Source organism: Martinezella sp. CNPSo 3957 (genome assembly GCF_057784395.1).
Window position 1 is genome coordinate 1 of sequence record NZ_JBXSOU010000014.1, and the last position, 115,343, is coordinate 115,343.

Consider the following 115,343-nt stretch of genomic DNA (forward strand, 5'->3'; position numbering starts at 1 on the left):
GGGTTTTGTAAGTGGCGCTGAAATCCTGGAGATTTTTTCGCGATTAGCGGCGATTTCGGGATTCATTTTACGTCGCCTGCCGGAATCGTCCCGATAAGCGCTCCCAAAGGGCTACTTGCGCCTGTTGCAAGCACCGGATCCGCCTCGCATTGCCAGCCGGACACCCAGGACCTAATAGACATCGAGAGATTGAAGGGAGCGGATATGGTGCCTCTCGATAAAAGGTGGGCGCGAGCCGCGTCGAACCGGCAAACTCCAGCTTTCGCCCATAAACATATGTGGAGCCAGCCGGCGTGACATATAGAGTGCCTTCATTGCCGGAGCTGCCGGTCTCGCATGTGCTTGCCGATATTGGCGCCGCACTCGCTAAAGAGCGGCGTGCCGTGCTTTCCGCGCCGCCCGGCGCCGGCAAGACGACGCTGGTGCCGCTTTATCTCTTAGGGCAGGCCTGGCGCGGCGATGGCAGGATCATTCTTCTGGAACCACGGCGGCTGGCGGCAAGGGCCGCTGCTGCCCGCATGGCCTCGCTACTTGGCGAACAGGTCGGCGATACGGTGGGCTATCGCATGCGGCTCGACAACCGTATCTCTGCCAAGACCCGCATCGAGGTGGTGACGGAGGGTGTCTTCGCGCGGATGATCCTCGACGATCCCGAACTATCAGGCATCTCCACCGTCATCTTCGACGAATTCCACGAGCGCTCGCTGGATGCAGATTTCGGCCTGGCGCTGGCGCTCGACGTGCAATCGGCGCTGCGCGACGATCTGCGCATCCTTGTTATGTCTGCAACGCTCGATGTCGAGCGTGTCGCAGCACTCCTCGACCATCCGCCTGTGATTGAAAGCATGGGCCGCAGCTTTCCGATCGATATCCGCCATCAGGATCGGCCAGCGGGAGAGCGGATCGAGGATGCGGTGACGCGGGCGATACTCAACGCACATGCGAGCGAGCAGGGTTCCATTCTCGCCTTCCTGCCCGGTCAGGCGGAAATCACCCGCACGGTGGAGCGGCTCGAAGGCCGCTTCGGGTCGGAGACGATGATCGCGCCGCTCTACGGCAATCTCAGCCAGAAGGAGCAGGACGCGGCGATCAGGCCCGCAGTCCAGGGCACCCGCAAGATCGTGCTGGCAACTTCGATCGCCGAAACCTCCATCACCATCGATGGCGTGCGCATCGTCATCGACAGCGGATTGCAGCGCCTGCCCGTTTTCGAGGCTTCGACTGGCATCACGCGGCTCGAAACGGTTCGCGTATCGCGTGCCTCGGCCGATCAGCGCGCGGGCCGTGCCGGGCGAACTGAGCCGGGTATCGCCATCCGCTTGTGGCACCCGGGCCAGACGGCGGCGCTTCCGGCCTTTACGCCACCGCAGATTCTTTCCAGCGACCTTTCCGGCCTCGCACTCGACCTCGCTCATTGGGGCGTGCAGGATCCGGCAACGCTTGCCTTCGTCGACCAACCGCCGGCAACGGCGCTTGCCGAGGCGCGGACCCTGCTGCGGCAGCTGGGTGCGCTCGACGCGGACAACGGGCTGACGGCGCGCGGCCGGCTTATGCGCGAGCTCGCCCTACCTCCGCGACTGGCGGCCATGGTTATTTCCGCTGGCGAATTCGGCCAGGCGCGCGAGGCGGCGCTGCTTGCTGTGCTGCTGACGGAACAGGGGCTTGGCGGCCAGAGCATCGATCTGGAAGACCGGCTGCGACGCTTCAAGGCCGAGAAGGGTGAACGGGCCGAGGCTGCGCGTCGTCTTGCCGGGCGTCTCGCTCAAGCGGCCGGTGGCAACGGCAGCACCCCTTCCTCTATTCCTCCGCTCGCCGGCGCACTACTGCTGCATGCCTTTCCCGACCGCATCGCGCTGCAGCGCGGCGGGCGGGGACGTTTCGTCATGGCCAATGGGCGCGGCGCGGAATTGCCGGAGACCGAGCGGCTTGCCGGCTCCCAGATGCTTGTCATTGCCGACCTAACCGGACGTGCGGCGCAGGCGCGCATTCTGGCGGCCGCAGAGATTTCCCGCGCCGATGTCGAAGAGCATTTGCCGGGCGAGATCCGCACCGAAGATCAAAGCTTTTTCGATAAAGCGAGCCGACAGGTGCGAGCGCGGCGGGCGACAAGGCTCGGCGCCATCATCTTCGAGGAAACGCCCCTGCCCCACCCCTCCGGTGAACAGGCGGCGAAAGCGCTGGCCGAAGGTATTCGCGAACTCGGCATTGACGTCCTGCCTTTCTCCAAGGAAGCGATGCAGCTGCGCGACAGGATCGGCTTCTTATACAGGACGATCGGCGAGCCCTGGCCCGACATGAGCGATGAAGCACTGCTTGGCCGACTCGACGAATGGTTCACGCCGTTTCAAAGCGATGCGCGCGGCCTCTCCGATATCTCGGCCGGCGGGCTCTCCAATGGACTGATGTCGCTGGTGCCGCACGAACTGCAGCGCGATCTCGCCCGAATGGCGCCGACGCATTTCGAGGCGCCCACCGGTCAGCGCCATCCTATACAATATGACGGCGAGGAGCCGCTGCTCACCATCCGCGTGCAAGAGCTGTTCGGGCTGAAGCAGCATCCGGCCATCGGCGGCGGCAGATTGCCGCTGGTGCTGGAATTGACATCGCCGGCACATCGCCCGATCCAGACGACGCGCGACCTGCCGGGCTTCTGGGCCGGATCCTGGAAGGATGTCCGCGCCGACATGCGCGGCCGCTATCCCAGGCATCCATGGCCGGAAGATCCGGCCGAGGCCTTGCCGACGACACGCGCCAAGCCAAGGGGGACCTGACGATGGCACGCTTCTTCCGAGGACTGGAAAAACTCTCCGAAGCCGAAATGAAGGCACAGGAGGGCCACCATACCAGCCGGCGGCTAAGGCTACAGACACTGGTGCGCCTGCGCTGGCTGGCAGTCGGCGGCCAGACGGTGACGGTGATGATCGTTGCCTTCTGGCTGAAATTTCCGATGCCGCTCCTGCCGTGCTGCGTGCTGATCGCCTGCCTTGCCTGGATCAACTTCTTCCTGACGCTGCGCTATCCGCCGACGCACCGGCTGGAACCGCCGGCGGCTTTCGCGCTGCTCAGTCTCGATCTTCTGCAGCTCTGCGGGCTGCTGCTGATCACCGGCGGGCTTGCCAACCCTTTCTCAGTGCTGGTCTGCGTGCCCGTCATCATCTCCTTCGCCTCGCAGCCGATCCGCTACAGCATGCCGCTGATCGGACTTGCGATGATCTGCATTAGCGGCCTCGCCTTCTCGCCCTTCCCGCTCCCCTGGTACGAGGGTGTTGCCGTCAACGTGCACAGCGTGATGCAGCTCGGCGTCTGGTGTTCCATCGCCTCCACCATGGCCTTTGCCGCCTTCTATGCCTATCGCGTCTCCATGGAGGCATCGCAGCTCGCGGATGCACTTTCGGCGACGGAGCTGGTGCTGCAGCGGGAAAAGCATCTGTCTCAGCTCGACGGCCTAGCGGCAGCGGCCGCACACGAACTCGGCACGCCGCTTGCGACGATCAGCGTCGTCGCCAAGGAGATGGAACGGGAGCTCAGAGAAGACGACCGGTTCCGCGAGGATGTGGCGTTGCTGCGCAGCCAAAGCGAGCGTTGCCGCGATATCCTGCGGCGGCTGACGACGCTCTCTTCCGAGGATGAGGCGCATATGCGGCGGCTGACGCTATCCTCGATGATGGAAGAGATCATCGCGCCGCATCGCGAATTCGGAATCAACCTGGAACTCATCGAAAAGAGTCCCCGCTCCGGCGAGCCTGTTCTGTCACGCAATGCCGGCATCATGTACGGCCTCGGCAACCTCATCGAAAATGCGGTCGACTACGCCCGCAAGACTGTGACCGTCACGGTGGAATACACCGCCGAAACTCTGACTATTATCATCGAGGACGACGGCGGCGGGTACTCGCCGGAAATACTGGCGCGGATCGGCGAACCCTATGTCACCTCACGCCAGCGCGACGACACGGCAGGCGGGCTCGGGCTCGGGCTCTTCATCGCCAAGACGTTGCTGGAACGCTCTGGCGCTACACTTTCCTTCGGCAATCGCGACGCGGAGACGCCGGGAGCGCGTGTCCGCGTCGAATGGCCGCGCGTGTTAATCGACAGTAATTCGACAAAATGATTTTCGCGGCTTAAAACTGCCATCGTCAAAATCGGTTGAATATGCAGGCGGATGGTCGCCGGGATAGAAGATAAAATGACGGATAAGGAAAGCGTGGCCCCGCAAGCAGGGGCCAAGGATGCCGAGGCCTATATCGGCCCGGATGCTACATTGCTGATCGTCGACGACGATGGCCCCTTTCTGCGCCGGCTGGCGCGGGCAATGGAGACACGCGGCTTTGCAGTCGAGACGGCGGAATCCGTGGCGGAAGGCGTTGCCAAATCCAAGGCGACCCCGCCGAAATATGCCGTGGTCGACCTTCGCCTCGGCGACGGCAACGGGCTCGACGTGATCGAAGCCATCCGCCAGCGGCGTGACGATACACATATTGTGGTGCTGACGGGCTATGGCAACATCGCGACGGCAGTGACCGCGGTCAAGCTCGGCGCGCTCGACTATCTCGCCAAGCCCGCCGATGCAGACGACGTCTATGCCGCGCTGACGCAGCGCCCTGGTGAAAAGGCCGAAGTGCCTGAAAACCCGATGTCGGCGGACCGCGTACGCTGGGAGCATATTCAGCGCGTCTATGAAATGTGTGAGCGCAATGTCTCCGAGACGGCTCGACGGCTCAACATGCATCGCCGCACCTTGCAGCGGATCCTTGCCAAGCGGGCGCCGAAATAGAGCATACTTTGCCTCGGAAGAAGGATGCTGTAGGCGCGAGTTGCAAAAACCACTCGAAGCTAAAGCTCCTCGCTTCCCTCATCGGCGTCCTGCGCTATCGAAGGGCGGGCACCAACCAGGGTCGAGCCACCGGTCTCGACCCGTCCTTCGGACCCCCGAGGGGAGAAGGCAAAATCTTTACCCGTTGCCCACTCGGCCAGCATTAGGCGCTGGGCTGCGGCGCGGGAGAAGTTGAGCGTTACCGACTTGCGCGTCGCCGGCGGCAGGCGATGCTCCGGCGCCTCGCGGATCATATGGGCGCCATAACCATCCGACAGAAACAGCCCGCAATCTTCCGGGAAGATATCCAGGGGCACGTCCTTGTGCGTCGCGAAGAACATCCGGTCGCAATGCTGCCGGTATTCGGGCCATTTGCGGTCGACGCGGAAATCCTCGATCGAGGTCTTGATCTCGATGATCCAGATCTCGCCCTTCTCCGAAAGGCTGATGAGATCGGCGCGGCGCCCGCTGGCAAGGGGCAGCTCGGGTAGCACGGCGTGACGCATGTCATGCAGTAAAAGTTGCACGCCCTTGCGTACAAGCATGGCCCGTTCCGACTGCCGGCCATCTATTAACGGATTGTTATTGTAAACGTTCAAAATCGTCATGAATTGACTCGGGGACAGGCCTGGCGTTGTTGCAAAAAAACCATGTCCTTCTAATTTGCGCGCCGGCACTATTTTTGTAGGGCCAGAGCAGCTTGCAAAGCCAAGTTTAATGGAAAATAAACTTTAGACAAAGATGGTTGATAGCCATCCGTTTCCCGCCACGAAAATTCAAGAGACTTCCATGCGCATCCGTAATGCTATGACCGCACTCGGCCTTGTCGCAATGCTCGCATCGGCTGGCTATGCCACCACCGCCGCAGCAGCGCCGGCCGCTACCGCAAATTCGGCTACCGAGACCATCAAGACGTTCGATGGCGATTATGGTGTGACGACCGACAATGGCTTTCAGCTGCCGGCGATCCCGATCCAGAAGGTGAAGCCGCAGTTCCGCCGTCAGATCGTCGAATACAAGACGGATGAGGCCGAAGGCACGATCATCGTCAACACGCGCGAGCGTCACCTCTACTACATCCTCGGCAATGGCGAAGCGATGCGCTACGGCATCGGCGTCGGCAAGCAGGGCTTCTCCTGGTCCGGCACCGCCTATGTTGCATGGAAGCAGGAATGGCCGAATTGGCACCCGCCGAAGGAAATGGCTGTCCGTCGTCCGGAAATTGCCAAGTATGTCGACGGCGGCATGAACCCGGGCCTTTCCAACCCGCTCGGCGCGCGCGCCATGTATCTCTATAATGAAAAGGGCCAGGACACGCTGTTCCGCCTGCACGGCACGCCGGAATGGGCTTCGATCGGCACCGCCGCCTCCTCCGGCTGCATCCGCCTGATCAATCAGGACGTGATCGATCTCTACAGCCGCGTTCTTCCGGGCCGCAGCACCAAGGTTGTCGTGGTCCAGTAATCACTGGATATTCGGATTGAAAAAGGCCGCCGGATCGATATCCGGCGGCCTTTTTATTTGGGGCGGGTGGCCGTCCCTCCTTCTCCCTTTGGGAAGAAGGTGCCAAGCATTGTTCTTGGCCGCAAAACATCACAAACGAGCTATCAACCCGCCTGCTTTGCCTTCAGTTCGATGCGGCGGCGATGCAGGACCGGTTCGGTATAGCCGTTCGGCTGCTCGCGTCCCTTGAGAACGAGATCGAGGGCGGCCTGGAAGGCGACCGAACTATCGAAATTGCCTGACATGGCGATGTAGTTGGGATCGCCGGCATTCTGCTGATCGACCACCGCCGCCATACGCCTCATCGTTTCGACAATCTGCGCTTCGCTGATGACCTTGTGGTGCAGCCAGTTCGCCATATGCTGCGCCGAGATACGCAGGGTGGCGCGGTCTTCCATCAGGCCGACATTGTTGATGTCAGGCACCTTGGAGCAGCCTACGCCCTGATCCACCCAGCGCACGACATAGCCGAGGATACCCTGGCTGTTATTGTCGATCTCGCGCTGGATTTCCTCCGGCGTCCAGTTCGGCCGCGAGGCGACCGGCACGGAGAGGATGTCTGACAGCTTGGCGCGGGCGCGGCTCTTCAGGTTCTTCTGGACATCGGCGACATTGACGCGGTGGTAGTGGGTGGCGTGCAGCGTCGCTGCCGTCGGGGACGGCACCCAGGCGGTGTTGGCGCCGGCCTTGGGGTGGGCGATCTTCTGCTCGAGCATGGCGGCCATCAGGTCCGGCATGGCCCACATGCCCTTGCCGATCTGGGCATGGCCGGAAAGGCCGCATTCCAGGCCGATATCGACGTTCCAGTTCTCATAGGCGCCGATCCAGGCCGCCTGCTTCATATCGCCCTTTCGGATCATCGGGCCGGCTTCCATCGAACTATGGATCTCGTCGCCGGTGCGATCGAGGAAGCCGGTGTTGATGAAGACGACGCGCTCGCGGGCGGCGCGAATGGCCTCCTTGAGGTTGACCGTCGTGCGGCGCTCCTCGTCCATGATGCCCATCTTCATGGTGTTCCTGGGCATCCCAAGCAGGTCTTCGACGCGCGTAAAGATATCGACAGCGAAGGCGACCTCTTCGGGCCCGTGCATCTTCGGCTTGACGACATACATCGAGCCAGTGCGGGAATTCTTGCGGCGGCCGTTCGGGCCGATGTCGTAGAGCGCGATCAGGCCGGTGATGGCGGCGTCCATGATGCCTTCAGGCACCTCGTTGCCATCGCGGTCGAGAATGGCCGGATTGGTCATCAGGTGGCCGACATTGCGCACCAGCATGAGGGAACGGCAATGCAGATCGAAGGTGCTGCCGTCCGGCGCGGTGTAGGCGACATCGGGGTTCAGCCGGCGCGTGAAGGTCTTGTCACCCTTGACGACTTCCTCTGTCAGATCGCCCTTCATCAGGCCGAGCCAGTTGCGGTAAACTTCGGCCTTGTCCTCGGCATCGACGGCCGCGATCGAATCCTCACAGTCCATGATCGTCGTGATTGCCGATTCCAGGCGGACATCGGAAATGCCGGCCGGATCGAACTTGCCAATGGCCGTGCTCGTGTCGATGACGATTTCGATATGGATGCCGTTCTGCTTCAGCAGGATATGGGTGGGGGCAGCGGCATCGCCGAGATAGCCGGCGAAATGACTGCTATCGGCCAGCTTTATAGCGCCGCCGTTGGTCGTAACCGCCAAAGCGCCATCCTTGACCGCAAGGCCGGTGACGTACTTCCAGCTTGCACCGGTAAGCGGCACGGTGGAATCCAGAAAATCACGAACCCAGGCGATGACCTTCTCGCCGCGCTTGGGGTTATAACCCCTACCCTTTTCGGCGCCATCGGTCTCGGGAATGGCATCGGTGCCGTAGAGGGCGTCGTAAAGCGATCCCCAGCGGGCATTGGCCGCGTTCAGGGCATAGCGGGCATTCATGACGGGAACGACAAGCTGCGGGCCGGCGATCTCTGAGATTTCCGGGTCGACATTGGTGGTCGAGATCGTGAAGGCCGGGCCTTCGGGCACGATATAGCCGATCTCACGCAGGAAGGCTTCGTAGGTGGCGAGATCGACGGGGGCGCCGTTCTTGCGATACCAGTCGTCAAGCGCTGCCTGCATCCGGTCACGCTTGGCAAGGAACTCACGGTTTCTCGGTGCGAGATCGTGGACGATCTTGGAAAAGCCGGCAAAGAAGGCATCTGCATCCACGCCCGAACCCGGTAGCGCCTCCTTGACGAGGAAATCGTAGAGGACCTGTTCGATCTGAAGCCCGTGTTTTTCAATGCGGCTCATGCCATATACTCCTCAAGGCCGTGTTACGGCTCAATTTTTACATGTTGCCACTTTGCTGACGGTTTCACTTCTGTCAATTTGGCAATAGTTCGAAAGATTTATGCCACTCGGGAAATAATCAGTCCGCGGCGATACGGGGACGGCCCGTAGCGGTCGCCACGAACCGGGCCTCGATCAGCTTGCGACTGCCTTCCACCTCGGGCGCATCCACCTGCTCGTCCACCGCAACCACCAGATCCACGGCGCCATTCAGCCTTGCCTGCGCCATCGCCGCCTCGATGGCGCGCGAGCGGGCATCGGCGAAACTGCGATCCTCGTCGGTGAAACGCAGACTTTCGCCGGCGCCGTTCAGCACATAGATGCCATCCTCCGGCATGGTGACGAAAACGGTGACGCTGGTGCGGACCTGACCGACGACGGCACCGACGGCGTTCGCCACATCCGAATCACCAGGAATGGCGTTCTCGGTCGCCAGCATCTCGGCAATGGCGGGATAATAGACCGGAGCGGAAGCACCGAGGCCGACGAGCGGCCGATCGAGCGAAATGGCAAAGCGGGCAATCCCCGGCGCGCGGCGAAGGGCGCGATCGATGGAAATGGATCTCGCGGGATCCAGATCGGCCACGCCATCTTCGGCAAGACAGGCAGCGAGAATGACATCAGCCGACTGGCGGGTGAGGCGATCGACGATCTTCTGCGCCAATTCCTCGACAGATTCGGCGATGAGACGTCCCGAACCATCCTTCAGCCGCATTGCGAGAGCGAGCCCAAGGCGGGCAGCCTCTGCATTCCATTGGTTCTGCCCTCCGAGCACGTGCATGGCATCCGATGGCGTCAGGCCGCTCAGATGCACGAGGCCGCGCGCGACAAGCCGATCCAGCGTCGCCTTCTGCGACGTCATCGTCAGAAGCTTATCGAGCGCAACGGGCACGCTGCCGATGCGATCGAACAACGCCTGCTCCGGGCTGCTGAGGCCGCTTGCCAGATGATCCGGCACGCCGGTGCGGAGCGCAAAGCGGCCGGCATTGCGGGCGAGATGCGTCGCCCGCAGCTGCTGCTCCAGGACATTCAAGACGGCATCGCCATGCGTGTGAGCGGCGAGGCTCAGCGGCAACAAGCGGCGCGGGCCGAGTTCGAAGGCGGCGACGAGGCCGCGGTCGTTGATCTTCACTTCGGAATCGCCGCCAAGGCCATAAGTGCGCATGGCAACGGCCTCGACCATGGTGCGGTAGCCTCCGACCACAGCGCCATCGGCATCGAGACGCGGCCTGCCATCCTCCATGACGGCGACATCGGTGGTGGTGCCGCCGATATCGGAAACGACGGCATTGTCGAGGCCTGTGAGATAGCGCGCGCCGACGAGGCTTGCCGCCGGACCCGAGAGGATCGTCTCAATCGGGCGGAGCTTGGCTTCATCGGCCGAAATCAAGGCGCCATCGCCGCGCACCACCATCATCGGGGCGGAAATGCCGCGTGTCGCTAAAAAACCTTCGCAGGCGCCGACGAGACGATCGATCATCGAGACGAGGCGGGCATTGAGCAGCGTCGTCAGGGCGCGGCGCGGTCCGCCCAATTTGGAAGAGAGTTCATGGCTGCAGGTGACCGGCAGATGCGAGATTTCGCGGATGCAATCGCGCACCCTGATTTCATGAGCCGGATTCCGCACGGCGAAATAGCCGGCGACGGCAAAGGACGACACCGACTTCGCCAATTCGGGTAACGCATCGCGCAGCGCCGTCAGATCGAGCGGGTTTTCGTTGCCGTGAACATTGTGGCCGCCAGGAAGATAGAGCACGGGATCGGATCCCAATGCTTCCGCAAGGCCGTCACGCTTGAGGTCCTCGGGGCCAAAGCCGATCATGACCAGGCCGGCCCGACCGCCCTGCCCTTCCACTAGCGCGTTGGTAGCAAGCGTCGTCGACAGCGATACGAGGCCGATCGCCGAAACCGGAATGTTGGCCTTCGCAATGACCGCATCGACGGCGCCGGCAATGCCGATGGCCAGATCATGCCGCGTCGTCAGCGATTTCGCCTTGGCGACCACGCCATCGGTTTCATGGAAGAGAACGGCATCGGTGTAGGTTCCACCCGTGTCGATGCCGAGCAGGAAATGAGACGTCACGACAATATCCAGCCTTGAATGCACTGTGATGTCGTTATTGCACCCTTCCGGGCCGGGCCGCTAGCTGGCAAACGGCAAAAACAGTCCTACCGCCTCGTAACCCGCATCGGCAGACCGCCACGCGGCTGAGTGGTCAGCTTCTGCACCGGCCAGGGATCGGTCTCATCCGTCAGGTCGAAGCGGAAGCGGCGCATCATGACGGCAAGGGCGATGACCGCTTCCTGAAGCGCGAAAGTGGCGCCGATGCAGACGCGGGGACCGGCGCCGAAAGGCAGATATTGGAAGCGGTTGATCTTGCCGCGGTTCTCCGGAAGGAAGCGCTCGGGCATGAAGGCGCGCGGCTTTTCCCAGTAGAGTTCGTGGCGATGCAGTGTCCAGGGCATGATCAGGACGGTGATGCCCTTCTCCATCGTCACACGCTCGCCCTTGGCGCTCGTCCATTCGTCATCAGCGATGGCGGCACGATTGATCGACGGCGCCGGCGGATAGAGGCGCATCGCCTCCTCAAAGGCGGCGCGGACATGCGGCATCAGGTCGAGCCAGGCGACCGGCTCGGCATCGGTTGCCAGCACGCGGTCGATTTCCTCTTCCATGGCATCGCGAATATGCGGGCTATTGGCGACGCAATAGAGCGCCCAGGCAAGGGCACGGGCTGTTGTCTCGTGGCCTGCGCCGATGAAAGTGAGGATATTGTCCTCGATCTCATCCATGGTCAGTCCATCCGGACCGGCCTTTTCGAGCAGCAGCGTCAGGAAATCATCCGGCGCGCTGGCGCGATCCCGCCGCATCTTGTCCAGCCGCTGATCCATTGTGGTGCGGACGATGCCGCGGAACTTGTCGAGCACGCGCTGGCCGCCAATGCGGGTGATGCGTGGCACCCAGGCAGGAGCGCGCAAAAGATCCATCGGATCGACCCGGCCCATGCGATGCAGGAGCTCATTGACTTCATCTGCGAAATGCTCGCCTTCGGTGACGATCTCGCCGGAAAACAGGGTCTCCGCCAGGATGGCGAAAGTCAATTCGGTCATGTCGGTGGCAATATCGAATACGGCGCCCTCCGCGCCGATGTCCTCGTATTTTTGCACATAGTCCAGGCTTTGGCTCAGCATCTGGCCGGCGAAGCCCTGTGCGTGGCGTGGTGTGAACACCGGTGCCACAGCCTTGCGTGAGCGCTTCCAGACCGGCCCTTCCGCCGTCAGCAGGCCATCGCGCAGAATGGGCCGCAGCACGAGCTGGCGGATATCGGCCATGCGGTAATTGGCGGCATTATCGACCAGAACATGCTTGATCAGGCCGGGGTCGTTGACGATGAGCGTCCGCTCGTTGAAGAACTTGGTCTTGATCCAGGGCAGCGTATAGGAGGGCTCGCCCCAGAGTTCGAGCGGATTGCGCAGGATGGTTTTGATGATGGTCCACCGCGACGGCGGAATGGTACGCGGGATCGGCGCCGGCGGAGAGAAGGCTTCCGGAATCATATCCATGGATCAACTCTCCTCGAAAACCGACCGCTGCTGGATCTATGCCGCTGAAGCGGCGCGCCCATCCGATATGGGGAACGCCGCTTACGAAATCCAGACGATAAAACGTCGCGCTGCGCGCCTATAAAAGCGACTTCAGGTCGCTTAGCTTATCATTGATGAGCCAGCCGTAGTAATTTTCTTCCGGCCAGACCGGCTGCGAAGAGCCGCGGTTCTTGGCCGCGAGGGCGGCGGCGCGCTTGCGGGAGTTGCCGAGATTGTAGAGTGTCGCGGTGATGCCCGGATTGCCAGAGATATCCATGCCGGCGATCGAGCGGTAGTCGTCGATCGACTTCCGGATCGAGGCCGCGACGAAGGCAAGCGACAGGTCCGGGTCCATGATCGCCTTGTAGACGCCGCCCGCATCCTTCTCGCTGAGCTTCGGGATGCCCGAGGTGCGGCTGACGAGATCCGATAGCTCAAGGGCCGTCAGCGGATTGACCTGGCCGAGGCCGAAAGTCTGACCAGCATAGAAGGGCTGGAAGAAGACCGCGCTGAAGCGATTGTCGGGATAGGATGTGCCGCCGACCGTCTTGCCGCGGAAATCATCTTCCCAAACATCCTCTCGGCAGGTCCAGAGGCTGTAGGAATCACCCTTGCCCTTGCAGGCATCGAATTGCGGCCGCGCAACGAAATCGTCGACGTTTTCGCCATTATAGGCGAAGCGGAAGCTCTGGCCGGCATAGGAAGCCGCTTTGACATAGTAGGACTGCAGACCGTCATAGGCATCGACATTATAGGTATGCTCGCCGACGAGCGCGCCGATGATGTGGATCGGATCGATGCCGTAGGCCCGCGCTGTCGACTTGATCTTTGCCATCAGCTTCGTATCGGTCGCCAGCAATTCGCGGACTTTCTGATACTTGCGCTCAAAGCTCGAATTCGTGCCGCGGGTCCGCCGGACCGAAGCGCCGGGAACCGGCGGCTGCTCGGCATTGCGGTTGCCCGAGGGCACCGCGGTCGCCGCATCCGCATAGGCTGGTATCCAGGAAAAGCTGACAACTGCCAGAAGAAGAGTGATCAGTATCCGTCGCAAGATGGCTGTCCTGTCGAAGTTTAAACCGATGTTTCCGTGCGGCTGCCTGACGGATAATCTTGGCCGAATAAAGCCACGCGACACAAAGAAACGGGTCTCTAGCGCGGATGATTTTAGGTCTGTCGACCTAAAATCTGAATCCGCTCTAGCATCAAAAAAGTAGAGCGTGATGTCGTCCGAAAACCACATACACTTTTCGGCATCACGCTCTAACTAAAAAGTTAACGGCCCGCTGTCGAGTGTTTACTGTCTTAAATCGCCTTTGCCGGCCCGCTTACAGAATGAAGCGGGACAGGTCGGTGTTGCTGGCGAGGTCGCCGACATGCTCGCGGACATAGGCGGCATCGATGGTTATCGATACTCCGGCACGATCCGAGGCGTTGTAGGAGATCTCGTCGAGCACCCGCTCCATGACCGTCTGCAGGCGACGTGCGCCGATATTCTCGACGGTGGAGTTCAGATGTACGGCGACATCGGCGAGAGCGTCGATCGCGTCATCCGTGAAGTCGAGCTTCAGGTCTTCCGTTTCCATCAGCGCCTTGTACTGGCGGATGAGGCTTGCCTGCGGCTCCGTCAGGATGCGGCGGAAGTCTTCCTTGGTCAGCGGCCGGAGTTCGACGCGGATCGGCAGGCGACCCTGCAGTTCCGGCAGAAGATCCGAAGGCTTGGACACGTGGAACGCACCGGACGCGATGAAGAGGATGTGGTCTGTCTTGACCGGACCATACTTGGTCGACACCGTCGTGCCTTCGACCAGCGGCAGCAGATCGCGCTGCACGCCTTCGCGGGAGACGCCAGCACCCATGCCGCCGTCGCGGGCGGCGATCTTATCGATCTCGTCGAGGAAGACGATGCCGTCATTTTCGGCCGATTGCACGGCTTCGCGCTGGATCGCCTCGTTGTCGATCAGCTTGTCGGACTCGTCGCGGATCAGCTCCTTGTAGGAATCCTTGACCGTCGTGCGCACCTTCTTCGTGCGGCCGCCCATGGCCTTGCCGAACATTTCGGAGAGATTGAGCACGCCGATATTGGCGCCGGGCATGCCGGGGATTTCGAAGCCGCCAGGCATGCCGGAGCCGGTATCGGCCACTTCGATATCGATTTCCTTGTCGTCAAGCTGGCCGTCCCGCAGCTTCTTGCGGAAGCTGTCGCGCGTTGCCGGCGAGGCGGTGGCACCAACCAGCGCATCGAGCACGCGCTCTTCGGCGCTCATATGCGCCTTGGCCTGCACCTCGGCGCGCTTCTTTTCGCGCACCAGACCGATGCCGACTTCGACGAGATCGCGGACGATCTGCTCGACATCGCGGCCGACGTAGCCGACCTCGGTAAACTTGGTGGCTTCGACCTTGATGAAGGGGGCGCCGGCGAGCTTGGCAAGGCGGCGGGAGATTTCCGTCTTACCGACACCGGTCGGGCCGATCATCAGAATATTCTTGGGCATGACTTCGTCGCGCAGCTCAGGTTCGAGCTGCTGGCGGCGCCAGCGATTGCGCAGTGCAATCGCCACGGCGCGCTTGGCCTCATGCTGGCCGACAATATAGCGATCGAGTTCGGAAACGATCTCGCGGGGGGAAAAAGTGGTCATTTCGTATGTTCCCTGTCAGGGCTGGAAACTATCAAGAGAGGAACTTAGGCTTCGGCATCGAGCGTTTCGACGACCACGTTATGGTTCGTGTAGACGCAGATGTCGGCAGCGATATCGAGGGCGCGGCGGGCGACGTCTTCAGCCGACTTGTCGCTGTCCATCAGCGCACGTGCGGCAGCGAGGGCGAAATTGCCGCCGGAGCCGATTGCCATGGCGCCATGTTCAGGCTCGAGCACATCGCCGTTGCCGGTGATGGCGAGCGTTACTTGTTTGTCGGCAACCAGCATCATGGCTTCGAGGTTGCGCAGATATTTGTCCGTCCGCCAGTCTTTGGCGAGCTCAACGGCGGCGCGCATCAGCTGGCCGGGATATTGTTCGAGTTTCTTTTCGAGGCGCTCGAGAAGAGTGAAGGCATCGGCGGTCGCGCCGGCGAAACCGGCGATGACATCGCCCTTGCCGATGCGGCGAACCTTGCGCGCGTTGCCCTTCATTACGGTCTGGCCAAGGCTCACCTGGCCATCACCAGCCATCACCACCTTGCCGTTCTTGCGAATAGTCACGATTGTCGTCATTTAGCACCTGTTTGCCCCCGTTTCGGCGGGCTTTCTGCCGGGCCGCGTATCGGCCCCGTCAGCACCTATGTAAGAGGGGTTTTGGCGATTGCAAATGGCAACCGCGCCCGAATAACGGCGGCAAGCCGGCTAAACGCGTAGGGCCTTGCGTAACTTCTGGATATTTCCCGATCCGCCTGATATGGAACGGCCGTATTCTGATGGAGCAGCCCATGGCAGAGACCGCAGCGAGCCGCACGGCAAGCGTTTCCCGCAAGACCAACGAGACCTCGGTCTCCGTTTCCGTCAATATCGACGGCAGCGGCAAATCGACGATTTCGACGGGAGTCGGCTTCTTCGACCATATGCTGGAACAGCTGTCGCGACATTCGCTGATCGACATGGAGATCGACACCAAGGGCGATTTGCACGTCGACGATCACCATGCCGTCGAGGATACCGGCATCGCGATCGGCCAGGCCATTGCCAAGGCCCTGGGCGACCGGCGCGGCATCACGCGCTATGCCTCGATCGACCTCGCCATGGACGAGACGATGACGAAGGCGGCCGTCGATCTGTCAGGCCGGCCCTTCCTCGTGTGGAACGTCTCGTTCAGCGCGCCGAAGATCGGCACCTTCGATACCGAGCTGGTGCGCGAATTCTTTCAGGCACTGGCACAGAATGCCGGCATCACCTTGCATATCCTCAACCATTATGGCGCCAACAATCACCATATAGCCGAGACATGCTTCAAGGCCGTTGCGCGCGCATTGCGCACCGCAACCGAGATCGATCCGCGGCAGGCAGGTCGGGTGCCCTCGACGAAAGGCACGCTAGCCTGAGCCCCGAACTGGGGAATTGAGGAAATGGCAAGCTATCTGATTTTGTCTCCCCCCGGAGCACTGAGCCGATCCGAAATATCGGATCGGTATCGCGATGAGTCGCGATTCATCCGTGATGGTTTTTCGTTGACGGCGTTTCTGTTTCCGACGCTCTGGATGCTATTCCATCGGCTTTGGCTGCACGCGGTCGCCGCCTTTCTGCTGCAGGGCATTGCGCTGGAGCTGATGCGGCAGCCCGGCTTTTTCGCCGCCGCAGCCGCGCTTCTGCTCGGCGTGCATGTTCTTGCCGCTCTCGAAGGTCCGCATGCGATCAGCAATCGTCTGCTTGGCCTCGGGTGGAAGGTTGAAAACCTCGTCTCGGCACACGATCTGGCGACTGCGGAGGAAATCCACTTTTTCGAGTTCGAGCAGAAGCCAAACCCGGATATCCACCCTAAAAATTGGGATATCTCGGTCACCAACACGAATACCAGCCGCCCAGGCCCGAGCTTCGGCCTTCCCGGCTATGACGGAGGACGCTGATCATGCGGGTCGCGATTATCGACTATGGTTCCGGCAATCTGCGCTCGGCCACCAAGGCTTTCGAACGGGCCGCCCGCGAAGCAGGCATCGACGCAGAGATCGACCTGACCGATGACGCCGAGCGCGTCGCCACCGCCGACCGCATCGTGCTTCCCGGCGTCGGCGCCTATGCCGATTGCCGCCGCGGCCTCGATGCCGTGCCCGGCATGGCGGAAGCTGTCGTCGACCTCGTGGAACACAAGGCCCGCCCCTTCCTTGGCATCTGCGTCGGCATGCAGCTGATGTCGTCGCGCGGGCTGGAAAAGACGATCACGAAAGGCTTCGGCTGGATCAAGGGTGACGTCAAGGAAATGACGCCGAGCGATCCCAACCTGAAAATCCCGCAGATCGGCTGGAACACGCTGGATATCCGCCACCCGCACGCGCTCTTCGATGGGATCGAGACCGGGCCGGACGGCCTGCACGCCTATTTCGTCCATTCCTACCATCTGGCCGCCGACCACGGGGACGATGTGATCGCGACGACGAATTATGGCGGGCCGATGACCGCTTTCGTCGGCCGGGACAACATCGCCGGCGCACAATTCCATCCGGAAAAGAGCCAGAAACTCGGCCTTGCCCTGATCGCCAATTTCCTGCGCTGGAAGCCGTAAGGCTCGCGCTCCAAGGACAGACATCATGATTCTTTTTCCTGCTATCGACCTAAAAGACGGCCAATGCGTGCGCCTCAAGCTCGGCGACATGGAGCAGGCAACCGTCTACAACCCCGATCCCGGTGCCCAGGCGAAAGCCTTTGAAGATCAGGGCTTCGAATGGCTGCATGTCGTCGATCTCAACGGCGCCTTCGCCGGCGAGACCGTCAACGGCGCCGCTGTCGATGCCATTCTCAAGGCGACGAAGAACCCGGTGCAGCTCGGCGGCGGTATCCGCACGCTCGAGCACATCGAAAACTGGCTGTCGCGGGGGCTTGCCCGCGTTATCCTCGGCACCGTGGCAGTGCGCGATCCGGCGCTTGTCGTCGAAGCCTGCCGGCGTTATCCGGGCCATATTGCTGTCGGCATCGATGCCAAGGGCGGCAAGGTGGCGGTTGAGGGCTGGGCCGAGGCCTCCGAACTCGGCGTCATCGAACTCGCCAAGAAATTCGAAGGTGTCGGCGTTGCAGCGATCATCTATACCGATATCGATCGCGACGGCATTCTCACGGGAATCAACTGGGATTCGACCTTGGAACTGGCCAATGCCGTTTCCATCCCCGTCATCGCCTCCGGCGGCCTTGCCTCGCTTGATGATATCCGCCGCATGATCCAGCCGGATGCCCGTAAACTGGAAGGTGCGATTTCCGGCCGCGCGCTTTATGATGGCCGGATCGATCCGAAAGAGGCACTGGCCCTGATCAAGCAGGCCAAGGAGGCAGCGCAATGACCCTGAAAGCCCGCGTCATCCCCTGCCTCGACGTAAAGGACGGCCGCGTCGTCAAGGGCGTCAACTTCGTCAACCTTATCGATGCCGGCGATCCGGTCGAGGCTGCCAAGGCCTATGACGCGGCCGGTGCCGACGAACTCTGCTTTCTCGACATCACGGCTTCCTCCGACAATCGCGACACCATTTTCGATGTTGTCGCCCGCACCGCCGAACAATGCTTCATGCCTGTCACGGTCGGCGGCGGCGTGCGCACGATCGCCGATATCCGCAAGCTTCTGCTTTGCGGCGCCGACAAGGTTTCGATCAATTCGGCGGCGGTCAACAATCCCGATTTCGTGGCTGAAGCGGCCGATAAGTTCGGCAACCAGTGCATCGTGGTATCCATCGATGCCAAGCGGCGCCGGACCGAGGCGCTCGGTGGCGACAATCTGAGCGCTTGGGAAATCTACACCCACGGCGGCCGCAATGCGACCGGCATCGATGCCGTCGATTTTGCCCGCAAGATGGTCGAACGCGGTGCCGGCGAACTGCTCGTCACCTCCATGGACCGCGACGGCACGAAAGTCGGCTACGATCTGGAGCTGACGCGGGCGATTGCCGATGCGGTGCGCGTGCCCGTCATCGCCTCCGGCGGCGTCGGCGATCTCGACGACCTCGTCGCCGGCGTTAAGGAAGGCCATGCGACGGCGGTGCTTGCCGCTTCGATCTTCCACTTCGGCACCTATTCGGTGGGCGAGGCAAAGCGCTACATGGCCGAGCGCGGCATTCCGATGCGGCTGGATTAGGAGACAGCGGACCAATGAGCGGATTTACCCTTTCCGACCTCGAACGAATCATCGAGGAACGCTCCAAGGCTTCGCCGGACGAATCCTGGACAGCGAAGCTTGTTGCCGCCGGCCAGCCGAAGGCGGCGAAGAAACTCGGCGAGGAGGCGATCGAGGCCGTGATGGCAGCGGTCATCAACGATCGCGACAATCTTACCTATGAGGCGGCCGATCTGCTATATCATCTTCTGGTCGTATTGAAGATTGCCGGCATTCCGTTAGAGAATGTCATGGGTGAGCTCGAAAGGCGCACCGCCCAATCCGGCCTTCAGGAAAAGGCCAGCCGGTAAGAACGCGATGACAATAGCGACCAAGAGCCAGCCAGCGCCCGAAACGCTCGATATTTTCCAGGCGAAAGCCTATTCGCCCTATTATTTCTTCTCCTCGGAAGAATGGGCGAAATTTCGCGCCGACACGCCACTGACGCTGACATCAGACGAAGTGAAGCGGCTGCGATCCATGGGCGATCCGATCGATCTCGACGAAGTCAGGCGCATCTATCTGTCGCTGTCGCGGCTTTTGTCCTCGCATGTGGAATCCTCACAGATCCTCTTCGAGCAGCGCAATCGCTTCCTCAGCCTCTCCGATATCGCCAAGACGCCCTTCGTCATCGGCATCGCCGGTTCGGTCGCGGTCGGCAAGTCCACGACAGCTCGTATCCTGAAGGAATTGCTGGGCCGCTGGCCGTCGAGCCCGAAGGTCGATCTGGTCACCACGGACGGCTTTCTCTATCCGAACGCCGAATTGCAGCGCCGCAACCTGATGCAGCGCAAGGGTTTTCCGGAAAGCTACGATACCGCAGCGCTGCTGCGTTTCCTCTCGGCAATCAAGGCCGGCCAGCCGAATGTGCAGGCGCCATCCTATTCGCACCTCGTCTACGACGTGCTGCCGAATGAATTCAAGACGGTCGACCGCCCGGATATCCTGATCTTCGAGGGCATCAACGTGCTGCAATCACGGCATCTGCCAGCCGATGGCAAGATCGTGCCGATGGTCTCGGATTTCTTCGACTTCTCGATCTATATCGATGCCGACGAGGAGCTCATCCACAACTGGTATGTCGCCCGTTTCATGCGGCTGCGCGAGACCGCCTTCCGCGACCCCAACTCCTTCTTCCATCGCTATGCCTCGATCAGCGAGGAAGAGGCGCTGGCGATCGCCGAGGGGCTCTGGAAGAACATCAACCTCAAGAACCTGCGCCAGAACATTCTGCCGACGCGGCCGCGCGCCGATCTCATCCTGCAGAAGGGCAAGAATCATCTGATCGAGCAAGTGGCGCTCAGAAAGCTCTAAGACTTAGGGCTGAACACGCCTGAGGGTCAGGTTGATCCGTCCGCCGTTCTTCAGCAATGTCGACGTTGCCGGATAGATACGATCGACGCCGTGGAAACAGAGTCTCCCCTCGCCGCCGAGAACGACGATATCGCCGCTCGCAAGCTTGAAAGATTGGGTTCGGTCATTGCGGCTGAGACCGCCAACCCGAAAGAGGCAGGCGTTTCCCAGCGAGACCGACAGGACGGGCGCCTTGAGATCCTGCTCGTCGCGATCCTGATGCAGGCCCATGCGGGCATCGTCGCCATAGAAATTGACAAGGCAGGCTTCGGGCGGCTTTTCATAGCCTGCTATATCGCGCCAGAGATCGAGCAGTTGCGGCGGCATGGCCGGCCATGGGCGACCGGTGACCGGATGGGTCGGCTGATAGCGATAGCCGCGCTGCTTGTCTGTCACCCAACCGAGCGAACCGCAATTGGTCATGCGCACGGACATTTCCTTGCCGGTACCCGGCATGACCGGTGTGTAAAGCGGCGCCTCTGCCACAACGGCGCGGATCGCCTCGACGAGCGCTTCCTGGGCAGGGCGGTCGAGATATCCGGCGAGATGGCGGATTCCGTTGGGGAGCAGCATTTTGGTTTCCTGATGGTATCGCTGGTCAGGTGAATGCGTCATTGCCTCGCCTTCCTGCATGGCCCCTCACCCCAGCCCTCTCCCCGCAAGCGGGGCGAGGGGGTTTATCCTGCCTCAAGCCAGCCGCCGCAACTGAGAGTCTTGCTGTTCGCTGTGTCGTCCCTTCTCCCCGCATGCGAGGGGAAGGCTAGGATGAGGGGCCGGGCAGACAGCGTCCACAAAACTGAACTCGCCCGACAAGTTTCAATTTTACCCAGCCGAGCCAAAACTGCAGCCCGAAAACCAAGCCTAGTCGCCGCCGACCTTGCCGCGCATCTTCTTGACCTCGGAGCGCCCGGATTTCTCCTTCAGCCGGCGCTCGATCGATCCCTTTGTCGGCTTGGTCTTCCGGCGGGGCGGCGGCGGCGGGGCGGCTGCTTCGAGGATCAGTTCCTTCAGCCGCTCGCGGGCGTCCTCGCGATTGCGGTCCTGGCTGCGGAAGCGGCTGGCCTCGATCATCAGAACGCCTTCCTTGGACACACGACGGCCGGCAAGCCTGATCGCATTCGCCTTGACGCGGTCGGTCAGCGAGGGGGAATTCTGGACGTTGAAGAAAAGCTGGACTGCGGTCGCGACCTTGTTGACGTTTTGACCGCCAGGACCGCCCGCCAGAACGAATTGTTCCGTCAGCTCCCAGCCGGCAATCGTGATCCGGTCGTTAATGTAAAGCGCTTCGCTGGCCATGATTTTCTCCGCGCCTGTCTATCCCACATTGATGCGCGGTTGAAAACTACTGCCGGATAAAATGAAACCCGGCGAACTGGCCGCCGGGTTTCACGTGAGTCATTCCCGCTCTGGATGATTATTCCGCAGCCACCGGCATCCCCGGGGCTGCATCACGGACGTTGCCGTCGACATGATCCTCGAACTTGGCGAAGTTGGTGACGAACATCTGTACCAACTTCTCGGCCTGCGCATCATAGGCATTGCCATCGGCCCAGGTGGAGCGCGGGTCGAGGATGGCGCTGTCGACGCCTTCGACGGCAACGGGGACCGCGAAGCCGAAGTTCGGATCGATGCGGAACTCAACATTGTCGAGATCGCCCTTCAGGGCAGCGGCCAGCAGGGCGCGCGTCGCCTTGATCGGCATGCGGCTTCCCTTGCCGTAGGCGCCGCCAGTCCAGCCAGTGTTGACCAGCCAGCAACGGGCGCCGTGGCGGGCGATCAGCTCCTTGAGGAGGTTGCCGTATTCGGCCGGATGGCGCGGCATGAAAGGAGCGCCGAAGCAGGTCGAGAAGGTTGCTTCCGGCTCGACGACGCCCTTTTCCGTGCCGGCGACCTTGGCGGTGTAGCCGGACAGGAAGTGGTACATCGCCTGATCCGGTGTCAGCTTGGCGATCGGCGGCATGACGCCGAAAGCGTCTGCTGTCAGCATGATGATCGTCTCGGGATGACCCGTGATACCGGATTCCGAGGCATTCGGGATGAAATGCAGCGGGTAGGCGCTGCGGGTGTTTTCCGTCAGCGAGCCATCGTCGAGATCCGGGCGGCCATGCTCGTCGAGCACGACGTTTTCGAGCACCGTACCGAAACGGCGCGTCGTGGCATAGATTTCCGGCTCGGCTTCTGCCGAAAGACGGATGGTCTTGGCGTAGCAGCCGCCTTCGAAGTTGAAGATGCCGTTTTCGCCCCAGCCATGCTCGTCGTCACCGATCAGCGTGCGGGTCGGGTCTGCCGAGAGCGTCGTCTTGCCGGTACCCGACAGGCCGAAGAAGATCGCGGCATCGCCTTCCGGGCCGACATTGGCCGAGCAATGCATCGGCATGACGCCGCGCTCGGGCAGCATGTAGTTCAGCGCCGTGAACACCGATTTCTTCATTTCGCCGGCATAGGAGGTGCCGCCGATCAGGACGATCCCGTTGACGAAATCGCAGGCGATGACCGTTTCGGTGCGGCAGCCATGGCGCTCCGGATCGGCGCGGAAGCTTGGCAGGTCGATGATCGTCAGCTGCGGTACGAAGCTTTCGAGCTCAGAGCGATCGGGGCGGATTAGCAGATTGCGGATGAACAACGAATGCCAGGCGAATTCGGTGATGACACGCGTCGGCAAGGCGTATTCGACGTCGGCGCCACCGATCAGATCCTGCACGAATAGGTCCTTGCCGCGGGCATGGGCCAGCATGTCCTCATGCAGGAGCTCGAAATGCTCCGGCGACATCGGCTTGTTGTTGTCCCACCAGATCTGGTCTTCGGTGGTGGCGTTGCGCACCACGAACTTGTCCTTCGGCGAACGGCCGGTGTGCTGGCCGGTCAAGGCCCTGAGCGCGCCATCGGCGGTCAGATCGGCCTCACGACGGCGAATCGCCTCTTCGTAAAGATGGGCTTCCATGAGGTTGTAACGCACACTGGCGGCGGCTCCCAGGCCGATCGATCCCAGTTCAGTCGCGGGATTGCGGACGCCGAATTGCTCCATCACTTTTTCCTCTACAAGGGGCTTGGCCGTTAGAATTATCTAAAGCGTAGAGGGGTCTTTTTAAAAGCACAAGAGCCTGCCGTGAAAAATATTTAATGATATCAGTTATTTAATCGATTTAAATAAATTTCCGTAATTTTAAATCGTTTGAATGACAGGCAGCGGGACGTTACGTCCCACAACCCTTGCGCAAGGGTTTTTCTCCGCAACAATCCTCCCCTTTATCTTTGCCACAATTTGTTCCACCTTTATCCCCATAAGCGCGCCAGGTTACCGCCGACCGAACTGGCAGACCGCCTGGGCTGGATTCCAAATCCGGGAGACGCGCACTGATGACGGAGACGAACACCATGTTGACAATCGCGCTCGTTGACGACGACCGCAATATCCTGACTTCCGTTTCGATTGCCTTGGAAGCAGAGGGATATAAGGTAGAGACCTACACGGACGGAGCCTCGGCGCTGGACGGCCTGCTTGCCCGGCCGCCGCAACTGGCGATCTTCGATATCAAGATGCCCCGCATGGATGGCATGGAGCTTCTGCGCCGCCTGCGTCAGAAATCCGATATACCAGTGATTTTCCTGACCTCAAAGGACGAGGAAATCGACGAACTCTTCGGCCTGAAGATGGGCGCCGACGATTTCATCACCAAGCCGTTCTCGCAGCGCCTGCTGGTCGAACGCGTCAAGGCCGTTCTCCGCCGTGCGTCCGCTCGCGAAGCCGCAAATGCTGCCGGCGGCGCAGCCGTTGCCAAGCCGGGTGCTGCACAGCAGGCCCGCTCGCTGGAACGCGGACAGCTCGTCATGGACCAGGAACGCCATACCTGCACCTGGAAGGGCGAGCCAGTGACGCTCACCGTCACCGAATTCCTCATCCTGCATTCGCTTGCCCAGCGCCCCGGCGTGGTCAAGAGCCGCGATGCGCTGATGGATGCGGCCTATGACGAGCAGGTCTATGTGGACGACCGCACGATCGACAGCCACATCAAGCGGCTGCGCAAGAAATTCAAGATGGTCGACCTCGATTTTGATATGATCGAGACGCTGTATGGCGTCGGCTACCGCTTCCGCGAAGCTGCATAAGAGTCAACTGGACCATACGGCGGACGATGGAATAAGAGCATGCGGACGGGGTCGACGATCCCGTTCTTCGAAAGGGCCGTAGGCTTGGCACAGCTGGTGCAGGACAGGGATATAGACGACTCGGAAAGCCCGAGCGGCGCTCGAATCGCGCGCCGGCGCTGGACTCATCCCTTCGTGCTGATCCGCCGCATCTTCGGCAATGCTGTCTTTTCGAGCCTGACGCGGCGCATCCTGTTTTTCAATCTGGCCGCCCTCGTCGTTCTGGTCGGCGGCATTCTCTATCTCAACCAGTTCCGCGAAGGCCTGATCGATGCCCGCGTCGAGAGCCTCTTGACGCAGGGCGAGATCATCGCCGGTGCCGTCTCGGCCTCGGCATCGGTCGATACCAACTCCATCACCATCGATCCGCAGAAGCTGCTGGAGCTGCAGGCCGGCCAGAGCATCACGCCCGTTCCGAACGATGAGGATCTGGAATTCCCGATCGATCCGGAAAAGGTGGCGCCGGTGCTGACGCGGCTGATCTCGCCGACACGCACCCGCGCCCGCATCTTCGATGCCGACGCGAACCTGCTGCTCGACAGCCGCCATCTTTATTCGCGCGGCCAGGTGTTGCGCTACGACCTGCCCCCCGTCGACGACGAGAAGCAGAGCTGGTCCGACTGGTTCAGCGGGTTGCTCAACAAGATGCTGCAGCCGGGCAACCTGCCTGTCTATAAGGAAGCGCCCGGCGGCGACGGTTCGATCTATCCGGAAGTCATGAATGCGCTAACCGGCGTGCGCGGTGCCGTTGTCCGCACCACGGAGAAGGGCGAGCTGATCGTTTCGGTCGCCGTGCCGATCCAGCGCTTCCGCGCCGTGCTCGGCGTCTTGCTGCTCTCGACCCAGGCCGGCGACATCGACAAGATCGTTCATGCCGAGCGTCTAGCGATCATGCGCGTCTTCGGCGTCGCGACGCTGGTCAACGTCGTGCTGTCGCTGCTTTTATCCTCCACCATCGCCAATCCGCTGCGCCGGCTTTCGGCTGCGGCCATCCGCGTGCGCCGCGGCGGAGCGAAGGAACGCGAGGAAATCCCTGACTTTTCCGCCCGCCAGGACGAGATCGGCAACCTGTCGATCGCATTGCGCGACATGACATCGGCACTCTATGATCGCATCGATGCCATCGAGAGTTTTGCAGCCGACGTCAGCCACGAGCTGAAAAACCCGTTGACGTCGCTGCGCAGCGCTGTCGAGACGCTGCCGCTCGCCAAGAGCGATGATTCGAAGAAGCGGCTGATGGACGTGATCCAGCACGACGTTCGCCGCCTCGACCGCCTGATCAGCGATATCTCCGATGCATCGCGCCTTGACGCCGAACTTGCTCGCCCTGATGCGAAGTCGCTCGATCTGGAAGTACTGCTGCGCGACATGATCGATATTTCCAGACAAGTCGGACACAGCAAGAAGGCCGTCGAAATCGAATATGTCGTCGACCGCAAGCCGGGCAACAAGACGAATTTCTCCGTCGAGGGTCACGACCTGCGCATCGGTCAGATCGTCACCAATCTCATCGAAAACGCACGGTCCTTCGTCCCGGCGGAAACCGGCAAGATCACCGTGCGGCTGACGCGCACACGGACGCGTTGCGTCATCTATATCGAAGATAATGGTCCCGGCATTCAGGCCGAAAATATCGACCGCATCTTCGAACGGTTCTATACTGACCGACCTGAATCCGAAGGTTTCGGGCAGAATTCCGGTCTCGGCCTTTCGATCAGCCGGCAGATCGCCGAAGCGCATGGCGGCTCGCTGCGCGCCGAGAATATCGTCGACAACGATGGCTCGACGTTGCTCGGGGCACGGTTCATCCTGTCGCTGCCCGCCCAGACGCAGGCGTGAGCGCTCGCATGATCGGCGAAGCGACCAATATCCACGCCACAGCGATCGTCATCGGCAGGACCGGGCTCCTGTTTCTCGGCCCTTCGGGCAGCGGCAAATCCGCCCTCGCCTTTTCCTGCCTTGCCGCTGCCAAACCGCTCGGGCTGGCGGCAAGCCTTGTTGCCGACGACCGGGTGCTGATCAGCGAGCAAAGTGGCTCCGTGATTGCGAAATGCCCGCCCTCGATCGAAGGGCTCATGGAAATCCGCTATACCGGCATCGTCCGGATGCCTTACATTTCCGAAGGCGAAATGCACTTCGCGGTCCGCCCCGTCGATCCGGCCACGGCAGAAAGGCTGCCGCCGGAAGACGAGCAGGTCGATATTACCGGCTCCATCCGGTTGCCCTTGATCCGCCTGGCCGCAACCTCCGCGAATCCGCTGGCCATAATAATAGCGAAAATCGGCGCGAGTTTCGGCTAATCGGCCATTTAGGCCCGAACAGGCATGCAAATCCTATATTTTAAGCTTGCACTTCGCCTTTTCATCGCCAAGATGTCCCCCCACCGGTGGACGACATTGCTGCATTGCGATATTGGCCACCTGTTTGCGTATGCCATGGGAGCAGTAATATCATGATTGGACTTGTGCTTGTCACTCATGGCAAGCTGGCTGAAGAGTTTCGGCATGCCGTCGAGCATGTCGTTGGTCCGCAGAAGTTCATAGAGACGGTATGCATCGGTCCCGAAGACGACATGGACAAGCGGCGGCAGGACATTCTGCAGGCCGTTGCCGGCGCCGATGACGGGCACGGCGTCATCATCCTCACCGACATGTTCGGCGGTACTCCTTCCAATCTCGCAATCTCCGTCATGAATAGCGGCCATACCGAGGTCATCGCCGGCGTCAATTTGCCGATGCTGATCAAGCTCGCGGGCGTACGCGGCGACAACAACATGGAAAGAGCTCTGGTGGAGGCCTCAGAGGCCGGGCGCAAATATATCAACGTGGCCAGCCGTGTGCTCAGTGGCAAATAACGAGGCAAACACCGCCCCCATGACCGAGCTTTCCCGTGAACTCCTGATCATCAACAAGCGGGGCCTGCATGCCCGTGCCTCCGCGAAATTCGTCCAGACCGTCGAAGCCTACGACGCCGTGATCACCGTTTCAAAAGACGGCACCACGGTCGGCGGAACTTCGATCATGGGCCTGATGATGCTGGCAGCCAGCCCGGGCTGCAGCGTGCTTGTCGCGGCAAGCGGCAACCAGGCAGCCGAAGCGCTCGAGGCACTCGACCAACTGGTCGCCAACAAGTTCGGCGAGGAAATGTAGGCTTCTCCGCCTGCTATCGCGGATATAAAGACATAAAGACTTCTTTATATCATTATTGATTTCCACCCTGAAGCCTGCTACACGGCATCATCCACACGCTGTCAGCGTGCAATTCTTGTTGCATTCGGCCGAGGCGTCTGCCCGCGGCGCGACTGCATCGTTCAGGCTGGAGACCTTCATGAGCACTGAAAAGGACTACATCGTCGCGGATATCGGCCTTGCCGACTTCGGCCGCAAGGAAATCACGATCGCCGAAACCGAGATGCCGGGCCTGATGGCCTGCCGCGCCGAATTCGGCGAAGCGAAGCCGCTGAAGGGCGCCCGCATCACCGGCTCGCTGCACATGACGATTCAAACAGCCGTTCTCATCGAGACGCTGGTCGCACTCGGCGCTCAGGTGCGCTGGGCATCCTGCAACATCTTCTCGACGCAGGACCATGCCGCCGCCGCAATCGCCGCATCCGGCGTTCCGGTCTTCGCCGTCAAGGGCGAGAGCCTCGAAGATTATTGGATCTACACCGACAAGATCTTCCAGTGGGCCGATGGTGGCCTTTCCAACATGATCCTCGACGATGGCGGCGATGCCACCATGTACATCCTGCTCGGCGCCCGCGCCGAAGCCGGTGAGGATGTGCTCTCCAACCCGCATTCGGAAGAAGAGGAAATCCTCTTCGCGCAGATCAAGAAGCGCCTGCAGGCAACGCCTGGCTGGTTCACCAAGCAGCGCGACGCCATCAAGGGCGTAACGGAAGAAACCACCACGGGCGTCAACCGTCTGTACCAGCTCAGCCAGAAGGGCCTGCTGCCCTTCCCGGCCATCAACGTCAACGACAGCGTCACCAAGTCGAAGTTCGACAACAAGTACGGCTGCAAGGAATCCCTGGTCGACGGTATCCGCCGCGCCACCGACGTCATGATGGCCGGCAAGGTCGCCGTCGTCTGCGGCTATGGCGATGTGGGCAAGGGTTCTGCCGCTTCGCTCTCCGGCGCTGGCGCCCGCGTCAAGGTCACGGAAGTCGACCCGATCTGCGCACTGCAGGCTGCGATGGACGGCTATGAAGTCGTTCAGCTCGAGGACGTCGTTTCCTCGGCCGACATCTTCATCACCACGACCGGCAACAAAGACGTCATCCGCATCGACCACATGCGTGCGATGAAGGACATGGCGATCGTCGGCAACATCGGCCACTTCGACAACGAAATCCAGGTTGCCGCGCTGCGGAACCAGAAGTGGACGAACATCAAGCCGCAGGTCGACATGGTCGAATTCTCCAAGGGCAACCGCATCATCCTGCTCTCGGAAGGCCGTCTCCTGAATCTCGGCAACGCCACCGGCCACCCGTCCTTCGTGATGTCGGCATCCTTCACCAACCAGACGCTGGCGCAGATCGAGCTCTTCACCAAGCCCGGCCAGTACAAGAACGAAGTCTACGTTCTGCCGAAGCACCTCGACGAGAAGGTCGCTCGCCTGCATCTCGCCAAGCTCGGCGTGAAGCTGACGGAGCTTTCCGAAGAGCAGGCATCGTATATCGGCGTGACGCCGAAGGGCCCGTTCAAGTCCGACCACTACAGATACTGATTATTAAAACAGTATCCACAACATCTTGTGGCCCTGGCATTGACAAATGCCGGGGCTTATTTTTTAGCCAGCTCCCTTCCCCCGGATTCTCCTAGGCAGTATTGTTTTTACACTTGATTCGTGACGAACCGGGCGTGCCCGGAGCCATGAAAATGGGATGTCTTGTCAGGATGCGGCACATTAGAAGACGGAGACAGACCTCTTATGTTTGAAGGGGAAGACAAACTGCATCGACCAGCGCTACACGGAGTGGCGGCGCGGTTGCTGCAGGGCGGCGTATATCGGCTTTCGACAGGGGCAAAGCAGGGCAAGGGCCGGCTAGCGCGCCTGAGCCGCCTGTTGAGGCTCAGCGTTTTCGGCGGCCTGTTGACCGGTCTGGCCGGGCCCGTTCTTGCGCAGGGCAATGACGTCACGCAGGCGGGCATGCGCCTCTTCACCTCCTCGGAAATGGCCGTCTTCTCCGTTATCATCGGCGTGATCTCCGCCGCACTCCTGTCGACCATGTGGATGGTTCGGCAGCGCGGGAATATGGAAAGCGAAAGCCGCGAGATCCGCACGGCCCTTTCGGATGCCAATCAGCGTATTTCGCAATATCAGGCGCTGATTGCCGACAAGAACCGCCGGATCGTCATCTGGGATGGCCAGAATGCTCGGCCGGAGCTGCTCGGCCAGCTGCCGGTCGAGACCGGCGCGCCGCAGGACAATGAATTCCTCGCCTTCGGCCGCTGGCTGAAATCATGGTCGGCCGGCGAGCTCGACAAGGCGATCGACAAGCTGCGCGGCAGTGGCCAGAGCTTCGACATGGTTGTCGAAACCAACCGCGACGAGATTCTGGAAGCGCAAGGCCGCATTTCCGGCGGACGCGCCTTTGTCCGCTTCATTGCGCTTAACAATCTGCGCGCCGAACTCGCCGAACTGAAGATCGAGCGCGACCGGCTGATGACCTCGATCTCCGCGTTCCAAAATCTGCTCGATGCCATCGACCTGCCGGTCTGGCAGCGCGATGCGGAAGGTAAGCTCACCTGGGTCAATCAGGCCTATGGCGAGGCCGTGGAAGCGGTTTCGACAGATGAAGCCGTGCGCGAGGGACGGGAATTCCTGACGACCGTGGCTCGCGAACGCATTCGGGCAGCCGCTACGCCGGAGTCGCCCTTCCACGACAAGATTTCGACCGTGGTCCACGGCAACCGCACCTTTTTCGACGTTGTCGATGTCAAGTCGCCGAATGGCTCCGCCGGCATTGCGATCGATATTTCCGAAGCGGAAGCGATTCGCGCCGAGCTTGCCCGTACGCTGAAGAGCCACGCCGAAACCCTCGACCATCTGGCGACACCGGTTGCGATTTTCGATGGCGACAGACGGCTGCAATTCTACAATCAGGCCTTCGTCCAGCTCTGGGAACTCGATATCGCTTTCCTTGAGAAGCGACCCGACAATAGCGAACTCCTGGACCGGCTGCGCGGCGCCAAAAAGCTGCCGGAGCAGCTGAACTGGAAGACCTGGAAGGATGACGTCCTTTCGGTCTATCGCGCGCTCGACACGCAGACCGATCTCTGGCATCTCCCCAACGGTCAGATCCTCAAGGTTTTCGCGACCGCGCATCCGCAGGGCGGCGCAACTTGGGTATTCGAGAACCTGACCGAGCAGGTCGATCTCGAAACGCGCTACAACACGCTGGTCAAGGTTCAGGGCGAAACCATCGACCATCTTTCCGAAGGCGTCGCCGTTTTCGGTCCCGATGGCCGCATCCGCCTGTCGAACCCCGCGTTCCGCATTCTCTGGAACATTACCGAGGCACAGGCAAAGCCCGGCACGCATATCCAGACCCTGGCGGAGGCATGCGCACCTTCCTATGACCGGCCTGATGGCTGGAAGCGGTTTGCCGAGCAGATCACCAGCTTCGACGACGAGCGGCCCTCATCGCAGGGCACACTGGAGCTTTATTCCAATCTGGTGCTCGACTACGCCGTCATTCCGCTGCCGAATGCGCAGACCATGCTGACCTTCGTCAACAAGACCGACAGTGTGCGCGCCGAACGCGCCCTGACCGAGAAAAACGAAGCGCTGCTGAAGGCGGACGAGCTGAAGAACGATTTCGTCCAGCACGTCTCCTACGAGCTGCGTTCGCCGCTCACAAACATCATAGGCTTCACCGACCTCTTGAAGACGCCGGGCATCGGCTCGCTGAACGAGCGGCAGGCCGAATATATCGACCATATATCGACCTCTTCTTCCGTGCTGCTGACGCTGGTCAACGACATCCTTGATCTCGCGACGCTCGACGCCGGCATCATGCGGCTGAACTATTCCGAGATCGTGCTCTCCGATCTGCTCGACGAAGTCTCTATGCAGATCGCCGACCGGCTGCAGGAAAGCGGCGTGATGCTTGAAATCACCGTGCCGGCCCATCTCGGCTCTATCGTCGCCGATCAGCAGCGGCTGAAGCAGATCCTGCTCAAGCTTCTGACAAATGCCGCGAATTTCGCGCCCGAGGGATCGACGATCACCTTGAGATGCGGGCGCGAGAGCACGGATTTCGTCTTCTCGGTTGCCGACAAAGGCCCAGGCATCCCGGAGGATTTGATCAATGCGGTGTTCAACCGCTTCGCCTCCGGCGGCAAGGGTGGCAAGCGCAGCGGTGCCGGCCTCGGCCTTTCCATCGTCGAAAGCTTCGTCAGCCTGCATGAGGGCGAGGTTTCGATCGAAAGCCAGCCGGGCAAGGGAACGACGGTCACCTGCCGGATTCCTTCAGCTGAATTGCCTCATTCCGTCGCAGCAGAATGACAGCCCCAGAGACCAGCATTTCCCTTTTCCTCGCAGATGACGCCGCCACAGCCCAGCTCGGCGAAGATCTGGTACTGGCTCTGAAGGTCGGCGACTGTCTGGCCTTGTCGGGCGATCTCGGCGCGGGAAAATCCTCGCTCGCCCGCGCGCTGCTGCGCGCCATGGCCGACGATGCCGAACTGGACGTGCCGAGCCCGACCTTTACCCTTGTGCAATCCTATGAGCTGCGCATCCCGGTCTCGCATTTCGATCTCTATCGTCTCGGCGACCCAAGCGAGTTGACGGAGCTCGGCTTCGACGAGGCGCTGCAGACCGGCATCTGCCTTGTCGAGTGGCCCGAAATGGCCGAGGGCGAGCTGCCGAAGGAACGCATCGATCTCAAACTGACGCATGAGGGCGAAGGACGGCGCGCCGTCCTCACGGCACCGGCCAAGCAGATAGCACGCATCGAACGCGTATTGGCTATACGCGCCTTTCTCGATTCGCATGGCTATCGCGGTGCCGCGAGACGTTTCCTCACCGGCGATGCCTCGCTGCGGGCTTACGAGTCTCTTTTTCCTGCCGATGGCAGCGGCCGCGTGATCCTGATGGATTGGCCACGGCTGCCGGAAGGGCCCCCGGTGCTTGACGGCAAACCCTATCCCAAGGTCGCCCATCTCGCCTGGGATACCTACCCCTTTGTGGCGATCGCCACTATACTCAGCCAAAACGGCTTTGCCGCCCCCCAAATTTTCGCCGCCGACTACGATCTTGGCATTCTTCTGATCGAGGATCTCGGCACCGACGGCGTGCTCGATGCGGAGGGCAAGCCGATCGCCGAGCGTTATCAGGCGAGCGTCGCCTGCCTTGCGCATCTGCACAGCCTTTCCATTCCACGCGATATCCCCGTCACGCCGGATCACATCCATCACATTCCGGATTTCGACCGGACCGCGATGAAGATGGAAGCGCGGCTGCTGCTCGACTGGCATCTGCCCTGGAAGCGCGGCACGCCGGCAAGCGACGAGGAACGGGCCGACTATCTAGCGATCTGGGACAGGCTGATCGATCAGCTCGACGACGCGGAAAAGAACCTGCTGCTGCGCGACATGCATTCGCCAAACATCATCTGGCGGTCGCATGAACAGGGCATAAAGCGTGTCGGCATGATCGATTTCCAGGATGCAATGATCGGGCCGACCTCTTATGACGTCGCCTCGCTGGTGCAGGATGCGCGCGTGACGATCGAGCGCGATCTGCATGACCAGCTGATGTCAGACTATCTCGCACTTCGTCATGCCCAGGGCGGTTTCGACGAGGCCAAATTCCTGAAGAGCTGGGCGATCATGTCGGCGCAGCGCAATTGCAAGCTTGCCGGCCTCTGGGTGCGGCTCTTGCAGCGTGACGGCAAGCCGGGATATTTGAAGCATATGCCGCGCACGCTCGCCTATCTCGCCATCGCCTTTGAGCATGAAGCGCTCGCACCCTTGCGCGAATGGTGCGAGAAGGCCGGCATTGGCCGGGCATAGCGAACCAGACCCCGCGACGGCTTTCCGGCCCTGTGCTATGGAAATCAGATAGCGAATCGAAAGTTCGAGACGAAATGACCATCAAACAAGCCATGGTATTGGCCGCGGGGCTTGGAACCCGTATGCGGCCGATCACCGATACCATCCCGAAGCCGCTGGTGAAGATCGCTGGCAAGCCGATGATCGACTATACGCTGGATGCGCTGGCGGAAGCTGGCGTCGAGCAGGTCGTTGTTAACGTTCATCATCATGCCGACCAGATGGAAGCGCACCTGCGCGACTACGGCAAACTCGACATCCTGATCTCGGACGAGCGGGACGCGCTAATGAACAATGGCGGTGGGTTGGCAAAAGGATTGAAGCTTCTTGGTCGAGATCCGGTCTTCGTTATGAATTCGGATCTCTTCTGGATTGGCGAAAGAGAAAACCAACCGACGAACCTTGAGCACTTAGCCGGATTCTTCGACGCAGACCGTATGGACTTTGGCATGCTCTGCGTGGCGTTGGAGAAGACGACGGGCCACAACGGCAAGAATGATTTCAGCATGGCTGAGGATGGTCGCCTCTCACGCTATAGCGATGTCACCGGCAACGGCGTAGTGTATGCCGGCACGTTGGTCATCAATCCGTCGTTTCTCGATGACGCGCCAGACGACGCCTTCAACATCAACGCATATTACGATAAGGCCATCGCCAAAGGCCGGCTCTATGGCACGATGCTCGACGGCCACTGGCTGACTGTCGGCACGCCGGAGGCGGTCGGGGAAGCGGAGGAAACGATCCGGAATTTCCGGGCGTTTGCGTGAGCCTATGGCAGGCGGACACCGGCAACGCTTTCTGACGATTCCGGCAGGCCTGCCCTTCCTGAAAACGCTTGCGACAGCGCTCTGCGATGGCCGGCTGACCGAGCATTTCCGTCACGATCCGGCGGACCCGCTGTCGCTTGCCAAGGTCAGCATCTTTCTGCCGACGCGGCGCGCAGCGCGCGTGCTGCGTTCGGAATTCGTCGACCTGCTCGGCGGCCGCGCCGCCATCCTGCCGGTCATTCGCCCACTCGGCGAAACCGACGACGACAGCGGCTATTTCGAAGAAGCCCTGCCGGAAACGGCCGATCTGGCGCAGCCGCTTGCCAATACCGCCCGACTGCTGGAACTGGCCCGGCTGATCCTTGCCTGGCGCAACAAGCTGCCGCAGATCGTGCGCGATATTCACTCCGATTCGCCGCTAGTGGCGCCGGCAAGCCCGGCGGATGCTATTTGGCTTGCGCGCAATCTCGCCGAACTCATTGATTCGCTGGAGACCGAGGACCGTGAATGGAGCGAGCTTGCCAATCTCAGCGCGGAGGATCATGCGCTCTGGTGGCAGCTGACGGCCGAATTCTTGGCGATCGCCAGCGCCTTCTGGCCGGCGCGTCTTGAAGAACTCGGAAAGTCCTCGCCCGCCCGCAACCGCAATGCCATCCTGCGCGCCGAGGCGCAGCGCATCTCCAGGATGCGGCATCTCGGGCCGGTTATCATAGCAGGCTCGACGGGCTCAGTGCCGGCAACCGCTGAGTTGATTTCAGCGGTCGCTGCCTTGCCGCAAGGCGTGATCGTGCTGCCCGGCCTCGATCTTGCGATGCCGGAAGAGGATTGGCAGCTCGTGGCGCCGGAGACATCCATCGGCGAAAGAGCCGATCCGACGACGCGCAGCCATCCGCAATATGGTCTCTCCCTGCTGCTGAAACGGTTGCAGGTCACGCGGCGCGATGTCGAATCCATCGCGGATGCGGCTGAAACCATGCAGATGCGGGCGCAGATCCTGTCGCGTGCGCTGGCGCCGGCCAAGGCGACGAGCGGCTGGGGAAGCTGGCGCAAGACGCTTGCTCCCGATGCGATAGCGGACGCATTCGCCGACGTGGCGCTGATCGAAGCGGCCAACGAGCGTGAGGAGGCGACCGCGATCGCTATCGCCTTACGGCTGGCGCTGGAGAAACCGGGGCGCAGCGGCGGCGAAAGCCAGGCGGCCTTGATCACGCCCGACCGCAATCTCGCGCGGCGTGTGACAGCGGAGCTTGCCCGCTTCGGCATTACCGCCGACGATTCCGCCGGTACGCCGCTGAACGCCACGCCCCAGGGCACACTGCTACAATTGCTGCTGGAGGCGTCGCTCCGACCTGGCGATCCCGTTGCCGTTGTCGCGCTGCTCAAACATCCCCTCGCCTTGTTCGGCCTGCCTGCGGAGACACATCGGCCTGCTGTCGATGCGCTGGAGATCCTGGCGCTCAGGGGCGGCGTCGACAACATCGACATCGGCAGGCTGGAAACCCTGCTGGACGACCGCGTAGCGAAACAGGCCGATGACCGCCATGCGCCGCAATGGCGCAAAGCGTTGCCGCCTGAAGCCATCGAGCATGCGCGGGCGCTTGCCCAGCGAGTGGCAGCGGCATGCGAACCGCTGGTATCGGCGCTTTCCCTACCCGCGTCAGAAGATCTCCTCACACTTTCGAATTGGGCGGAGCGTACCGGCCGCGCCCTGGAAGCTGCGGCCGTCGACGAGCGTGGCAGCCTGGCAGGCCTCTGGTCCGGCGAAGCCGGTGACACGCTTGCCAGCCTTCTTCGGGACGTCATCGAAACCGATGGCCAGCTGGAAGCCGATGGCGTGCAGTGGATCGACATCATGGCAGCACTGTGCGTGGGCCAGGCGGTGAAGCCACGGGCGCTCAGCCATCCCCGCCTCTTCATCTTCGGCACGCTGGAAGCACGCCTGCAGAGCGTCGATACGCTGATCCTCGGCGGGTTGAACGAAGGATCCTGGCCAGGGCAGACGGCAAACAATCCCTTCATTTCGCGCAGTATGAAGACCGAGATCGGTCTGGAACCACCGGAGCGCCGTATCGGCCAGCTTGCGCACGATTTCGAAATGGCGAACGGCACCCGCGATCTGATCTATTCCCGCGCCCTGCGCCAGGGTTCGACGCCGACGGTCGCCTCACGCTGGCTGCAGCGGCTGATCGCACTCGGCGGCGAGGAACTGGAAGAGGCCATGAAGGCGCGCGGCGACCAGTATCGCCACTGGGCTGCAATGATCGACGAGGGTGAAAACCAGGCTCCGGCGCTGCGCCCGGCACCAAAGCCGCCTGCAGAGCTGCAGCCGAAGAGCTATTCCTTCAGCGAGGTGGGGCGGCTGCGGCGCGATCCCTATTCGATCTATGCCCGGCGCGTGCTGCGGCTCGATCCGGTCGATCCGTTCAACCGTGATCCCGGGCCGGCCGAGCGCGGCACGCTCTACCACAAGATCATCGACCGTTTCGTCCGTGAAGGGCATGTGGCCGGCACGCCGGATGCGACGGTCGCGATGGATCGCATCATTGCGGAGCTTTTCGATGCCGAGCGGCTGCCTGTTCACATCGACAGCGTCTGGCGCCCGCGTTTCCGCGAAGTGGCGCGCGCTTTCCTTGCCTGGGAAACGGAACGACGCCCCGAAGTGCGCAAAACGGCAACGGAAGTGCCGGCTGGCGTCGAGATCGAGCCGATCGGCATTCGGCTGACGGGCGTTGCCGACCGCATCGATATCAAGAGCGACAAGGGCGCCGATCTCATCGATTACAAGACCGGCTACAATCCCTCGCCGCCACAGGCGCGCGCGCTACTCGATCCGCAGCTGGCGTTGGAAGCCTATGCGCTGAAGGCCGGCGCCTTCCGCAATATTGGCGCACTGATCCCCGAGAACCTGCTTTATGTCCGGCTGCGGCCCGGTGATCGCTTCAAGGTCGACCAGGTCAACAACGAACATTCCAGCCGCGGTGGTAAGACGGAAACGAAGTCGGCTATGGATCTCGCGCAGGAATCAATGGACCAGCTGGTGAAATTCGTTTCGCTGCTGCAATCGGGCGAGAAGGGTTTTTCCTCGCGGCTGATTCCGGCCCACCAGTTTGAATATGGCGGGGATTACGATCACCTCGCCCGCGTTTCGGAATGGTCGACGGCAGAGAGCGAGCAGGAAGGCGGCGGCGATGAGTGATTTTTCCGCCGACGACATCGCCACCCTACCCGAGAGCGACGATCCCGGCGTCTGGATCAGCTGGACGACCATCCAGCAGTCGATCGCCTCCGACCCCGAACGCTCGGCCTGGGTCTCGGCCAATGCCGGCTCCGGCAAGACGCATGTGCTGACGCAGCGTGTGATCCGCCTGCTTCTAGCAGGTGCGCGGCCCTCGGCGATCCTCTGCCTCACCTATACCAAGGCGGCAGCGTCCGAAATGTCGAACCGTGTCTTCGATCGGCTTGCCGCCTGGGCGACGATGCCAGACGAAGAGCTGAAGAAACGCATCGCCGATATCGAAGGCAAGGAGCCCGATCTCTTCAAGCTCGCCGAGGCACGCCGGCTCTTTGCCAAGGCGCTGGAAACGCCCGGCGGATTGAAGATCCAGACCATCCATGCTTTCTGTGAGGCGTTGCTGCATCAATTTCCGCTTGAAGCAAACGTCGCCGGGCATTTCTCCGTTCTCGACGACCGCGCTGCCGAAGTCCTGCTGGACGATGCACGCCGCGCCTTGCTGACGGCAACGACGCCGCATGGCGATGCCGAACTGGCGCGGGCCTTCGACTATGTGCTCGATCTCGGCGATGAATCCGGCCTTGAGACCCTACTGGGTGATATCGTCGCCAACCGCAATGCGATCCGTCGTTTCACGGAAGCAGCCGAGCGCAAAGGCGGCTTTGAGACCGCACTGCTTGCCCGGCTTGGCCTTACGCCCGGTGAGACGGAAACGAACATTGCCGAGCAATATTGGCCGCTGCCCGGCCTCTCCGGCGCGACGCTGGAGCTTTATCTGACGCTTGCCGACGAGAAGGGCGGCGCCAAGGCTCAGGAAGTTGCTTACGCGCTGCGGCTTGCCAAGCGTGAGGCAGATCCGCTTGCCCGCGCCGAAATCCTCGAAAAGGCTATGCTGACTGCCAAGGGCGAACCGAAGTCGGACAGCCAGTTCTTCGTCAAGGCGATGCTTGCTGATGCGCCGGCACTCGCCGATGCCGTCGCTGAGGCACGCGCCCATGTCGTTGCTTGCCGCGACCGGCTGAAGCTGATGCGGATGTATCGCGCCACCCATGCCGCCCTCATTCTCGCCGATCGTCTGAACCGCGACTACGAGGAGCTGAAGAAGCGCCGCAGCCAGCTCGATTTCGAAGACCTCATCACCCGCACGGCCGATCTCTTGACCAAGAAGGATGTCGGCCCCTGGATTCACTACAAGCTGGATCAGGGCATCGACCATATTCTCGTGGACGAGGCGCAGGATACCAGCCCGATCCAATGGAGCGTCATCCAATCGCTGGCGGAGGATTTCTTCTCCGGCGACAGCGCCCGGCCGACGCTGCGCACGATCTTTGCCGTCGGTGACGAGAAACAATCGATCTATTCGTTTCAGGGCGCCCGTCCCGAACGCTTTTCCGAGGAAAGCGACCGCACGCGGCGCCGCGTGGCAGCGAGCGGCCAGCAATTCTCGTCGATCCGCCTCCCCCTCTCCTTCCGTTCGACGGCGGATGTGCTCGGCGCCGTCGACCATGTCTTCACCAGCCCGGAGAATGCCCGAGGACTCAGCGCCCTTAACGAGCCTGTGGTGCATCGCTCCAGCCGCATCGGCCACCCCGGCGCCGTCGATCTTTGGGAGACGATCGCGCCGGAGCCGGCCGCCAGGGAAGAAGACTGGACGGCACCTTTCGATTCGACGCCGGAGAGCGCGCCCGCCGCCATTCTGGCGCGGCGGATGGCGCACATGATCGGCAATCTGATCGGCCGGGAAACGATCATCGAGAAGGGCAAGGCCCGTTTCATCGAGGCCGGCGACATTCTCGTGCTGGTGCGCAAGCGCGACAGCTTCGTCAATGCGTTGACCCGCGCCCTCAAACGACGGGGCAACATTCCTGTTGCCGGCGCCGATCGTCTGGTGCTGACGAGCCATATCGCCATTCAGGATCTTCTGGCGCTCGGCCGCTTCCTGCTGTTGCCGGAAGACGATCTTTCGCTCTGTGCGCTCATGAAGAGCCCATTGTTCGACCTTAGCGAAGAGGATGTCTTTGCCGTTGCCGCCTATCGCGATGACGAGGAAAGCGTCTGGAGCCACCTGCAGAGATTTGCCGCAGACGGCCATGACCGCTTCAGCCAGGTGGTCGAACGCTTAAGAACCTTCCTTGCTTTGTCGAGGAGCCTTCCTGTCCATGATTTTTATGCACGGGTGCTCGGAAGCTTTGGCGGCCGGCGGAAGTTTCTGGCGCGGCTCGGCACTGAAGTCAGCGATATCCTCGACGAATTCCTGACCTTCACGCTCGATCATGAAACGGGCGGCCTGCCCGGCCTGCAATCCTTCATCTCGACGCTGGAGCTGGAAGCACCGACGGTCAAGCGCGAGCAGGACAAGGGCCGCAACGAGGTGCGGATCATGACGGTGCACGCCTCGAAGGGATTGGAAGCGCCGATCGTTTTCCTCGTCGATAGCGGCGGCAAGGCCTTCACCCATACACATCTGCCGAAGCTGCGGTTGATCGAAACCGGCAAAGACGAGATCCCGCTGCCGGTTTGGGTGCCGGTCTCAGCGCTTGCCAATTCGCTGACGCAGGCCGACACAGTGCGGCTGCAGGCGCTGGCGGAGGAGGAATATCGCCGGCTGCTCTATGTGGGCATGACGCGCGCCGCCGACCGGCTGATCATTTGCGGCTACCGCGGCATCCGCGAAAATGCCGATACCTGGCAGGCGATGATTTCCGCAGCGCTGCGCGGGGATGAGCTGCGCTGCACGCAGAAGACCTTCACCGGCCCGGATGGCGACTGGCAGGGCTTGAGCTGGCGGGTTGCCCAGGTTCAGCTCGAATTCGAGACCGCGAGGGAGCATGAGAAACGCTCCGAACGCGCTGGCCTGCCCGACAGCCTCAACCGCCCGCTGCCGCCGCAAAGAAGCCTGCCGCGGCCGCTGAGCCCCTCCGGCGTAGGCACCGTCATCGATGAGGAAGCCGACGATCTGCTGGTGACTTCGGCGCTTTTCGGCGAGAAAGCCAAATCCGACCGTGCCTTGCAGAAGGGTCGCTTCATCCACCGTATGCTGCAGACTTTGCCTGAAATCGCGCCAGAAGAGCGCGCCGATGCCGCCCGGCGCTACGCCGAGCGGGCCGCGCGCTTCTGGCCACCGGCCGAGCAAGGGGCGCTGGTGAAGTCCGTCATGGCGCTGCTGTCGCATCCGGATCTGCAGGGCACGTTCAGCACCCATGCGCAGGCGGAAGTGTCGATCATGGGCACGCTGAAGCTCGGCAGCCAATCCTATGCCGTTTCCGGCCGCATCGACCGGCTGGCTGACCTAGACGATCGTGTCGTCATTCTCGACTATAAGACCAATCGCGTGCCTCCTGCCGAGGAAAGCAGCATCCCCTTCGCTCACAAAGCTCAGCTGGCCATCTACCGCGAGATCCTTTCGCCGCTTTATCCGGGAAAGCGCGTCGACTGCATGCTGGTCTATACCGAAAATGCCTCGATCTACACGCTGTCCGACAGGGCACTTGCATTGGCGCTTGCGGAGCTCGAGACAAAGTGAAATACCAGATATTGAAATATGGGCACCGCACCATCACATATCTAGCAACCCGCAAATCCTGGTAAGGAGCAGCCTATGGCTACCGTTAAAGTCGATACCTCCAACTTCGCCACCGAAGTGCTGCAGTCTGCAGAGCCTGTTGTCGTTGATTTCTGGGCCGAATGGTGCGGTCCGTGCAAGATGATCGCCCCGGCTCTGGAAGAGCTTGCCGTGCAGTTCGAAGGCAAGGTCAAGGTTGCCAAGCTCAACATCGACGAAAATCCGGAACTGGCTGCCCAGTTCGGCGTTCGCTCGATCCCGACGCTCGCCATGTTCAAGGCCGGCGAAGTCGCTGACATCAAGGTCGGCGCCGCTCCCAAGACGGCCCTGCAGAACTGGATCTCCAGCGCAGCCTGATCGGTATCGACTGTAGGAACAAGAGCCCCGCTTCGGCGGGGTTTTTTGTTGGTGCGGAGAGAGCGGGTCATCCTTGCCCTTCGAAGCTTCGCACCTCAGGGTGAGGATGGAGCAGGCTCCTCTCCATGGCAACGCAGAGGCAACGAAGAAATGAGCCCGTAGCGGCTGGGTGCGAAGGTCAGCCTTCATGCTGAGGAGACCCAGGCCGTCTCGAAGCACGAGGGCGGGTGGTTGACCACCCGGCCAGAATCACCGCGGCGGCGTGCCGTTGTCGGCAAGGACATCGCCGACCAGATAGAGCGAACCGCCGATCAGAATGCGTGGGGGAGGCGAATTTGGCGCGGCCGCACCCTTGATCGCATCCAGCGCCTCAACGACGCTGGACATGGGTTCGGCGACAAGGCCGGCATCATAGGCTGCATTCGCCAGGATGACTGGATCGATCATGGCTTCGCTGCCGCGGATCGGCACGCAATAGACCTTTTCAGCCAGGCCGACAAAGGCTTTGAAATAGCCGATCGGATCCTTGGTATTGATCATGCCGATGATCAGAAACAGAGGCCGCGGCTGGCGCTCCTCGAAATTCGCCATGGCCTCGGCGATGACTTCGCCGGCGCCGGGATTGTGGCCGCCATCCACCCAGATCTCGGCGCGCTCCGGGACATGCGCAACCAGCTCACCTTCCGTCAGTCGCTGCAGGCGGCCCGGCCATTCGACCGAGGTCATCGCCTTTTCCATCATCGCTTCGGTCACGACGAAGCCGGCAGCCTTGACGGCGCGGATGGCGGCAGCGGCATTTCCATATTGGTGGCGGCCCGGCAGGCGCGGCAGCGGCAGGTCGGCAAGGCCGAACTCGTCCTGATAGACCAGCTTGCCGTATTCCTCATGGGCGGAGAAATCCTGGCCAAAGACGGCGGTCGGACAACGGAGCCGCTCGGCCGTCGAGATCAGCACGTCGAGTGCCGCATCATAGTCCTGATGGCCTATGACGACGGGATGGCCCGGCTTCATGATGCCGGCCTTTTCGGCAGCGATCAGTTCGACGCGGTCGCCGAGATAGGGCTGGTGATCGAGCGAAATCGGCATGATGACCGACACGGCGGGATCGGAAATGACATTCGTGGCGTCGAAACGGCCGCCAAGGCCAACCTCGATGACGGCAACATCGCCCGGATGTTCGGCAAAGAGGAGAAAGGTCGCGGCCGTCAGAATTTCGAAGACGGTGATCTTTTGCCCGCCATTGGCCTTGGCGATGCGTCTCAGCGCATCGGCAAACACAGCATCGTCGACGAGCTTGCCGCGGCCGCCCTTGACGCCGATGCGATAGCGCTCGTGCCAATTGACGAGATGCGGCGAGGTGTGGACGTGCACGCTATAGCCGCCGGCTTCGAGCAACGCGCGGCAGAAGGCCGTGACGGAACCCTTGCCGTTGGTGCCGGCGACATGGATCACCGGCGGCAATTTCTGATGAGGATTGCCGAGGGCGTCGAGCAGCCGGGTTATTCTCTCCAGAGAAAGATCGAAGCCCTTGGGGTGCAACCCCATGAGCTTCTCGATCTCGCGTGCTGCCTCGCTCATTGCGGATTGGTCCATAGACGTCATCCCGCACCTCCGCCCGTCGGCAATCGATAATGTCAGGCGCTCGCCGCTATCGCCAGTGCCGCGCCATTCTTATTCTTGACCGATACGTCGTTTGCCGGCGCCTTGGTCAGGATCTTCAGAAGCGTCGCCAGGGTGTCAGGAATGTCGTGACGCTTGACCACCATATCCACCATGCCGTGCTCCAGCAGGTATTCCGAGGTCTGGAAGCCCTCGGGTAGCTTTTCGCGCAGCGTCTGCTCGATCACGCGCTTGCCGGCGAAGCCGATTTCAGCCCCGGGTTCGGCCAAATGAATGTCGCCAAGCATGGCGTAGGAGGCCGTGACGCCGCCGGTCGTCGGATTGGTCAAAACCACGACGTAGGGCTGGCCAGCTTCCTTCAGCATGTCGACGGCAACCGTCGTGCGCGGCAGCTGCATCAGCGATAGAATGCCTTCCTGCATGCGGGCGCCGCCCGAAGCCGGGAACATCACGACAGGGCATTTTTCGGCGATCGCACGCTCGAAAGCCTTCACGATCGCTTCGCCGGCCGCCATGCCGAGCGAACCGCCGATGAAGTTGAACTCATGCACGATGGCAACGAGCTTCAGGCCGCGAACTTTGCCGACGCCGGAGAGAATCGTATCCTCCTGCTCGGTCTTCAAGCGGCTGTCCTTCAGGCGGTCGGTATATTTCTTCGAATCCCGGAACTTCAGCGGATCCTGCGCGACCTTCGGCTGCGGCAGGGCTTCGTATTCGCCGTTGTCGAAGAGATCCGCAAGACGAGCCTTGGCCGGCATCTTCATGTGGAAACCGGAAGCAGGGATGACCCACTTGTTGTCTTCCAGATCCTTGTGGAAGACCATTTCGCCCGTTTCCGGGCACTTGATCCAGAGATTCTCCGGAACCTCGCGACGGCCCAGCATGGAATTGATCCGCGGGCGGACGTAGTTCGTGATCCAGTTCAATTCGAAACTCCTAATCGACCGAATTAATCGATATCCTAGTCGTCACCAAATGCCCATAGGCTTTTCCCCTCAATCCGCAGGGGATTAATGAGAGGCCTATATGGAAAAACTATTCGGCGGCAACAAGGCGGGCGGAACGCGTTCCTGTCGACAGGCCGCGCACCAGGGTGGCGACAGCCTGGATGGTGTCTGCTGTTGCCTTGCCATCCTTGGTGAGGCTGGTGGCAATCTGGTTGACGATCGCTGTGCCGACGACAACGCCATCGGCAGACGCGCCGATCAGCTTGGCATGTTCGGCCGTCTTGACGCCAAAACCAACGCAGACCGGCAGACCGGTATGCTGCTTGATGCGCTCGACGGCACCCGACACCAGCGAGGGATCGGGCAATGCCGAACCGGTGATGCCGTTCATCGAGACGTAATAGACGAAACCGGTCGTGTTCTTCAGAACCGTCGGCAGGCGCTTGTCATCGGTGGTCGGCGTTGCCAGGCGGATGAAGTTGATGCCCTTGCGAATGGCCGGAATGCAAAGCTCGTCATCCATTTCCGGCGGCAGGTCGACGACGATCAGGCCGTCGATGCCGGCGGCGATCGCATCGTCCAGGAACTTTTCGACGCCATAGATGTAGATCGGATTGTAATAGCCCATCATCACGATCGGCGTATCGACATCGACCTTGCGGAAATCGGCGGCGAGCTGCAGCGTCTTCTTCAGCGTCTGGCCGGCCTTCAGGGCGCGCTGGCCGGCAAGCTGGATCGCCGGGCCGTCGGCCATGGGATCGGAAAAGGGCATGCCAAGCTCGATGACGTCGGCGCCGGCTTCCGGCAGCGCCTTCATTATGCCGAGCGAGGTCTCGTAATCCGGATCGCCGCCCATGAAATAGGTGACGAGTGCGGGGCGGCCTTCAGCCTTCAAAGCGGCGAAGCGTTTGTCCATACGTGCGGTCATGGCGTCTAACTCACATTCCCAGAATCTTGCCGACGGTAAAGATATCCTTGTCACCGCGGCCGGAGAGGTTCATCAGGATGATCTCGTCCTTGCCCATCTTCGGGGCACGCTTGATCACTTCGGCGAGCGCATGGCTCGGCTCGAGCGCCGGGATGATGCCTTCGAGGCGCGTCAGCGTCTGGAAGGCTTCGAGCGCCTCATGGTCCATGATCGGCACATATTCAGCGCGGCCGATATCGTTCAGCCAGGAATGTTCCGGGCCGATGCCGGGATAATCGAGACCGGCCGAGATGGAATGGCCTTCCTTGATCTGGCCATCGCCATCCTGCAGCAGGTAGGTGCGGTTGCCGTGCAGCACGCCGGGCGAACCGGCGGTGATCGAGGCACAATGCTCGTCACCCTGTAGACCCTTGCCACCAGCTTCGACGCCGACGATCTTGACGCTCTCGTCATCGAGGAAAGGATGGAAGATGCCGATGGCATTCGAGCCGCCGCCGACGGCCGCAATGACGAGATCCGGCAGGCGGCCTTCGGCCTCCAGAATCTGCGCGCGGGCTTCGGTGCCGATCACGGCCTGGAAATCGCGGACCATTTCCGGATAGGGATGCGGGCCGGCAGCCGTGCCGATCAGGTAATAGGTGTCTTCGACATTGGTGACCCAGTCACGAAGGGCTTCGTTCATGGCGTCCTTGAGCGTGCCGCTGCCGGCTGTCACCGGAATGACCTCGGCGCCCAAGAGCTTCATGCGGAACACGTTCGGCGCCTGGCGTTCGACATCGGTTGCGCCCATGTAGACGACGCAAGGCAGGCCGAAACGGGCGGCGACGGTCGCGGACGCGACGCCATGCTGGCCTGCGCCGGTTTCGGCGATGATGCGGGTCTTGCCCATGCGCTTGGCGAGCAGGATCTGGCCGATGCAGTTGTTGATCTTGTGCGAACCGGTATGGTTCAGCTCTTCGCGCTTGAAATAGATCTTTGCGCCGCCAAGCTCAGCCGTCAGGCGCTCGGCGAAATAAAGCGGGCTTGGGCGGCCAATATAGTGCGTGCCGAGAGACTTCAGCTCGGCCTGGAAGGCCGGATCGTCCTTCGCCTTCGCCCATTCCTCCTGCAGATCCAGGATCAGCGGCATGAGCGTTTCGGCTACGAAACGACCGCCGTAAATACCGAAACGGCCGTCCTCGTCGGGGCCGGAGCGGAAGGAATTGGGTTTAGGCGTCTGGTTCACTTTCTACTCCCTGCTGCCGGTTCCGGCAGGCATGCTTCTGCAAAAGCGTCGAAAAACTGGTCGATCTTGCCGAGATCCTTCACGCCAGGCGCACTTTCCAGCGCGGAGGAAAGATCGATACCGCTGGCCTTGGTGGAAGCCAGTGCCTCGGCGACATTGTCCTTGTTGACGCCGCCGGACAGCATGTAATCCACTCGATCGTCGAGCCAGCTCATCAGGCTCCAATCAAAGGATACGCCGTTTCCGCCCGGCAGCACAGAGCCGACCGGCGGTTTGGCATCGAAGAGGAAGCGGTCGGCAATGCCGATATAGGATTCCACCCGCTTCAGATCGTCGGCATCGCGCACCGACATGGCCTTCATGACCGGTACGTTGTGGACCGCCTTGATGGTCAGCACACGTTCCGGGCTTTCATTGCCATGAAGCTGCAGCATATCGGGCTTCACCAGCGCCATGATCTCGTCGAGATCGTCGTTAGTAGGATCGACCGTGACGGCAACCACCTTGGCCTTGCCGCGGGCACGCTCGGCGAGCGCGCCGGCGAGATCCGGCTCGATATAGCGCGGGCTCTTTTCAAAGAAGATAAAGCCGATATGGGTGGCGCCGCGCTCAAGAGCACGATCCACCGCTTCCGGCGTCTTCAGACCACAAATTTTGATATCGGGGTTCATGGCAGCGGAGTGACACGAAATTTCGCAAGAGTCGAGCCTAAAGGCGACGTTGGCGGGATTTTTGCTACCAATGGGTGGCTTGCATCGGTGAGCGACTTTAGCTTTTACAGCTAACGGTTCGCTTACTCGTCGCGCCATTCCGCGGGATCGGCACTGCACAGAAAAACAATGGGAATGCCCTTCCCTTCGATAACCTCCCGATGCTCGACCCAGTCGGTATCTACAGCGTTGTGTATTCTAGCTCCACTTTTCCTAGCTACAGCAGCAAAAACCCGGTCACCCTGATCGAATGCGCTATCAATGATTTCTTTAGGTAGATCAAAATACTGGCCATCGACATTCTTTTCCACGTCAATGCGCTTAATTTTTCTCGGATCGCTATTGATCACTTCAAGATAAAAACGGTCACCAACCCCCGGCTGACCTCTTGGATTCAAATACCTTCGATACTCGTCTTGAATAGCACCCGCACTGTCCAGAAAGATCACGCCCTTGTTTACTGCCTTTTGAAGCAATTCTACAGCCGCTAAGCGACATCCAATCTTCACACGCTCTGAATCACCATTTGCAACAATGGCTACGTTGGTGTCGATCACATACTTAGTCATTCAACTATAGCCTTCATTCGCTTAAGCCGAGCGATCTCCGCTGAAGCAGCTTCGTTGAAGGCGTCACCCATGAACTTATCGGGCCAATTGTTGATCTTACCAAGAAGGTCAACTTCAAGCTTCGTAATCTTACTTGTTCCGTCCTGCGCATCGCAGAAATAGAGCTCTACTTCCTTCGCCTGTAACGCCTCTTCAGCAATTCGGCGTTGAAGGCGAAGCAAGAGATGCTCGGAATGGCTCTCTAAGATTATTTGCACATTTCTGTGCACCGCTGCCTGAATAATGACATCGGCCAAACCCGCCTGAGCCAAGGGGTGTAGATGAATTTCCGGCTGTTCGAGTATGACAGTCGAGCCCTCCGGAACGTATTGGAGGAGCGTAATCACCGGCAGCACTTGTGATATGCCAAACCCTACGTCGGTCAAAAGAACCCAACTTGAGCCAGGACTGGTTCTCACCCTCGCTTGCCACCTATTGGAATTTGGCGCGATTTCCTGCACGGCAAATTCGTGAATGAGCCCCATCTCACGAAGCCAGTATGCGATCATTTCTTGGAACGTTCTAAGGCGCGCCTTAGGTTTGAGATTCCGCATCTCGCCGGCTTCCGTCGCCGCCAAAATCGCATCGATGACCTTGTCCCCACGCGGACCAACGTCCGATGGCCGTGATCTAGACCACAAGTAATCGCGCTGAGGGTATTCGCGGAGTGGCCCTAAGTAGAAGATTTTATCGAGTTGAGCTTCATACGCTGCTTCCAGATCGGCCAGAAATCCGGCATTTTGGAAATAGGTTCGCGCTTGATCTGGAAACGCATATGACTTTATCGGACCAGGTAACTGCCAAGCACGGCCTTTTGTCCTCACAAAGGAAAAGCTAGGGCTCTTTCCATCGTGTCTCGAGCAAGTGAGATCGAACTGAGAAGTTTGTTCTCTTTTGAGGGCGAGCGTAAATTTGAGCTCCCCCAAACTATAAGAAATGCTAGTCGCAACAGGCGCGTGGTTTTGTACGGCGGTGTTCGCCCTGACCGTTAATTCATATCCGCGCACTATTGTTGCGGACCTTTTCTGGCTTGCGTCTGACAGCGTTAATTCAGATTCGAGATCAATTCCAAGAACCCAACGTACCGACTGGCTCTCATCATGCTTGTAGATAACATCCATGATCGAACCGAGTTTTACGTAGTCTCCATTAAGCTCTAGAGATATCGCCCGGTCAGTGGCGTCTTTGGTCTGTTTCAACATGAGAAGAAATTGAATCAGACTCGTCTTACCGGACGAATTCGTGCCGAAAACGCCTGTGATTCGGGCACAGCGTAGTTTTGCCGCTTGCCACGATTTAAAGTTTTCGAATTCAAATCTGGTAAGCATCACATCTCCCAAGAAGACACACCATGTCCCCCTCTTACCGAATTGGTATTAATCGCAAACTGGCACCTAAACTGCAATTAATCGCTTACCAAATTTTACGGCAATAGGATCTGCAGGAAGTCAGTTCAGTTGCATTCAATCAAAATCGATCGCATGCAGCTGGCTGCCGTGGCGCTTCAGCCAGGCTTTCGCCTCATCCATGTCGGGGCAGAGCTTGCGGCAGAGCGCCCAGAAGCGTGGGCCGTGGTTCATTTCGCGTAAATGCGCGACTTCGTGAGCGGCGAGATAATCGATAACCAAGGGCGGCGCCATGACTATGCGCCAGGAGAAGCTCAGATTTCCCTGCGAGGAACAGGAGCCCCAGCGGCTGCGGGTATCCTTCATGGTGATTGACGTGACGTTGGCGCGGATGGTCTTGGCGTGGACAGCGACAAGCTTTTCCAGATCGGCGCGCGCCTCCTTCTTGAGGAAGGTGGCGATGCGGCGGCCGGCATGTTCCGGCATGCCGCTGACGCGCAGAACAGGCATGCCCTCGATGGTGACGGCTTCGGTGAGGCCGCGCAGAGTGCCGGTATGCTCGATCCGGTGACGCACGCCGCGCAGGAGGATTTCGCTGCCGCTGCGCAGGCTGCTGTCGACGGAGAATTTTGCGAGCTTCGTCAGCAGCCAGCCTTGATGCCGGTCGAGGAAGGCGTTGACCTCGCGTGCCGCCAACCCACGTGGAATGGTCATCTTCAGCGACCGCCCGCCGGGCTCGATCCTGAGCGTGATGCGGGTCGCGCGCTCGTGCTGACGGATCGTCAGCGGCATTAGCCGGCCGGCGACATCAAGGGTGCGCGTTTCCGGCGCGGCCAACTTGGCTTGCGGTTTGCGGGATCTGGAGAGCAACGGAAACATGAGGCAGTTTTATATGATTCGCCAAAGCGCGTCGCAATCTTTGAGATTTGCTCCTTGCGCTTTGGTCCCCGATTTTCGCATGTCGTTATCGCAAAACCGCTGCGCACTTTTGCGCGACTTGCTTTGCGGATTCTGGCAAAGAAAAACCGGCATCGGATGATGCCGGTTTTGACCTCGTGACGGAACTTCCGTCACGGCGTCTGGAATTCAGTCGGCGAGCCGCCATTGTCATTGCGCTTGACGCTGTTGCGCTCGCGCATGAAACGGTCGAACTCATCCTGATCCTTGGCGCGGCGTAGCTCGCGGACATAGGTGTCAAACTCGGCGCGCATCTCGTCCAGCTTACGGCGCTCCTCTTCGAGGCGCTCGAGCTCTGCCCGGCGCCAGTCGTCGAAGGCGACGTTGCCGGTGGAGAAGGAGTGGCGATGACGATTGCGATGACGTCCGCAGCCAGCAAACATGCCGTCGGTCCTTTCGTTTACATCCCGTTTGAATTCCCGCAGACGTTCTCCAAAGAGAATATAGGCGAGCATGGCAAAGCCCAGCGGCCAGAAGACCACGAAGCCAAGCACCATCAGGGCAATAGTAGCCGGAGTCCAATCCGGGCGAAGCAATGCAGATTGATTCATTGTCAGGTATCCTCGCACGGCGCATCGCCCCTCGACCGAGACCGGTCAATGGTCAGGCTTCTGCGCGGTTTTTAAAGCTCTACCTGCATCTCAGCGCGTTCCAAGGACGCGCGGCGCGGTAAACGGCCCGATCACTGCGGTACCGCTGGAATCGAGATGGTAACCTCTTCGTGAGGCTTCAATGGGATCGCCAGGCGGATTCGCACAAGTACTTGAATCCGCCTGGATAATTCAACAAAAGCTAATAGTTTGCACAGCAGGAACTGTTCGGCTCCTCAACAAGCTCCGAACCGCTCTATCCCGTTGATTTTGCTTACGCTCAGGCCGACTTTCCGCCCTTGATGACGCGCTTGACAACCGACCGACCGGTACGGGCATGCTCGCGGGTGAAGGCCAGGATGCGCGGCGCGATCTCGCGGCGGAAGCGCGAGCCGTTGAAGACGCCGTAATGGCCGACATCCGGCTGCAGATAGTGCATGCGCATATGGTCGGGGATATTGGTACAGATGGTTTGCGCCGCATGCGTCTGGCCAACGCCGGAAATATCGTCGTTTTCACCTTCGACGGTCAGAAGCGCGACGTTACGGATGGCGGAGGGATCGACGCGCTCGCCGCGATGCATGAGCTCGCCCTTGGGCAGCGCGTGTTTGATGAAGACCTGATCGACTGTCTGCAGATAGAACTCCGCCGTCAGATCCATGACAGCCAGATATTCGTCGTAGAAATCGCGGTGCTTTTCGGCCGGCTCGCCGTCGTTCTTGACGAGGTGCACGAAGAAGTCCTTGTGGGCGATCATATGGCGGTCGAGGTTCATCGACATGAAGCCGGAAAGCTGCAGGAAGCCGGGATAAACGGGCCGCATGAAACCCGGCTGCGGCCAGGGCACGTTCATGACAACATTGTCGGCAAACCATTCCAGCGGCTTCTCCTTGGCGAGCTGGTTGACGGCAGTCGGATTGATGCGGGTATCGATCGGGCCACCCATCAGTGTCATCGACGACGGCGCCAGGCGATCGCCCGCCGCCTCCATGACGGCCGCCGCTGCGAGAACCGGGACGGATGGCTGGCAGACGGCGACGACATGCGTATCCGACCCGAGGTGGTGCAACATCTCAATGACGTAATCGATATAATCCTCCAGATCGAAGGTGCCTTCCGTCATCGGCACCATACGAGCATCGATCCAGTCGGTAATGTAGACGTCAGCACCCGGCAGCAGGGCTTCCACCGTGCCGCGCAGCAGCGTCGCATAGTGGCCGGACATCGGCGCGACGATCAGAATGCGGGGATCGGCGCCGTGGCCGGCGGGCAAGCTGCGCTCGAAATGGATGAGATTGCAGAAGGGCTTCTTCCAGACGATCTTTTCATGCACGGAGACGCGTTTGCCCTCAATCTCGGTTTCAGGCAGGCCGAATTCCGGCTTGCCATAGCGCCGTGTAGTGCGCTCGAAAACCTCGAGGCTCGCCGTCAAGGTGCGGCCGAATACGGTATGAGAGAGGGGATTAAGGGGATTGGCATAGGCCAGGCGCATCATGTCCGCCGCGGCGCGAAAAGGGGCGAGAGCGGCGTGATTGAGTTCATAAAACTGATAAAACATAGGGGCTTTACCTTTCGTGATGCGGGGCATCCGGCCGCGCAAATCACCTAAATCATTGAAGCGCACGCGTCTTGCGTGTCGCTGCCTTCACTGCGGCGCTCCTCCGGTCGCGCGGTGCAGCAGGAGAATGATGGCTCCTCGGGAGCGATCCTCATCCTTCCTATAATCCAACCTAGCAGTTTTTGCTGCAGAGCAACATAACTTCAATTGGTTCTTATCGATAAAAAACGCCGGAGAATCGCTTCCCCGGCATCAAGAATGATCTCGAAAGGTTAAAGTTCCTGAGCTCAGGCATCGGCGAGGAAGGTCTGGCGTTGGGTGCCAAGACCCTCCATGCCGAGCTCGACGACATCGCCCGGCCTCAGGTACTGCGGCGGCTTCATGCCCATGCCGACGCCGGGAGGCGTGCCGGTGGAGATGACGTCGCCCGGATGCAGCGACATGAACTGGCTGAGATAGGAGACGAGGTAGGCAACGCCATAGACCATCGTCCTGGTCGAGCCATTCTGCATCATCTTGCCGTTGACTTTCAGCCACATGCCGAGATTCTGCGGATCGGCAATCTCGTCCTTGGTGACGAGCCAGGGGCCGATCGGGCCGAAGGTGTCGCAGGACTTGCCCTTGGTCCACTGTCCGGAGCGCTCGGTCTGGAAGGCGCGCTCGGAGACATCGTGGGAAACGCAGTAACCGGCGACATAATCAAGCGCATCGGCTTCGCTAACATATTTCGCCTTCTTGCCGATGACGACACCGAGCTCGACTTCCCAGTCGGTCTTTTCCGAGCCGCGCGGGATCAGCACATTGTCGTTCGGACCGACGATAGCAGAGCTTGCCTTCATGAAGATGATCGGCTCCGGCGGCACGGTAGCGCCGGTTTCGGCAGCATGGTCGGAGAAGTTCAGGCCGATGCAGATGAACTTGCCGGTGCCGGCGACGCAGGCGCCGAGGCGGCCTTCCGGCAACTCGGGCAGGCTCTTCGGATCGAGGGCCGCAATCTTTGCCAGACCTGCCGGCGAAATCGCCTCGCCGCCGATATCGGCGACATGGGCGGAGAGATCGCGGATCTTGCCGTCGCTATCCAGAAGCGCCGGCTTTTCCTTGCCGACTTCGCCAACACGCAACAGTTTCATGGATTTTCCTTCCCTGCATTTTCAAAGACGAGATCGATGGCGTCATATATGAACGAGTTATTCACCAGTGTCATCAATCGATTTCCGAAAGCCTAGCATGGCTCGGCTCTCCGCGCTGGAAAAACAGCTTTTCTAGTTTGGGGATAGTGACCTGGCGATGTCGACGATGACGTCAAAGGCCGTATTGATGTCTTCAGCGGTCGCCTCGAACTGACCGGCCTGGAAGCGGATGACCAGCCGGCCGCCGACGCGGGTCTGCGTCAGGTAAATGCGGCCGTCATTGTTGATGGCATTGAGCAGTCGCTGCGTATGCTGTTCCTGATCGACTCCCGCAGGCGCCTTATGATCGAAGGAGAACAGCGACAGGAACGGCTCGGTAACAATTTCGAAATCCGGCTCTGCAGCTAGGCGCATCGCCAGATTCTGCGACCAGGACACATGGTTGCGGATCATCGTGCGCAATCCTTCCAGGCCGTGATAGCGCAACAAAAACCAGAGCTTCAGCGCACGGAAGCGGCGGCCGAGCGGCACGGACCATTCCGAGTAATTGATGATGCCATCATGGCCGTGCGTGCGCAGATACTCGGGCTGGATCGCCAGCGTGCGGACCAGCGTCTCCGGCTCACGAACGAACTGGACGGAGCAATCGAATTGCGCACCGAGCCATTTATGCGGGTTGAAGACGACGGAATCGGCCTGTTCGACGCCTTGCCACAGAGTGCGAAATTCCGGGCAGATCATCGCCGAGCCCGCCCACGCGGCATCGATATGGACATAGAGCCCATGCGCATGGGCGACCTCCACGAGGGCCGCGATATCGTCGCAGGCACCGACGCTGGTGCCGCCGACGCAGGCGATGACACCGGCGGGCAGCAACCCGGCCGCGCGATCGCGCTCGATCGCATCGGCAAGTGCTTTCGGATCCATGGCCTTGTTGGGACCGCCGGTGGGGATGCGCACCAGATTCTCATGGCCGATGCCAGCAATCCAGATGGCGCGGTCGATTGATGTGTGGACCTGATCCGTGGAATAGATGCGCACTGCCTTGTTGGCCGCAAGCCCGCTTTTGTTGCCCTGCCAGTCCAGCGCTCTTTCGCGCATGACCAGAACAGCGGCAAGGGTCGCGGTCGAGGCGGAATCCTGAATGACGCCCGTGAAGGTTTCAGGCAGGCCGAGGGCCTGGCGCAGCCAGTCAACGACCTTCGTTTCAAGTTCTGTTGCGGAGGGCGATGTCTGCCACAGCATGCATTGCGCGGCGATGGCGCTGACCAGATATTCGGCAACCACCGAGACGGGGGCGGCATTGGCAGGAAAATAGGCGAAAAAGCGCGGATGCTGCCAATGCGTCATGCCGGGCACCAGGATATTCTCAAAATCTTTGAAGATATCCTCCATGGCTTCGCCCGTTTCCGGTGGAGAATCGGCTATATGCGCCGCAATCTCGCCCGGCGCCATCTTCGCCCGGACCGGCCTGTCGCGAAGCGACGCACGATAATCCGCGCCCCAATTGGCCGCCTTCTCCGACCACTGGCGAAACTGCTCCCAATCCATGACGATCCTCCCTGCTCCATCGGACGGGCGGACCTTAGACCGGTTTCGATACTCGGTCGAGTATCAGAAAAGCTCGTCCAGCGCCGGCCCCAGCGGCACGATGCCTGTGGGATTGAGCGTCGAAATCGAGTAGTAGCCGCGCTTGATATGATCGAAGTCAACGGTTTCGGCAACACCTGGCCAATCGAACATCCGGCGGCAGAAAGACTGGAGGTTGGCATAGTCCGACAGCCGGCGCAGATTGCATTTGAACAGGCCGTGATAGGCGACATCGAAACGGACGAGGGTAACGAACAGCCTGATATCGCTCTCCGTCGGATTGGCGGCAAAGAGGAAATCCCTGCCCTCCAGCTCGGTCTCGATCTGATCAAGGCAATCGAAGACCTCGCTGAAGGCTTCTTCATAGGCGATCTGCGTCGTGGCGAAGCCCGTGCGATAGACGCCATTGTTGAGAGCAGGATAGATCCGGGCATTGAAACTGTCGATTTCATCCCGCTTGCCGGCCGGATAAAGATCGATGTCATTGCGGGCAAGATCGCCGAAGCCGTCATTCAGCATGCGCAGGATATCGGAGGATTCGTTGTTGACGATCGTGCCTTTCTGCTTGTCCCATAGGACCGGTACGGTTGCGCGTCCGGTGAAGACAGGATCGGCCTTGGTGTAAATCTCGTGCATGTAGGTAGCGCCGTTTATCGGATCGTTCGTCGCGCCGGGATAGTCGCCAAACTGCCAGCCCTGCTTGGACAATACGGGTTCGACGATGGAAACGGAAATGACCTCTTCCAGACCCTTCAGCTTGCGGCCAATCAGGGTACGTGAAGCCCAGGGGCAGATTAGCGCGACATAAAGATGATAGCGGCCGGCCTCCGCTTTGAAACCGCCGTCACCCGTCGGTCCTGCACGACCATCGGGCGTGACCCAGTTGCGGAAGCTCGAAATCTGGCGAACGAAACCGCCCTTCTCATCCTTGGCCTGAACCGGCTGCCAATCCTCAGTCCATTTTCCATTTACCAGCAAGGCTCTATCTCCGCTCGCACGCGTTCCTGTAGGGGCGAAGCATAGCGGAACAGAATTTCACGGGAATAACGCAAACTTGAAACAGACTGTCTACCTGGCGAATGCAGATGCCTCTATGTATCAAATGACGCGTTTGCGATCAGGTTTATCGGAGAAATCCCATGGCGACATCCGTTTCCAACGTCAGGACCGACCATGCCAGCCGCTATCTCCAGCAGCTCTGCAAGCATTGGAGCCATCGCTTCAGCGTGGAATTCGATGCGGCTGCCGGCAGGGTGCCGTTCAGCGCGGAAAACTTCCTCGATCTGGCGCCGAGCCCGGCAACCTCGTCATGACACTGACGGTCGAGAAGCCCGAAGACCTCGAGCGCATGCAGAACGTCGTTGCCGACCACCTCAAGCGCTTCGCCTTCCGCGAGGAGCTCGACGTGAGCTGGACTGCCCGAGTTTAAGTTTCCATCCTCTATTTATAACCAGCCAACGGCGAGTTTCGATCGCCCGCGGCAGACGCTCACCAAGGAAAGAAGCCCTCATGACATCAAGCAATAGCCGCGAATCCCAATATCCGATCGACAAGCTCTTTCTCGACCGCTGGTCGCCGCGCGCCTTTTCCAACGAGACCCTGCCGGAAGCCGACCTGCTGACCATTCTGGAAGCGGCTCATTGGGCACCCTCCGCCTCGAACCTGCAGCCCTGGCGTTTCCTCTATGCTCTGCGCGGCTCGGAACATTGGGACCGGTTTTTGAGCGTCCTGATCGACTTCAATCAGGGTTGGGTGAAATCCGCTGGTGCGCTGCTTTTCGTCATTTCCCGCACTCACAGCGGCGAGCTTGGCTCCGCCGAGCAGAAGCCCAGCTATAGCCACTCCTTCGATGCTGGCGCGGCCTGGGGCTTCCTAGCCATCCAAGCGCATTTAGCCGGCTATGAAGCTCATGGCATGACGGGCTTCCACGTCGAAAAGGCATATGAGGTTCTCGGCATTCCGGATGGCTTCCGCGTCGAGGCTGCCGTTGCGATCGGCAAGATCGGCGACAAGAATCAACTTCCGGAAAAGCTGCGCGAGCGCGAAGTGCCGAGCCAGCGCAATCCGCTCTCTGGACTAGCCTTCAACGGCACCTTTATCGCCAAGTAATTGATAAAAAAGGAAAGGCCCGCCGAAACTATCCGGCGGGCCTTTTATGTCTTCGTCGAACGATCAGATGTCGAGATTGGCGACGTTCAGCGCGTTGTCCTGAATGAACTCGCGCCGCGGCTCGACCTCATCGCCCATGAGCCGGGCAAAGAGGCCGTCTGCATCGGTCGCATCCGTGACCCTCACCTGCAGCAGCGAGCGGACGTTCGGGTCGAGCGTCGTTTCCCAGAGCTGCTCGGCATTCATCTCACCGAGACCTTTATAACGCTGCAGCGTCAGCCCTTTGCGGCCGCCGGCGAAGATCGTGTCCAGCAGCTGGCGAGGGCCGGAAATCTCCGTCTCTCCATCGCGGCGAACGAGTTTTGGCGGTGTGACATAGACTTCCTTCAACCGCGCGCCGAGCTGATCGATAAGGCGGGCATCCTGCGAACCGATCAGCGCCATGTCGAGGAAGACGACTTCCTTGACGCCGCGTACGGTGCGCTCGAAGCGCAAGCCACCCTCGCCTGTCACGGCACCACTCCAGCCGCGCTCGGTTTCCTCGGCAATGACATCTAGCCGCTTGGCAACGTCATTGGCGAGCGCCTCCGCACGCGTGGGATCGCTAACCATTTCGGCGTTGAGAGCCCCCGCAATAGCGGCCTGTTCGACGACAGAGCGATTATAGCGGGAATGCAGATTGTCGATCAGCGTGCGCAGACGAAGCGCGTCGTAGATCGCCTCGCGCAGATCCTGACCGGTACGGACCTCGCCGTTGCCGAGGCGCAGGCTCGCATCGTCCGTGCCCTGGCCGATCAGATATTCTTCCAGCGCCTTCTCGTCCTTGACATATTGCACCGACTTGCCGCGCGTCACCTTATAAAGCGGCGGCTGGGCGATATAGAGATGGCCGCGCTCGATGAGATCGGGCATCTGCCGGAAGAAGAAGGTCAGCAGTAGTGTACGGATATGCGCGCCGTCGACGTCTGCGTCCGTCATGATGATGATCTTGTGATAGCGCAGCTTTTCGGCGTTGAATTCGTCCTTGCCGATGCCGGTGCCGAGCGCGGTAATGAGCGTACCGATTTCCTGGCTCGACAGCATCTTGTCGAAGCGTGCGCGCTCGACGTTGAGGATCTTGCCGCGCAGCGGCAGGATGGCCTGGTTTTCGCGCGAACGGCCCTGCTTGGCCGAACCACCTGCCGAGTCGCCCTCGACGAGGAAGACCTCGGACTTGGCGGGATCACGCTCCGAGCAGTCGGCAAGCTTGCCGGGGAGCGAGGCGATATCAAGCGCGCCCTTGCGGCGGGTCAATTCGCGGGCCTTGCGGGCAGCTTCGCGGGCAGCTGCGGCTTCTACGACCTTGCCGACCAGAACCTTGGCTTCGGACGGATGCTCTTCGAGCCACGTGCTGAGAGCTTCGTTGACCAGGCTCTCGACGACGGGGCGAACTTCGGAAGAAACCAGCTTGTCCTTGGTCTGCGAGGAGAATTTCGGATCGGGAACCTTGACCGACAGCACGGCGGTCAGACCTTCGCGGCAGTCGTCGCCGGTCAGCGTCACCTTTTCCTTCTTGGTAATGCCCGAGCTGTCCGCATAAGAGGTGATCTGGCGCGTCAGGGCAGCGCGGAAACCGGCCATGTGCGTGCCGCCATCGCGCTGCGGGATGTTGTTGGTGAAGCAGAGTACGTTTTCGTGGTAGCTATCGTTCCACCACATCGCAACTTCGACGGTGATTCCGTCCTTCTCGCTGCGGATCGAAACCGGCTTTTGAACCAGCGGCTTCTTGGCGCGATCGAGATAGGAGACGAAGGCTTCCAGGCCGCCGTCGTAAAGCAACTCTTCCTGCCTGACGTCGGAATGACGCTTGTCGGTCAGAAGGATACGGACGCCGGAATTCAGAAAGGCGAGTTCGCGCAGACGATGTTCGAGCGTGCCGTAGTCGAACTCAATCATGGTGAAGGTTTCGGAGCTCGGCATGAAGCTTACTTCGGTGCCGGTCTCGTCGCCCGCATCACCCGTTTCCTTCAGCGGTGCATCCGCCACGCCATGGGTGAAGCTCATTTCATGGATCTTGCCCTGGCGGCGGATCTTCAGCTTTAGCCAGACAGACAGCGCATTGACGACCGAAACGCCGACGCCATGCAGGCCGCCGGAAACCTTATAGGAATTCTGGTCGAACTTACCGCCGGCATGAAGCTGGGTCATGATAACCTCAGCCGCCGAAACACCTTCGCCGCTGTGAATATCCGTCGGGATGCCGCGGCCGTTATCGGTGACCGTGACCGAGCCGTCGGGATTGAGCGTCACCGTTACGATATCGGCATGGCCGGCCAAGGCCTCGTCAATGGCGTTGTCGACGACTTCGTAGACCATGTGATGCAGGCCCGAACCGTCATCCGTATCACCGATATACATGCCGGGACGCTTACGCACCGCATCGAGGCCTTTCAGGACCTTGATGGAATCTGCGCCATACTCGGCGTTGCCACCATTATCGGTTACGGATATGTCGGTCATATATTGAAGTCTTTCCAGTGTTTAGAGAACGCTGCCGATCCGTAGAGCACGATGCCGAAAAGTGTGAGCGGTTTTCGGACGACATCATGCTCTACTTCTTTGAGTTTAGAGCGGATTCAGATTTTAGGTCGTTTCGACCTGAAATCATCCGACTCTAACGAATCAGCGGTTTTTCCTAGCCTGTATATAGGATGTTTCACCCTGAAGTTCCAAACGGAAGGCCCCGAAATCAGGTATAAAACAGGGGATTAAGGCGGTTTTCAGCCGGTTTTTCCGGCATTTTCCAGAACCTTCGAGAGTTCGCGGATCGTTGCCGCGTCAAGGCTGCGGATCTTGCCCGCCAAGTGATTGACAAAGGCCGTATATTCCGGCGAAAGCCCGGAGGTGTCGACGACAACGCGGGGGTCGGAAAACCGCGCCAGCAGGAACAATTCTTCGGCCTCGTCCCAGATGATGTTGAAATAGCCGGCGATGCGCTGCAGGAGATCGAAGGTCGGCAGGCCACGCTTTCCGTGTTCTAAGGCGGATAAATAAGCCGGAGTCACGTTCAGCGCAGCCGCCATCTGCTTCTGCGAGACGCCCTTGCGCAGCCGCAGCTTGCGTACCGCTTCGCCGAACGGGGTCAAAGCTTCTCCCCCTTGAAGCGCGACAGGCGGATATAAAGCGCACCCTCGCCGCCGTGATGCTGCGCCGCCGTCTCGTAAGAGGAAATCAGAAAGCGGAATTCGGGTTTGGAAAACCAGAGCGGTACGGCACGCTTCAGGGCTCCCTCGCTGCCCATGGAGCTGCCCTTGCCTGTTATGACGAGCACATGGCGAAGGCCGCGGCTATGGGCGCGCAACAGGAAATCCAGAAGCATGCCATGGGCCTCGCTCTGGATGAGGCCGTGAAGATCGATCCTGGCTTCGAGCGCCAGATGACCCCTGGCGATCTTACGCTTGACGGGGCGTTCGAGCGGATGATGACGGCCGGCGGGCTGCTTTACAGGCGCGGAAGCTTCCGGTGTTTCCGCGGATACAGGCGCCGGCTTTGCCTTTGCGGCTCGGGTGCGCTCCTCGCTTTCGGCTTCCGCCTGCAGCGCCGCCTCGAAAGCCTCGATGTCAGCTATCCGGCCCGGCATAGGGCGCGTGCTCTTGGCGACCTTACCCCAGAGGATACGGTCTTCCGTGCTGAGCTTTCGTTCCTTGTTCTGCCGTTCCGGGGCCATCAGCCGAACCTCTGCGCCGCCGCCTTCGGGATGAGTATATAAAAATCGGCGTCATTGCGCACGATACCGGCAAGCTCGCCGGCATCGTAACCGGAGCCGGTAAAGATATCGCCACGCGCCGGCCCGACGATCGCCGAGCCCGTATCGAGCGCCAGCATCAGCCGGGCGAACGGCTTGCCGGCGTCGAGGTGCGTCAGGCTTTCCGAACGGATGAAAAAGGGAAAACCGAAGGTGTGGATGAGCCTGTCGACCGCAAGGGAACGGCCAGGTACCAGCGGCACCTTCGCCGCTGCAATCGGCCCAAGAGCCGGGTCGCTGACATCGGCCTCGCGGAAGAAGATATAGGATCGATTGTGCCAGAGGACTTCATCGACCTGCTTGGGATGTGCGTAAAGCCAGTCGCGGATCGTCTGCATGGAGATCGTCGCGCGATCCAGCAGGCCACGGTCGATGAGCAGACGCCCGACCGCCGAAAAGGGATGACCGGCCTTGGCGGCATAGGTGATGCGGCCGAGGCGCCCGTCCGGATAGCGCAGACGTGCCGCGCCCTGCACATGCACGAAGAAGATATCGACCTTGGATTTCGCCCAGGCGATCTCCAGGCCCTTACCTTCGAGATAGCCGCGATCGATTTCGCCGCGGTCGGGATAGGCGGAAATCGAACCGTTCTCAAGCCTGCCGAACATGTAGGTCGGATCGAGCTGGGCAGGGCGATTGCTGTCATCCAGATCGATGAGATCGTCCGGGCGGCGATAAAAGGGATAGCGGTAGATCTCGTTAGGCTCGGCGGAGACTTCGATTTCCGGCTCGTAGAATGCTGTCACGAAGCCCGCCGCGCCGCTACCACGGCGAATGAAAAAGGGCTGACAGCGTTCCTCGAAGAAAGCCCGGGCTTCGGCCGCATTGCGCGGTTCCTTGCCTTCCGCCGCTTCGAGGAGCGTCAGGAGATCATCGGCCGTCAGTCCCACTGCACCCGTGCGATAGGGCTTCACATCGCGGATATGGGTACGACAGTCCTTCATCGCGCGAAAAAGGCTGGAAGGATCGTCGTCCTCCCAGCCCTTCAGATCGGCGAAGGTTGCCGGCTCCAGCCTGAAATCCTGCGATAGGCTCGTCATTGTTCCGATTCGGTCGCCACAAGTTTCCAGTTCGGATCGCGCGAACGCGTGTCCCGGGCGAAGGTCCAGAGATCGCTGACCTCGGCCACGGCTTCGGCATCGCCATCAATCAAAGTGCCGGCCTTGTCGTAGGTGGCCGAGATCATCTGGCTGACGATGCGCATGGTGATGAGGACATCCGTTCCCTTCACCTCGGCGGTGACGATATCGGCCTTGTCGATACCGACAAAGGTGGACTTCACCTTTTCGCCCCTGGCTTCACGTTCGGCGATGGCGGCATCGAAGCCTTCGTAGACCTCGCGCGACAGCAGGCCTTTCAGCGACTTGCGATCACCCTCGGCAAAGGCCATGACGATCATCTCATAGGCCATGCGGGCACCGTTGACGAATTCCTTGGGATTGAAGGAAGGATCCGCCTTGCTTACGTCGCGCAGCGAATCATTGAGCGGCGTGCCGGCCGGAGTAAAGGCATCGATGGCAGCAAAACGATCTTCCTCTTCGGTCCCGTCACGGCGCGGCAAGGTCACCACCTTGCCGGCATCCGGTGCCGTTGGGCCATTGGCCGGATCTGCGGAACCATAGAGATCGCGCGGCGGCTTCTCATTCCCCGTGCGGCGGCCGAGAACGCTGCGCAGCTGAAAGAAGATCAGCACCGCTGCCACCAGGAAAAAGATCGTCACAAAATCGTTTGCACCCATCTCGTATCGGAACCACCGTTAAAATTAAAAGATCAATCCCCATATAGTCCGCATCGATCTATCATTCAAATAGCGGACCGGTTTCTTTATTATACGCGCGAAACCAACGCTTACGCTAAGAAACCCCGCTCTCAGGACCACCGTAACATGCGCCTATCGCTTCTTCCTATCTTCGTCTTTCTGATGCCTCTGGCTGAAATTGCCGGATTCATCGTGGTTGGAAAGATGATCGGCGTCTGGGCGACACTGGGGCTTGTCATCCTCAGCGTGCTGCTTGGTGCTGCTCTTTTGAGAATCCAGGGCATCGGCATTCTTCAACGCATTTCGGCCGAAAGCCGCAATGGCGGCGATCCCGGCCGCGAGATGGTGCATGGCGCCATGATCGTCGTTGCCGCCTTCTTCCTGATGCTGCCCGGCTTCATCTCTGATATCATCGGCCTGCTGCTTTTCATCCCTGCCGTACGCGATCTCGCCTGGCAGGTTTTGCGCAAGCGCATCGTCGTTGTCGGCAATTCGCGGGCGTTCCGCCGCGGGCAAGGCTCGGGCGCCGGACCGCAGAGCCGGCCGAACAAACCCGGAAACGTCGTCGATCTCGATGAAGGCGATTTCCATCGGGAGCCGAACCGCAACTCGCCCTGGTCGGACCAAAAGCGGCTGGAAGACTAGAGAACGGCCTCCGGAGTGCCGGAGCCATAAGGGTTGTAAGCCCCTTTTCTAAATGCTAGATGGCGACACCCATCGAGACGTGAGAGGACACCCCCATGGCCAACGAGACCAACGGCAACGGTGCTGCCAGCCCGAGCCTCAGCATCCTTGCTCAGTACACCAAGGATCTTTCCTTCGAAAATCCGGGTGCTCCGCGCTCGCTCCAGGCCCGGGAAAACTCTCCCGACATCAATATCAATGTGAATGTCAACGCCAACCCGCTGTCGGATTCCGATTTCGACGTCGTGCTGACGCTGAGCGCCGAAGCCAAGGATGGCGAGCGCGTTCTCTTTCACACCGAGCTGGTTTATGGCGGCGTCTTCCGCGTCACCGGTTTCCCGCAGGAACACATGCTGCCGCTGCTCTTCATCGAGTGCCCGCGCCTGCTGTTCCCCTTCGCACGCCAGATCATCGCCGACGTCACGCGCAATGGCGGCTTCCCGCCGCTGATGATCGACCCGATCGATTTCGCGCAGATGTTCACGCAGCGCATGGCCGAAGAACAGGCCCGCGCCCAGGTTTCGGCCGTTCCGAACTGAGCCTCGATTTTTCCTGCTCTGGAAACGAAAATGCCCGGATCGCACGTCCGGGCATTTTCTTTTGATTCTTGAAAAAATGCCCTATTCGGAAGCAGGGTATTTCGACCAGATTCCCTTCGTGCCGAGCTTGGCGACCAGCGCCGCATGAGCCGCAAGCTCCTCCTCGGTCAGCCGGCTCGGCAGCGGAGCGGGCCGCGCGAAGATATCGACGACGATTTCCTCTGCGACATCGTTCTGGCGCGAGCGCGCCGATGAACCGGTGGCACTGCCAAGCCCAAGGGCCGTCTGCCGGCCACCGATCATCTCGATATAGACTTCAGCCAGCAGTTCGGAGTCGAGCAGCGCGCCGTGTTTCGTGCGGTGCGAGTTGTCGATGCCATAGCGACGGCAAAGAGCATCGAGCGAATTCGGACCCATCGGATGTTTGCGCCGGGCCATGGCCAAAGTATCGATCACCATGTCGGGCAGGATCGGCGGCCGGCCTAGCCTTGCGAATTCGGCGTTGACGAAGCCCATGTCGAAGGTGGCGTTATGCGCGATCCATTTGGCATCGCCGAAGAAGTTAAGGATCTTGTCGGCGACCTCTTCGAAGGGCGGCTTGTCCTTCAGCGATTCATCGGTGATGCCGTGCACCGCGAGCGCATCCGGATGCACCTTGCGATCACCCGGATTGATATAGAGGTGTAGCGTATTTCCTGTCGGGAAATGGTTGATAAGCTCGATACCGCCAATTTCGATGATACGGTCGGCCCTGTTGTCGAGGCCCGTGGTTTCCGTATCGAAAATGATTTCGCGCATATCGAAACTCCGCTTTCCTATGTCTTGCTCTGCTGTTTGCGCCGCAGATCCGCAATGATCTTTCTGACCTGTTCGCCGGCCGCCTCGATACTTCCGCCGGTATCGATGACGTAATCGGCGCGCGCACGCTTTTCCATGTCCGGCGTCTGGCGGGAGAGAATCATGTTGAATTTTTCCTCCGTCATGCCCGGTCGGGCAAGCACCCTCTCCCGCTGAATCTGTGGATCGCAGCTCACGACAACGATCTTATCCACTCGTTTGTCGGCGCCGGTTTCGAAGAGCAGAGGGATATCGAGCACAACCATGCCGGCGCCGGCCTTGCGTTGACGTTCCAGGAACTGACGCTCGCGTTCGCGCACCAGCGGATGAACGATGGCCTCGAGACGCTTGAAACCGGAGGGATCGCTGGCAAGCTTGCGGCTAAGCTCCTGCCGATCGACCTTGCCGTCGCTGGTCGTTCCCGGAAAAGAAGCCTCGACTAGCGGCACGGCTTCGCCACTATAGAGATCATGCACGACCGCATCGGAATCGTTCACCGGTATTCCGGCTTCAGCGAAGAGTTTTGCCGAGGTCGATTTTCCCATGCCGATCGATCCGGTGAGCCCGATCTTGATCATATTAGTGTTTTTCCATGTCGGCGATGATCAATGCCCTCAAGGTTTCATCGACCGCCGGACGTTTTCCGAACCATTTCTCGAAGCCCGGCACGGCCTGATGCAGCAGCATGCCGAGGCCATCGACGATGGCGAAGCCCTGGGCCTGCGCCTGGGCGAGAAGCGGCGTCTTCAGCGGTACATAGACAATGTCGGTGACGACAGCGCCTTCTGCAAGAGTGGAAAAATCGATGCGGGGCGCTGCTTCGCCGTCCATGCCGAGCGATGTCGTATTGATAAAAAGACCGGCACCCTGCATGACCTCGCCGAGTGCGGCCATGGGATGGGCATGGATCCGGTCGCCGAAGCGATCCGCCAATTCCTGCGCCCGCCCGACCGTGCGGTTGACCACATGAATTTCCTTGAAGCCGCGGTCGCGTACCGCCTGGATCACGGCGCGGCTGGCACCCCCTGCCCCGAGGACGACGGCACGATAGCTACGATCCCAGCCAGGGTGACGCTCATCCAGATTTGCCGTGAAGCCGCGGCTATCGGTGTTCGTTGCGTGCAACTCGCCGCCTTCGAGCCACAGGGTGTTGGACGCGCCCAACTCTTCCGAAAGTTCGTCAGGCCGATCGGCGAGTTTGAATGCCGCTTCCTTATGGGGGATGGTGACGTTGCCGCCGACGAAGCCGCTTGTGCCGTCCTTCAAGGATGCAATGAAGGCTTCGAAAGCTTCTGCCGCAACCTCATGGGCGCGATAGCTGCCGGCCAGACCGAGCTGCTTCAGCCAGTATCCGTGGATGAGCGGCGAGCGCGAATGCTTGACCGGATAACCCGTTACAAAAGCGTTTACGCTTTGTGTTTCACGTGAATCATCCATCGACAGTCCCCAACTCTCGCAGTTTTTCCAGAAGCGGCAGCATCGGCAATCCAACGATGGTGAAATAGTCGCCGTCGATTTTGGAGAAGAGCTGGATGCCTTCACCTTCCAGCTGATAGGCACCGACGCTCGACAAAGCCTTATCGCCGACGCGGCCCAGATGGCGGTGAATGAAATCGGCCGACAATTCCCGCATGGTCAGATCGGCGTGAGACACATGCTCCCATATAATGTCGCCGTTGCGCGCGAGCGCGATGGCGCTGTTCAGCCGATGCGTCTTTCCGGACAAGGTCCGCAGATGATTTTCCGCATCAGCTATCGACTTCGGCTTATGGAAGACCTGGGCACCCAACGACATGGTCTGATCGGAACCGATGACGAGCGAGGCGGGAAAGCGATCGCTCACCTCTTTTGCCTTCGCCTTTGCCAGCACGAGCGCGACCGCATCCGGGCTGGCGCCACCCAGTTCCAGCGGTGCTTCGATCGCGCGCTCATCGATATCGGCAGCGATCGCCTGAAAATGCAATCCGGCGTTTTCCATCAGCATCCGCCGAAATGGACTGGAGGATGCAAGGATAAGGGGCGAGGTCATGACGGCTGCCTCCGAGATAGTCATGGGGAGCGCTTAGCGCAGCTTGGGGCGCAGGGCAACAATGGCGGCGGCAGTCTCTTCAATGGAACGGCGTGTGACATCGATGATCGGCCAGTTGTGCCTGGCGCAAAGCGAGCGGGCATATTTCAGCTCTTCGGAGATCGCAGCCCGATCGGTGTAGTCGCCTCGATCGAAGCCGGGCGTCGTGCCGAGGATGCGGTTTTCGCGAACCTGCGAGATACGGTCGGTCGTCGCGACAAGTCCGACGATCAAGGGCTTCGTCGCCCTGGCAAGGCTTTCCGGCAACGGCACGCCATAGACGATCGGAATGTTTGCTGTCTTGATGCCGCGGTTGGCCAGATAAATGCTCGTCGGCGTTTTCGAGGTGCGGCTGATACCGATTATGACGACGTCGGCGTCGTCATAATCATCGGGCATCTGGCCATCATCGTGATCCATGGTGAAGTTCAGCGCTTCGATGCGGGCGAAATAATCCGCATTCATTACATGCTGCGCGCCGACGCGGCGGCGCGAGGCCGTGCCGAGATAGGTCTGGAACACGTTCATCACCGGCTCGAGAACATTGACTGATGGTACGCCCATCTCCCTGCAGCGCTCGGCGATGAAATCGGCAAGTTCTCGATCGACGATCGTATAGAGGACGATACCCGGGCTGTGGTCGATCGCCTCCAAGACAGGCAGAAGCTGCTTGCGGTTTCTGATCAGCGGATAGACGTGCTCGATCGGCTGGCTGGCATGGAATTGCACGGAGGCGGCGCGGCCGGCCGAGATGAGAGTCTCGCCCGTTGAGTCAGAAATCAGGTGCAGATGAAAGAAGCTCGTCCGGTTTTCCACGCTACTTTCCATCACCTGTTGATATCTCGGGAGAAAAGAGAGGTACGAGAAGGGGGCTATCTAGGGCAAGTGGAAAACGGCCGAGTTTTCCACATTTGGAATTTTCGAGAGAAGGCTTTCGCGGCGGCTGTGGGCAATGTGGATAAGAGTGGCAACACCTCCCTCATCCCCGACTTGTCCCCAGATGGGGAAGAGCCAAATTTCTCTTCAACCTGCTCAAAAGATTGGAAAATCGCCTTTCTTTTCCACATATCGGCTTGTGATCTCGAAACCTCTTCCAATTCCATGCTCGAGGCGCGACAAATTGGACAGGCAAGGGATGAACTTTAATCCTTGCTACTCACCGACTCTAAGAAATAGAAACCTTTCAATATATGTTTGGTTTTATATAGGACGACGTCTGTGACCGATGAACGCCGGAAGATCATGCGGGTCTTGAGCGGAGAAACGCTCAGCCCTCCCCCTATCTGGCTCATGAGACAGGCAGGTCGTTATCTACCCGAGTATCGTGAAACGCGTGCGAAGGCCGGAAGCTTTCTCGATCTCTGTTATACGCCTGACCATGCCGTCGAAGTCACGCTGCAGCCGATCCGGCGTTATGGCTTTGATGCTGCCATTCTTTTCTCCGACATTCTCGTCATCCCCGATGCGCTGAAGCGGAATGTTCGCTTCACCGAGGGACATGGGCCGGAAATGGACCCGATCGACGAGGCGGGTATCCTGGCTTTGAAACCAGAGGGCATTCTGGCCTATCTGGAGCCCGTCATGGAGACGGTGCGACGGCTGCGGCGGGACCTGCCCCAGGAAACCACGCTTCTTGGCTTCTCTGGAGCTCCCTGGACCGTTGCGACCTATATGATCGCCGGACACGGCACGCCGGATCAGGCTCCTGCCCGGCTGTTTGCCTATCGCTATCCTAAGGCCTTCGAACATCTGTTGATGCTGCTTGCCGAGATCTCGGCCGATTACCTCGTGGCGCAGATCGATGCCGGTGCGGATGCCGTGCAGATTTTCGATTCCTGGGCGGGCGTGCTTGGTGAGAAGGAATTCGAGGCTTTCGCCATCAAGCCCGTCGCGAAGATGATTGCGTCGATCAAGGCGCGCCGGCCGCGGGCTCGGATAATCGCCTTCGCCAAGGGAGCGGGCTATCTGCTGAAAACCTATCGGCAGAAGACCGGTGCCGATGCGATCGGGCTTGATTGGTCGGTACCGCTCGCCTTCGCGCGGGAGCTTCAGAAGGATGGCCCGGTGCAGGGCAATCTCGATCCGATGCGTGTCGTTGCCGGCGGCAAGGCGTTGGACGACGGGATCGACGATATCCTGCAGCAGCTCGGGAATGGCCCGCTGATCTTCAATCTCGGGCACGGCATCACGCCGCAGGCCGATCCGGCCAATGTGGCGGCGCTGGTCGAACGCGTGCGGGGATGGAGGAGCTGATGACGGTGGAAAAGCAGACGGATTCCGCGGCGGGCCAGAAGGCTGGACGGCGGGCCTATTTCATGATCCTGATCTTTGCGGCGCTGGCGATCGGGCTTTTCGCCTGGCATCCGGCCGATCTTTATCTTTGGATCAAGGCGCTGCACATCATCGCCGTCATCTCGTGGATGGCCGGCATGTTCTATCTGCCGCGGCTTTTCGTCTATCACACCGACGCCGAACCCGGTTCGCAGCAATCTGAGACGTTCAAGGTGATGGAACAGCGGCTGTTGCGCTACATCATCAACCCCGCGATGATTCTGACCTGGATTTTCGGGCTTTATCTTGCCTGGTCGGTGTATGATTTCCAGGGCGGGTGGCTGCATGCCAAGATCGGGCTTGTCTTGGTTCTTTCGGGCGTTCACGGCTATTTCAGCAGTGCGGTGCGCGCCTTTGCCCGCGACGAGAACAAGCATTCGGCGCGTTACTGGCGTGTCATGAACGAGGCGCCGACGCTTTTGATGATCGCAATCGTCATTCTCGTGGTCGTCAAGCCGTTTGCGTGAAGCGGGGCTGTATTAGGGGCGGCGTTAAATTTCTTTCATTTTGCCTGCCCCCCTTGCGGTTCAGAAAGTGAGTCGCTATTTTCCCGCCATCTTCTCTTCGTGGCATGTATCCATTCTGTCGCCCGCGAGCGCCCCTATCGCGGTTCTGAATACGAGCAACATTGCCTTTCCCCTCCTAAAAAAATGAGTAATTCCCTTCATGGCTGAAATGAAGCTTCAGGAACTGAAAAATAAATCCCCGACCGATCTCCTGGCCTTTGCCGAATCGCTCGAGGTCGAAAACGCCAGCACGATGCGCAAACAGGAACTGATGTTTGCAATTCTGAAGGAATTGGCGAGCCAAGACGTAGAAATCATCGGCGAGGGCGTCGTCGAAGTTCTGCAGGACGGCTTCGGTTTCTTGCGTTCCGCGAATGCAAACTATCTTCCCGGTCCGGATGATATCTACATCTCCCCCTCCCAGATCCGCCGCTTCTCCTTGAAGACCGGCGACACGGTCGAGGGACCGATCCGCGGACCGAAGGAAGGCGAACGTTATTTCGCACTCCTGAAAGTCAACACCATCAATTTCGACGATCCGGAAAAGATCCGTCACAAGGTTCACTTCGATAATCTGACGCCGCTCTATCCGAACGAGCGTTTCCGCATGGAACTCGACGTGCCCACGTCGAAGGATCTTTCGCCCCGCGTGATCGATCTCGTCGCGCCGCTCGGCAAGGGCCAGCGCGGTCTGATCGTCGCTCCGCCGCGCACGGGTAAGACCGTCCTGCTGCAGAACATCGCCCATTCGATCACCGCCAATCATCCGGATTGCTACCTGATCGTTCTGCTGATCGACGAGCGTCCGGAAGAAGTGACGGATATGCAGCGCTCCGTCCGCGGCGAAGTCATCTCGTCGACCTTCGACGAGCCGGCCGTCCGCCACGTCCAGGTCGCCGAAATGGTCATCGAAAAGGCCAAGCGCCTCGTCGAGCACGGCCGCGACGTCGTCATCCTGCTCGATTCCATCACCCGCCTCGGCCGCGCCTACAACACCGTCGTCCCCTCCTCCGGCAAGGTCCTGACCGGTGGTGTCGACGCCAACGCCCTGCAGCGCCCGAAGCGCTTCTTCGGTGCGGCGCGTAATATCGAAGAAGGCGGTTCGTTGACGATCATCGCGACCGCCCTCATCGATACCGGCAGCCGCATGGATGAAGTGATCTTCGAAGAGTTCAAGGGTACCGGTAACTCGGAAATCGTTCTTGACCGCAAGGTTGCCGACAAGCGCATCTTCCCTGCCATGGACATCCTCAAGTCCGGTACGCGTAAGGAAGACCTTCTCGTTCCGCGCCAGGATCTGCAAAAGATCTTCGTTCTCCGCCGTATCCTCGCGCCCATGGGCACGACCGATGCGATCGAATTCCTGATCGACAAGCTCAAGCAGACGAAGAACAACCCGGATTTCTTCGATTCGATGAACACCTAACCTGCTACGGGATTGCTCCCGTCAAAGGTTTGTCGGTGATGAATAGTGCTATGATCGGGCTGCGTTATGCGGCCCGATTTTGTTTTTGATGTATCGAATGTCAAAGTCAGAAATTCTTCGGCAATCGATTCGGATGCGGTTCAATCTGATGTTGGCGACAGGTGAGACAATCTATGCACTATCCAGTGGCGGATTACCCGCTGGAGTTGCTCTGGTGCGTATCAGTGGAAATGGAGCTTTTTACGCGGCGGAGTCGCTCGCTGGCGCGTTGCCGACGCCACGACAAGCGGCTCTTAAAACGATTCGGACTCGTAACGGTCTCATTATCGATCGAGCTCTTGTCCTGACTTTTCCCGGTCCGGCCTCCTTCACGGGTGAGGACTGCGTGGAAATTCACGTTCATGGCGGCAAGGCGGTCGTGAACGCGCTCCTCGACGAGCTCTCGAGCTTCGAAAACTTTCGCCTGGCGGAACATGGTGAGTTCTCCCGACGGGCGCTGGAAAATGGAAAGATGGATCTGGTCGAGGTAGAGGGCCTTGCCGATCTTATCAGCGCCGAAACCGAGATGCAGCGGCGGCTCGCGATGGAGCATGCCGCCGGCGGGCTATCCGACCTCTATAACAGCTGGGCGGATCGTTTAACGCGCGCGCGCGCTCTGATCGAAGCGGAGCTGGACTTTGCCGATGAGGATGATGTGCCCGGTTCTGTATCGGATATGGTCTGGGCGGATATGAGGCAATTGCACCGCGAACTGTCTGATCATCTCGCAGGCGCCGATCTCGGCGAGATCATTCGCGACGGGCTGAAGGTGGTGATTGCAGGCCCCCCCAATGCCGGTAAATCCAGCCTGATGAACGCGCTAGCGAAGCGTGAAGTGGCGATCGTCACAGACATTGCCGGAACCACCCGTGACGTGCTGCACGTCGATCTGAATATTGAGGGATATGCTGTCAAGCTCTACGATACCGCTGGTCTGCGGGAGACGGACGAGCTCGTCGAGCGGGAAGGCATTCGCCGTGCGTTACGCACCGTGGCAGACGCGGATCTGGTTTTATCCCTTGCCGAAATCGGCGAGGAACCGCAACGCATCTTTCCGGGGTTTGCCGGCAAGGTGCTGACTGTCGGAACAAAATCTGATATTCACCCCGATGTTCACGACGGTTATGATGTGGTGATATCGGCCGCGACCGACGTCGGGCTGGCTGAGCTGCATGAGCTTCTCCGGAAGGATCTGCAGGCGCGTTCGGGGATGCTATCCTTAGCCCTGCCGAGTCGGCTTCGTCATCGCACATTGCTGACGGATAGTCTTCGTGCAGTGACGGCAGCGCTTGCGTCGGAAGATCGAGGTCTGGATATCAGAGCGGAATATTTGCGGCAGGCAGCCACAAGCTTGGGGCGCATAACCGGGCGCGTCGATGTTGAAGATCTACTAGATGTGATCTTCTCGGAATTCTGCATCGGCAAATGATTCACGTGAAACAGAGAGCGGCACACTCTCGCTGAACGTTTCACGTGAAACCTTCTTGACTCCTGAAATTGGTGTGCCAAACAAACGGCACGACCGAGGACTTGATGATGTTCGATAAAGCGTATGATGTGATTGTTGTGGGCGGTGGCCATGCCGGAAGCGAAGCTGCCGCTGCATCGGCGCGCCTGGGTGCATGCACCGCGCTCGTAACGCATAAGCGCGAGACGATCGGCGTCATGTCCTGCAATCCCGCGATTGGCGGGCTTGGCAAGGGACATTTGGTTCGAGAAATTGATGCCCTTGATGGCCTGATGGGCCGGGTTGCCGATGCCGCCGGCATTCAATTTCGCATGCTCAATCGCAAGAAAGGCCCGGCAGTGCGCGGCCCCCGCACACAGGCGGATCGTAAACTGTATCGCCTGGGCATGCAGGCAGAAATCGCCGCCATCGACAATCTCGATGTTATAGAGGGTGATGCTTTCGATCTTGCCTTTGAGCACGGCCGCGTGTCCGCCGTAATCTTGAAGGACGGACGTCATATTCCCTGTGGCGCGGTCGTCTTGACGACAGGTACTTTTCTTCGCGGCCTTATTCACATCGGCGACAAAAAGATACCGGCGGGCCGCGTCGGAGAAGACCCCTCTATTGGACTCTCGAATACGTTGCTCCGGCACGGACTGGCATTGGGTCGTTTGAAGACTGGGACACCTGCCCGGCTTGATGGTGCAACGATCGATTGGGGCTCGGTCGGGCGCCAGGGTGCGGATGAAGATCCAACGCCCTTCTCCTTCATGACGGATGCCATCGTGAATCCGCAGATCGAATGCGGTGTTACCCGCACGACGCCGGAAACGCATAGAATTATTGTTGAAAACCTGAAGCGGTCAGCGATGTATTCAGGGCAGATTGAAGGTGTCGGGCCACGTTATTGTCCTTCCATAGAGGACAAGATCGTCAAGTTCGGGGAACGTGACGGTCACCAGATCTTTCTCGAGCCAGAAGGTTTGGACGACACTACGGTCTATCCAAACGGCATATCCACGTCCTTGCCCGAAGAGGTTCAGGACGCGTTTATTAGGACCATTCCGGGGCTGGAACGAGTTCGTATTCTTCAACATGCTTACGCGATCGAATACGACCATGTCGATCCGCGCGAATTGAAGCTGTCCCTGGAAGTGGAAAAGATTCACGGTCTTTTTCTGGCAGGCCAGATCAATGGCACAACGGGATATGAAGAAGCTGGCGCTCAGGGGCTCGTTGCCGGACTGAATGCTGCGCGTCTAGCGGCGGGCGGCAAAGCAATCGAGTTCAGTCGAACGGAATCCTATATTGGGGTGATGATTGACGATCTGACCTCGCGTGGCGTCGCGGAACCCTATCGCATGTTTACATCGCGGGCGGAGTATCGCCTATCGCTACGGGCAGACAACGCAGACGTTCGTCTGACGCCGATGGGTATTGCAGTAGGCTGTGTCGCCTCTGATCGGGCCCTGCGCTTTGAGCAATATATAAAGACTCTCGATCAGGCCCGCCATCACTTGAAGAGCTTAACGGTGACGCCAAATGAAGCGGAACGCGTCGGAATGCATCTCAACAAGGATGGCCAACGCCGCTCGGCTTATGAGCTTCTTTCGCATCCCGGCCAGTCTATTGAAAGTCTCTCGCGCATTTGGCCGGAACTGCATTCAATACAGCGAAAGATTGGCGAGGCGATTGAAATCGAGGCGGCCTACGCTGTTTATATGGATCGCCAGACCGCCGATATCGTTCAGGCTCGGAGAGAGGAAGAACGTGCCATACCGGCAGAATTCGACTTCTCCGCTATTTCGGGATTATCCAACGAGCTGAAGCAGAAGCTCACGTCCGCCCGCCCCAAGAATATTGCGCAAGCATCACGCCTTGACGGAATGACGCCGGCTGCAATCTCTTTGCTGTTGGCTTATCTAAGGAAGTTGAGTACAGCCCAAGAGCAGAAACTCGTTTCCTGACAATGCAAGGTTAGAGAGTCCATAGTATGGAATTGAACGGCGTACGTGTTTCACGTGAAACACAGGAGCGGCTGCAACATTTTGCGCAACTCTTTCAAAAATGGGCAAAGACCATCAATCTTGTCGCACCGTCCACGATCGATGATCTCTGGCGTCGCCATATTTCGGATAGTGCGCAGATTTTTCAATTGCATCCCGTAACCGATCATTGGGTTGATTTGGGAAGCGGCGGCGGATTTCCGGGCGTGATAACTGCGATCCTGCTTGCAGAAAAAGGCGCAGGTCATGTCGATTTGGTCGAGAGCAATCAGAAGAAGGCTGCCTTTTTGCGCGTCTGCCTGCGTGAGTGCGATGCCCGCGGCGCGGTTCATGCCATTCGTATCGAAGAAGCGCCCGCGGTCATCCAGAACTGCGATGTGATCTCCGCTCGCGCACTTGCGGAGCTTGAGACGTTGCTGGACTACGCAGAGCCTTGGCTCAGGCGCAATGAAAATCTCCGCCTTCTGCTGCATAAAGGCCGGGATTACGAGCGGGAGCTTCAGAAAGTCCGTGGTCGTTGGCAATTCGATCTGGTAAAACATCAGAGTGTCGTTGAGCGAGATTCGGTTATTTTGGAATTCAGCCACCTTCGACGCCTGATTTAACCATAATTGGATATGCGGCAGATGATCGGCGAGCGAAACCGGATTATTACCATCGCAAATCAAAAGGGCGGCGTCGGCAAGACGACGACGGCAATCAACCTCGCGACGGCCCTTGCCGCTATCGGCGAGCGTGTCCTGATCGTCGATCTCGATCCGCAGGGCAATGCCAGCACGGGTTTGGGTATTGAACGGCGCGATCGCAAATTGTCTTCCTATGATCTGCTGGTCGGTAGCCACGGCATCATGGATACGGTGCAGGAAACGGCCGTGCCGAATCTCTTCATCGTTCCATCGACCATGGATCTGCTCGGGATCGAGATGGAGATTGCGCAGCAATCTGATCGCGTCTTCAAGCTGCGCCGTGCGTTGAATGCGCCGGATGCGCTCTCCTTTTCCTATATTCTCGTTGATTGCCCGCCCTCGTTCAATCTCCTGTCGATGAACGCGATGGCTGCGGCGCATTCCGTTTTGGTGCCGTTACAATGCGAATTTTTCGCCCTGGAAGGCCTCAGTCAATTGCTGGAGACGGTCGATCAGGTTCGGCGCACGGTCAATCCATCTCTGGATATCCAGGGGATCGTCCTGACCATGTTCGATTCCCGCAATAATCTAGCGCAGCAAGTGGTGAGCGACGTACGGACCCATCTTGGCGAAAAAGTCTACCACACGTTGATTCCGCGCAACGTACGCGTGTCCGAGGCGCCTTCCTATGGCAAGCCAGCCATTCTTTACGATCTGAAGTGCGCAGGCAGTCAGGCCTATCTCCAGCTGGCTTCCGAAGTCATTCAAAGAGAGCGGCAGCGGAAAGCTGCTGCCTGATATCTAGTATTTGTTTCAGGGTGAGTATCGGCAATGAATGATGATCTTTCGAAGCGGCGCCTTGGGCGCGGACTGGCGGCTCTCATTGGGGAGATGGATCAGCCGACGCCCGTGGATGCAAGCCGACCGGCGGTCAATCCCGATCGCTTGGTCCCGATCGAATTCATCAGTCGCAACCCGCGCAATCCTCGCCGCTATTTCGACGAGACCGAGCTGCATGATCTTGCCAGCTCCATTCGCCAGCATGGCATCGTACAGCCGGTCGTCGTTCGCACCGTTTCCACCGATCGGTACGAAATTATTGCTGGTGAACGACGCTGGAGGGCGGCGCAGCTTGCCGGGTTGATCGAAATCCCGGTGATCGTTCGGGATGTCGATGATAAGACCGCACTTGAGATCGCGATCGTCGAGAATGTGCAGCGAGCGGATCTCAATCCCCTGGAAGAGGCGCTGGGTTACGAGCAGCTGATCGCCGAACACGGCTATACGCAAAACGATCTCGGCGAAATCATCGGCAAGAGCCGCAGCCATGTCGCCAACTCTCTGCGTTTGTTGAAGCTCCCCGATCCGGTGCGCGATATGCTTGCCGCGGGTTCGCTTTCCGCCGGCCATGCCCGCGCCCTGGTTTCGACCTCCGATCCGACGGGACTTGCGAGAACCGTTGTTTCAAAGGGCATGTCGGTTCGCGATGCCGAGCGTCTCGCGCAGAACGACATTAAGGCTCAGAATGACCCCCGCCCCGCCGGTGCGCGCAGGGATGAAAAGGATTCCGATACGCTGGCGCTCGAGCGCACACTGTCGGACACACTCGGGCTGGATGTCTCGATCAATCATCGCGGCAATGGCGGCCAGGTGAAGATCAGCTATAAGACGCTGGAGCAGCTTGAAGAGATATGCCGGCTGCTGGAGCGCCGGTAACATAGAAAAAATGCAATAAGAACAATATATTAGCGGAGAGCTCTGGCTTTTTCCGAGATTTGCGTGCTCTTGATTCCCGTGAAACGTCAGCCCTTGCGGGCTGATTGGAGAGTGGTCGCAAGCAGCGTTTGCGTTGCGATCGTGTCTTCGAGGCTGGCGCGCTGACGCGTTTGCAGAATGGCCATTTGCAGCCTGTTCATCTCGCGGGCAATGGCGGGAGCGTTCCAGCTTTTCAGCGCCTGCTCGATCACGGGCTTTCGTCTGAAATGGAGATGGCGCCCATGCGTCTGCATGACCTGAGCGGGTGCGAGGCGCTTTTCATCCATCTCGGCCCGCATCGTGTCAAGCATCTGAAACTGCCTCAGACAGCCTTGCAGTACGAGAAACATCGGCGTTTTGGACGAGGCGATTTTCTGCATGGCATGCAGAAAGGCGCCGGAATCCCCTTTTAGAATCGCATCAACGGCATCGTCGGTAGAAATGGCGCTGGCATCGCCAATAATTTCGATCACGTGCTCTTCTTCGATCGTCCCCTGCCCGCGGCAGTAAAGCGCGAGCTTGCGTACTTCGTTGCGCGAGGCGATGCGGTCGCCACCGAGAAGTTCGAGCAGTGCCTGGCGGGCAGCAGATGAGATGCGCAGGCCTTCATTCGCCAATTCGGTGTCGATCAGATTGTTGAGGGCTCTTGCGTCATCGGCATAGCAGGGAATGGTTGCGACAGTTCGAGCCGGCTCTGCCACCTTGCGCAATCCCGATCCCTTCTTGAGATCGCCAGCCTCGACGATGACAAAACTGGCATCGGGCGGATTGTCCGCGATGATCTGCAGCGCATCGACCAGCGCCTTCTCATTGGCGGCGCCGCGAATCCAGACGAGCCTTTCGCCGCCGAACAGGCCCATCGCGTTGACTTCGTCAAGCAGGCGGCCAGCGTCATTCTGCAGGTCGCCGACGTCGAGCTTGATGAGGGAAAATGCGTCACTGAGATCGACGCCCGTCTTGCCGGCAATCTGCGCGGCGCGTTCGGAAACGAGACCGTGATCCGGACCATAGATCACGAAGATCCGGTAATTGCGCGCGGCATTTTGCAGGAATCCGTCAAATTCATGAGACTTGATTTCTGCCATGCCGCGCTCTCTATCAGCGGCTGAGCGCAGCGCCGATGTCGGCCGCGACCATCTCGGCGACTTCGCGGGCGGCACGGTCTTCCGAATCACGGATTGCTCGCTGCTTGGCAAATTCCTGCGTCGGGAAGTCGACCAGCGAAGTTACCGAACGGCTAGCGGACTTAATGACCTTGCCGGTGCCGATCTCCCTCAATGTGAAGGCTGCGGTCACAGTCGTGCGGCCTGCGGCCGACGTACTCGAAGACGGCAGATAAAGCACGCCGCCAGTGCCGGAGCTGACGCTGAGGTCGACACTGTATTTCGGCGTCTTGGTCTCCCCTGCACCACGCCCGGCGATGAAGATCAGCTGGTTGCGCACCTGGAGACCCACGCGCGAGCCGACGTCAGAGAAGGAAACTTCCGACAGCTTCTGCGTCACGCCCGTGCTGACGGCATAGAGCGGCCGAACCTGACATGCAGACAAGAGGCCGACAACGGCCACCAGAGACGCAACGCCGGCCATGCGGGCGAATTTGAAAAGTCTATCAGACGACAATGTTTACGATCCTCTGTGGAACGACGATAATCTTCTTTGGCGCCTGACCATTCAATGTGCTTGTAACGGCGTCCAGGGCGAGCACGGCCTGTTGCACGGCATTCTGATCTGCATCGCGCGCGATTGTCAATTCGGCGCGCTTTTTGCCGTTGATCTGAACGGGATAAACGATCTCGTTCTCGATCACGAGCGCCTCGTTATAAACCGGCCATGGGCTGGTCGCGACCATGTTGACGTTGCCAAGCGCAGCGGAGCATTCCTCGGCCAGATGCGGCGTGATCGGTGCGACCAGCGCAATCAGAATTTCCACGGCTTCGCGAACGGCAGAGCGATAGGCGCTATCCGCCTGGCCGGCCGCGACCTTGCCGAGCGGTGCCGCCAGCGCATTGACGAATTCATAAATGCGCGCCACGGCCTTGTTGAAGGCGAGCTTGTCGTAATCGCCCTGAACCGCCTTCAGCGTGCGGTGGGCGATCTGCGAAATCGCCAGGGCTTCGCCTTCCTTAGCCGGCGCAGGTTTGACCGCCTTCAGGACATCGGCGGCTTCGGAGACCAGGCGCCACATGCGCTGGGTGAAACGATGTGCGCCCTCGACGCCTGCTTCCGACCAGATGACATCGCGATCGGGCGGCGAATCGGAGAGCACGAAGAAGCGTGCCGTATCGGCGCCGTAGGAGGCGATGATATCGTCGGGGTCGACGACGTTCTTCTTCGATTTCGACATCTTCTCGATCGAACCGATGGCGATGTCTTCGCCTGATGACAGCAGTGTGGCGCGGCGCTGGCCCTCGACTTCCTCGATCCTGATATCGGCCGGCGACACCCATTCGCGCGTCAGGCCGCTGCCGCGGCTATAGGTTTCGTGCACGACCATGCCTTGCGTGAACAGGCCCTTGAAGGGCTCCTTCACATCGAGATGGCCGGTTTCGCGCATGGCGCGGGTAAAGAAGCGCGAATAGAGCAGGTGCAGGATCGCGTGCTCAATGCCGCCGATATACTGATCCACAGGCAGCCAGTGATTGGCGGCCTTCGGATCCGTCGGCTGATCTTCCCAGGGAGCGGTGAAGCGGGCGTAATACCAGCTCGAATCGACGAAGGTATCCATCGTATCGGTTTCACGGCGGGCATCCTTGCCGCATTGCGGGCAGGCGACATGCCGCCAACTGGCGTGCCGGTCGAGCGGATTGCCCGGCTGGTCGAAAGTCACGTCGTCGGGCAGCTTAACCGGCAGATCCTTCTTCGGCACCGGCAGCACGCCGCAGTCATCGCAATGGATGACCGGGATCGGGCAGCCCCAGTAACGCTGACGGGAGATGCCCCAGTCGCGCAGGCGGAAATTCACCTTGCGCTCAGCCTGCGGCGTGTTGCCGAGGCTCGTCTCAGAGAGCTTCGTCGCCACCGTCTGGAAGGCTTCCTCGGTGCTCATGCCGTCAAGGAAGCGCGAATTGATCATCACGCCATCGCCGTCATAGGCGACGTCGCCGACGGTAAAGCTCGCAGCATCGCCATCAGCGGGCATGACGACGGGAACGACCGGGAGGCCGTACTTGCGGGCGAAATCCAGGTCGCGCTGGTCGCCGGACGGGCAGCCGAAGATAGCGCCCGTGCCATAATCCATCAGCACGAAATTGGCGATATAGACGGGCAGCTCCCAGGATGGGTCAAAGGGATGGTGGACGCGGATGCCGGTGTCCATGCCCTTCTTCTCGGCGGTTTCGAGTGCTGCCAGTGAGGTGCCGGCGCGGCGGCATTCCTCACAGAAAGCCTCGATGGCCGGATCCCTGGCAGCCGCTTCCTTGGCGAGCGGATGGTCGGCCGAGATCGCCAGGAAGGAGGCGCCGAACAGCGTATCGGGACGGGTCGTGTAAACGGTGATCTCGCGATCGCTGTTGGGAGCGGTTTCGGCCACGATTTCCCAGCGAACCGTCAGGCCCTCGGAGCGGCCGATCCAGTTCTTCTGCATCAACCGCACTTTTTCCGGCCAATGGTCGAGCGTATCCAGAGCATCCAGCAGTTCCTGGCTGAACTCGGTGATCTTGAAGAACCACTGCGTCAGCTCGCGTTGCTCGACCAGCGCACCCGAGCGCCAGCCGCGGCCGTCGATGACCTGCTCATTGGCGAGAACGGTATTGTCGACCGGGTCCCAGTTGACCTTGGACTTCTTGCGATAGACCAGGCCCTTCTCCATCATGTCGATGAAGAGCATCTGCTGGCGGTGATAATAATCGACGTCGCAGGTCGCGAACTCGCGGCTCCAGTCGAGCGACAGCCCCATGGCCTTCAGCTGGGTGCGCATGGAGGCGATATTCTGGTAGGTCCATTCCTTCGGATGCACTTTATTATCGCGTGCGGCGTTTTCCGCCGGCATGCCGAAGGCGTCCCAGCCCATCGGATGCAGCACGTTATAGCCGCGGGCACGCTTGTAGCGGGCAACGACATCGCCCATGGCGTAGTTACGCACATGGCCCATATGGATGCGGCCCGATGGATAGGGAAACATCTCTAGGACGTAATATTTCTCACGCGGATCGGCATTGTCTGTCACGAAGACCTTCTCTTCGTTCCATTTTTCCTGCCAGCGGGGCTCGGCATCGCGCGGATTATAACGTTCGCTAGTCATCTGTTCTTGTATTCCGGAAAATCATGGGGAGTAAGGCGTGACCTTCACCACGAAACCACCCAAGCGTCAAGTTTAGCAGCCGCAGCAAGTGCCTTATCTTGCAATGCAAAGCCGGATTCGGACGCATTCGCCCTTGGCAAAGCCCGCGAGCCTCATTACTGCAAAGTTTGAGAAGCAAGCCAAATATCGAGGCGAGAAGATGGAACTTCAAGAGCGCTTGGACGAAGTCCGTTCCCATATCGCGGCTGCCGAGCGTCAGGCCGGCCGAGCTGTCGGCTCTGTGCAGCTCGTTGCCGTTTCCAAGACCTTCGATGCCGATCAAATCCGCCCGGCGATTTCGGCCGGCCAGCGGGTGTTTGGCGAAAACCGCGTGCAGGAGAGCCAGGGCAAGTGGCCGGAGCTGAAGACCGAAACGCCCGGGATTGAGCTGCATCTAATCGGGCCGCTGCAATCGAATAAGGCCGCAGACGCCGTGGCGCTGTTCGACGTGATCGAAACCATTGACCGGGAAAAGATCGCGCGGGCCATTGCCGATGAAATCAAGCGGCAAGGCAAGAGTTTGCGGCTCTACGTGCAGGTCAATACCGGGTTAGAGCCGCAAAAGGCAGGTATTGCGCCCGACGATACGGCCAGTTTCGTCGATCTCTGCCGTAAGGAGCTCGGGCTTTCCATAGAGGGCCTGATGTGCATTCCGCCTGCCGACGAAAATCCGGGGCCACATTTTGCCCTGCTTGCAAAGCTCGCTAAGCAGGCCGGCGTCGAAAAGCTCTCGATGGGCATGTCGAGCGATTATGAAATTGCAATTGCCTTCGGCGCGACCAGTGTTCGCGTCGGCTCGGCGATTTTCGGCGCGCGATAGGCTAAAAAGCTCTGGCCGCTACTTTTTCCTGCGTTGTGCAGGATGGACGAGGTGGCGTAGCTGCACCATCGCCATCGGTGTCGACAGGCTTGCGGAATCGACAGCCAGTGTCAGCTCGTTGCTGCCGCGCTTGACGGCTCGTGCCAGCACCTCGAAGACACTGGCCGTCGTCAGCTGCAATGCCCGCTCCTCATCCATCCCCGAAAGCAGGCGCGACAGGAAGACGGCAGACAGGAGATCGCCGAGCCCATTCGGTGCGCCTTCGATGCTGCGATGCTCGGCAAGCAGCGCGTTTCGGCCGCTGAGATAGAGGTTCCCGATACCACCGGCCATCATCGGAACGGCGGACGTCACCAGCATGCGCGACGGTCCAAGCGCGAGCGCCGCCTCCATGATGGCGGTGTTATCCTCGAGCGGCGCTCCCGCCAGCCAAGCAAGCTCATAGCGGTTCGGCGTTGCGAGCGACGCCAGCGGGATCAGGTGGTCGCGGATCGCTTCCGCTGTCGCCTGCGGCACATAGAGCCCGCCGGCATCGCCGATGACGGGATCGCAGGCATAGAGAATATCCGGGTTTTTCTCCCGCAGAGCCTTCACCAGCCGGGCGACGGCATGCGCCTGGGCGGCGTTGCCGAAGTAGCCCGATAGCACCGCCTTGACCTCGGAAAGCCAGGGTGCGGCGATAAGATCGTCAATCGCATGGTCGAAATCGGCTTCGTTGAAGGTCAGGCGCGTCGAGCGGCCATGGCCGGGGTGCCATGGCAGAACGATGGTCGGCAGCGCCCAGACCGGATGGCCGAGTGTTTCCAGCGCAAAGACTGCGGCGCGATTGCCGACGGACCCTCGAACGACATGACTGGAAATGACGATAACGGCGCCGGCCGACACTTGCGACATGATTGTGCTTTCAGTTCAGGGCTTCAAACTGCAATGGCGCAAGTTGATGATCCCTTTCGCGGCACTCTGTCAACCGCCCTTCACAGAGTCATGAAAACCTCTGTTGACGAGTCGATTCCGCCAATTTCTCGCCAATTAAGCCTGTTTTTCATCAATATCGCCGCTTTCGGCAAGTTTTTTGAAAAAACCGACCAAAATCAGTCCGAAACGAACCAAATTCGCATTCTTTTTGCCAGTTTTTTCGCTAAACCTTCTGCTACTGTCGTCAGAATTCGAAAATCGGGAGGGATTTCATGGCGCCCAAGACTAATCCGAAACGGGAAAAACAGATCGAGGCGGCACGCAAGATTGCGGCGGCGACAGGCGAGGCACATCTCGATCCCGAAATCCTGTTTGGTCGGGCGAGCAATGACGACATGGAGCTTTACAGCCCGGAGATGCTGGCACTTGCCGCGGCGCATGCGGCCAAGGAGCTCGCAGCCTGGAGCGCCACGTCCCCCCGCGTCAGCATCGAGCAGGTCGGCGGTATCGAACCCGATGGCGTTGCCGTCTCGATCCTTTCGATCACCGACCACAATATGCCCTTCCTTTATGAATCGATCATGGGCGAAGTGACCAGCAGCTATCGCGATCTCTATATGGCGGTGCATCCGATCCTGGTCATCGAGAAGGGCAAGCAGCCGAGCCTTTATTCCGCCGATCGCCCGAGCGATCCGGCCCATCGGGTCAGCCATATCCAGCTTCATCTCTCGCCCCTGACAACAGCGCAGGCAACCGATCTGACCAAGCGGATCCAGACCGTGCTCGATCAGACGCATCTTGCCGTTTCCGACTGGAAGCCGATGCTGTCGCGCCTCGATACCGTGATATCGGAACTATCAGCCTATGAGGCTGCCGGCCGCCGCAAGAATGATCGTGATGAGGCGCTTGCCTTCCTTGCCTGGCTACGCGACGGCAATTTCACCTTCCTCGGCATGCGCGAATATGTCTATTCCGGCAAGGGCGCCAATGCCAAGGTCGAGCGGGATCGCGGCACCGGCCTCGGCATTCTCTCCAATCCGGATGTTCGCGTTCTCCGACAGGGCAAGGACGCCGTCACCACGACGCCGGAAATCCTCGCCTTCCTCGACGGCCCGGATTTCCTGATCGTCACCAAGGCCAACGTCAAGTCGATCGTCCACCGCCGTGCCTATATGGATTATGTCGGCGTCAAGCGTTTCGATGCTGATGGCAACGTGACCGGCGAACTGCGCATCGTCGGCCTCTTCACATCGACGGCCTATACGAGCGCCGCCACCGAAGTGCCGTTGCTGCGTTCGAAGGTGCAGAAGGTCAAGGATCACTTCGGCTTCGATCCGACGAGCCACTCGGGTCGCACGCTCGAAAACACGCTGGAATCCTATCCCCGCGACGACCTCTTCCAGATCGACACCTCGTTGCTGGCAAGCTTCGCCGAGCAGATCAATGACCTGACCGATCGGCCGCGCGTACGCGTATTGCCGCGCATCGACCATTTCGACCGCTTTGTCTCGGTGATCGTCTATGTCCCGCGCGAGGAGTATGATTCCGTCGTTCGTGAAAAGATCGGCAATTATCTGAAGACCGTCTATGACGGCCGCGTCTCCGCCTATTACCCCGCCTTCCCGGAAGGCGGAGTGGCGCGCGTGCATTTCATTATTGGCCGCAGCGCGGGCAAGACGCCGCATGTTCCGCAAGCCAAGCTCGAAGAAGCAATCCGCGCCATAACGGCCCGCTGGGACGAACGCTTTGCCATGCTGGCGGGTCCAAAGGCGCCGAACATCTCCGTCAGCCAGGCCTTCCAGGAAGCCTTCTCGCCGGAAGACGCCTTTGCCGATCTGCCTGATATCATTGCCACGGCCGGCACCGAGCCGATCCGCATCGGCTTCTATATTCGCAAGGATGAAGCGGGTGATATTCTCTCGCTGAAGATATTCCATGGCGACGGCAACCTGGCGCTGTCGCGCCGCGTGCCGCTGCTCGAAAATCTCGGTTTCAACGTTATCAGCGAGCGCACCTTCGATATCTATGTTACGGCCAAAGACGGCTCGACCGGCCATGTCGTCCTCCACGACATGGAGCTCGAAACCCGCAGCGGCCTGACGATCGATCTCGCTCGCCACGGCGCCGCTCTTGAAGAAGCCTTCCTCGCTGCCTTCGGCGGCACGATCGACAATGACGCTTTCAACCGGCTGATCGTCTCCGCCGATCTCTCAGCCCGTGAAACCAATGTGTTGCGCGCCTATTCTCGCTATCTGCGCCAGGCCGGTATTGCCTATTCGCAGGATTATATTGCCTCTACCCTGGATAAATATCCCGGGATCGCCGCCTCGCTCTTCCGCCTGTTTCACGACACGCTCGATCCGAAGCTCAGCGACAAGAGCCGCACGAAGAAGCTCCCGGAACTGCATGCTGCGATCGAAACCAAGCTTGCCGACGTACCGAGTCTCGATGACGACCGCATCCTGCGTCGCTACGTCAACGCCATCGATGCAACGCTGCGCACCAATTACTTCCAGAAAAATGCGGACGGCACGCCGAAGGCCATGCTTGCCTTCAAGCTTGATCCGAAGCTGCTCGATGGCCTGCCCGAACCCCGGCCCTTCCGTGAAATCTTTGTCTATGGCGTCGAGGTGGAAGGTGTGCACCTGCGCTTCGGCAAGGTGGCGCGCGGCGGCCTGCGCTGGTCCGATCGCGCCGAGGACTACCGCACCGAAGTGCTGGGTCTCGTGAAGGCACAGCAGGTCAAGAACGCCGTTATCGTGCCTGTCGGCGCCAAGGGCGGCTTCTATCCGAAGAAGCTTCCAGTCGGCGGCAGCCGCGACGAGATATTCAACGCCGGCCGCGAAGCCTACAAGACCTATATCCGCACGCTGCTGTCGATCACCGACAACATTTCCGGCGCCGATATCATCCCGCCGGCCGATACGGTCCGGCTGGATGGCGACGACCCCTATTTCGTCGTTGCCGCCGACAAGGGCACGGCGACCTTCTCCGACACTGCCAATGCGCTGGCGCAGGAAGCCGGCTTCTGGCTCGACGATGCCTTTGCGTCAGGCGGCTCGGCCGGCTACGACCACAAGAAGATGGGCATCACCGCCCGCGGCGCGTGGGAAACCGTGAAGCGTCACTTCCGCGAGATGGACATCGACATCCAGACCACGCCTTTCAACGTCGTCGGCGTCGGCGACATGTCCGGTGATGTCTTCGGCAACGGCATGCTGCTCTCTCCCAAGATCCGCCTGCTTGCCGCTTTCGACCATCGTGACATCTTCATCGATCCCGATCCGGACATGGCAAAGACGCTCACCGAGCGGCAACGCCTATTTGACCTGCCGCGCTCGAGCTGGCAGGACTTCGACAAGTCCGTTCTGTCGAAGGGCGCGATGATCATTTCCCGTTCGGCAAAGTCGGTCACACTGACACCGGAAGCGGTCGCCGCCATCGGCATCGACAAGTCGGTCGCAACCCCCTTCGAGATCATGACGGCAATTCTCAAGGCTCCCGTCGACCTCCTGTGGTTCGGCGGCATCGGCACCTACGTCAAGGCACCGTCCGAAACCGATTCGGAAGTCGGCGACCGCGCCAACGATCCGATCCGCATCACAGCCGATGAAGTCCGTGCCAAGGTCATTGGCGAAGGCGCCAATCTCGGTGTCACGCAGAAGGGCCGTATCGCCTATGGCCTGAAGGGCGGGCGCTGCAACTCCGACGCTATCGACAACTCCGCCGGCGTCAACACCTCCGACGTCGAGGTCAACATCAAGATCGCGCTCGCCAATGCCATGTTCGACGACCGGCTGACCCGCGCCAAGCGCGATACGCTGCTTGCCTCCATGACCGATGAGGTGGCTTCGCTCGTCCTGCGCAACAACTATCTTCAATCCCTGGCAATCTCGCTGACCGAGCGCAAGGGCACCGGTAACGGCTTGGAACTCAGCCGCTTCATGAGCGTGCTGGAAGCTGCAAAACAACTCAACCGCAAGGTCGAGACCCTGCCCGACGATCAGACCTTCGCGGAGCGCTATGCCAACGGACGTCCGTTGACCCGCGCTGAAATCGGCGTGCTGCTCTCCTACGCCAAGATCGTTCTCTTCGACGCGATTGTCGCCAGCAACCTGCCTGACGACCCTTATTTCGCCGCCACGCTCAGCCGTTATTTCCCAGCCAAGATGCAGCGTTCAAACGCCATCGATATTGAAAGCCATCGCCTGCGCCGCGAAATCATCGGCACGGCACTTGGCAACGAAGCGATCAATCGCGGCGGTCCGGGCTTTGCGGTCAGCATGATGGATGCGACGGCGGCGTCGGCGGCCGAAGTCGTCAAGGCCGCGGTCATCGCCCGTGACGGCTTCGATCTCGACCGGCTCTGGAACGAGACGGATGCGCTTGACGGTAAGGTGGGCGGCCAGATGCAGAACCGCGTCTATGGCGAGATCACTGAGGTCTATACCGTGTTGACGCGGCTCCTGCTGAAGACCGGGGCGGCCAAGGGTGAAATCGAGGAAACCGTTAGCCGGCTTCGCGCAGCTCTGAAGAAACTGCGACCTGTCTTCCTGACGCATATTCCGGCGGATTTCGCGGCCGAGATCGCCGCGCGCGAATCGGAATATCAGGCTGCCGGCCTGCCGGAGAAGCTGGCTTCGGAGATCGCAACGATCTACGCGCTCGTCCTCGTGCCGGAGATCATGCAGATCGCCGAACGCACCGGCGATACGCTGAACCGGGCGGCCGAAAGCTACTTCACCGTCTCTCAAACCTTCCGCGTCGGCCGCCTGCTGCTGGCCGGCAGCCGGATTGTGACAGGCGATCACTATGAGAGCCTCGCCTTGGCACGCAGCCTCGACCAAATCGCCGGCGCCCGCCGCGATATCGTCATCTCCGCCTTGTCCAACCATCCGAAGGACAAGCAGCCGGTCCAAGCATGGCATGCGGAAGACCGTATCCGCATCAATCGCATCGCCGAAGAGCTCGGCGGCCTCAGCGAAAGCGGCGATCCAAACCTCGCCCGCATCACCGTCGCCGCCGGCCTGCTTAGCGATCTTGCGAACGGCCGGGCAAGGTGACACAGTCCGCCCCGACCGCTTGATGTGGTAACGGAATCAGGGGCAGGATCTGGTGGCAACCGAAGTTAGCAATGACGTGCCGGCAAAAGTGCCGGCACGCGGCATCTGGGGCTGGATGTTCTTCGACTGGGCGGCGCAGCCGTTCTTCACCGTTGTCACCACCTTCATCTTCGGCCCCTATTTCGTCGCGCGGCTGACGGCCGATCCCGTCTCAGCGCAGACGACATGGAGCAACATGGCGACGATCTCCTCGGTGATCATCGCCATCCTCTCGCCGGTTCTCGGCTCGATCGCCGATCAATCCGGCGCCCGCAAGCCCTGGATCGCCTTCTTCGCCGTCATCAAGATCGCAAGTCTCTTCTGTCTCTGGGTCGCAGCCCCCGGGTCCCCGGTTATCTATCCGGTGATCTTCATGATCCTCGCTTCGATCTCGGCCGAATTCTCGATCGTCTTCAACGATTCGATGATGCCACGGCTGGTCGGCAAGGACGATGTCGGCAGGCTGTCGAACGCCGCCTGGGGGCTCGGCTATCTCGGCGGCATGATCGTGTTGATCACGGTCGTGACCCTGCTCGCTGGCAATCCGCAGACCGGCAAGACCATACTCGGCCTGACGCCGCTCTTCGGTCTCGATGCCACGCTCGGCGAGGACGCCCGCATCACCGGGCCGATCTCGGCCGTGTGGTATTTCATCTTCATTCTGCCGATGTTCCTCTTCACACCGGATGCCGCACGCGGCCTGCCGCTTGGCGCCGCCGTTCGCTCGGGCCTGCGTGAGCTATCGGCGACCTTGGGCGAGCTGAAGCGCCGGCGCGGCATCAGTCTCTTTCTCATCGCCCGCATGATCTACCAGGATGGCGTCAACGGTCTTCTTATCCTCGGTGGCACCTTTGCGGCCGGCATGTTCGGCTGGGCGACGATCGAGATCGGTATCTACGGCATCATCCTCAATATCATCGCCATATTTGGCTGCTTTGCCGCTGGCTATGTCGATCGCTGGCTGGGCTCGAAGACGACAGTCGTCATTAGTCTGACGCTGCTGCTGGTCGCCACCTTCGGCATCATCTCCACAGGGCCTGGCTTCACGCTCTTCGGCCTTGTGCCGCTCTCGACCGTCAGTTCCGGCGGCCTGTTCGGCACCGCGGCGGAAAAAGCCTATATCGGCTACGGCCTACTGATCGGCATCGCCTTCGGCCCCGTGCAGGCTTCCTCGCGCTCCTATCTCGCCCGCAGTGTCAGCCTCTCGGAGGCCGGCCGCTATTTCGGCATCTACGCGCTGTCAGGCCGAGCCACGAGCTTTATGGCAACATTGTTCTTCTCGCTGGTAACCTACTGGAGCGGCTCAGCTCGCCTGGGCATGGCGACGCTGGTCATCTTCCTTGCCGGAGGCCTTCTTCTTTTGCTGCCGACGCCCTATCCGGCTGACAAGGCGAAGTAGGCAAAAGAAAATCCCGGCGGGTGAACCAGCCGGGATATACGTTTTATAAATCCGGTATATCCGCCGATCAGTGGCGGAAATGGCGAACGCCGGTGAAGACCATAGCGACATTGTGCTCGTTGGCCGCATCGATCACTTCCTGGTCGCGCATCGAGCCGCCGGGCTGGATGACGGCGGTAGCACCCGCCGCGATCGCCGAGAGCAGACCGTCGGCAAAGGGCAGGAAGGCTTCGGAAGCGACGGCGGAGCCGCGTGTCAGCGGCTCGGCAAGCCCCATGGCCTTGGCGGCTTCCTCGGCCTTGATCGCGGCGATACGGGCGGAATCGACCCGGCTCATCTGTCCCGCGCCGATGCCGGCCGTCTGGCCATCCTTGGCATAGACGACGGCATTCGACTTTACGTGCTTGGCGACGCGGAAGGCGAACTTCATATCTTCCAGCTCCTGCGCCGTCGGCGCGCGCTTGGTGACGACCTTGAGCTCCATGTCCTCGACCAGCGCATTGTCGCGGTTCTGCACGAGCAGGCCGCCGGAGACGGTCTTGGCGGTAAGGCCAGCTATGCGGGGATCGGGTAGGGCGCCGACCGAGAGGAGGCGGAGATTCGGCTTGCGGGCGATGATCGCCTTGGCTTCCTCGGTGACGTCAGGCGCAATGATGACCTCGGTGAAGAGTTTGACGATCTCTTCCGCCGTTTCGGCGTCGAGCAGGGTGTTCAGTGCGATGATGCCGCCAAAGGCAGAGGTGGAATCGCAGGCGAGAGCGCGCTTGTAGGCTTCGACAAGGCTCGGGCCGGTGGCAACGCCGCAAGGGTTGGCATGCTTGATGATCGCGCAGGCCGGACCATTTTCCGGCAGGAACTCGGCAACGAGCTCATAGGCGGCGTCGGTATCGTTGATGTTGTTGTAGGACAGCTGCTTGCCCTGGAGGAGCGTCGCCGTGGAAACGCCGGGGCGGTTTTCGCCGGTCAGGTAGAAAGCCGCCTTCTGGTGCGGGTTTTCACCATAGCGCATTTCCTCGCGCAGAACCCCGCCGATGACGCGGTGGCGCGGGGTGGCGATGTCGAGCGCTTCGGCAAACCAGTTGGAGATCATCGCGTCATAGGCAGCCGTGCGGGCAAAGGCCTTGGCGGCCATCCGCTTGCGGAAATCATAGGTCGTCTGGCCGGCGTCGGCGGAAAGCTGGGCTAGCAGCTCGGCATAATCGGCGGGATCGGTCAGCGTCGTCACATAGGCGTGGTTCTTGGCCGAAGCGCGGATCATCGCCGGACCGCCGATGTCGATATTCTCTACCGTCGTCGGATAGTCGCCGCCCGCCTTGCGCACGTCCTCGAAGGGATACAGGTTGATGACGGCAAGATCGATGCCCTCGATGCCATGCTCCTTCATCGCAGCCTGATGCTCGGCATCATCACGGATGGCCAGCAGGCCGCCATGCACCTTCGGATGCAGCGTCTTGACGCGGCCGTCCATGATCTCCGGAAAATTCGTCACTTCCGACACGTCGGTCACAGCAAGGCCAGCCGCGGCAATCGCCTTGTGTGTGCCGCCGGTCGACAGAAGGCGCACGCCCTGTTCGCTGAGCGCTCGTGCCAACTCGACGATGCCGGTCTTGTCGAAAACGGACAGAAGTGCAGTTTTCACCTTCACCTTGTCGGGAGCGGGAATTTTCTTGGAAACGACGGCCATGGGCTTTCTCCGGTCTAGAGCAACTCCAGGAAAAGTGTACGGCGGTTTTCCGTCCGGAGTTGCGATAACAAAAAACAGAGCGGAACGCTCTGGAATGAGGAGATGTGGCGTCCGGCAAAAAGGTGCGGGACGGATAATGCCGCCCCGTTAGCATAGCTCACGCGCTTAGCCTATGGCCGATGCGATAAAAACCAGCGGATTTCCGGCTTTTCCGTGATCCGGAAGACGATCTCGAGCTGATCGGAAGAGCGCATGCCCGAGGGATCGGCAAAGAAGATATCCTCAGCCACAAGCACCTCGTTACCAGGCGAAGAGAAGACCCAGGTCTCTCCGTCCGGCGCGATCAGCAGCGCGGAATCCGTTTCCGTCTGCAAAAGGCTGATGGAAGGATGGATATGGAAGCGGGCCGAAGCAATGCCCTCACCCTTCGGCTTGTTCTTCTTGCCCTCGGGCACGAAGAAGCGATCGCGGCCGGCGACGATCGTGCCGCTGGCATTGAGGCTGATTTCCCGCTCATGGACATAGCCGAAGGTGGAGAGATAGCCGTCATGCGCGGCGCGCACATAGTCGCGCCCGTCCTCGGTCTCGGCTCGCTCGACGATGACCTTCTTGATGCCGCTGACCATGATTGGCCCAAGCGATTTCGATTTGGAGAACTGGCAGGAGGAGGTGTCATTGAGCGTGACGGTGGAATGCGCCGCGGTCGCCCGCGCCGCCTGCATGAAGCGATCGCCGGCGAATTCGGGCGCGCCGGAATTGATGATGAAGCGCGTCTTGCCCGACGACATCTCGAAGGAGAGACAGCCGGCATGCGCAGTGCGGCTGAGATCGGTTGAAGCTGCAGCCCCGGCATCGATGATAACGACGGCCTGGCCGGCCGCCAGCCGGTGATATCTGGTATGCGGCAGCGCCTTGAAGGCCTGGCCGGCCGTCTCGTCATAACGCAGCACTGACATCAGCTCGTTAGCGAGCGTCGATGTCGCGCCGTTAAACAGCGCCAGGTCGCCATCCTGGTGGCGGAAGAAGCGCAGTGCCGGATACATGCGATCGATGCCGGGGATCAGCCGCACCGGCACGTCGTGGCCGAGATTGACGTAGGTCTGGCGCAACGGCAGCAGATCAAGCAGCAGCTCCAGCGATGCGCGAGGATTGCGGGAGATGTGGCCCCCATCCTGCAGAATCTGCCGATCGATCTCCCGGTCGAGCGCCTGCCCCGCCCGCTTCAGCGCGAGGGAGCTGCTCGGCATGGCGACCGAGGCCATGGCAAGCGCAATGCGCACACGGAACCGGGTGATGCCATCCGGTGACGACGCAACGATCCGGCGCAGAAAGCGCACGTGGAAAACCAGCATGCGCATGAAGCGGCGGTAAAAGCCGCTATCCGTGCCCTGCAAAAGCACGGGCGAATGCGACAGAAGCGCGATCAGCCGCTGCGCCGCTATCTCGGGCGACCAGGCAAGGCCATGCAGCCGGCGACCGTGAACGGCAATCCAATCGGTGAGGATCGACCGCGCCGCGGCTGCGGCCTGATCGCTCTTTTCCGCCCGCAAATGCCGCAACCAGCGAAAATTGTGCAGTCGGGCGGCAAAGGCCAGCGATGGCAGTTCGAGCGAGAAGGGCGATGCGCCCTGCGTTTCCAGAACGCGCCCTGCCAGCAGGATGCGGCCGTTCAGAAGTTCTTCGACGAAAAAGGGATCGACGCTGCGCAGATCGGTCGGTGCCACGATCAGGCGTTCCGGCACACGCATCGTGTGGCGGGTGAGACGCAATCGCGTCAACGCCGCGCGGCGCGACATCCGCCGCCATGCTTCCCGCATGTATGAACTCACAAAACCCTGCCGCAGATCTGCATATGTGCTTCTGCTTACTCTCATTAGCCGTGGTTAAAAAGAGGTTACAAATATATCAATTAAGGACACATTTGCCGGTTTTTTTAACCGCCCGGTAAAAACGATTCGAAGTGGAGATTAATAGCTGCGGCGAAGCACGACGGCAAAGAAGCCGTCGAGACCGGAAGCAAAGCCGTCGCAAAGCGGCAGCATGTCCGGCGTGGTGCGGAAGGCTCCAAGCGGGGAAATCGCCGTTTCGAGACCTGGCCAATCACCCGCGGCGATCGGCAGCCGCTCGACATTCTCCGTGTCGGCAAGCAGGCGCGCGACCAGATCTTCTCCCTCTTCAGGATCGAGCGAGCAGTTGGAAAACACGACTACGCCGCCCGGTTTGACCAGCGTCAGGGCATGGCGAAGCAGGCGCTCCTGCAGGGCGGCGAGCTTGGCGATATCCTCCGGCCCCTTGGTCCAGAGCACGTCCGGATGGCGGCGCGTCGTTCCTGTCGAGGAGCAGGGAGCATCGAGCAGAGCGGCGTCGAAAAGCTCTTCGGGCTGGTATTTGCTCATATCGGCAACGACGGTTTCGGCCTCGAAGCCTAGGCGTGCCAGATTGCCGGACAGTCTCTTCAGGCGATTGGCGGATTGATCGAGAGCCGTCACCTTGGCGCCGGCGAGAATGAGCTGCGCCGTCTTGCCGCCGGGCGCGGCACAGAGGTCCACGACCCGCTTGCCGGCCAGCGAACCGAAAAGCTTGGCCGGAATGCTGGCGGCAGCATCCTGAACCCACCACTCGCCGTCATCGAAACCCTCCAGCGAGGGAATGGACCCTTCGAACGCGGCAAGCCTCACACTGCCGGTCGGCAGCACCACGCCATTCAGGCGTTTCGCCCAGCCTTCAGGATCGGATTTTACGGTGAGGTCGATAGCCGCCGGCTCGAGCTGCGTGTCGGAGATCTTGAGCGCCGCAGGGTTACCATAAGCAGCTTTCAGGCGGGATAGGAACCAATCCGGCATGGCCGGCACCTTCGCGATCTGCTCGAGAATCTCCTGCTTCTCGCGGCCGATGCGGCGGAGTATGGCGTTGACCAGCTTGGCGAAACGGCGATTGCGAGGATCGCGGTTGGCCTGTTCAACGGCAAGATCGACGGCGGAATGATCCGGCACGTCGAGATAAAGGATCTGCGTCGCACCGACGACGAGCACATGATGCAGCGCTCGGGCGCCTTCCGGCAGCGGAGAATCCAGCAGCGAGGAGATCGCCGCCTCGATGCGCGGCAGATGCCTAAGCGCGCTGTTCAAGATCGCCCGCACCAGCGCACGGTCGCCATCGCTGAGCGTCGTATAGGCGGCGCTGCCGCCTTCGACATCAAGCATGCCGTCGAGCGAGGTCTTGCGGTCGAGCACGGCTCCCAGGATCTTCGACGCAGCCGCGCGGGCCGTAAGGCCCGGCTTCGGCGGAGACGTATCAGGCTGTCGCGTTGGCTGCGGCCGCTTGCCCGATCGTTTTCCGTCTCTGTTGGAAGCGTTGTTTTTCGTGTCAGAACTCAAGACCAGGGACCCTTCGGCGGTTGCGAACCACCGCGACCCGTATTCGGTACGGAGCGCGATTTGCGCCCCGGATTAGCAGTGAAGGACGGTCCCGTCGAGCCAAAGCCGGAAGATGGGCCAGAAGACGGCGTCATCGGCGAGGCGCCACCGCCGCCGTAACGGACCATTTCATGCAGCGCGGCGATGCGGTTTTCCGTGTTCGGGTGGGTGGAAAACAGGTTGTCCATGCGCTCGCCGGAGAGCGGATTGATGATGAACATATGCGCCGTCGCCGGATGGCTTTCGGCCTCTTCGTTCGGAATATGCGCCGCACCGCGGGCGATCTTGCCGAGTGCGGAGGCAAGCCACAACGGATTGCCGCAAATTTCCGCGCCACGGCGGTCGGCGGAATATTCGCGCGTACGGCTGATCGCCATCTGCACCAGCATGGCAGCCAGAGGGGCCACGATCATGGCCACGAGAACGCCCACCATGCCGAGCGGATTGTTGTTGTCACGGCGGCCGCCGAAGAAGAAAGCGAAATTGCCGAGCATGGAAATGGCACCGGCAAGGGTCGCCGTGATCGTCATCGTTAGTGTGTCGCGGTTCTGCACATGGGCAAGCTCATGCGCCATCACGCCGGCCACTTCCTCCGGCGTCAGCGCGTGTAAGAGGCCGGTGGAGGCGGCAACGGCGGCATTTTCCGGATTGCGGCCAGTCGCAAAAGCATTTGGCTGCGGGCTGTCATAGAGATAGACTTTCGGCATCGGCAGGCCGGCATTGCGGGCGAGATCGCGGACGATGCGGTAGAATTCCGGCGCGCTGCGCTCATCCACCTCCTGCGCACCATAGGTTGACAACACCATCCGGTCGGAATTCCAGTAGGAAAAGAAATTCATGCCGGCAGCGACGACAAATGCGATCAGCATGCCCGATTGACCGCCGATCAGATAGCCGACGCCCATGAAGAGCGCGGTCATGAAGGCAAGCAGCATGGCAGTACGCATGAGATTCATCGAGGGGTCTCCAAACACATCTGTCGTCCAAACCTTTTTCTTTGCGGCCGGACACGCCGGAGGCGGATGATTTCAGGTCTCTTCGACCTGAAATCTGAATCCGCTCCGGAATCAAAAAAAGCAGAGCATGATGTTATCCGAAAACCGTTCACACTTTTCGGCATCATGCTCTATGATTTGGCTATTCCTCCGCTTAATTCAACGGTTCCGGACCGATCAGATCATGCAGACAGCCGATAACGACAATAAACTCGACACCGAGGCCGGCGAAATCACGCGCAAGCCGCTCTCACCTGTGGCCAAGCGCGCGCTCGCCGAAGCCGAGGAGCGCCGTAAGGCGCAGGAAGCTCAAGCACAGGCCGAACTTCCCCCCGAAATCGGCGGGCGCGGCGGCGCCGACCCCGCTCGCTTCGGCGACTGGGAAATCAACGGCCGGGCGATCGATTTTTGAGATCTCGCTTGAGTAATTACCGTGCCTGAAGTGGGCCGGCGATTGCAAGAGCGTGGGTCGTTTCTGGCTGAGATAGTGCTACGAAAGTCGGAGCGTCCCTGCCCACCCCCGCCCTTGCAAAATCTAGCACTTAGCCTCCCGGCTAAATGCTGATTTTGCTATACCGCCCGCTGGGGCGGGATAGAGCGAAGGTTCGACTTACGCCGCATCAGCCTTGTTTTGCCTATTGGCAATCAGATCATCAACGACAGCCGGATCAGCGAGCGTTGAGGTATCGCCAAGCGCGCCGAAATCATCCTCGGCAATCTTGCGCAGGATGCGGCGCATGATCTTGCCGGAGCGGGTTTTCGGGAGGCCGGGCGTGAACTGGATCTTGTCCGGCGAGGCGATCGGGCCGATTTCGGCGCGAACATGCTTCACCAGCTCCTGCCGCAGCGCTTCGGTGCCTTCCATCCCGATCATCAGCGTCACATAGCAATAAATGCCCTGGCCTTTGATGGAATGCGGATAGCCGACAACGGCGGCTTCCGACACGTGTTTGTGCGACACCAGCGCTGATTCCACTTCCGCGGTGCCCAGGCGGTGGCCTGAGACATTGAGCACGTCATCGACGCGGCCGGTGATCCAGTAATAGCCGTCCTCGTCACGGCGGCAGCCGTCGCCGGTGAAATACTTGCCCTTGTAGGTGGAGAAGTAGGTCTGGATGAAGCGCTCATGGTCGCCATAGACGGTGCGCATCTGGCCGGGCCAGCTGTCGGCGATGACGAGATTGCCGTCGGCCGCCCCTTTCAGCACATTGCCCTCATTGTCGACCAGCTCAGGCTGCACGCCGAAGAAGGGCAGCGTTGCCGAACCAGCCTTGAGATCGGTTGCGCCCGGAAGCGGCGTGATCATGTGGCCGCCGGTCTCCGTCTGCCACCAGGTATCGACGATCGGGCAGCGGCTGTCGCCGACCACCTTGTAATACCATTCCCAGGCTTCCGGATTGATGGGTTCGCCGACCGTGCCGAGGATGCGCAGGCTAGAGCGCGAGGCGCGCTTGACGAAATGATCGCCGGCGCCCATCAGCGAACGGATCGCCGTCGGCGCGGTGTAGAAGATATTGACCTTGTGCTTGTCGATGACATCCCAGAAACGGCCCTGATCCGGGTAGTTCGGCACGCCTTCGAACATCAGCGAGGTCGCGGCATTCGCAAGCGGCCCGTAGACGATATAGGAATGGCCGGTCACCCAGCCGACATCGGCCGTGCACCAGTAGATATCGCCGGGGTGATAGTCGAATACATATTCATGCGTCATCGCCGCATAGACGAGATAGCCGGCCGTCGTGTGCAGCACGCCCTTCGGCTTGCCCGTCGAGCCGGAGGTGTAGAGAATAAAGAGCGGATCTTCCGCCTTCATCTTCGCCGGCGGGCAATCTGCCTTCACCTTGGCGATTTCCTCATGATACCAGACATCGCGGCCGGGCTCCCAGCCGACCTTGCCGCCGGTGCGGCGCACGGCGATCACCGTCTTGACCGCAACCTGCTGCTTGGCGGCGATCTGAACGGCCTTGTCGGTGTTTTCCTTTAGCGGGATCGACTTGCCGCCACGCACACCTTCATCGCAGGTGATGACGACGCTCGAGGCGCAGTCGACGATGCGGCCGGCAAGCGCTTCCGGCGAGAAGCCGCCGAAGACGACCGAATGCACCGCGCCGATGCGGGCGCAGGCGAGCATCGCATAGGCTGCTTCCGGGATCATCGGCATGTAGATGGTAACGCGGTCGCCCTTCTTGACGCCGTGCTTCTTCAAGACATTCGCCAGCCGGCAAACCTGGTCGTAGAGCTCGTTATAGGTGATCTTCTTGTCGATATAGGGATTGTCGCCTTCCCAGATGAAGGCGACGCGATCGCCATGCTTCTTCAGATGGCGGTCGATGCAATTATAAGAGACGTTGGTGACGCCATCCTCGAACCATTTGATCGAGACCTTGCCGGTGAACGACGTGTTCTTCACCTTGGTGAAGGGCTTGAACCAGTCGATCCGCTTGCCGTGCTTGCCCCAGAACTTGTCGGGATCCTGAACACTCTGCTCATACCATTTCTGGTACTTCGCCTTATCGATCAAAGCATGCGCCTTGGCCGCCTTCGTCACAGGATGAACCTTCTCCGGCATACTTTCCTCCTCAACTCCCTTGCACTCCGATTTGTCGTTGTGAGTGCTCTTTCCGCGCAATAAATAGCAGGTCAAACTACGACAGCAATTGGACAAAGTGCATTTCATGCGCAAAGAATTGCAATTACGCGACACTATCGCTATATAGGGCCGTATTTCCCGGACAATGTGGTGTTACACCCCGGACCGCGACACCGGCGCGGACTGACAGAAGGACTATATCCATGGCTCAACAATTGCTCATGCCGAAGGCAACTGCCATCTGGCTTGTCGACAATACGGCCTTGTCATTCGACCAGATCGCACAGTTCTGCAGGCTGCATCCGCTCGAAGTGAAGGCCATTGCCGATGGCGAAGCAGCGCAGGGCATCAAGGGCCTCGACCCGATCTCGACCGGCCAGTTGACCCGCGATGAAATCGCCCGCGCCGAAGCCAACCCGAACCACAAGCTGAAGCTTTCCGAGCCGAAGGTCCGCGTGCCGGAATCCAAGCGCCGCGGCCCGCGTTACACGCCAGTCTCCAAGCGTCAGGACCGTCCGAACGCCATCTTGTGGCTGGTGCGCAACCATCCGGAACTGAAGGATGCGCAGATTTCCCGCCTGGTCGGCACGACCAAGTCGACCATCGAGCAGATCCGCGACCGCACGCACTGGAACGCAGCCAATCTGACACCGATGGACCCGGTCACGCTCGGCCTCTGCAGCCAGATCGACCTCGACATGGAAGTCGAAAAGGCCTCCAAGGGCCGTCCGCTGCCGACCGCCGCCGAACTCGGCGCTACCCTGCAGCCGGCTCAGGAAACCGAAAAGCTCGGCTTCAGCTATGAGCGTGAAGAAGAGAAGGAAAAGGAAATCGATGCCGACGCCGTTTTCGCTAAGCTGAAGTCGCTGAAGTCGACCAGCCGCGACGACGAAGACGACGACCAGTTCTGAGATCGGACGATCGGATTTTCGTAAAGCCCCGGTTTTCGACCGGGGCTTTTTGCGGTGAAACGGTTGCCATTGGTAAAAGCGCGCTGTAATCCAATATCATGAACAGCTTTCCCGACACCCTTTTGAACGGTTATCGCAACTTCATGAGCGGGCGTTACGTCGATGAGCGCGAACGCTACCGCACTCTCGCCGAGCTCGGCCAAAACCCATCGACCCTCGTGATTGCCTGTAGTGACTCCCGCTCGGCGCCGGAGATCATCTTCGACGCAGGGCCCGGCGAGCTCTTCGTCATCCGTAACGTCGCCAATATGGTGCCGCCCTACGAGCCGGACAGCAATTTCCATGCGACTTCGGCAGCGCTCGAATTCGCGGTTTTGTCGCTGAAAGTGTCGGATATCGTCGTCATGGGTCACGGCCGCTGCGGGGGCATCCGCGCTGCGCTCGACCCCAATGCCGAACCACTGTCGCCGGGTGATTTTATCGGCCGATGGATGGGATTGCTGAAGCCGGCGGCCGAACAGATCCAGAGCAACGACATCATGACGCAGACCGAGCGTCAGACTGCGCTGGAGCGCATTTCGATCCGCAATTCGCTGGACAATCTCCGCAGTTTTCCGGAAATCAGGGCGCGCGAGGAAGAAGGCAAGCTTAATCTGCACGGTGCCTGGTTTGATATTTCGACCGGCGAACTTTGGGTCATGGACGCGGCGACGCGCGATTTCATCCGCCCAGAGATTTAAGGGGCTTGAGATTTAAGGGGCTGGCCGCCTGGCAAGGCGGCAGGTGAATCAAACGAAAAAGGCGCTGCGGACCATCTGGTCGCAGCGCCTTTTTTGATTCATGAGATCAGACTTACTTGCCGTCGATCTGCTGGCCGATATAGGCGATTGCCTGCTGATAGACCTTTGCGTCGTTCCAGCCGGCGATAGCGGAGAAATTCGGCTCGCCGGGCTGGTAACCGGCACCCGGCTGCCAGCCATGGCCGCGCAGGAAATTAGCGGTCGAGGCGAGTGCGTCTGCTCGCGATCCCACAAGATCGACCCTGCCGTTGCCATCTTCATCGACGCCGTAGAGGACCACGTTCTTCGGCATGAACTGCGTCTGGCCGATTTCGCCATGGGCGGCGCCTCGGGCTGATGGGCTGAGATAGCCTTCGCCGACGAGCTTCAGGGCGGCGTAGAGCTGCTCGGTGAAGAATGCGGAACGACGGCAATCATAAGCAAGGGTTGAGACCGCCGAAAGCGTATGCTGGTCGCCCATATAGCTGCCGAAGCCGGTTTCCATGCCCCAGATCGCGATGATCGGGCCTGGGGGAACGCCGAAACGCTTCTCGATCTTGGCAAACAGTGCAGCATTGGCCTGCTTCATGCTCTTGCCACGATTGATGATCGTCTGCCCGCCGCGCTTCTTCATGAATTCCTCGAAGGAAAGCTTGAAGCTCTTCTGGCCGCGGTCGGCGCGGATGGTGGGCTGGTTGTAATGGACGTCGGCGAAGGCTTTGTCGAGGGTGGATGGGCTGACACCCTGGCCCTGCGCTTCCCGCTTGAATTCCTGAACCCAGTTCTCGAATCCGGCGGAAGTGTTACCGCAAGAGGCGGCATTTGCCGCAAGCGGCATTCCCAGCAGCAACCCGCCCGCCACGAGAGCTGCCATTCCAGATTTTGTGAAGCGCATTCAGTGTCCCCGAATTCTTACCGCGATGCGAACGCGGTAACCGTTTTCAATGGCGCGCAAACCCTTGGAAGCCAAGGGATCACGCGCGTTTAGTCGTCACCGGACCATGCCAGCATCCGGCCATCATGTCATCATATTTTAGCGAGTGATATTTTCGTTGCATGTGAAACATCGCCGCCAAAATCATTCAAAAAAGCCCCGCCGTTTATCGAAATGGCGAGGCTTCCATTCTGTCCTGCTTACCCAATGAGGGTTGATAAACCGTAAATTGGTTTACAGATCCTTATGCAGCCTGCTTGCGAGGCTTGATCAGCCCACGGTTGACGAGCAATTCGGCGATCTGAATGGCGTTCAGCGCCGCACCCTTGCGAAGATTGTCAGAGACAACCCAGATGTTGAGGCCGTTTTCGACGGTCGCGTCTTCACGGATGCGCGAAATATAGGTCGCATCTTCGCCGGCGGATTCGTACGGCGTGATGTATCCGCCATTTTCATGCTTGTCGATGACGAGGCAGCCCGGAGCTTCGCGAAGGATGTCACGGGCCTGATCGGCAGTGATCTCGTTCTCGAACTCGATGTTGACCGATTCCGAATGGCCGATGAAGACGGGCACGCGGACAGCCGTGCAGGTGACCTTGATCTTCGGGTCGAGCATCTTCTTGGTTTCGGCCAGTACCTTCCACTCTTCCTTGGTGTAGCCGTCTTCCATGAACACATCGATGTGCGGGATGACGTTGAAGGCGATGCGCTTGGTGAACTTCTTGTTCTCGATCGGATCGGCGACGAAGACGGCGCGGGTCTGGTTGAAGAGCTCATCCATGCCGTCCTTGCCGGCGCCGGAAACCGACTGGTAGGTCGAAACGACGACGCGCTTGATCTTGGCGAAGTCATGCAGCGGCTTCAGGGCGACGACGAGCTGCGCGGTCGAGCAATTCGGGTTGGCGATGATGTTGCGCTTGGTGAACTGCGTGACGGCATCCGGGTTTACTTCCGGAACGATGAGCGGCACGTCGGCGTCGTAGCGCCAGGCGGAGGAATTGTCGATGACGACGCAGCCCTGGGCGCCGATCTTCGGCGATACCCTCTTGGAAACGTCGCCGCCGGCCGACATCAGGCAGATGTCGGTGTCGGAGAAATCGTAATTCTCCAGGTTGGAAACCTTCAGTGTCCGGTCACCGAAGGAGACTTCGGTTCCCTGCGAGCGGGCCGATGCGAGTGCCACGACCTCATCGGCCGGAAAGCCGCGTTCGGCGAGGATATTGAGCATTTCACGGCCGACATTCCCGGTCGCGCCCGCTATTGCAACTTTGAAACCCATTTCTCAAGCTCTCTTTCTCTTCTCTCCTCTTGGGCGAGGGGGGAACCGCGGCCATGACGACCGGTTCCTGTCCCCAGCCGGGCCGGGGAGAGAGCGGCAGGCCAGAGACGTCAGACGGTTTTCGTCGTCGTTTTGGCCTTGGTTTTGGAAGAAACCGGAAAATAGACATCCCGCCCGGCACATTGCGCCAGGTGACTGAAGCTATCGAGCTGTTCGAAGCGAACCATGGAAGTCTTCCTTTTCCGTCGCCGGTTCTAAGATGTTTTCCACAGGAGTCAAGGATTTCCTCGCTTGCATCGTTGCCGGAGCGAGGAAATCGGAGGCGTCGAAACCGGCCTTCGACCTATCGTGTTCGAAGGCGTGTCGCTTCGATGTCAGCGGTTGGACTGGCGGGTGGTTTCAAACAGGAACCAAGTGCGGCGCTCGGTCTCGTCAATCCAGTTTTCGAGAAGGCTGGCTGTGGCGACATCGCCATATTCGTCGCAAACGTCGTGAACGGCACGCATTTCGGCGGAAAGCTTCAGATTATCGTCCGCCAGCTCGGCGAGCATATCCTGCGGATCTACATATTCGGCATCATTGTCTGGGATGCGCTGCAGCTTGGCGATCTGGCCGATCGATCGCAAGGTGGTTCCGCCGATCTTCCGGGCGCGCTCGGCCATCGGGTCAGTCATTGCAAAAATCTGCTCGCCCTGTTCGTCGAGAAGCAGATGATAGTCGCGGAAATGCGGTCCGCTCATGTGCCAGTGAAAATTCTTGGTCTTCAGATAGAGGGCAAAGACATCCGCCAGCAGGGCGGACAGCGCTGCGGAAATATCGCGTGTCGCGTCTTCGCTGAGATTGGTGCGAGTGCCCAATTTCGACTTGGTATTGGCGCTATTCATAAAGACGTCCTCCGTTTGTTGTTCACGACAGCGATCGCCGGCGGATCTTAGGGGAGTTCGATGACATTAGCTGCTGCGTGGGATCACATTGAAGACAGGATTGCTTTGAAACCTCACGGCCGAGCTGTCGCTTCGTGGCATGGTCAACTGCGATGCTTAGGCGGAAAACCCGAACGGCTTTACTAAATAGGAAAATGAGATGGTTTGGCAATTGCTTGGCTAATGTATCGGCGCGGCGTGCCATCCTGCCGCGCCGCCGATACCGCCTCTTCTCGGAGGCGGCATGGGGATTAGCGGCTACTTCAGGCCGCCGCCGACATAGATGGTTTCGCCTGTCACCCAGCCGGCATCCTGCGAAGCGAGGAAGACGGCAACCGGTGCGATATCCGTCGGCTGGCCGAGACGGCCGAGAGGCGTCTGGGAGACGAGATGCTTCTCAAAATCGCTGCCGATGATGCCTGCTGCAACGACCCCTTCGGTTTCGACGCCGCCCGGTGCCAGATTGTTGACGCGGATATTGCGTGGACCGAGTTCCTTGGCGAGGATCTTTGTAATGGAATCAACAGCGGCCTTGGTCGCCGTATAGACGGAAGCAGTCGCCAGGTTCATGCTGACGGCGTTGGAGCCGATATTGATCACATTGCCGCCCTCGGGGCTAAAGTGCTTCACGGCTTCCTGCGTGGCCAGCAACGTGCCAAGTACGTTGATATTGAACTGGCGATGGAATTCCTGCTCGGTGAATTCCTCGATCGGAGCGAATTGGTAGACGCCGGCATTGTTGACGAGGATATCGACGCGGCCGAAGGCCTGTTTCGTTTCTGCAAAGAGGCGCTTGACGTCTTCTGATTTGGAAACGTCGCCATGGACGGCGAGCGCCTTGCCGCCCTTGGCGGTGATTTCCGCAACCACCCTGTCGGCGCCTTCGCGGCTCGAGGCGTAGTTGACGACAACTGCCGCACCCGCTTCGCCCATTGCCTTGGCGATGCCGGCACCGATGCCCTTGGATGCTCCGGTCACGATCGCGACCTTGCCTGCCAGTTTGCTCATGTTATTTTCCTTCGAAAAACTTAGACAGTTTTACAATCATCGAATCATTTGGCGCATGCGACTCGAAAACCGATCGCACCGTCACTTTGATATTTAGATAATCATCTAATTGATACAAGAGCCGCGGCAAGAAATGCTGATGGCGTGAGGTGGAATCGTCAGATCTTGGAAAGCTCCGCCATATAGGCGTTCAGCATATCGCGGCGCAGCACGAGGTTGGCGAACTTTCCTTCGCGTTGGATCTCGATGAGACCGGCATTCTCGAGTTCCTTGATGTGATGCGACATCGTTGCGGCGCTGACGGCATGGCACTCGTTCAGAACGCTGCAGGGCATGGGCTCGCTCCGTGTGCCGATCTCCTTCAGGATCTGCACGCGTCGCGGCTCGGCAAGTGCCCGGGAGATCAATCCCATCTGCCTTTCGCTTAAATGTATTGGCCCGGCATCCATGGTGTTCATCGCAAACGGAAACAAAATCGGGTTGACCGGCTTCGATCATCCCCATCTTGCCAGATATATGAATGCGCGAGCGGCTTGGCAACCTTGGCGATGCCGCCGCGGCGGGCTCAGGAACCGGTCTGGCGGAGCCTGCTGCTTTTGAAGAACGGCAAGCGCGGCGTCGGCCAACCGGCGGCGTCTATACGGAAGAGCAGCCCGTAGCGTGAATAGACGATGGCTATCATGAAGGAAAACCAGCCGCCAAGCGCCAGGCCGGCCATGACATCGCTTGGATAATGCGCGCCGACCATGACACGGGTAATCGCCAGCCATAGGGCGCAAGCAGCGAAGATATAGCGATAGCGCGGAAACAGGAAGGCAAGCGCCACGAACAGGGCGCCGATGGTGGTCGCATGGCCGGAGGGGAAGCTTTCGAAGCTGGCACGGCCATTAAAAGGCGAGAAGCCAAAAGGCCCCCAATCGGCAAAATGCGTCGGGCGGGCGCGGCCGATGGCGCGCTTCAGCAAATTGGCGAGGATGCCTGAAAGCGCCACGGTCGTCAGGAGATAACCGCCGATCTGACAGATGCGCAGTGCTTGGCAGCGACAGCGCTGCGAATGCAGCAGCTTGCTGCCTGCCCAACCTTCGAAAAACAGGAAGGCGCTGATGAGAAGGATCCATCCGGAATCGCCGAAATCGGTCAGCATTCCACCGACGAAGCGGATGGCGGGCGATAGGCTTTTAAGGGTGGCGCCGACAGGCCCATCGAACAGGAGAGCGGAAAGAAGGACAATATTGGCTGTCACAAAAAGGCAGAGTTTCCAATGGGATGGTGCAAAAGCTGCATCGCTTCGCCGCCAACGCCTGTCGAGAGACGTCAAGATCGCCTGCATAATCAGTGCCTATGTCGATTTCCAATCGGTCCGACAGATAGCAGGGTGTTGTTACAGTTTTTCTAGTGACCGGGCCGGCGCGGCGGTCTCGAGCCGAGACGCGCCCATCCCGTTCACAAGAAAAGCCCCGTTCCTTGCAGAATGGGGCTTCGTGTTTCACGTGAAATATATCAGGCGATGTCTGCCGGAGATTATGCCGACAGAGCCTTGAATTCGGCAAGGATGGCGTCACCCATTTCGGTGGTGCCAACCTGGCGGCTGCCTGGCGACATGATGTCGCCGGTACGAATGCCGCTGTCGAGCACGTTGGCGATCGCCTTTTCCAGCGCATCGGCTTCGGCAACCAGGCCGAAAGAATAGCGCAGGCACATGGCGAAGGAGGCGATCATGGCGATCGGGTTGGCAATGCCCTTGCCGGCGATATCGGGGGCCGAGCCATGTACGGGTTCATAGAGTGCCTTGCGCTTGCCGGTCTTGGCATCGGGCGCGCCGAGCGAAGCCGACGGCAGCATGCCGAGCGAACCGGTCAGCATGGCAGCGACGTCGGACAGCATGTCGCCGAAGAGGTTGTCGGTGACGATGACGTCGAACTGCTTCGGTTGGCGCACGAGCTGCATGCCGCCGGCATCGGCCAGCATATGCTCGAGCTGCACGTCCGAATATTTTTCCTTGTGCGTCGCGGTGACGACCTGGTTCCAGAGCACGCCCGATTTCATGACGTTGCGCTTTTCCATCGAGCAGACGCGGTTGCTACGGGTGCGTGCCAGTTCAAAGGCGACGCCGGCGATGCGCTCGATCTCGTAGGTGTCGTAGACCTGCGTATCGATGCCGCGCTTCTGGCCGTTGCCGAGGTCGATGATTTCCTTCGGCTCGCCGAAATAGACGCCGCCGGTGAGCTCGCGCACGATGAGGATGTCGAGACCTTCGACCAGCTCCGGCTTCAGCGAAGAAGCGGATGCCAGTGCCGGATAGCAGATGGCCGGGCGCAGGTTGGCGAACAGCTGCAGATCCTTGCGCAGGCGCAGCAGGCCGGCTTCCGGACGTACTTCATAGGGAACGCTATCCCACTTCGGGCCGCCGACGGCGCCGAAGAGCACGGCGTCAGCCGCCATTGCCTTTGCCATGTCGGCATCGGAGATCGCCGCGCCATGCGCATCATAGGCGCTGCCGCCGACAAGGCCTTCGTCGGTGACGAAGCCGGCGTTCTTGGCCTCGTTCATGTAAGCGATGATCTTGCGAACTTCGCCCATGGCCTCGGGGCCGATGCCGTCGCCCGGCAGGAGGAAAAGATTGCGCACTGTCATGGGAAAGCCTCCGCGAAAGAAAAAGTTGCGGGGTTTTTAGACCTGCAAATGCGGCTTTTCAAGCGAGGAAGAGGCCGAAACGGTACGGTTTTCGGGCTTTTGAGACCAGACACCCGCCCTTGAAGCACGAGGGCGGGTGGTTTGCGTTGCTTACCCTTACTCAGCCAGCCCGAGCGAAGCGAGATAGGCTGATGATGCCGGGATCTTCGACTTGTCCTTGATCTCGATGATCAGACGCGGATTGCTGTTAAGCTTGGCAAGGGCGGCAAAGACGGCGCGCCAGTGGATGTTGCCTTCGCCGAGGCTCCAGTGGCGGTCGGCATAGCCGTCGGCGTCCTGCAGGTGGACATGCTGCAGGCGGTTGCCGGCGGCATGGACGTAGTAGTCAACAGGAGGAGCGCCCGTATAGCCATGGGCGTAATGGGCGTGACCGGTGTCGATCGAAACGGCGACGGCGGGCGAATTGAAGCTGTCGGCGAGGCCGACGCGGATATGAGGATCCTTGTCCTCGATGTTCTCGATGACCATGGTGAGCCCGATGTCTTCGGCGCGCTTGACCGCTTCTTTCAGCGTCAGATGCGTGTATTCGATGATCTTTTCGCGCTCGCCCTTGTTGTTGTCGAGGTTGTTGTAGGACCACGACGTATAGGGGCTATGGATGACCATCTGCGTGGCGCCGATATTGGCACAGACGTCGAGCGCCTGCAGCAGGCGCTTGGTGACGACGGCGCGGACGTCCGGGTCCTGCGAGGCGATGATGAAGCCCCAAAACGGACCGTGGATGCCGAGACGACCCTGATGGCCGTCGAGCAGCTTGCGGGCGCGCTCGGCCAGCGGAGCCCAGTCGCCGTTCAGGATTTCGGCTTCGACAAAGCTCTGCAGCTCTAGATCGCGCGGCTTTTCGAGCAGCCAGTTGCGATGGATTTCGACGTCGTCAAGCGTCATGGCGGCGCCGACAATAGGAAGGGAAGTCATGAAGGGGCTCCATTGCGTGGAGAAAATTTAAGGGTGGGAGAGACGGCCCGAAGGATCTCGGCGGTCTGTATGGACCCCCTTCTTGTCGATCATATTACAGCGGGTGGGAAAGATGATGCCTGATCAGCTTTCCGGGACTTGCGGTCTCCGCTCTCCTGGGCTGTGATAATTGCGGGATAGTCCCCTCTCCCTGCGCGCGGGGAGAGGGAGTCTCGGCACAAAAAAGCCGGGCGCAAGGCCCGGCTTCGAAACATGCGATAAAGGAAAGACCGATCAGGCGGCCCAGGGACGCGATGCGGCGTTCGTCTTTTCGAAATCGCTGATCGCAGAGGATTTTTCCAGCGTCAGGCCGATATCGTCGAGGCCGTTCAGCAGGCAGTGGCGCTTGAATTCGTCAAGTTCGAATTTCAGCGAGCCGCCGTCCGGGCCAGTGATCTCGAGGTTTTCGAGATCAACCGTCAGAATGGCGTTGGAGCCGCGCGAGGCGTCGTCCATCAGCTTGTCGAGCTCTTCCTGGCTGACCTTGATCGGCAGGATGCCGTTCTTGAAGCAGTTGTTGTAGAAGATGTCAGCGAAGCTGGTCGAAATAACGCAGCGGATGCCGAAATCGAGAAGCGCCCAAGGAGCATGTTCACGCGAGGAGCCGCAGCCGAAATTGTCGCCGGCGACGAGGATCTTGGCGTTCTGATAGGCCGGCTTGTTCAGCACGAAATCCGGGTTCGGAGAACCGTCTTCATTGTAGCGGGCTTCAGCGAAGAGCCCCTTGCCGAGACCCGTGCGCTTGATGGTCTTCAGATAATCCTTCGGGATGATCATGTCGGTATCGACATTGACGACCGGGAGGGGTGCTGCGACACCGGTCAACTTCACGAACTTGTCCATGGGGTCCTGCCTTCATTCTCGTCTAAGCACGAATTATCCTGCCAATAGAGCAAATCCGGCCCGAAATGAAGGAGAATCTTGGAAATGCCCTAAAATGCAGCGCCTTGGTCGCCCTGCCCTTCATGGCGCCACCTCAATCAGACACGCCGGCGGGCGGAAAGACCGCCCTGCTCTGCCCTGCTTTCAATCTCAGAGATCGATGATGGTGCCGCGACCGTCGTTCCAGATGCGCATTTCGCGCTGGCCGTTCGTCTTCGCCTTGGCGTGCACCGGGGCCGGTTTCATGCGCAGCGAAATCGCGCGGGCTGCCATCAGCACGGTGAGGATAGCGCCGACGGCGAGCGTGACCGAAACGGTAAACAACGCCATGGCCGCAAACACGGTGATACCGGCAAGCGCGATGAACAGGGAACGGATATTCTGCATGGTCGAGACCTCTCTACATCAAGCAATGTGGCCCTCATCACTGTCATCTGCAAGAGGAGCATGGCTTTTTGTTGACTTGCCTGCCGATTAAAAGCGCGGCAAAACGGCACAATGAGCCAATCTGCGAGCCAAAACCCCTCGTCCCGTCCCGCCCGTCTGCGCCGCTCGGTCTTGAGCGTTCCCGCGATCAACCGACGCGCGCTGGACAAGCTTTCGAGCCTCGAATGCGACGCGGTCATCTTCGATCTCGAGGATTCGGTTTCGCCGGAAAAGAAGGCCGAGGCGCGGGAGAATCTCCGGGCCTTCTTTTCGGCCTCGCCGCTGCCGGGCAAGGAGCGGATCATCCGCATCAATGCGCTTTCCTCCAATTTCGGCGCCGATGACCTGGCGCTGGTTACGGAGCTGGAGCCGGATGCGGTGTTGCTGCCGAAGGTGGATGAGCCGCAGGACGTGACCGCTGTCAGTGACCGGCTTGCGGAAGCCGATGCACCGGAAGACTTGCGTATCTGGGCGATGATCGAGACGCCGCGCGGCATCCTGAATGCGGCCGCGATCGCCGAGGCCGGGCGCACGGCAGGAAGCCGGCTCGATTGTTTCGTCGTCGGTCTCAACGATCTCAGGAAGGAAACGGGTGTCCCGCCCCAGCCCGGTCGCCCCTATCTCGTGCCCTGGCTGATGCAGGTGATATTGGCCGTCAGTGCTTACGGCCTTGAGGCGATCGACAGCGTCTTCAACGATTTCAGGAATGCCGACGAATTCGAGGCAGAATGCGACCAAGGGGTTGCTATGGGCTTTGCCGGCAAGATGCTGATCCATCCGAGCCAGATCGAGGCAGCCAACCGGCATTTCGGTCCGGCTGAGACCGCCATCGCCGAGGCCGAAGCCATTATCGCTGCCTTTGCCGCACCGGAGGCCGCCACTCTCAATGTCGTGAACCTTGGCGGGCGGATGGTGGAGCGGCTGCACCTTGTCCAGGCGGAGAGACTCGTCCATAAAGCTCGTCTGATCGCGCAGCGTTCTTCGGGCGCCGCTGCAACGCCCCGCACCGATGGCTGATTGCCAAATACAAGAAAGATGCTTTGATGAAACTCTACCGTTTCCTCACCGGCCCCGACGACGCTTCCTTCTGCCACAAGGTGAGCGCGGCGCTGAACAAGGGCTGGGAGCTATACGGTTCGCCGACCTATGGCTTCAATTCTGCAAGCGGGCGGATGGAATGCGGCCAGGCCGTCGTCAAGGACGTGGTCGGCAAGGATTACGATCCGGAGATGAAGCTTTCGGAGCAGTAAGCGCCGGCTGAAATTCTTCATTCCCCCGGCCGTCTTGCGGTCGGGGTTTGTATCAGCGATCCGTCGCTTCTTCGGCGCTCGCCTCGATGCGCTCCATATCCTCGTCGCTCAGGCCGAAATGGTGGCCGATCTCGTGGATCAGGACATGGGTGATGATGTCGCCGAGGGTTTCCTCGTTTTCAGCCCAATAGTCGATGATCGGCCGGCGATAGAGGCGGATCTTGTTGGGCATATCGCCGGTCTGGGCGGTAAAGCGCTCCGAGATGCCGCGACCTTCGAAAAGGCCGAGCAGGTCGAAGGGTGTTTCCAGCGCCATATCCTCGAACACTTCGTCATCCGGGAAATCCTCGATGAGAATGACGAGGTTGCCGGTGAGCGAGCGAAATTCTTCCGGCAGGTGGCTGTAAGCCTCCATTGCCAGGGATTCGAATGTGCTGATGGAGGGAGAATGGCGATCCCGCCAATCTTCGCTCTGGTCAACGCGAGCCATGAATATTCCTTCCTTGGCTGGTCATATAGAGACTTTGCGCTGCTTTTACGAGAGCGGAATAGAGCGTGATACCGAAAAGTGTTTGAGCGGTTTTCGATCGACATCATGCTCTACTTTTTTGATTCTAGAGCGGATTCGGATTTTCGGGCGACAGACCGAAATCATCTGGCTCGGTTCAAAGGAATATTTTCTTATGAAATGGTGTTGACTCTTTCTCCAAGCTCTGGAATCCATAAGAACATAACAGGAACATTATCGATCTGGAGTGAACGTCATGGCCGAGGCTGCCGTGGCGCGGGAAACGCTTTTTGCCCTGCGTGAAACCATTGCCCGACTGGAAGGCAGGCCGATCCCGGCGCTGGCAGCCTCGACGCATGAGGCTTTGGCAGACAAGCCGGTGAGAGAGGTGATGGGTATTGCGAAATCCCTGCCTACTGAGCCTAGGCTTGAGCAGTCGCTCCTTCCGATCGGCATCGATGAGCTCGATGCAGCGCTGCAAGGCGGTCTGCCGCTCGATGCGCTGACGGAAATCCGCTCGCTCGGCCTGCGCAATGCCGGGGCGGCCAGCGGCTTTGCCCTTGCGCTTGCGGCGAGACTGCATGCGCGAGCATCGGATATGGTCGCGGCCAAGTCTCCGGTCCTGTGGATCGGCGATACGGTCGCAACGATGGAGGCAGGCCTGCCCTATGCCATCGGCATCGGCGATTTCGGGCTGGAGCCTCAGGCTCTCCTACAGGCGTCGCCGCGCAAGCTCGACGATGCGCTCTGGGTGGCGGAAGCAGCCCTTGGCAGCGCTGCCTTTGCCGTCGTCATTCTGGAAGTGCGCGGCAATCCCGCCCGTTTCGGTCTGACCGAGAGCCGACGGCTGGCGCTGAGGGCCAAGGCGGCGCGACGGCCCTTGTTTCTGTTGCGACAGGGAGGCGAGGAGGAAGCAAGCAGCGCCCTCTTCCGCTTTTCCGTCGAACCCGCGCCGGCGCAGGCGCGGCCCCTGCCGGACGGATCGGTGCTTGGCGGCAGCATCGGTCACCCGGCTTTTCGTCTGACCTTGGAAAAGAGCCGAAACCCGGCGCCTCTTTCCATAACCCTGGAGTGGAATGCCCATGACCGCCGCTTTGCCCCTATCTCCGATGTTCAGTACCCCGCCTTTCCCGGCGAACACGCAACGCATTCTGGCGCTGACCTTCCCGCATCTGCCGACCGACCGGATCGCGCGCAAGCGCTGGGGTCTGTCCTGGCGTTCGACAGGCAGGCTTGAAGCGCCGCCGCTTGCCTGTGCCGGCAAGCTGAACAATGCCATGCGGCTGACCGCGCTCAATGAACGGGCTGAAATGATCGGCCTGAAGCAGGGTCAGGGCGTGGCTGAGGCAAAGGCGATCTGTCCCGATCTCGATGTCGTCGAGGAGGATCTGGCCGCGGATCGCAAGCTTTTGGAAGCGATCGCGGACTGGTGCGACCGCTATACGCCGCTGGTGGCGATCGACGGCAAGGATGGGTTGTTTCTCGATATTACCGGCTGCGCCCATCTCTTCGGTGGCGAAGAGGCGCTACTTGAGGATATCTTGATCCGGATTTCCCGGCTGGGGCTCGATGTGCGTGGTGCCATTTCCTCCGCGCCCGGCCTATCCTGGGCGGTTGCTCGTTTCGAAGAAAGCCGTGTCGTTCCTTCGGAAGCCATGGAAGAGGCCCTGGCGCCGCTGCCCGTGGCGTCTCTGAGGCTCGGCGAAGAGACCATCGCTGCGTTGCAGAAACTGGGATTGAAGCAGGTCGGCGACCTTCTGGCAGCACCGCGTGCGCCGCTTGCCCGCCGTTTCGGTGCGCAGCTAATGTTGCGGCTCGATCAGGCCGTCGGCCTCGTCGAGGAACCGATTTCGCCGCGTCGCCCGGTCGCGCAATTGTCGGCCGAGCGCCGGCTCGCCGAGCCGGTGCAGGCGGAAGAGGATATTCTTCAGCTTGCCCGCCAGCTTGCCGAAACCCTGAAGCCGGGGCTGGAGGCGCGCGGCGTCGGGGGCCGCTCCTTCGAACTCCTGCTTTTCCGGGTGGATGGGGCGGTTTTCCGCATCGCGGCCGGCGCATCGCAACCGCTGCGGGAGCCGAGCCGGATCGCTAGCCTGTTCACGGAGCGTTTTGGCGCCATTCATGACGATCTCGATGTCGGTTACGGTTTCGAAATCATCCGCCTCAATGTGCTTCAGCATGCGCCCTTCGATGCTATGCAAGGCGATTTTGTCGGAGAAGACCGCCAGGAAGGATCTCTTGCCGCCTTTGTGGATCGTGTGGCCGCCCGGCTGGGGCCGGATTGTCTGCAAGGGTTCGAGTTGCGGCAGAGCCATATCCCTGAGCGGGCCGTGCGACCGCTGCCGGCCATGGCCATCCCCGCCTCGAAGCGGCGCACAGGTGAGGAATATGCCGGTCATGGTTTCTTCCGCGGCGAACGGCCGCTGCGGCTGTTTCGTATGCCGGAGCTGGTCGAAACCATTGCTGCCGAAGTGCCCGACGGCCCTCCCCGGCAGTTCCGCTGGCGGCGGGTCATGCATCGGGTCAGCCGGGCCGAGGGGCCGGAGCGGCTTTCGGCGGAATGGTGGGTCGAGGAAAAGGAAGAGCCTGCCCGCGATTATTTCCAGGTCGAGGATGAGGAGGGGCATCGTTTCTGGCTGTTCCGCAAGGGGCTCTATGGCCGAAGCGGCACGACGCCGGATTGGTACATGCACGGGGTCTTCGCATGAACGCGCGCCCGAGCTTTCACGAACCTGTACCCTTCTTTGAGATCGGGGTGAGAACGAATTTTTCCTTTCTCGAAGGTGCCTCGCATCCGGAGGAAATCGTGACGCAGGCCGCCATCCTGAGACTTTCCGGATTTGGGATCGCCGACCGCAATTCGGTTGCAGGCGTGGTCAAGGCGTATGCGCATACCAAGCTTCTCCGGGAGAAGTACAAGGAGGGCATTGAGAAGAACCTGGAGCTTCAGGCGAAGGGCAAGCCAGAAAAGCCGCTCCTGAAGCCTGTTCCTTTCCAACCCGGCGCGCGCTTGGTCTTTTCGGATGGCACGCCCGATATTCTTGCCTATCCGGAAAACCGAAAGGGCTGGGCGCATCTCTGCCGGCTGCTGAGCGCCGGTAATCTGCGTGGCGAAAAAGGCACCTGCATCCTCAATGAAAGCGACCTCGTGGAATGGGGCGACGAGATGATGCTGGCGCTGGTTCCCGATGCTGAAAGCGTCGAGACGCAGGAGGGGCAGGAAAAGCTGGAGCAATGCCTCAAGCGGTTATGGATGCGCTTCGGCCGGAAGTTCCACATGGTCCTGTCGCCGGCCTATGACGGGCGGGATCGGATGGTCTTCGCCACGCTTTCCATCCTGGCGCAGCGCAATGGCGTGCGGCTGATTGCCAGCAATCAGCCGCTCTATCATACGACCGAGCGCAAGCCGCTTGCCGATATCGTCGTTTCGATCCGCGAGCATGTGCCGATCGCCGAGGCCGGCTTCAAGCTAGCGGCGAATGCCGAACGCTATATGAAAGACGCTGCCGAGATGGCGCGTCTGTTCCGTGATTATCCGAAGGCTATCGCCAATACGCAGAAGTTTTTTAGCCGGTTGTCTTTTTCTCTGGATGAGCTGAAACACAATTATCCCGATGAAAGCAATGATGGTGAGCCCGTTGCGGAGACGCTGAAAAGACTGACCTGGGCGGGGGCTAGATGGCGCTTTCCCGAAGGGATTCCTCCGAAGGTTTCGACGCAGATCGAACATGAACTCAAGCTCATCCGAGAGCGGCAATATGAGCCTTATTTCCTGACGGTGCATCGCATCATGGAGTTTGCCCGTAGTGCGAATATCCTGTGTCAGGGACGCGGATCGGCGGCCAATTCGACGGTCTGCTATTGCCTCCGGATTACCGAGGTCAATCCGGAAATAACAAGCTTGCTTTTTGAGCGGTTCATCTCGACGGAGCGCGAGGAGCCGCCTGATATCGATGTCGATTTCGAGCACGAGAAGCGGGAGGAGGTCATCCAGTTCATCTACAGGCATTACTACAAGGAGCATGCCGGGCTGACGGCGGCGGTCACCAGCTATCGGGCGCGCTCGGCCGGCCGCGAAGTGGCGAAAGCCTTCGGTCTGTCGGAGGACGTGCAGTCCGCTCTTGCAAGCGGCGTCTGGGGTTGGTCGACGGAGGAGCTGTCGGAACGTGAGGCAAAGATTGCCGGCCTCGATCTCAAGGACAAGACGACACGCAACGTCCTTTCCTATGCCTCGACGCTGATGGGGTTTCCGCGGCACCTGACCCAGCATGTCGGCGGCTTCGTCATCACCCGGGATCGGCTGGATGAAGTCGTGCCGATCATGCATACGGCGATGGACGATCGCTACATGATCGAGTGGAACAAGGACGATCTCGACAATCTCAACATATTGAAGATCGACGTGCTTGCGCTCGGCATGTTGACCTGTCTCGCCAAGGCCTTCGATCTGCTGTTGCTGCATTATGATGTGAAGAAGGCGCTCGCCGACCTTGGGAGCAAGGAATATCCGGATGGCAAGCCGGTTTATGACATGATCTGCCGCGCCGATACGATCGGCGTCTTTCAGATCGAAAGCCGGGCGCAGATGAGCATGCTGCCGCGTCTGCGGCCCCGCAGATTCTATGATCTGGTCATCGAGGTGGCGATCGTCCGCCCCGGTCCCATCCAGGGCAATATGGTGCATCCTTACCTCAAGCGGCGGGACGACGTTCTTCACAAGCGGCCGATCGAATATCATCGCCCGGAGTTGAAGGCTGTTCTGGAGCGAACTTTGGGGGTTCCGCTGTTTCAGGAACAGGCGATGCAGATCGCCATCACCGCAGCCGGATTTTCGCCTGCCAAGGCTGATCGGCTGCGCCGATCCATGGCAACGTTCAAGCGAACGGGCAGGGTCGACGAATTCAAAAAGGATCTGGTTTCGGGCATGGTCGCGAATGGCTATCCTCAGGACTTTGCCGAGCGCTGCTTCAGCCAGATCGAAGGCTTCGGCGAATATGGCTTTCCC

General features: G+C 60.1%; 98 protein-coding genes and 1 pseudogene (1 of these 99 running past the window's edge). 46 read left to right on the forward strand and 53 right to left on the reverse strand.

The annotated features are described in order from the left end of the window. Positions 1-305 precede the first annotated feature (305 nt). The 3 genes from hrpB to AC13QE_RS25485 all read left to right on the forward strand — a co-directional run bounded on the left by hrpB (position 306) and on the right by AC13QE_RS25485 (position 4,774). Positions 306-2,771: an ATP-dependent helicase HrpB gene (gene hrpB / locus AC13QE_RS25475; RefSeq protein WP_488485886.1), complete on the forward strand. Its 2,466-nt coding sequence runs from the start codon at positions 306-308 to the stop codon at positions 2,769-2,771. Positions 2,772-2,818: 47 nt separating this feature from the next. After that, complete coding sequence (locus tag AC13QE_RS25480) at positions 2,819-4,111, forward strand: ActS/PrrB/RegB family redox-sensitive histidine kinase (RefSeq protein ID WP_488485887.1); 1,293 nt, start codon at positions 2,819-2,821, stop codon at positions 4,109-4,111. A gap of 75 nt (positions 4,112-4,186) precedes the next feature. Beyond that, positions 4,187-4,774: an ActR/PrrA/RegA family redox response regulator transcription factor gene (locus AC13QE_RS25485; RefSeq protein ID WP_132719574.1), complete on the forward strand. Its 588-nt coding sequence runs from the start codon at positions 4,187-4,189 to the stop codon at positions 4,772-4,774. Between the two features lie 59 nt (positions 4,775-4,833). Here the strand turns inward: AC13QE_RS25485 and AC13QE_RS25490 are convergent, their stop codons facing one another. Beyond that, a complete protein-coding gene (locus AC13QE_RS25490) occupies positions 4,834-5,421 on the reverse strand; it encodes an MmcB family DNA repair protein (protein WP_488485793.1) in 588 nt (195 codons plus the stop codon). Positions 5,422-5,602: 181 nt separating this feature from the next. Between AC13QE_RS25490 and AC13QE_RS25495 the strand changes: the two genes are divergently transcribed. Further along, entirely contained in the window at positions 5,603-6,277 is a 675-nt protein-coding gene (locus AC13QE_RS25495) for a L,D-transpeptidase (RefSeq protein ID WP_112414816.1), read from the forward strand. Between the two features lie 143 nt (positions 6,278-6,420). Here the strand turns inward: AC13QE_RS25495 and AC13QE_RS25500 are convergent, their stop codons facing one another. The 6 genes from AC13QE_RS25500 to hslV all read right to left on the reverse strand — a co-directional run bounded on the left by AC13QE_RS25500 (position 6,421) and on the right by hslV (position 15,421). Then, positions 6,421-8,589 (reverse strand): malate synthase G, encoded by a 2,169-nt coding sequence (locus AC13QE_RS25500; RefSeq protein ID WP_488485794.1) that lies wholly within the window; start codon positions 8,587-8,589, stop codon positions 6,421-6,423. A gap of 118 nt (positions 8,590-8,707) precedes the next feature. Beyond that, positions 8,708-10,711 (reverse strand): hydantoinase/oxoprolinase N-terminal domain-containing protein, encoded by a 2,004-nt coding sequence (locus AC13QE_RS25505; protein WP_488485795.1) that lies wholly within the window; start codon positions 10,709-10,711, stop codon positions 8,708-8,710. 86 nt (positions 10,712-10,797) lie between these two features. Next, positions 10,798-12,192 carry a cytochrome P450 gene (locus tag AC13QE_RS25510; RefSeq protein ID WP_488485796.1) on the reverse strand — a complete coding sequence of 465 codons (1,395 nt, stop codon included), beginning with the start codon at positions 12,190-12,192 and terminating at the stop codon, positions 10,798-10,800. Between the two features lie 118 nt (positions 12,193-12,310). Beyond that, complete coding sequence (locus tag AC13QE_RS25515; RefSeq protein ID WP_488485797.1) at positions 12,311-13,264, reverse strand: DUF1402 family protein; 954 nt, start codon at positions 13,262-13,264, stop codon at positions 12,311-12,313. Positions 13,265-13,538: 274 nt separating this feature from the next. Continuing rightward, positions 13,539-14,849 carry an ATP-dependent protease ATPase subunit HslU gene (gene hslU / locus AC13QE_RS25520; RefSeq protein ID WP_488485798.1) on the reverse strand — a complete coding sequence of 437 codons (1,311 nt, stop codon included), beginning with the start codon at positions 14,847-14,849 and terminating at the stop codon, positions 13,539-13,541. A 44-nt stretch (positions 14,850-14,893) separates the two neighbouring features. After that, positions 14,894-15,421 carry an ATP-dependent protease subunit HslV gene (gene hslV, locus AC13QE_RS25525; RefSeq protein ID WP_113233576.1) on the reverse strand — a complete coding sequence of 176 codons (528 nt, stop codon included), beginning with the start codon at positions 15,419-15,421 and terminating at the stop codon, positions 14,894-14,896. Between the two features lie 212 nt (positions 15,422-15,633). On the opposite strand from hslV, the gene hisB reads away from it, so the two are divergent. Genes hisB through coaA form a run of 7 tightly spaced genes read left to right on the forward strand, consistent with a single transcriptional unit; the run spans position 15,634 to position 20,303 of the window. After that, positions 15,634-16,242, forward strand: a complete 609-nt coding sequence (gene hisB, locus AC13QE_RS25530) for an imidazoleglycerol-phosphate dehydratase HisB (RefSeq protein WP_015338215.1) — start codon at positions 15,634-15,636, stop codon at positions 16,240-16,242. Positions 16,243-16,266: 24 nt separating this feature from the next. Further along, positions 16,267-16,764 (forward strand): DUF2628 domain-containing protein, encoded by a 498-nt coding sequence (locus AC13QE_RS25535; protein ID WP_488485799.1) that lies wholly within the window; start codon positions 16,267-16,269, stop codon positions 16,762-16,764. A 2-nt stretch (positions 16,765-16,766) separates the two neighbouring features. Then, complete coding sequence (gene hisH, locus AC13QE_RS25540; protein ID WP_488485800.1) at positions 16,767-17,417, forward strand: imidazole glycerol phosphate synthase subunit HisH; 651 nt, start codon at positions 16,767-16,769, stop codon at positions 17,415-17,417. Positions 17,418-17,442: 25 nt separating this feature from the next. Continuing rightward, positions 17,443-18,186 carry a 1-(5-phosphoribosyl)-5-[(5-phosphoribosylamino)methylideneamino]imidazole-4-carboxamide isomerase gene (gene hisA, locus AC13QE_RS25545; RefSeq protein ID WP_132719589.1) on the forward strand — a complete coding sequence of 248 codons (744 nt, stop codon included), beginning with the start codon at positions 17,443-17,445 and terminating at the stop codon, positions 18,184-18,186. After that, positions 18,183-18,971 carry an imidazole glycerol phosphate synthase subunit HisF gene (hisF, locus tag AC13QE_RS25550; protein ID WP_112414767.1) on the forward strand — a complete coding sequence of 263 codons (789 nt, stop codon included), beginning with the start codon at positions 18,183-18,185 and terminating at the stop codon, positions 18,969-18,971. The genes hisA and hisF overlap by 4 nt, the downstream gene beginning before the upstream one ends. A gap of 14 nt (positions 18,972-18,985) precedes the next feature. Then, complete coding sequence (locus tag AC13QE_RS25555) at positions 18,986-19,300, forward strand: phosphoribosyl-ATP diphosphatase (RefSeq protein ID WP_488485801.1); 315 nt, start codon at positions 18,986-18,988, stop codon at positions 19,298-19,300. A 7-nt stretch (positions 19,301-19,307) separates the two neighbouring features. After that, positions 19,308-20,303, forward strand: a complete 996-nt coding sequence (coaA, locus tag AC13QE_RS25560) for a type I pantothenate kinase (RefSeq protein WP_015338209.1) — start codon at positions 19,308-19,310, stop codon at positions 20,301-20,303. 3 nt (positions 20,304-20,306) lie between these two features. On the opposite strand, the gene AC13QE_RS25565 is transcribed toward coaA, so the two are convergent. The 3 genes from AC13QE_RS25565 to AC13QE_RS25575 all read right to left on the reverse strand — a co-directional run bounded on the left by AC13QE_RS25565 (position 20,307) and on the right by AC13QE_RS25575 (position 23,367). Continuing rightward, positions 20,307-20,915, reverse strand: coding sequence for an alpha-ketoglutarate-dependent dioxygenase AlkB family protein (locus AC13QE_RS25565; protein ID WP_488485802.1), 609 nt, complete (start codon positions 20,913-20,915; stop codon positions 20,307-20,309). 288 nt (positions 20,916-21,203) lie between these two features. Further along, positions 21,204-21,638, reverse strand: a complete 435-nt coding sequence (arfB, locus tag AC13QE_RS25570) for an alternative ribosome rescue aminoacyl-tRNA hydrolase ArfB (RefSeq protein ID WP_132719593.1) — start codon at positions 21,636-21,638, stop codon at positions 21,204-21,206. A gap of 118 nt (positions 21,639-21,756) precedes the next feature. Beyond that, positions 21,757-23,367: a phosphoenolpyruvate carboxykinase gene (locus AC13QE_RS25575; RefSeq protein ID WP_488485803.1), complete on the reverse strand. Its 1,611-nt coding sequence runs from the start codon at positions 23,365-23,367 to the stop codon at positions 21,757-21,759. Positions 23,368-23,717: 350 nt separating this feature from the next. On the opposite strand from AC13QE_RS25575, the gene AC13QE_RS25580 reads away from it, so the two are divergent. The 12 genes from AC13QE_RS25580 to trxA all read left to right on the forward strand — a co-directional run bounded on the left by AC13QE_RS25580 (position 23,718) and on the right by trxA (position 41,465). Further along, positions 23,718-24,449, forward strand: coding sequence for a response regulator transcription factor (locus AC13QE_RS25580; RefSeq protein WP_207899651.1), 732 nt, complete (start codon positions 23,718-23,720; stop codon positions 24,447-24,449). 84 nt (positions 24,450-24,533) lie between these two features. Beyond that, on the forward strand, positions 24,534-26,327 hold the full coding sequence (locus AC13QE_RS25585) for a stimulus-sensing domain-containing protein (protein WP_488485888.1): 1,794 nt from the start codon (positions 24,534-24,536) through the stop codon (positions 26,325-26,327). Between the two features lie 8 nt (positions 26,328-26,335). Further along, positions 26,336-26,788, forward strand: coding sequence for an HPr kinase/phosphorylase (locus AC13QE_RS25590; RefSeq protein ID WP_488485804.1), 453 nt, complete (start codon positions 26,336-26,338; stop codon positions 26,786-26,788). A gap of 152 nt (positions 26,789-26,940) precedes the next feature. Continuing rightward, on the forward strand, positions 26,941-27,342 hold the full coding sequence (locus AC13QE_RS25595; RefSeq protein ID WP_015338202.1) for a PTS sugar transporter subunit IIA: 402 nt from the start codon (positions 26,941-26,943) through the stop codon (positions 27,340-27,342). Between the two features lie 19 nt (positions 27,343-27,361). Next, complete coding sequence (locus tag AC13QE_RS25600) at positions 27,362-27,637, forward strand: HPr family phosphocarrier protein (protein WP_015338201.1); 276 nt, start codon at positions 27,362-27,364, stop codon at positions 27,635-27,637. A 178-nt stretch (positions 27,638-27,815) separates the two neighbouring features. Further along, positions 27,816-29,216, forward strand: coding sequence for an adenosylhomocysteinase (ahcY, locus tag AC13QE_RS25605; RefSeq protein ID WP_015338200.1), 1,401 nt, complete (start codon positions 27,816-27,818; stop codon positions 29,214-29,216). A 204-nt stretch (positions 29,217-29,420) separates the two neighbouring features. Continuing rightward, on the forward strand, positions 29,421-32,000 hold the full coding sequence (locus AC13QE_RS25610; RefSeq protein ID WP_488485805.1) for a PAS domain-containing sensor histidine kinase: 2,580 nt from the start codon (positions 29,421-29,423) through the stop codon (positions 31,998-32,000). Further along, positions 31,997-33,508, forward strand: coding sequence for a tRNA (adenosine(37)-N6)-threonylcarbamoyltransferase complex ATPase subunit type 1 TsaE (tsaE, locus tag AC13QE_RS25615; protein ID WP_488485806.1), 1,512 nt, complete (start codon positions 31,997-31,999; stop codon positions 33,506-33,508). The genes AC13QE_RS25610 and tsaE overlap by 4 nt, the downstream gene beginning before the upstream one ends. A 74-nt stretch (positions 33,509-33,582) precedes the next feature. Beyond that, complete coding sequence (locus AC13QE_RS25620) at positions 33,583-34,314, forward strand: nucleotidyltransferase family protein (protein WP_488485807.1); 732 nt, start codon at positions 33,583-33,585, stop codon at positions 34,312-34,314. Between the two features lie 4 nt (positions 34,315-34,318). After that, positions 34,319-37,510 (forward strand): double-strand break repair protein AddB, encoded by a 3,192-nt coding sequence (addB, locus tag AC13QE_RS25625; RefSeq protein WP_488485808.1) that lies wholly within the window; start codon positions 34,319-34,321, stop codon positions 37,508-37,510. Continuing rightward, positions 37,503-41,069, forward strand: a complete 3,567-nt coding sequence (addA, locus tag AC13QE_RS25630; RefSeq protein ID WP_488485809.1) for a double-strand break repair helicase AddA — start codon at positions 37,503-37,505, stop codon at positions 41,067-41,069. Before addB ends, addA begins: the two co-directional genes overlap by 8 nt. 75 nt (positions 41,070-41,144) lie before the next feature. Then, positions 41,145-41,465, forward strand: a complete 321-nt coding sequence (trxA, locus tag AC13QE_RS25635; protein ID WP_015338194.1) for a thioredoxin — start codon at positions 41,145-41,147, stop codon at positions 41,463-41,465. Positions 41,466-41,714: 249 nt separating this feature from the next. On the opposite strand, the gene AC13QE_RS25640 is transcribed toward trxA, so the two are convergent. From AC13QE_RS25640 to AC13QE_RS25700, 13 genes are all read right to left on the reverse strand, one after another. Next, positions 41,715-43,067 (reverse strand): bifunctional folylpolyglutamate synthase/dihydrofolate synthase, encoded by a 1,353-nt coding sequence (locus AC13QE_RS25640; RefSeq protein ID WP_488485810.1) that lies wholly within the window; start codon positions 43,065-43,067, stop codon positions 41,715-41,717. Positions 43,068-43,099: 32 nt separating this feature from the next. Next, on the reverse strand, positions 43,100-44,011 hold the full coding sequence (accD, locus tag AC13QE_RS25645) for an acetyl-CoA carboxylase, carboxyltransferase subunit beta (RefSeq protein ID WP_015338192.1): 912 nt from the start codon (positions 44,009-44,011) through the stop codon (positions 43,100-43,102). A 109-nt stretch (positions 44,012-44,120) separates the two neighbouring features. Continuing rightward, positions 44,121-44,960, reverse strand: coding sequence for a tryptophan synthase subunit alpha (trpA, locus tag AC13QE_RS25650; protein WP_488485811.1), 840 nt, complete (start codon positions 44,958-44,960; stop codon positions 44,121-44,123). A 10-nt stretch (positions 44,961-44,970) separates the two neighbouring features. Next, positions 44,971-46,185, reverse strand: coding sequence for a tryptophan synthase subunit beta (gene trpB, locus AC13QE_RS25655; RefSeq protein WP_132719612.1), 1,215 nt, complete (start codon positions 46,183-46,185; stop codon positions 44,971-44,973). Beyond that, positions 46,182-46,856, reverse strand: a complete 675-nt coding sequence (locus tag AC13QE_RS25660; RefSeq protein ID WP_488485812.1) for a phosphoribosylanthranilate isomerase — start codon at positions 46,854-46,856, stop codon at positions 46,182-46,184. Before AC13QE_RS25660 ends, trpB begins: the two co-directional genes overlap by 4 nt. Positions 46,857-46,978: 122 nt before the next feature. Beyond that, complete coding sequence (locus tag AC13QE_RS25665) at positions 46,979-47,464, reverse strand: hypothetical protein (RefSeq protein WP_488485813.1); 486 nt, start codon at positions 47,462-47,464, stop codon at positions 46,979-46,981. Then, positions 47,461-48,831: an AAA family ATPase gene (locus AC13QE_RS25670; protein WP_488485814.1), complete on the reverse strand. Its 1,371-nt coding sequence runs from the start codon at positions 48,829-48,831 to the stop codon at positions 47,461-47,463. Before AC13QE_RS25670 ends, AC13QE_RS25665 begins: the two co-directional genes overlap by 4 nt. A gap of 135 nt (positions 48,832-48,966) precedes the next feature. Further along, entirely contained in the window at positions 48,967-49,728 is a 762-nt protein-coding gene (locus AC13QE_RS25675) for a M48 family metallopeptidase (protein ID WP_488485815.1), read from the reverse strand. A 191-nt stretch (positions 49,729-49,919) separates the two neighbouring features. Continuing rightward, complete coding sequence (locus tag AC13QE_RS25680; RefSeq protein ID WP_132719618.1) at positions 49,920-50,357, reverse strand: DUF2852 domain-containing protein; 438 nt, start codon at positions 50,355-50,357, stop codon at positions 49,920-49,922. A 319-nt stretch (positions 50,358-50,676) separates the two neighbouring features. Then, positions 50,677-51,954: a polyhydroxyalkanoate depolymerase gene (locus AC13QE_RS25685; RefSeq protein ID WP_488485816.1), complete on the reverse strand. Its 1,278-nt coding sequence runs from the start codon at positions 51,952-51,954 to the stop codon at positions 50,677-50,679. Positions 51,955-52,241: 287 nt separating this feature from the next. Continuing rightward, positions 52,242-53,084: a fumarylacetoacetate hydrolase family protein gene (locus AC13QE_RS25690; protein WP_015338182.1), complete on the reverse strand. Its 843-nt coding sequence runs from the start codon at positions 53,082-53,084 to the stop codon at positions 52,242-52,244. 132 nt (positions 53,085-53,216) lie between these two features. Further along, positions 53,217-54,635, reverse strand: a complete 1,419-nt coding sequence (locus AC13QE_RS25695) for a pyridoxal phosphate-dependent decarboxylase family protein (RefSeq protein ID WP_488485817.1) — start codon at positions 54,633-54,635, stop codon at positions 53,217-53,219. Positions 54,636-54,698: 63 nt separating this feature from the next. Further along, a complete protein-coding gene (locus AC13QE_RS25700; RefSeq protein ID WP_488485818.1) occupies positions 54,699-55,652 on the reverse strand; it encodes a glutathione S-transferase family protein in 954 nt (317 codons plus the stop codon). A 161-nt stretch (positions 55,653-55,813) separates the two neighbouring features. On the opposite strand from AC13QE_RS25700, the pseudogene AC13QE_RS25705 reads away from it, so the two are divergent. Both AC13QE_RS25705 and AC13QE_RS25710 read left to right on the forward strand, forming a co-directional pair. Then, positions 55,814-56,103, forward strand: a pseudogene (locus AC13QE_RS25705) (DUF2218 domain-containing protein). An 80-nt stretch (positions 56,104-56,183) separates the two neighbouring features. Further along, positions 56,184-56,783: a nitroreductase family protein gene (locus AC13QE_RS25710; RefSeq protein WP_015338178.1), complete on the forward strand. Its 600-nt coding sequence runs from the start codon at positions 56,184-56,186 to the stop codon at positions 56,781-56,783. A gap of 63 nt (positions 56,784-56,846) precedes the next feature. On the opposite strand, the gene gyrB is transcribed toward AC13QE_RS25710, so the two are convergent. The 5 genes from gyrB to AC13QE_RS25735 form a co-directional block, all read right to left on the reverse strand. Continuing rightward, on the reverse strand, positions 56,847-59,282 hold the full coding sequence (gene gyrB / locus AC13QE_RS25715; RefSeq protein ID WP_488485819.1) for a DNA topoisomerase (ATP-hydrolyzing) subunit B: 2,436 nt from the start codon (positions 59,280-59,282) through the stop codon (positions 56,847-56,849). 260 nt (positions 59,283-59,542) lie between these two features. Beyond that, positions 59,543-59,908 carry a helix-turn-helix domain-containing protein gene (locus AC13QE_RS25720; RefSeq protein ID WP_069613918.1) on the reverse strand — a complete coding sequence of 122 codons (366 nt, stop codon included), beginning with the start codon at positions 59,906-59,908 and terminating at the stop codon, positions 59,543-59,545. Continuing rightward, a complete protein-coding gene (locus tag AC13QE_RS25725; RefSeq protein ID WP_132719632.1) occupies positions 59,905-60,489 on the reverse strand; it encodes a Smr/MutS family protein in 585 nt (194 codons plus the stop codon). The genes AC13QE_RS25720 and AC13QE_RS25725 overlap by 4 nt, the downstream gene beginning before the upstream one ends. After that, positions 60,489-61,607, reverse strand: a complete 1,119-nt coding sequence (gene mltA / locus AC13QE_RS25730) for a murein transglycosylase A (protein WP_488485820.1) — start codon at positions 61,605-61,607, stop codon at positions 60,489-60,491. Before mltA ends, AC13QE_RS25725 begins: the two co-directional genes overlap by 1 nt. Continuing rightward, positions 61,604-62,305 carry a Tim44/TimA family putative adaptor protein gene (locus AC13QE_RS25735; protein ID WP_015338173.1) on the reverse strand — a complete coding sequence of 234 codons (702 nt, stop codon included), beginning with the start codon at positions 62,303-62,305 and terminating at the stop codon, positions 61,604-61,606. Before AC13QE_RS25735 ends, mltA begins: the two co-directional genes overlap by 4 nt. A 147-nt stretch (positions 62,306-62,452) precedes the next feature. On the opposite strand from AC13QE_RS25735, the gene AC13QE_RS25740 reads away from it, so the two are divergent. Both AC13QE_RS25740 and secB read left to right on the forward strand, forming a co-directional pair. Continuing rightward, positions 62,453-62,971 carry an FxsA family protein gene (locus AC13QE_RS25740; RefSeq protein WP_488485821.1) on the forward strand — a complete coding sequence of 173 codons (519 nt, stop codon included), beginning with the start codon at positions 62,453-62,455 and terminating at the stop codon, positions 62,969-62,971. A 95-nt stretch (positions 62,972-63,066) separates the two neighbouring features. Continuing rightward, positions 63,067-63,549 carry a protein-export chaperone SecB gene (gene secB / locus AC13QE_RS25745; RefSeq protein ID WP_015338171.1) on the forward strand — a complete coding sequence of 161 codons (483 nt, stop codon included), beginning with the start codon at positions 63,067-63,069 and terminating at the stop codon, positions 63,547-63,549. 81 nt (positions 63,550-63,630) lie between these two features. Here secB and dnaQ read toward each other — a convergent pair whose 3' ends face one another. Genes dnaQ through AC13QE_RS25770 form a run of 5 tightly spaced genes read right to left on the reverse strand, consistent with a single transcriptional unit; the run spans position 63,631 to position 67,270 of the window. Further along, complete coding sequence (gene dnaQ, locus AC13QE_RS25750; RefSeq protein WP_488485822.1) at positions 63,631-64,347, reverse strand: DNA polymerase III subunit epsilon; 717 nt, start codon at positions 64,345-64,347, stop codon at positions 63,631-63,633. Positions 64,348-64,364: 17 nt separating this feature from the next. Continuing rightward, positions 64,365-64,964, reverse strand: a complete 600-nt coding sequence (gene coaE, locus AC13QE_RS25755) for a dephospho-CoA kinase (RefSeq protein ID WP_488485823.1) — start codon at positions 64,962-64,964, stop codon at positions 64,365-64,367. A 1-nt stretch (position 64,965) separates the two neighbouring features. Then, positions 64,966-65,823, reverse strand: a complete 858-nt coding sequence (locus AC13QE_RS25760; RefSeq protein ID WP_488485824.1) for a shikimate dehydrogenase — start codon at positions 65,821-65,823, stop codon at positions 64,966-64,968. Continuing rightward, a complete protein-coding gene (locus AC13QE_RS25765) occupies positions 65,816-66,415 on the reverse strand; it encodes a Maf-like protein (RefSeq protein ID WP_488485825.1) in 600 nt (199 codons plus the stop codon). Before AC13QE_RS25765 ends, AC13QE_RS25760 begins: the two co-directional genes overlap by 8 nt. Positions 66,416-66,448: 33 nt before the next feature. Continuing rightward, the gene (locus tag AC13QE_RS25770) at positions 66,449-67,270 is read right to left on the reverse strand and encodes a pyruvate, water dikinase regulatory protein (RefSeq protein WP_488485826.1); all 822 of its coding nucleotides are present in this window, start codon (positions 67,268-67,270) and stop codon (positions 66,449-66,451) included. 402 nt (positions 67,271-67,672) lie between these two features. Here AC13QE_RS25770 and hemE point away from each other — a divergent pair, with 402 nt between their 5' ends. From hemE to AC13QE_RS25810, 8 genes are all read left to right on the forward strand, one after another. After that, on the forward strand, positions 67,673-68,707 hold the full coding sequence (gene hemE / locus AC13QE_RS25775) for a uroporphyrinogen decarboxylase (protein WP_488485827.1): 1,035 nt from the start codon (positions 67,673-67,675) through the stop codon (positions 68,705-68,707). After that, positions 68,707-69,252 (forward strand): protoporphyrinogen oxidase HemJ, encoded by a 546-nt coding sequence (gene hemJ / locus AC13QE_RS25780; protein ID WP_488485828.1) that lies wholly within the window; start codon positions 68,707-68,709, stop codon positions 69,250-69,252. Before hemE ends, hemJ begins: the two co-directional genes overlap by 1 nt. A 199-nt stretch (positions 69,253-69,451) precedes the next feature. Continuing rightward, on the forward strand, positions 69,452-70,717 hold the full coding sequence (gene rho / locus AC13QE_RS25785) for a transcription termination factor Rho (RefSeq protein ID WP_015341775.1): 1,266 nt from the start codon (positions 69,452-69,454) through the stop codon (positions 70,715-70,717). A 133-nt stretch (positions 70,718-70,850) separates the two neighbouring features. Then, positions 70,851-72,185: a tRNA uridine-5-carboxymethylaminomethyl(34) synthesis GTPase MnmE gene (mnmE, locus tag AC13QE_RS25790; protein WP_488485889.1), complete on the forward strand. Its 1,335-nt coding sequence runs from the start codon at positions 70,851-70,853 to the stop codon at positions 72,183-72,185. A gap of 107 nt (positions 72,186-72,292) precedes the next feature. Beyond that, positions 72,293-74,173 carry a tRNA uridine-5-carboxymethylaminomethyl(34) synthesis enzyme MnmG gene (gene mnmG / locus AC13QE_RS25795; protein WP_488485890.1) on the forward strand — a complete coding sequence of 627 codons (1,881 nt, stop codon included), beginning with the start codon at positions 72,293-72,295 and terminating at the stop codon, positions 74,171-74,173. Positions 74,174-74,199: 26 nt separating this feature from the next. After that, complete coding sequence (gene rsmG, locus AC13QE_RS25800; RefSeq protein ID WP_488485829.1) at positions 74,200-74,817, forward strand: 16S rRNA (guanine(527)-N(7))-methyltransferase RsmG; 618 nt, start codon at positions 74,200-74,202, stop codon at positions 74,815-74,817. 21 nt (positions 74,818-74,838) lie between these two features. Then, on the forward strand, positions 74,839-75,636 hold the full coding sequence (locus AC13QE_RS25805) for a ParA family protein (RefSeq protein WP_488485830.1): 798 nt from the start codon (positions 74,839-74,841) through the stop codon (positions 75,634-75,636). Between the two features lie 33 nt (positions 75,637-75,669). Next, positions 75,670-76,554 (forward strand): ParB/RepB/Spo0J family partition protein, encoded by an 885-nt coding sequence (locus tag AC13QE_RS25810; RefSeq protein WP_488485831.1) that lies wholly within the window; start codon positions 75,670-75,672, stop codon positions 76,552-76,554. A gap of 86 nt (positions 76,555-76,640) precedes the next feature. On the opposite strand, the gene holA is transcribed toward AC13QE_RS25810, so the two are convergent. From holA to leuS, 3 genes are read right to left on the reverse strand one after another with little or no spacing between them, the layout of a single operon-like run. Beyond that, complete coding sequence (gene holA, locus AC13QE_RS25815; RefSeq protein ID WP_488485832.1) at positions 76,641-77,678, reverse strand: DNA polymerase III subunit delta; 1,038 nt, start codon at positions 77,676-77,678, stop codon at positions 76,641-76,643. 13 nt (positions 77,679-77,691) lie between these two features. Further along, on the reverse strand, positions 77,692-78,213 hold the full coding sequence (locus tag AC13QE_RS25820) for a hypothetical protein (RefSeq protein WP_488485833.1): 522 nt from the start codon (positions 78,211-78,213) through the stop codon (positions 77,692-77,694). Beyond that, entirely contained in the window at positions 78,203-80,833 is a 2,631-nt protein-coding gene (leuS, locus tag AC13QE_RS25825) for a leucine--tRNA ligase (protein ID WP_488485834.1), read from the reverse strand. The genes AC13QE_RS25820 and leuS overlap by 11 nt, the downstream gene beginning before the upstream one ends. A 199-nt stretch (positions 80,834-81,032) precedes the next feature. On the opposite strand from leuS, the gene AC13QE_RS25830 reads away from it, so the two are divergent. Further along, on the forward strand, positions 81,033-81,692 hold the full coding sequence (locus tag AC13QE_RS25830) for a YggS family pyridoxal phosphate-dependent enzyme (protein ID WP_488485835.1): 660 nt from the start codon (positions 81,033-81,035) through the stop codon (positions 81,690-81,692). 18 nt (positions 81,693-81,710) lie between these two features. On the opposite strand, the gene pdxY is transcribed toward AC13QE_RS25830, so the two are convergent. Further along, positions 81,711-82,586: a pyridoxal kinase PdxY gene (gene pdxY / locus AC13QE_RS25835; RefSeq protein ID WP_488485836.1), complete on the reverse strand. Its 876-nt coding sequence runs from the start codon at positions 82,584-82,586 to the stop codon at positions 81,711-81,713. A 293-nt stretch (positions 82,587-82,879) separates the two neighbouring features. Between pdxY and AC13QE_RS25840 the strand changes: the two genes are divergently transcribed. Together AC13QE_RS25840 and AC13QE_RS25845 are read left to right on the forward strand one after the other, a co-directional pair. Then, positions 82,880-87,670, forward strand: coding sequence for an NAD-glutamate dehydrogenase (locus AC13QE_RS25840; protein ID WP_488485837.1), 4,791 nt, complete (start codon positions 82,880-82,882; stop codon positions 87,668-87,670). 49 nt (positions 87,671-87,719) lie between these two features. Beyond that, positions 87,720-89,108, forward strand: a complete 1,389-nt coding sequence (locus AC13QE_RS25845) for an MFS transporter (RefSeq protein ID WP_488485891.1) — start codon at positions 87,720-87,722, stop codon at positions 89,106-89,108. Positions 89,109-89,175: 67 nt separating this feature from the next. Here the strand turns inward: AC13QE_RS25845 and purH are convergent, their stop codons facing one another. The 4 genes from purH to htpX all read right to left on the reverse strand — a co-directional run bounded on the left by purH (position 89,176) and on the right by htpX (position 95,164). Next, positions 89,176-90,792, reverse strand: coding sequence for a bifunctional phosphoribosylaminoimidazolecarboxamide formyltransferase/IMP cyclohydrolase (gene purH, locus AC13QE_RS25850; RefSeq protein WP_488485838.1), 1,617 nt, complete (start codon positions 90,790-90,792; stop codon positions 89,176-89,178). A gap of 170 nt (positions 90,793-90,962) precedes the next feature. Next, positions 90,963-92,609 carry a heparinase II/III family protein gene (locus tag AC13QE_RS25855; RefSeq protein WP_488485839.1) on the reverse strand — a complete coding sequence of 549 codons (1,647 nt, stop codon included), beginning with the start codon at positions 92,607-92,609 and terminating at the stop codon, positions 90,963-90,965. Positions 92,610-92,759: 150 nt separating this feature from the next. Continuing rightward, a complete protein-coding gene (locus AC13QE_RS25860; protein ID WP_488485840.1) occupies positions 92,760-94,169 on the reverse strand; it encodes an RsmB/NOP family class I SAM-dependent RNA methyltransferase in 1,410 nt (469 codons plus the stop codon). After that, positions 94,166-95,164: a zinc metalloprotease HtpX gene (gene htpX, locus AC13QE_RS25865; protein ID WP_488485841.1), complete on the reverse strand. Its 999-nt coding sequence runs from the start codon at positions 95,162-95,164 to the stop codon at positions 94,166-94,168. The genes AC13QE_RS25860 and htpX overlap by 4 nt, the downstream gene beginning before the upstream one ends. Before the next feature lie 223 nt (positions 95,165-95,387). On the opposite strand from htpX, the gene AC13QE_RS25870 reads away from it, so the two are divergent. Further along, a complete protein-coding gene (locus tag AC13QE_RS25870; protein ID WP_488485842.1) occupies positions 95,388-95,615 on the forward strand; it encodes a DUF1674 domain-containing protein in 228 nt (75 codons plus the stop codon). A 198-nt stretch (positions 95,616-95,813) separates the two neighbouring features. On the opposite strand, the gene acs is transcribed toward AC13QE_RS25870, so the two are convergent. Further along, positions 95,814-97,772: an acetate--CoA ligase gene (gene acs, locus AC13QE_RS25875; protein WP_488485843.1), complete on the reverse strand. Its 1,959-nt coding sequence runs from the start codon at positions 97,770-97,772 to the stop codon at positions 95,814-95,816. 224 nt (positions 97,773-97,996) lie between these two features. Here acs and AC13QE_RS25880 point away from each other — a divergent pair, with 224 nt between their 5' ends. Together AC13QE_RS25880 and AC13QE_RS25885 are read left to right on the forward strand one after the other, a co-directional pair. Next, entirely contained in the window at positions 97,997-98,704 is a 708-nt protein-coding gene (locus AC13QE_RS25880) for a DUF1013 domain-containing protein (protein ID WP_488485844.1), read from the forward strand. A gap of 98 nt (positions 98,705-98,802) precedes the next feature. Then, entirely contained in the window at positions 98,803-99,444 is a 642-nt protein-coding gene (locus tag AC13QE_RS25885; protein WP_488485845.1) for a carbonic anhydrase, read from the forward strand. A 112-nt stretch (positions 99,445-99,556) separates the two neighbouring features. Here AC13QE_RS25885 and AC13QE_RS25890 read toward each other — a convergent pair whose 3' ends face one another. From AC13QE_RS25890 to AC13QE_RS25935, 10 genes are all read right to left on the reverse strand, one after another. Further along, positions 99,557-100,378, reverse strand: a complete 822-nt coding sequence (locus AC13QE_RS25890; RefSeq protein ID WP_488485846.1) for a lytic murein transglycosylase — start codon at positions 100,376-100,378, stop codon at positions 99,557-99,559. Between the two features lie 283 nt (positions 100,379-100,661). Beyond that, the gene (locus tag AC13QE_RS25895) at positions 100,662-101,696 is read right to left on the reverse strand and encodes an aspartate-semialdehyde dehydrogenase (protein ID WP_488485847.1); all 1,035 of its coding nucleotides are present in this window, start codon (positions 101,694-101,696) and stop codon (positions 100,662-100,664) included. A gap of 374 nt (positions 101,697-102,070) precedes the next feature. Continuing rightward, entirely contained in the window at positions 102,071-102,580 is a 510-nt protein-coding gene (locus AC13QE_RS25900) for a Dps family protein (protein ID WP_488485848.1), read from the reverse strand. Positions 102,581-102,877: 297 nt separating this feature from the next. Beyond that, positions 102,878-103,627: an SDR family NAD(P)-dependent oxidoreductase gene (locus AC13QE_RS25905; RefSeq protein ID WP_132719688.1), complete on the reverse strand. Its 750-nt coding sequence runs from the start codon at positions 103,625-103,627 to the stop codon at positions 102,878-102,880. Positions 103,628-103,785: 158 nt separating this feature from the next. After that, a complete protein-coding gene (locus AC13QE_RS25910; protein WP_488485849.1) occupies positions 103,786-104,040 on the reverse strand; it encodes a winged helix-turn-helix domain-containing protein in 255 nt (84 codons plus the stop codon). A gap of 152 nt (positions 104,041-104,192) precedes the next feature. Continuing rightward, positions 104,193-104,957: a lipid A 1-phosphatase LpxE gene (gene lpxE / locus AC13QE_RS25915; RefSeq protein ID WP_488485850.1), complete on the reverse strand. Its 765-nt coding sequence runs from the start codon at positions 104,955-104,957 to the stop codon at positions 104,193-104,195. 191 nt (positions 104,958-105,148) lie between these two features. Then, on the reverse strand, positions 105,149-106,261 hold the full coding sequence (gene leuB, locus AC13QE_RS25920) for a 3-isopropylmalate dehydrogenase (protein WP_488485851.1): 1,113 nt from the start codon (positions 106,259-106,261) through the stop codon (positions 105,149-105,151). 156 nt (positions 106,262-106,417) lie between these two features. Beyond that, complete coding sequence (locus AC13QE_RS25925; protein ID WP_488485852.1) at positions 106,418-107,236, reverse strand: sugar phosphate isomerase/epimerase family protein; 819 nt, start codon at positions 107,234-107,236, stop codon at positions 106,418-106,420. A gap of 273 nt (positions 107,237-107,509) precedes the next feature. Further along, positions 107,510-108,118, reverse strand: a complete 609-nt coding sequence (gene leuD / locus AC13QE_RS25930) for a 3-isopropylmalate dehydratase small subunit (RefSeq protein WP_015341746.1) — start codon at positions 108,116-108,118, stop codon at positions 107,510-107,512. Positions 108,119-108,307: 189 nt separating this feature from the next. Further along, the gene (locus AC13QE_RS25935) at positions 108,308-108,544 is read right to left on the reverse strand and encodes a hypothetical protein (RefSeq protein ID WP_041677743.1); all 237 of its coding nucleotides are present in this window, start codon (positions 108,542-108,544) and stop codon (positions 108,308-108,310) included. 111 nt (positions 108,545-108,655) lie between these two features. Here AC13QE_RS25935 and AC13QE_RS25940 point away from each other — a divergent pair, with 111 nt between their 5' ends. After that, a complete protein-coding gene (locus tag AC13QE_RS25940) occupies positions 108,656-109,600 on the forward strand; it encodes an HpcH/HpaI aldolase/citrate lyase family protein (protein WP_488485853.1) in 945 nt (314 codons plus the stop codon). 26 nt (positions 109,601-109,626) lie between these two features. Then, on the forward strand, positions 109,627-109,833 hold the full coding sequence (locus tag AC13QE_RS25945; RefSeq protein ID WP_488485854.1) for a DUF1737 domain-containing protein: 207 nt from the start codon (positions 109,627-109,629) through the stop codon (positions 109,831-109,833). A 52-nt stretch (positions 109,834-109,885) separates the two neighbouring features. Here the strand turns inward: AC13QE_RS25945 and AC13QE_RS25950 are convergent, their stop codons facing one another. Beyond that, a complete protein-coding gene (locus tag AC13QE_RS25950) occupies positions 109,886-110,323 on the reverse strand; it encodes a metallopeptidase family protein (protein WP_488485855.1) in 438 nt (145 codons plus the stop codon). Between the two features lie 274 nt (positions 110,324-110,597). Between AC13QE_RS25950 and AC13QE_RS25955 the strand changes: the two genes are divergently transcribed. The 3 genes in view from AC13QE_RS25955 to AC13QE_RS25965 are tightly spaced (at most 40 nt apart) and all read left to right on the forward strand, a layout consistent with a single transcriptional unit that may run on beyond the window. After that, on the forward strand, positions 110,598-111,578 hold the full coding sequence (locus AC13QE_RS25955) for an ImuA family protein (RefSeq protein WP_488485856.1): 981 nt from the start codon (positions 110,598-110,600) through the stop codon (positions 111,576-111,578). 40 nt (positions 111,579-111,618) lie between these two features. After that, positions 111,619-113,046, forward strand: coding sequence for a Y-family DNA polymerase (locus tag AC13QE_RS25960; protein WP_488485892.1), 1,428 nt, complete (start codon positions 111,619-111,621; stop codon positions 113,044-113,046). Then, positions 113,043-115,343: the 5' portion of an error-prone DNA polymerase gene (locus AC13QE_RS25965; RefSeq protein WP_488485857.1), read on the forward strand. 1,167 nt of this gene lie beyond the right edge of the window; 2,301 of the gene's 3,468 nt are visible here — the first part of the coding sequence; its start codon is at positions 113,043-113,045; the stop codon falls past the right edge of the window. The genes AC13QE_RS25960 and AC13QE_RS25965 overlap by 4 nt, the downstream gene beginning before the upstream one ends.

Coding starts and splice junctions, on each gene's coding strand:
- AC13QE_RS25670 (WP_488485814.1), bottom strand. CDS start 48,831: ATGCTTACCAGATTTGAATTCGAAAACTTTAAATCGTGGCAAGCGGCA.
- AC13QE_RS25945 (WP_488485854.1), top strand. CDS start 109,627: ATGAAACTCTACCGTTTCCTCACCGGCCCCGACGACGCTTCCTTCTGC.
- dnaQ (WP_488485822.1), bottom strand. CDS start 64,347: ATGCGCGAAATCATTTTCGATACGGAAACCACGGGCCTCGACAACAGG.
- AC13QE_RS25710 (WP_015338178.1), top strand. CDS start 56,184: ATGACATCAAGCAATAGCCGCGAATCCCAATATCCGATCGACAAGCTC.
- AC13QE_RS25900 (WP_488485848.1), bottom strand. CDS start 102,580: ATGAATAGCGCCAATACCAAGTCGAAATTGGGCACTCGCACCAATCTC.
- acs (WP_488485843.1), bottom strand. CDS start 97,772: ATGCCGGAGAAGGTTCATCCTGTGACGAAGGCGGCCAAGGCGCATGCT.
- AC13QE_RS25955 (WP_488485856.1), top strand. CDS start 110,598: ATGGCCGAGGCTGCCGTGGCGCGGGAAACGCTTTTTGCCCTGCGTGAA.
- secB (WP_015338171.1), top strand. CDS start 63,067: ATGGCCAACGAGACCAACGGCAACGGTGCTGCCAGCCCGAGCCTCAGC.
- leuS (WP_488485834.1), bottom strand. CDS start 80,833: ATGACTAGCGAACGTTATAATCCGCGCGATGCCGAGCCCCGCTGGCAG.
- AC13QE_RS25870 (WP_488485842.1), top strand. CDS start 95,388: ATGCAGACAGCCGATAACGACAATAAACTCGACACCGAGGCCGGCGAA.
- AC13QE_RS25880 (WP_488485844.1), top strand. CDS start 97,997: ATGGCTCAACAATTGCTCATGCCGAAGGCAACTGCCATCTGGCTTGTC.
- AC13QE_RS25680 (WP_132719618.1), bottom strand. CDS start 50,357: ATGAATCAATCTGCATTGCTTCGCCCGGATTGGACTCCGGCTACTATT.
- AC13QE_RS25555 (WP_488485801.1), top strand. CDS start 18,986: ATGAGCGGATTTACCCTTTCCGACCTCGAACGAATCATCGAGGAACGC.
- hisB (WP_015338215.1), top strand. CDS start 15,634: ATGGCAGAGACCGCAGCGAGCCGCACGGCAAGCGTTTCCCGCAAGACC.
- AC13QE_RS25565 (WP_488485802.1), bottom strand. CDS start 20,915: ATGCTGCTCCCCAACGGAATCCGCCATCTCGCCGGATATCTCGACCGC.
- holA (WP_488485832.1), bottom strand. CDS start 77,678: ATGGCAGAAATCAAGTCTCATGAATTTGACGGATTCCTGCAAAATGCC.
- AC13QE_RS25855 (WP_488485839.1), bottom strand. CDS start 92,609: ATGCGGGAAGCATGGCGGCGGATGTCGCGCCGCGCGGCGTTGACGCGA.
- hemJ (WP_488485828.1), top strand. CDS start 68,707: ATGACGGTGGAAAAGCAGACGGATTCCGCGGCGGGCCAGAAGGCTGGA.
- hisF (WP_112414767.1), top strand. CDS start 18,183: ATGACCCTGAAAGCCCGCGTCATCCCCTGCCTCGACGTAAAGGACGGC.
- AC13QE_RS25810 (WP_488485831.1), top strand. CDS start 75,670: ATGAATGATGATCTTTCGAAGCGGCGCCTTGGGCGCGGACTGGCGGCT.
- mnmG (WP_488485890.1), top strand. CDS start 72,293: ATGTTCGATAAAGCGTATGATGTGATTGTTGTGGGCGGTGGCCATGCC.
- coaA (WP_015338209.1), top strand. CDS start 19,308: ATGACAATAGCGACCAAGAGCCAGCCAGCGCCCGAAACGCTCGATATT.
- AC13QE_RS25690 (WP_015338182.1), bottom strand. CDS start 53,084: ATGAAACTGTTGCGTGTTGGCGAAGTCGGCAAGGAAAAGCCGGCGCTT.
- AC13QE_RS25940 (WP_488485853.1), top strand. CDS start 108,656: ATGAGCCAATCTGCGAGCCAAAACCCCTCGTCCCGTCCCGCCCGTCTG.
- rho (WP_015341775.1), top strand. CDS start 69,452: ATGGCTGAAATGAAGCTTCAGGAACTGAAAAATAAATCCCCGACCGAT.
- trpA (WP_488485811.1), bottom strand. CDS start 44,960: ATGACCGCACGTATGGACAAACGCTTCGCCGCTTTGAAGGCTGAAGGC.
- ahcY (WP_015338200.1), top strand. CDS start 27,816: ATGAGCACTGAAAAGGACTACATCGTCGCGGATATCGGCCTTGCCGAC.
- AC13QE_RS25595 (WP_015338202.1), top strand. CDS start 26,941: ATGATTGGACTTGTGCTTGTCACTCATGGCAAGCTGGCTGAAGAGTTT.
- purH (WP_488485838.1), bottom strand. CDS start 90,792: ATGGCCGTCGTTTCCAAGAAAATTCCCGCTCCCGACAAGGTGAAGGTG.
- AC13QE_RS25910 (WP_488485849.1), bottom strand. CDS start 104,040: ATGGGATTGATCTCCCGGGCACTTGCCGAGCCGCGACGCGTGCAGATC.
- hisH (WP_488485800.1), top strand. CDS start 16,767: ATGCGGGTCGCGATTATCGACTATGGTTCCGGCAATCTGCGCTCGGCC.
- AC13QE_RS25640 (WP_488485810.1), bottom strand. CDS start 43,067: ATGACGTCTATGGACCAATCCGCAATGAGCGAGGCAGCACGCGAGATC.
- AC13QE_RS25495 (WP_112414816.1), top strand. CDS start 5,603: ATGCGCATCCGTAATGCTATGACCGCACTCGGCCTTGTCGCAATGCTC.
- gyrB (WP_488485819.1), bottom strand. CDS start 59,282: ATGACCGACATATCCGTAACCGATAATGGTGGCAACGCCGAGTATGGC.
- AC13QE_RS25500 (WP_488485794.1), bottom strand. CDS start 8,589: ATGAGCCGCATTGAAAAACACGGGCTTCAGATCGAACAGGTCCTCTAC.
- hslV (WP_113233576.1), bottom strand. CDS start 15,421: ATGACGACAATCGTGACTATTCGCAAGAACGGCAAGGTGGTGATGGCT.
- AC13QE_RS25575 (WP_488485803.1), bottom strand. CDS start 23,367: ATGGAGCAATTCGGCGTCCGCAATCCCGCGACTGAACTGGGATCGATC.
- hisA (WP_132719589.1), top strand. CDS start 17,443: ATGATTCTTTTTCCTGCTATCGACCTAAAAGACGGCCAATGCGTGCGC.
- hslU (WP_488485798.1), bottom strand. CDS start 14,849: ATGACCACTTTTTCCCCCCGCGAGATCGTTTCCGAACTCGATCGCTAT.
- addB (WP_488485808.1), top strand. CDS start 34,319: ATGGCAGGCGGACACCGGCAACGCTTTCTGACGATTCCGGCAGGCCTG.
- tsaE (WP_488485806.1), top strand. CDS start 31,997: ATGACAGCCCCAGAGACCAGCATTTCCCTTTTCCTCGCAGATGACGCC.
- AC13QE_RS25765 (WP_488485825.1), bottom strand. CDS start 66,415: ATGACCTCGCCCCTTATCCTTGCATCCTCCAGTCCATTTCGGCGGATG.
- AC13QE_RS25660 (WP_488485812.1), bottom strand. CDS start 46,856: ATGAACCCCGATATCAAAATTTGTGGTCTGAAGACGCCGGAAGCGGTG.
- mltA (WP_488485820.1), bottom strand. CDS start 61,607: ATGACGAGCCTATCGCAGGATTTCAGGCTGGAGCCGGCAACCTTCGCC.
- pdxY (WP_488485836.1), bottom strand. CDS start 82,586: ATGTCGCAAGTGTCGGCCGGCGCCGTTATCGTCATTTCCAGTCATGTC.
- AC13QE_RS25895 (WP_488485847.1), bottom strand. CDS start 101,696: ATGGGTTTCAAAGTTGCAATAGCGGGCGCGACCGGGAATGTCGGCCGT.
- AC13QE_RS25590 (WP_488485804.1), top strand. CDS start 26,336: ATGATCGGCGAAGCGACCAATATCCACGCCACAGCGATCGTCATCGGC.
- AC13QE_RS25490 (WP_488485793.1), bottom strand. CDS start 5,421: ATGACGATTTTGAACGTTTACAATAACAATCCGTTAATAGATGGCCGG.
- AC13QE_RS25510 (WP_488485796.1), bottom strand. CDS start 12,192: ATGGATATGATTCCGGAAGCCTTCTCTCCGCCGGCGCCGATCCCGCGT.
- AC13QE_RS25960 (WP_488485892.1), top strand. CDS start 111,619: ATGCGGCTGACCGCGCTCAATGAACGGGCTGAAATGATCGGCCTGAAG.
- AC13QE_RS25805 (WP_488485830.1), top strand. CDS start 74,839: ATGATCGGCGAGCGAAACCGGATTATTACCATCGCAAATCAAAAGGGC.
- AC13QE_RS25925 (WP_488485852.1), bottom strand. CDS start 107,236: ATGACTTCCCTTCCTATTGTCGGCGCCGCCATGACGCTTGACGACGTC.
- AC13QE_RS25830 (WP_488485835.1), top strand. CDS start 81,033: ATGGAACTTCAAGAGCGCTTGGACGAAGTCCGTTCCCATATCGCGGCT.
- AC13QE_RS25950 (WP_488485855.1), bottom strand. CDS start 110,323: ATGGCTCGCGTTGACCAGAGCGAAGATTGGCGGGATCGCCATTCTCCC.
- AC13QE_RS25760 (WP_488485824.1), bottom strand. CDS start 65,823: ATGGATGATTCACGTGAAACACAAAGCGTAAACGCTTTTGTAACGGGT.
- addA (WP_488485809.1), top strand. CDS start 37,503: ATGAGTGATTTTTCCGCCGACGACATCGCCACCCTACCCGAGAGCGAC.
- leuB (WP_488485851.1), bottom strand. CDS start 106,261: ATGACAGTGCGCAATCTTTTCCTCCTGCCGGGCGACGGCATCGGCCCC.
- AC13QE_RS25695 (WP_488485817.1), bottom strand. CDS start 54,635: ATGGATTGGGAGCAGTTTCGCCAGTGGTCGGAGAAGGCGGCCAATTGG.
- rsmG (WP_488485829.1), top strand. CDS start 74,200: ATGGAATTGAACGGCGTACGTGTTTCACGTGAAACACAGGAGCGGCTG.
- AC13QE_RS25685 (WP_488485816.1), bottom strand. CDS start 51,954: ATGTTTTATCAGTTTTATGAACTCAATCACGCCGCTCTCGCCCCTTTT.
- AC13QE_RS25905 (WP_132719688.1), bottom strand. CDS start 103,627: ATGAGCAAACTGGCAGGCAAGGTCGCGATCGTGACCGGAGCATCCAAG.
- AC13QE_RS25935 (WP_041677743.1), bottom strand. CDS start 108,544: ATGCAGAATATCCGTTCCCTGTTCATCGCGCTTGCCGGTATCACCGTG.
- AC13QE_RS25840 (WP_488485837.1), top strand. CDS start 82,880: ATGGCGCCCAAGACTAATCCGAAACGGGAAAAACAGATCGAGGCGGCA.
- AC13QE_RS25725 (WP_132719632.1), bottom strand. CDS start 60,489: ATGGCCCCGGAACGGCAGAACAAGGAACGAAAGCTCAGCACGGAAGAC.
- leuD (WP_015341746.1), bottom strand. CDS start 108,118: ATGGACAAGTTCGTGAAGTTGACCGGTGTCGCAGCACCCCTCCCGGTC.
- arfB (WP_132719593.1), bottom strand. CDS start 21,638: ATGGCCAGCGAAGCGCTTTACATTAACGACCGGATCACGATTGCCGGC.
- AC13QE_RS25665 (WP_488485813.1), bottom strand. CDS start 47,464: ATGACTAAGTATGTGATCGACACCAACGTAGCCATTGTTGCAAATGGT.
- mnmE (WP_488485889.1), top strand. CDS start 70,851: ATGCGGTTCAATCTGATGTTGGCGACAGGTGAGACAATCTATGCACTA.
- AC13QE_RS25535 (WP_488485799.1), top strand. CDS start 16,267: ATGGCAAGCTATCTGATTTTGTCTCCCCCCGGAGCACTGAGCCGATCC.
- coaE (WP_488485823.1), bottom strand. CDS start 64,964: ATGATCAAGATCGGGCTCACCGGATCGATCGGCATGGGAAAATCGACC.
- AC13QE_RS25610 (WP_488485805.1), top strand. CDS start 29,421: ATGTTTGAAGGGGAAGACAAACTGCATCGACCAGCGCTACACGGAGTG.
- AC13QE_RS25890 (WP_488485846.1), bottom strand. CDS start 100,378: ATGCGCTTCACAAAATCTGGAATGGCAGCTCTCGTGGCGGGCGGGTTG.
- AC13QE_RS25600 (WP_015338201.1), top strand. CDS start 27,362: ATGACCGAGCTTTCCCGTGAACTCCTGATCATCAACAAGCGGGGCCTG.
- AC13QE_RS25740 (WP_488485821.1), top strand. CDS start 62,453: ATGCGCCTATCGCTTCTTCCTATCTTCGTCTTTCTGATGCCTCTGGCT.
- AC13QE_RS25480 (WP_488485887.1), top strand. CDS start 2,819: ATGAAGGCACAGGAGGGCCACCATACCAGCCGGCGGCTAAGGCTACAG.
- AC13QE_RS25485 (WP_132719574.1), top strand. CDS start 4,187: ATGACGGATAAGGAAAGCGTGGCCCCGCAAGCAGGGGCCAAGGATGCC.
- AC13QE_RS25580 (WP_207899651.1), top strand. CDS start 23,718: ATGTTGACAATCGCGCTCGTTGACGACGACCGCAATATCCTGACTTCC.
- lpxE (WP_488485850.1), bottom strand. CDS start 104,957: ATGCAGGCGATCTTGACGTCTCTCGACAGGCGTTGGCGGCGAAGCGAT.
- trxA (WP_015338194.1), top strand. CDS start 41,145: ATGGCTACCGTTAAAGTCGATACCTCCAACTTCGCCACCGAAGTGCTG.
- htpX (WP_488485841.1), bottom strand. CDS start 95,164: ATGAATCTCATGCGTACTGCCATGCTGCTTGCCTTCATGACCGCGCTC.
- AC13QE_RS25675 (WP_488485815.1), bottom strand. CDS start 49,728: ATGTTTCCGTTGCTCTCCAGATCCCGCAAACCGCAAGCCAAGTTGGCC.
- AC13QE_RS25620 (WP_488485807.1), top strand. CDS start 33,583: ATGACCATCAAACAAGCCATGGTATTGGCCGCGGGGCTTGGAACCCGT.
- AC13QE_RS25885 (WP_488485845.1), top strand. CDS start 98,803: ATGAACAGCTTTCCCGACACCCTTTTGAACGGTTATCGCAACTTCATG.
- AC13QE_RS25735 (WP_015338173.1), bottom strand. CDS start 62,305: ATGGGTGCAAACGATTTTGTGACGATCTTTTTCCTGGTGGCAGCGGTG.